Annotated in this window: 126 protein-coding genes, 1 pseudogene and 1 riboswitch (2 of these 128 only partly in view); of the genes and pseudogenes, 44 read left to right on the top strand and 83 right to left on the bottom strand. The window is 41.6% G+C overall.

Features of this window, described 5'->3' with window-relative positions:
* Together PNIG_RS07035 and PNIG_RS07030 are read left to right on the top strand one after the other, a co-directional pair.
* On the top strand, positions 1-1,014 hold the end of the coding sequence (locus tag PNIG_RS07035; protein ID WP_089368113.1) for a coiled-coil domain-containing protein. 1,761 nt of this gene lie to the left of the window's left edge; the window shows 1,014 of its 2,775 coding nt (coding positions 1,762-2,775); its start codon lies off the left edge, out of view; the stop codon is at positions 1,012-1,014.
* 109 nt (positions 1,015-1,123) lie between these two features.
* Entirely contained in the window at positions 1,124-1,669 is a 546-nt protein-coding gene (locus tag PNIG_RS07030) for a DUF4136 domain-containing protein (protein WP_011327927.1), read from the top strand.
* Between the two features lie 148 nt (positions 1,670-1,817).
* Here PNIG_RS07030 and PNIG_RS07025 read toward each other — a convergent pair whose 3' ends face one another.
* Positions 1,818-2,327 carry a peptide-methionine (S)-S-oxide reductase gene (locus tag PNIG_RS07025; RefSeq protein ID WP_089368112.1) on the bottom strand — a complete coding sequence of 170 codons (510 nt, stop codon included), beginning with the start codon at positions 2,325-2,327 and terminating at the stop codon, positions 1,818-1,820.
* A gap of 164 nt (positions 2,328-2,491) precedes the next feature.
* Here PNIG_RS07025 and PNIG_RS07020 point away from each other — a divergent pair, with 164 nt between their 5' ends.
* The gene (locus PNIG_RS07020) at positions 2,492-4,360 is read left to right on the top strand and encodes a TonB-dependent receptor plug domain-containing protein (RefSeq protein WP_089368111.1); all 1,869 of its coding nucleotides are present in this window, start codon (positions 2,492-2,494) and stop codon (positions 4,358-4,360) included.
* Positions 4,361-4,415: 55 nt separating this feature from the next.
* Here PNIG_RS07020 and PNIG_RS07015 read toward each other — a convergent pair whose 3' ends face one another.
* Complete coding sequence (locus PNIG_RS07015) at positions 4,416-4,679, bottom strand: YkgJ family cysteine cluster protein (RefSeq protein WP_011327924.1); 264 nt, start codon at positions 4,677-4,679, stop codon at positions 4,416-4,418.
* 312 nt (positions 4,680-4,991) lie between these two features.
* Here PNIG_RS07015 and PNIG_RS07010 point away from each other — a divergent pair, with 312 nt between their 5' ends.
* Entirely contained in the window at positions 4,992-6,662 is a 1,671-nt protein-coding gene (locus PNIG_RS07010; protein ID WP_089368948.1) for an RluA family pseudouridine synthase, read from the top strand.
* A 62-nt stretch (positions 6,663-6,724) separates the two neighbouring features.
* Here the strand turns inward: PNIG_RS07010 and PNIG_RS07005 are convergent, their stop codons facing one another.
* Both PNIG_RS07005 and PNIG_RS07000 read right to left on the bottom strand, forming a co-directional pair.
* Positions 6,725-7,348 (bottom strand): LysE family translocator, encoded by a 624-nt coding sequence (locus PNIG_RS07005; protein ID WP_011327920.1) that lies wholly within the window; start codon positions 7,346-7,348, stop codon positions 6,725-6,727.
* A gap of 120 nt (positions 7,349-7,468) precedes the next feature.
* A complete protein-coding gene (locus PNIG_RS07000; protein WP_089368947.1) occupies positions 7,469-8,404 on the bottom strand; it encodes a LysR family transcriptional regulator in 936 nt (311 codons plus the stop codon).
* 168 nt (positions 8,405-8,572) lie between these two features.
* Between PNIG_RS07000 and PNIG_RS06995 the strand changes: the two genes are divergently transcribed.
* Positions 8,573-9,229, top strand: coding sequence for a nitroreductase family protein (locus PNIG_RS06995; protein WP_086993412.1), 657 nt, complete (start codon positions 8,573-8,575; stop codon positions 9,227-9,229).
* Between the two features lie 72 nt (positions 9,230-9,301).
* On the opposite strand, the gene ribB is transcribed toward PNIG_RS06995, so the two are convergent.
* The 7 genes from ribB to dapB all read right to left on the bottom strand — a co-directional run bounded on the left by ribB (position 9,302) and on the right by dapB (position 19,058).
* A complete protein-coding gene (gene ribB / locus PNIG_RS06990) occupies positions 9,302-9,955 on the bottom strand; it encodes a 3,4-dihydroxy-2-butanone-4-phosphate synthase (protein ID WP_011327916.1) in 654 nt (217 codons plus the stop codon).
* 159 nt (positions 9,956-10,114) lie between these two features.
* Positions 10,115-10,294: riboswitch (FMN riboswitch) on the bottom strand.
* A 64-nt stretch (positions 10,295-10,358) separates the two neighbouring features.
* Positions 10,359-11,417 carry a S66 family peptidase gene (locus PNIG_RS06985; RefSeq protein ID WP_089368110.1) on the bottom strand — a complete coding sequence of 353 codons (1,059 nt, stop codon included), beginning with the start codon at positions 11,415-11,417 and terminating at the stop codon, positions 10,359-10,361.
* Positions 11,418-11,624: 207 nt separating this feature from the next.
* Positions 11,625-12,470 carry a magnesium transporter gene (locus PNIG_RS06980; RefSeq protein WP_011327914.1) on the bottom strand — a complete coding sequence of 282 codons (846 nt, stop codon included), beginning with the start codon at positions 12,468-12,470 and terminating at the stop codon, positions 11,625-11,627.
* A gap of 522 nt (positions 12,471-12,992) precedes the next feature.
* Complete coding sequence (greA, locus tag PNIG_RS06975) at positions 12,993-13,469, bottom strand: transcription elongation factor GreA (protein ID WP_011327913.1); 477 nt, start codon at positions 13,467-13,469, stop codon at positions 12,993-12,995.
* Between the two features lie 53 nt (positions 13,470-13,522).
* Entirely contained in the window at positions 13,523-16,741 is a 3,219-nt protein-coding gene (gene carB, locus PNIG_RS06970) for a carbamoyl-phosphate synthase large subunit (RefSeq protein WP_089368109.1), read from the bottom strand.
* Positions 16,742-16,757: 16 nt separating this feature from the next.
* Positions 16,758-17,894, bottom strand: coding sequence for a glutamine-hydrolyzing carbamoyl-phosphate synthase small subunit (gene carA, locus PNIG_RS06965; RefSeq protein ID WP_089368108.1), 1,137 nt, complete (start codon positions 17,892-17,894; stop codon positions 16,758-16,760).
* A gap of 360 nt (positions 17,895-18,254) precedes the next feature.
* Positions 18,255-19,058, bottom strand: coding sequence for a 4-hydroxy-tetrahydrodipicolinate reductase (gene dapB, locus PNIG_RS06960; RefSeq protein ID WP_011327910.1), 804 nt, complete (start codon positions 19,056-19,058; stop codon positions 18,255-18,257).
* 308 nt (positions 19,059-19,366) lie between these two features.
* On the opposite strand from dapB, the gene PNIG_RS06955 reads away from it, so the two are divergent.
* Positions 19,367-20,680 (top strand): Na+/H+ antiporter NhaC family protein, encoded by a 1,314-nt coding sequence (locus PNIG_RS06955; protein WP_089368107.1) that lies wholly within the window; start codon positions 19,367-19,369, stop codon positions 20,678-20,680.
* Between the two features lie 116 nt (positions 20,681-20,796).
* Positions 20,797-21,585: a nucleoside-binding protein gene (locus tag PNIG_RS06950; RefSeq protein ID WP_086993405.1), complete on the top strand. Its 789-nt coding sequence runs from the start codon at positions 20,797-20,799 to the stop codon at positions 21,583-21,585.
* Positions 21,586-21,709: 124 nt separating this feature from the next.
* Here the strand turns inward: PNIG_RS06950 and PNIG_RS06945 are convergent, their stop codons facing one another.
* Positions 21,710-22,507, bottom strand: coding sequence for a M48 family metallopeptidase (locus PNIG_RS06945; protein WP_011327907.1), 798 nt, complete (start codon positions 22,505-22,507; stop codon positions 21,710-21,712).
* Between the two features lie 401 nt (positions 22,508-22,908).
* On the opposite strand from PNIG_RS06945, the gene PNIG_RS06940 reads away from it, so the two are divergent.
* Complete coding sequence (locus tag PNIG_RS06940; RefSeq protein ID WP_089368106.1) at positions 22,909-24,111, top strand: Bcr/CflA family efflux MFS transporter; 1,203 nt, start codon at positions 22,909-22,911, stop codon at positions 24,109-24,111.
* A 27-nt stretch (positions 24,112-24,138) separates the two neighbouring features.
* On the opposite strand, the gene grpE is transcribed toward PNIG_RS06940, so the two are convergent.
* Complete coding sequence (gene grpE, locus PNIG_RS06935; RefSeq protein WP_011327905.1) at positions 24,139-24,750, bottom strand: nucleotide exchange factor GrpE; 612 nt, start codon at positions 24,748-24,750, stop codon at positions 24,139-24,141.
* Between the two features lie 57 nt (positions 24,751-24,807).
* Positions 24,808-25,773, bottom strand: coding sequence for an HrcA family transcriptional regulator (locus PNIG_RS06930; protein ID WP_041454395.1), 966 nt, complete (start codon positions 25,771-25,773; stop codon positions 24,808-24,810).
* A 167-nt stretch (positions 25,774-25,940) separates the two neighbouring features.
* Between PNIG_RS06930 and nadK the strand changes: the two genes are divergently transcribed.
* From nadK to recN, 3 genes are all read left to right on the top strand, one after another.
* Entirely contained in the window at positions 25,941-26,825 is an 885-nt protein-coding gene (gene nadK, locus PNIG_RS06925) for an NAD(+) kinase (RefSeq protein ID WP_086993357.1), read from the top strand.
* A gap of 77 nt (positions 26,826-26,902) precedes the next feature.
* Positions 26,903-27,460: a hypothetical protein gene (locus tag PNIG_RS06920; RefSeq protein ID WP_089368105.1), complete on the top strand. Its 558-nt coding sequence runs from the start codon at positions 26,903-26,905 to the stop codon at positions 27,458-27,460.
* Between the two features lie 75 nt (positions 27,461-27,535).
* Positions 27,536-29,209 carry a DNA repair protein RecN gene (recN, locus tag PNIG_RS06915; RefSeq protein WP_089368104.1) on the top strand — a complete coding sequence of 558 codons (1,674 nt, stop codon included), beginning with the start codon at positions 27,536-27,538 and terminating at the stop codon, positions 29,207-29,209.
* Positions 29,210-29,897: 688 nt separating this feature from the next.
* Here recN and PNIG_RS06905 read toward each other — a convergent pair.
* On the bottom strand, positions 29,898-30,236 hold the full coding sequence (locus PNIG_RS06905) for a Grx4 family monothiol glutaredoxin (protein ID WP_004335359.1): 339 nt from the start codon (positions 30,234-30,236) through the stop codon (positions 29,898-29,900).
* Between the two features lie 267 nt (positions 30,237-30,503).
* On the opposite strand from PNIG_RS06905, the gene PNIG_RS06900 reads away from it, so the two are divergent.
* The 4 genes from PNIG_RS06900 to PNIG_RS06885 all read left to right on the top strand — a co-directional run bounded on the left by PNIG_RS06900 (position 30,504) and on the right by PNIG_RS06885 (position 36,066).
* Positions 30,504-31,085 carry a superoxide dismutase gene (locus PNIG_RS06900; protein ID WP_011327899.1) on the top strand — a complete coding sequence of 194 codons (582 nt, stop codon included), beginning with the start codon at positions 30,504-30,506 and terminating at the stop codon, positions 31,083-31,085.
* 210 nt (positions 31,086-31,295) lie between these two features.
* Positions 31,296-33,218 carry a PrkA family serine protein kinase gene (locus PNIG_RS06895; RefSeq protein ID WP_011327898.1) on the top strand — a complete coding sequence of 641 codons (1,923 nt, stop codon included), beginning with the start codon at positions 31,296-31,298 and terminating at the stop codon, positions 33,216-33,218.
* 30 nt (positions 33,219-33,248) lie between these two features.
* Positions 33,249-34,532: a YeaH/YhbH family protein gene (locus PNIG_RS06890; RefSeq protein ID WP_089368102.1), complete on the top strand. Its 1,284-nt coding sequence runs from the start codon at positions 33,249-33,251 to the stop codon at positions 34,530-34,532.
* A gap of 19 nt (positions 34,533-34,551) precedes the next feature.
* Positions 34,552-36,066 (top strand): SpoVR family protein, encoded by a 1,515-nt coding sequence (locus PNIG_RS06885; RefSeq protein ID WP_041454394.1) that lies wholly within the window; start codon positions 34,552-34,554, stop codon positions 36,064-36,066.
* 78 nt (positions 36,067-36,144) lie between these two features.
* Here PNIG_RS06885 and PNIG_RS06880 read toward each other — a convergent pair whose 3' ends face one another.
* Complete coding sequence (locus tag PNIG_RS06880; protein ID WP_011327895.1) at positions 36,145-37,116, bottom strand: sensor domain-containing diguanylate cyclase; 972 nt, start codon at positions 37,114-37,116, stop codon at positions 36,145-36,147.
* Positions 37,117-37,121: 5 nt separating this feature from the next.
* Positions 37,122-38,126: a response regulator gene (locus PNIG_RS06875; protein WP_011327894.1), complete on the bottom strand. Its 1,005-nt coding sequence runs from the start codon at positions 38,124-38,126 to the stop codon at positions 37,122-37,124.
* Between the two features lie 226 nt (positions 38,127-38,352).
* Here PNIG_RS06875 and tpx point away from each other — a divergent pair, with 226 nt between their 5' ends.
* On the top strand, positions 38,353-38,934 hold the full coding sequence (gene tpx / locus PNIG_RS06870; RefSeq protein ID WP_011327893.1) for a thiol peroxidase: 582 nt from the start codon (positions 38,353-38,355) through the stop codon (positions 38,932-38,934).
* A gap of 73 nt (positions 38,935-39,007) precedes the next feature.
* On the opposite strand, the gene adk is transcribed toward tpx, so the two are convergent.
* Positions 39,008-39,652: an adenylate kinase gene (adk, locus tag PNIG_RS06865; RefSeq protein WP_011327892.1), complete on the bottom strand. Its 645-nt coding sequence runs from the start codon at positions 39,650-39,652 to the stop codon at positions 39,008-39,010.
* Positions 39,653-39,816: 164 nt separating this feature from the next.
* Positions 39,817-41,733: a molecular chaperone HtpG gene (htpG, locus tag PNIG_RS06860; RefSeq protein ID WP_089368101.1), complete on the bottom strand. Its 1,917-nt coding sequence runs from the start codon at positions 41,731-41,733 to the stop codon at positions 39,817-39,819.
* A 452-nt stretch (positions 41,734-42,185) separates the two neighbouring features.
* On the opposite strand from htpG, the gene PNIG_RS06855 reads away from it, so the two are divergent.
* Positions 42,186-42,845, top strand: coding sequence for a hypothetical protein (locus PNIG_RS06855; RefSeq protein ID WP_089368100.1), 660 nt, complete (start codon positions 42,186-42,188; stop codon positions 42,843-42,845).
* A gap of 51 nt (positions 42,846-42,896) precedes the next feature.
* On the opposite strand, the gene PNIG_RS19915 is transcribed toward PNIG_RS06855, so the two are convergent.
* The 4 genes from PNIG_RS19915 to PNIG_RS19905 form a co-directional block, all read right to left on the bottom strand.
* Positions 42,897-43,646 carry a phage antirepressor KilAC domain-containing protein gene (locus tag PNIG_RS19915; protein ID WP_115121826.1) on the bottom strand — a complete coding sequence of 250 codons (750 nt, stop codon included), beginning with the start codon at positions 43,644-43,646 and terminating at the stop codon, positions 42,897-42,899.
* Positions 43,643-43,915, bottom strand: coding sequence for a hypothetical protein (locus tag PNIG_RS06845; RefSeq protein WP_089368099.1), 273 nt, complete (start codon positions 43,913-43,915; stop codon positions 43,643-43,645). Before PNIG_RS06845 ends, PNIG_RS19915 begins: the two co-directional genes overlap by 4 nt.
* A 74-nt stretch (positions 43,916-43,989) precedes the next feature.
* The gene (locus PNIG_RS19910) at positions 43,990-44,148 is read right to left on the bottom strand and encodes a hypothetical protein (protein ID WP_157696004.1); all 159 of its coding nucleotides are present in this window, start codon (positions 44,146-44,148) and stop codon (positions 43,990-43,992) included.
* Between the two features lies 1 nt (position 44,149).
* Entirely contained in the window at positions 44,150-44,317 is a 168-nt protein-coding gene (locus PNIG_RS19905; protein ID WP_157696003.1) for a hypothetical protein, read from the bottom strand.
* A gap of 131 nt (positions 44,318-44,448) precedes the next feature.
* Here PNIG_RS19905 and PNIG_RS06840 point away from each other — a divergent pair, with 131 nt between their 5' ends.
* The 3 genes from PNIG_RS06840 to PNIG_RS06830 are packed head-to-tail and all read left to right on the top strand — an operon-like array spanning position 44,449 to position 46,163.
* Positions 44,449-45,213 (top strand): Arc family DNA-binding protein, encoded by a 765-nt coding sequence (locus PNIG_RS06840; protein WP_089368098.1) that lies wholly within the window; start codon positions 44,449-44,451, stop codon positions 45,211-45,213.
* Positions 45,195-45,566 carry a DUF4156 domain-containing protein gene (locus PNIG_RS06835; protein WP_147207647.1) on the top strand — a complete coding sequence of 124 codons (372 nt, stop codon included), beginning with the start codon at positions 45,195-45,197 and terminating at the stop codon, positions 45,564-45,566. The genes PNIG_RS06840 and PNIG_RS06835 overlap by 19 nt, the downstream gene beginning before the upstream one ends.
* A 36-nt stretch (positions 45,567-45,602) precedes the next feature.
* Positions 45,603-46,163, top strand: coding sequence for a hypothetical protein (locus PNIG_RS06830; RefSeq protein ID WP_089368096.1), 561 nt, complete (start codon positions 45,603-45,605; stop codon positions 46,161-46,163).
* 31 nt (positions 46,164-46,194) lie between these two features.
* On the opposite strand, the gene PNIG_RS06825 is transcribed toward PNIG_RS06830, so the two are convergent.
* From PNIG_RS06825 to PNIG_RS06685, 29 genes are all read right to left on the bottom strand, one after another.
* Positions 46,195-52,404 carry an LPD38 domain-containing protein gene (locus PNIG_RS06825; protein WP_089368095.1) on the bottom strand — a complete coding sequence of 2,070 codons (6,210 nt, stop codon included), beginning with the start codon at positions 52,402-52,404 and terminating at the stop codon, positions 46,195-46,197.
* On the bottom strand, positions 52,394-53,707 hold the full coding sequence (locus PNIG_RS06820) for a hypothetical protein (RefSeq protein ID WP_089368094.1): 1,314 nt from the start codon (positions 53,705-53,707) through the stop codon (positions 52,394-52,396). Before PNIG_RS06820 ends, PNIG_RS06825 begins: the two co-directional genes overlap by 11 nt.
* Before the next feature lie 10 nt (positions 53,708-53,717).
* Complete coding sequence (locus tag PNIG_RS06815; protein ID WP_089368093.1) at positions 53,718-53,975, bottom strand: hypothetical protein; 258 nt, start codon at positions 53,973-53,975, stop codon at positions 53,718-53,720.
* Positions 53,975-54,445 carry a hypothetical protein gene (locus PNIG_RS06810; protein WP_089368092.1) on the bottom strand — a complete coding sequence of 157 codons (471 nt, stop codon included), beginning with the start codon at positions 54,443-54,445 and terminating at the stop codon, positions 53,975-53,977. Before PNIG_RS06810 ends, PNIG_RS06815 begins: the two co-directional genes overlap by 1 nt.
* Position 54,446: 1 nt before the next feature.
* Entirely contained in the window at positions 54,447-55,082 is a 636-nt protein-coding gene (locus PNIG_RS06805; RefSeq protein WP_089368091.1) for a vWA domain-containing protein, read from the bottom strand.
* The gene (locus PNIG_RS06800) at positions 55,075-55,500 is read right to left on the bottom strand and encodes a hypothetical protein (RefSeq protein WP_089368090.1); all 426 of its coding nucleotides are present in this window, start codon (positions 55,498-55,500) and stop codon (positions 55,075-55,077) included. Before PNIG_RS06800 ends, PNIG_RS06805 begins: the two co-directional genes overlap by 8 nt.
* A gap of 38 nt (positions 55,501-55,538) precedes the next feature.
* Positions 55,539-59,195, bottom strand: a complete 3,657-nt coding sequence (locus tag PNIG_RS06795; RefSeq protein ID WP_089368089.1) for a phage tail tip fiber protein — start codon at positions 59,193-59,195, stop codon at positions 55,539-55,541.
* A complete protein-coding gene (locus tag PNIG_RS06790; protein ID WP_089368088.1) occupies positions 59,196-60,806 on the bottom strand; it encodes a hypothetical protein in 1,611 nt (536 codons plus the stop codon). It lies immediately after the preceding gene.
* 50 nt (positions 60,807-60,856) lie between these two features.
* Positions 60,857-61,183 (bottom strand): hypothetical protein, encoded by a 327-nt coding sequence (locus PNIG_RS06785; RefSeq protein ID WP_089368087.1) that lies wholly within the window; start codon positions 61,181-61,183, stop codon positions 60,857-60,859.
* Positions 61,184-61,194: 11 nt separating this feature from the next.
* Positions 61,195-61,833 (bottom strand): hypothetical protein, encoded by a 639-nt coding sequence (locus PNIG_RS06780; protein WP_089368086.1) that lies wholly within the window; start codon positions 61,831-61,833, stop codon positions 61,195-61,197.
* Positions 61,823-64,720: a hypothetical protein gene (locus PNIG_RS06775; RefSeq protein ID WP_089368085.1), complete on the bottom strand. Its 2,898-nt coding sequence runs from the start codon at positions 64,718-64,720 to the stop codon at positions 61,823-61,825. The genes PNIG_RS06780 and PNIG_RS06775 overlap by 11 nt, the downstream gene beginning before the upstream one ends.
* Before the next feature lies 1 nt (position 64,721).
* The gene (locus tag PNIG_RS06770) at positions 64,722-65,375 is read right to left on the bottom strand and encodes a phage adaptor protein (RefSeq protein ID WP_089368084.1); all 654 of its coding nucleotides are present in this window, start codon (positions 65,373-65,375) and stop codon (positions 64,722-64,724) included.
* Positions 65,375-65,935, bottom strand: coding sequence for a hypothetical protein (locus PNIG_RS06765; protein WP_089368083.1), 561 nt, complete (start codon positions 65,933-65,935; stop codon positions 65,375-65,377). The genes PNIG_RS06770 and PNIG_RS06765 overlap by 1 nt, the downstream gene beginning before the upstream one ends.
* A gap of 3 nt (positions 65,936-65,938) precedes the next feature.
* On the bottom strand, positions 65,939-66,388 hold the full coding sequence (locus PNIG_RS06760; RefSeq protein WP_089368082.1) for a hypothetical protein: 450 nt from the start codon (positions 66,386-66,388) through the stop codon (positions 65,939-65,941).
* A gap of 64 nt (positions 66,389-66,452) precedes the next feature.
* The gene (locus tag PNIG_RS06755) at positions 66,453-66,833 is read right to left on the bottom strand and encodes a hypothetical protein (RefSeq protein ID WP_089368081.1); all 381 of its coding nucleotides are present in this window, start codon (positions 66,831-66,833) and stop codon (positions 66,453-66,455) included.
* A 53-nt stretch (positions 66,834-66,886) separates the two neighbouring features.
* On the bottom strand, positions 66,887-68,098 hold the full coding sequence (locus PNIG_RS06750; RefSeq protein WP_089368080.1) for a N4-gp56 family major capsid protein: 1,212 nt from the start codon (positions 68,096-68,098) through the stop codon (positions 66,887-66,889).
* Between the two features lie 9 nt (positions 68,099-68,107).
* Positions 68,108-69,199 (bottom strand): hypothetical protein, encoded by a 1,092-nt coding sequence (locus tag PNIG_RS06745; RefSeq protein WP_089368079.1) that lies wholly within the window; start codon positions 69,197-69,199, stop codon positions 68,108-68,110.
* A 67-nt stretch (positions 69,200-69,266) separates the two neighbouring features.
* The gene (locus tag PNIG_RS06740) at positions 69,267-69,467 is read right to left on the bottom strand and encodes a crAss001_48 related protein (protein ID WP_089368078.1); all 201 of its coding nucleotides are present in this window, start codon (positions 69,465-69,467) and stop codon (positions 69,267-69,269) included.
* 5 nt (positions 69,468-69,472) lie between these two features.
* Complete coding sequence (locus PNIG_RS06735; protein WP_089368077.1) at positions 69,473-69,862, bottom strand: RyR domain-containing protein; 390 nt, start codon at positions 69,860-69,862, stop codon at positions 69,473-69,475.
* Between the two features lie 2 nt (positions 69,863-69,864).
* Positions 69,865-71,961, bottom strand: coding sequence for a portal protein (locus PNIG_RS06730; protein ID WP_089368076.1), 2,097 nt, complete (start codon positions 71,959-71,961; stop codon positions 69,865-69,867).
* 3 nt (positions 71,962-71,964) lie between these two features.
* Entirely contained in the window at positions 71,965-73,698 is a 1,734-nt protein-coding gene (locus PNIG_RS06725) for a terminase large subunit (RefSeq protein ID WP_208619491.1), read from the bottom strand.
* Entirely contained in the window at positions 73,698-74,411 is a 714-nt protein-coding gene (locus tag PNIG_RS06720; RefSeq protein ID WP_089368075.1) for a hypothetical protein, read from the bottom strand. Before PNIG_RS06720 ends, PNIG_RS06725 begins: the two co-directional genes overlap by 1 nt.
* A complete protein-coding gene (locus PNIG_RS06715) occupies positions 74,411-74,752 on the bottom strand; it encodes a phage holin family protein (RefSeq protein ID WP_089368074.1) in 342 nt (113 codons plus the stop codon). The genes PNIG_RS06720 and PNIG_RS06715 overlap by 1 nt, the downstream gene beginning before the upstream one ends.
* Positions 74,752-75,243, bottom strand: coding sequence for a hypothetical protein (locus PNIG_RS06710; RefSeq protein ID WP_089368073.1), 492 nt, complete (start codon positions 75,241-75,243; stop codon positions 74,752-74,754). Before PNIG_RS06710 ends, PNIG_RS06715 begins: the two co-directional genes overlap by 1 nt.
* Positions 75,240-75,665: a DUF5675 family protein gene (locus PNIG_RS06705; RefSeq protein WP_089368072.1), complete on the bottom strand. Its 426-nt coding sequence runs from the start codon at positions 75,663-75,665 to the stop codon at positions 75,240-75,242. Before PNIG_RS06705 ends, PNIG_RS06710 begins: the two co-directional genes overlap by 4 nt.
* 176 nt (positions 75,666-75,841) lie before the next feature.
* A complete protein-coding gene (locus tag PNIG_RS06700) occupies positions 75,842-76,546 on the bottom strand; it encodes a hypothetical protein (RefSeq protein WP_089368071.1) in 705 nt (234 codons plus the stop codon).
* A gap of 1 nt (position 76,547) precedes the next feature.
* On the bottom strand, positions 76,548-76,928 hold the full coding sequence (locus PNIG_RS06695) for a LexA family protein (RefSeq protein ID WP_089368070.1): 381 nt from the start codon (positions 76,926-76,928) through the stop codon (positions 76,548-76,550).
* A gap of 9 nt (positions 76,929-76,937) precedes the next feature.
* Positions 76,938-77,678 (bottom strand): hypothetical protein, encoded by a 741-nt coding sequence (locus PNIG_RS06690; protein WP_089368069.1) that lies wholly within the window; start codon positions 77,676-77,678, stop codon positions 76,938-76,940.
* On the bottom strand, positions 77,675-77,860 hold the full coding sequence (locus tag PNIG_RS06685; protein WP_089368068.1) for a hypothetical protein: 186 nt from the start codon (positions 77,858-77,860) through the stop codon (positions 77,675-77,677). The genes PNIG_RS06690 and PNIG_RS06685 overlap by 4 nt, the downstream gene beginning before the upstream one ends.
* A 515-nt stretch (positions 77,861-78,375) precedes the next feature.
* Between PNIG_RS06685 and PNIG_RS06680 the strand changes: the two genes are divergently transcribed.
* Positions 78,376-78,582 (top strand): hypothetical protein, encoded by a 207-nt coding sequence (locus PNIG_RS06680; RefSeq protein ID WP_089368067.1) that lies wholly within the window; start codon positions 78,376-78,378, stop codon positions 78,580-78,582.
* A 268-nt stretch (positions 78,583-78,850) separates the two neighbouring features.
* Here the strand turns inward: PNIG_RS06680 and PNIG_RS06675 are convergent, their stop codons facing one another.
* The 11 genes from PNIG_RS06675 to PNIG_RS06625 all read right to left on the bottom strand — a co-directional run bounded on the left by PNIG_RS06675 (position 78,851) and on the right by PNIG_RS06625 (position 84,343).
* A complete protein-coding gene (locus PNIG_RS06675) occupies positions 78,851-79,252 on the bottom strand; it encodes a hypothetical protein (RefSeq protein ID WP_089368066.1) in 402 nt (133 codons plus the stop codon).
* A gap of 16 nt (positions 79,253-79,268) precedes the next feature.
* Complete coding sequence (locus tag PNIG_RS06670; protein WP_089368065.1) at positions 79,269-80,021, bottom strand: hypothetical protein; 753 nt, start codon at positions 80,019-80,021, stop codon at positions 79,269-79,271.
* 152 nt (positions 80,022-80,173) lie between these two features.
* Entirely contained in the window at positions 80,174-80,734 is a 561-nt protein-coding gene (locus PNIG_RS06665) for a DnaJ-like cysteine-rich domain-containing protein (RefSeq protein ID WP_089368064.1), read from the bottom strand.
* 1 nt (position 80,735) lies between these two features.
* Complete coding sequence (locus tag PNIG_RS06660) at positions 80,736-81,110, bottom strand: RusA family crossover junction endodeoxyribonuclease (protein WP_089368063.1); 375 nt, start codon at positions 81,108-81,110, stop codon at positions 80,736-80,738.
* Positions 81,107-81,409, bottom strand: a complete 303-nt coding sequence (locus tag PNIG_RS06655; protein ID WP_089368062.1) for a DUF1364 domain-containing protein — start codon at positions 81,407-81,409, stop codon at positions 81,107-81,109. Before PNIG_RS06655 ends, PNIG_RS06660 begins: the two co-directional genes overlap by 4 nt.
* On the bottom strand, positions 81,396-81,848 hold the full coding sequence (locus tag PNIG_RS06650) for a recombination protein NinB (RefSeq protein WP_089368061.1): 453 nt from the start codon (positions 81,846-81,848) through the stop codon (positions 81,396-81,398). Before PNIG_RS06650 ends, PNIG_RS06655 begins: the two co-directional genes overlap by 14 nt.
* Positions 81,848-82,162 (bottom strand): hypothetical protein, encoded by a 315-nt coding sequence (locus PNIG_RS06645; RefSeq protein WP_089368060.1) that lies wholly within the window; start codon positions 82,160-82,162, stop codon positions 81,848-81,850. The genes PNIG_RS06650 and PNIG_RS06645 overlap by 1 nt, the downstream gene beginning before the upstream one ends.
* 9 nt (positions 82,163-82,171) lie before the next feature.
* Positions 82,172-82,585, bottom strand: coding sequence for a hypothetical protein (locus PNIG_RS06640; protein ID WP_089368059.1), 414 nt, complete (start codon positions 82,583-82,585; stop codon positions 82,172-82,174).
* Entirely contained in the window at positions 82,582-83,160 is a 579-nt protein-coding gene (locus PNIG_RS06635) for a replication protein P (protein ID WP_089368058.1), read from the bottom strand. Before PNIG_RS06635 ends, PNIG_RS06640 begins: the two co-directional genes overlap by 4 nt.
* Entirely contained in the window at positions 83,160-84,068 is a 909-nt protein-coding gene (locus PNIG_RS06630; protein WP_089368057.1) for a replication protein, read from the bottom strand. Before PNIG_RS06630 ends, PNIG_RS06635 begins: the two co-directional genes overlap by 1 nt.
* 59 nt (positions 84,069-84,127) lie before the next feature.
* The gene (locus PNIG_RS06625; protein ID WP_089368056.1) at positions 84,128-84,343 is read right to left on the bottom strand and encodes a TraR/DksA C4-type zinc finger protein; all 216 of its coding nucleotides are present in this window, start codon (positions 84,341-84,343) and stop codon (positions 84,128-84,130) included.
* Between the two features lie 96 nt (positions 84,344-84,439).
* On the opposite strand from PNIG_RS06625, the gene PNIG_RS06620 reads away from it, so the two are divergent.
* On the top strand, positions 84,440-84,769 hold the full coding sequence (locus tag PNIG_RS06620) for a hypothetical protein (protein WP_089368055.1): 330 nt from the start codon (positions 84,440-84,442) through the stop codon (positions 84,767-84,769).
* A gap of 12 nt (positions 84,770-84,781) precedes the next feature.
* Here PNIG_RS06620 and PNIG_RS06615 read toward each other — a convergent pair whose 3' ends face one another.
* From PNIG_RS06615 to PNIG_RS06605, 3 genes are read right to left on the bottom strand one after another with little or no spacing between them, the layout of a single operon-like run.
* Entirely contained in the window at positions 84,782-84,997 is a 216-nt protein-coding gene (locus tag PNIG_RS06615) for a hypothetical protein (protein ID WP_089368054.1), read from the bottom strand.
* The gene (locus tag PNIG_RS06610; RefSeq protein WP_089368053.1) at positions 84,997-85,521 is read right to left on the bottom strand and encodes a phage regulatory CII family protein; all 525 of its coding nucleotides are present in this window, start codon (positions 85,519-85,521) and stop codon (positions 84,997-84,999) included. The genes PNIG_RS06615 and PNIG_RS06610 overlap by 1 nt, the downstream gene beginning before the upstream one ends.
* A 12-nt stretch (positions 85,522-85,533) precedes the next feature.
* The gene (locus PNIG_RS06605) at positions 85,534-85,746 is read right to left on the bottom strand and encodes a Cro/CI family transcriptional regulator (protein ID WP_157696002.1); all 213 of its coding nucleotides are present in this window, start codon (positions 85,744-85,746) and stop codon (positions 85,534-85,536) included.
* Positions 85,747-85,862: 116 nt separating this feature from the next.
* Here PNIG_RS06605 and PNIG_RS06600 point away from each other — a divergent pair, with 116 nt between their 5' ends.
* The 20 genes and pseudogenes from PNIG_RS06600 (at position 85,863) to PNIG_RS06510 (ending at position 95,666) form a co-directional block, all read left to right on the top strand.
* Positions 85,863-86,507 carry a LexA family protein gene (locus PNIG_RS06600; protein ID WP_208619490.1) on the top strand — a complete coding sequence of 215 codons (645 nt, stop codon included), beginning with the start codon at positions 85,863-85,865 and terminating at the stop codon, positions 86,505-86,507.
* A gap of 12 nt (positions 86,508-86,519) precedes the next feature.
* On the top strand, positions 86,520-86,825 hold the full coding sequence (locus tag PNIG_RS06595; RefSeq protein ID WP_089368050.1) for a hypothetical protein: 306 nt from the start codon (positions 86,520-86,522) through the stop codon (positions 86,823-86,825).
* Positions 86,812-87,114 carry a hypothetical protein gene (locus PNIG_RS20065; protein WP_174819128.1) on the top strand — a complete coding sequence of 101 codons (303 nt, stop codon included), beginning with the start codon at positions 86,812-86,814 and terminating at the stop codon, positions 87,112-87,114. Before PNIG_RS06595 ends, PNIG_RS20065 begins: the two co-directional genes overlap by 14 nt.
* A gap of 31 nt (positions 87,115-87,145) precedes the next feature.
* Positions 87,146-87,496: a Rap1a/Tai family immunity protein gene (locus tag PNIG_RS06585; RefSeq protein WP_089368049.1), complete on the top strand. Its 351-nt coding sequence runs from the start codon at positions 87,146-87,148 to the stop codon at positions 87,494-87,496.
* A gap of 160 nt (positions 87,497-87,656) precedes the next feature.
* A complete protein-coding gene (locus tag PNIG_RS06580; protein WP_089368048.1) occupies positions 87,657-87,848 on the top strand; it encodes a hypothetical protein in 192 nt (63 codons plus the stop codon).
* 17 nt (positions 87,849-87,865) lie between these two features.
* Positions 87,866-88,168, top strand: coding sequence for a hypothetical protein (locus PNIG_RS06575; RefSeq protein WP_089368047.1), 303 nt, complete (start codon positions 87,866-87,868; stop codon positions 88,166-88,168).
* 154 nt (positions 88,169-88,322) lie between these two features.
* Positions 88,323-88,619, top strand: coding sequence for a hypothetical protein (locus PNIG_RS06570; protein ID WP_089368046.1), 297 nt, complete (start codon positions 88,323-88,325; stop codon positions 88,617-88,619).
* A 4-nt stretch (positions 88,620-88,623) separates the two neighbouring features.
* Positions 88,624-89,562: a Rad52/Rad22 family DNA repair protein gene (locus tag PNIG_RS06565; protein ID WP_089368045.1), complete on the top strand. Its 939-nt coding sequence runs from the start codon at positions 88,624-88,626 to the stop codon at positions 89,560-89,562.
* A gap of 4 nt (positions 89,563-89,566) precedes the next feature.
* Positions 89,567-90,772: a hypothetical protein gene (locus tag PNIG_RS06560; RefSeq protein WP_089368044.1), complete on the top strand. Its 1,206-nt coding sequence runs from the start codon at positions 89,567-89,569 to the stop codon at positions 90,770-90,772.
* 56 nt (positions 90,773-90,828) lie between these two features.
* Positions 90,829-91,068, top strand: a complete 240-nt coding sequence (locus tag PNIG_RS06555; RefSeq protein ID WP_089368043.1) for a DUF1317 family protein — start codon at positions 90,829-90,831, stop codon at positions 91,066-91,068.
* Positions 91,069-91,219: 151 nt separating this feature from the next.
* Positions 91,220-92,098: pseudogene (gene rdgC, locus PNIG_RS06550) on the top strand (recombination-associated protein RdgC); the annotation flags it as partial.
* Positions 92,099-92,110: 12 nt separating this feature from the next.
* Positions 92,111-92,374 carry a DNA translocase FtsK gene (locus PNIG_RS20270; protein WP_255319052.1) on the top strand — a complete coding sequence of 88 codons (264 nt, stop codon included), beginning with the start codon at positions 92,111-92,113 and terminating at the stop codon, positions 92,372-92,374.
* Positions 92,375-92,397: 23 nt separating this feature from the next.
* Positions 92,398-93,111 carry a single-stranded DNA-binding protein gene (ssb, locus tag PNIG_RS06545; protein WP_089368041.1) on the top strand — a complete coding sequence of 238 codons (714 nt, stop codon included), beginning with the start codon at positions 92,398-92,400 and terminating at the stop codon, positions 93,109-93,111.
* Between the two features lie 10 nt (positions 93,112-93,121).
* Positions 93,122-93,751 (top strand): MT-A70 family methyltransferase, encoded by a 630-nt coding sequence (locus tag PNIG_RS06540; protein ID WP_089368040.1) that lies wholly within the window; start codon positions 93,122-93,124, stop codon positions 93,749-93,751.
* Complete coding sequence (locus tag PNIG_RS06535; RefSeq protein ID WP_089368039.1) at positions 93,748-94,194, top strand: hypothetical protein; 447 nt, start codon at positions 93,748-93,750, stop codon at positions 94,192-94,194. Before PNIG_RS06540 ends, PNIG_RS06535 begins: the two co-directional genes overlap by 4 nt.
* A gap of 1 nt (position 94,195) precedes the next feature.
* Positions 94,196-94,387: a hypothetical protein gene (locus tag PNIG_RS06530; protein WP_089368038.1), complete on the top strand. Its 192-nt coding sequence runs from the start codon at positions 94,196-94,198 to the stop codon at positions 94,385-94,387.
* Complete coding sequence (locus tag PNIG_RS06525) at positions 94,387-94,758, top strand: hypothetical protein (protein ID WP_089368037.1); 372 nt, start codon at positions 94,387-94,389, stop codon at positions 94,756-94,758. The genes PNIG_RS06530 and PNIG_RS06525 overlap by 1 nt, the downstream gene beginning before the upstream one ends.
* A gap of 2 nt (positions 94,759-94,760) precedes the next feature.
* Positions 94,761-95,177 carry a hypothetical protein gene (locus tag PNIG_RS06520; RefSeq protein WP_089368036.1) on the top strand — a complete coding sequence of 139 codons (417 nt, stop codon included), beginning with the start codon at positions 94,761-94,763 and terminating at the stop codon, positions 95,175-95,177.
* 7 nt (positions 95,178-95,184) lie between these two features.
* Entirely contained in the window at positions 95,185-95,466 is a 282-nt protein-coding gene (locus PNIG_RS06515; protein ID WP_089368035.1) for a hypothetical protein, read from the top strand.
* The gene (locus tag PNIG_RS06510) at positions 95,463-95,666 is read left to right on the top strand and encodes a helix-turn-helix transcriptional regulator (protein WP_089368034.1); all 204 of its coding nucleotides are present in this window, start codon (positions 95,463-95,465) and stop codon (positions 95,664-95,666) included. The genes PNIG_RS06515 and PNIG_RS06510 overlap by 4 nt, the downstream gene beginning before the upstream one ends.
* Here the strand turns inward: PNIG_RS06510 and PNIG_RS06505 are convergent.
* The 11 genes from PNIG_RS06505 to PNIG_RS20370 all read right to left on the bottom strand — a co-directional run bounded on the left by PNIG_RS06505 (position 95,647) and on the right by PNIG_RS20370 (position 107,342).
* A complete protein-coding gene (locus PNIG_RS06505; RefSeq protein ID WP_089368033.1) occupies positions 95,647-96,846 on the bottom strand; it encodes a tyrosine-type recombinase/integrase in 1,200 nt (399 codons plus the stop codon). The genes PNIG_RS06510 and PNIG_RS06505 overlap by 20 nt on opposite strands.
* A 396-nt stretch (positions 96,847-97,242) precedes the next feature.
* A complete protein-coding gene (locus PNIG_RS06500) occupies positions 97,243-97,956 on the bottom strand; it encodes an RluA family pseudouridine synthase (RefSeq protein ID WP_011327890.1) in 714 nt (237 codons plus the stop codon).
* Positions 97,957-98,153: 197 nt separating this feature from the next.
* Complete coding sequence (locus tag PNIG_RS06495; RefSeq protein ID WP_089368032.1) at positions 98,154-99,323, bottom strand: alginate export family protein; 1,170 nt, start codon at positions 99,321-99,323, stop codon at positions 98,154-98,156.
* A 980-nt stretch (positions 99,324-100,303) separates the two neighbouring features.
* Positions 100,304-100,912, bottom strand: a complete 609-nt coding sequence (gene recR, locus PNIG_RS06490) for a recombination mediator RecR (RefSeq protein ID WP_011327887.1) — start codon at positions 100,910-100,912, stop codon at positions 100,304-100,306.
* Positions 100,913-100,918: 6 nt separating this feature from the next.
* Positions 100,919-101,245 (bottom strand): YbaB/EbfC family nucleoid-associated protein, encoded by a 327-nt coding sequence (locus PNIG_RS06485; RefSeq protein WP_011327886.1) that lies wholly within the window; start codon positions 101,243-101,245, stop codon positions 100,919-100,921.
* 63 nt (positions 101,246-101,308) lie between these two features.
* Positions 101,309-103,843: a DNA polymerase III subunit gamma/tau gene (gene dnaX, locus PNIG_RS06480; RefSeq protein WP_089368031.1), complete on the bottom strand. Its 2,535-nt coding sequence runs from the start codon at positions 103,841-103,843 to the stop codon at positions 101,309-101,311.
* Between the two features lie 3 nt (positions 103,844-103,846).
* Positions 103,847-104,392: an adenine phosphoribosyltransferase gene (gene apt, locus PNIG_RS06475; protein ID WP_011327884.1), complete on the bottom strand. Its 546-nt coding sequence runs from the start codon at positions 104,390-104,392 to the stop codon at positions 103,847-103,849.
* Positions 104,393-104,555: 163 nt separating this feature from the next.
* On the bottom strand, positions 104,556-104,678 hold the full coding sequence (locus PNIG_RS20265; protein WP_011327883.1) for a hypothetical protein: 123 nt from the start codon (positions 104,676-104,678) through the stop codon (positions 104,556-104,558).
* 72 nt (positions 104,679-104,750) lie between these two features.
* Entirely contained in the window at positions 104,751-105,503 is a 753-nt protein-coding gene (locus PNIG_RS06470; RefSeq protein WP_011327882.1) for an HvfC family RiPP maturation protein, read from the bottom strand.
* Positions 105,504-105,548: 45 nt separating this feature from the next.
* Positions 105,549-106,406: an HvfB family MNIO-type RiPP peptide maturase gene (locus PNIG_RS06465; protein ID WP_440589481.1), complete on the bottom strand. Its 858-nt coding sequence runs from the start codon at positions 106,404-106,406 to the stop codon at positions 105,549-105,551.
* A 93-nt stretch (positions 106,407-106,499) separates the two neighbouring features.
* Entirely contained in the window at positions 106,500-107,342 is an 843-nt protein-coding gene (locus PNIG_RS20370; protein WP_089368030.1) for an HvfA family oxazolone/thioamide-modified RiPP metallophore, read from the bottom strand.
* 217 nt (positions 107,343-107,559) lie between these two features.
* Between PNIG_RS20370 and PNIG_RS06455 the strand changes: the two genes are divergently transcribed.
* On the top strand, positions 107,560-108,540 hold the full coding sequence (locus PNIG_RS06455) for a tRNA-dihydrouridine synthase (RefSeq protein WP_089368029.1): 981 nt from the start codon (positions 107,560-107,562) through the stop codon (positions 108,538-108,540).
* A gap of 60 nt (positions 108,541-108,600) precedes the next feature.
* Positions 108,601-108,927, top strand: a complete 327-nt coding sequence (locus tag PNIG_RS06450; protein WP_089368028.1) for a conjugal transfer protein TraR — start codon at positions 108,601-108,603, stop codon at positions 108,925-108,927.
* A gap of 35 nt (positions 108,928-108,962) precedes the next feature.
* Here the strand turns inward: PNIG_RS06450 and PNIG_RS06445 are convergent, their stop codons facing one another.
* The 6 genes from PNIG_RS06445 to PNIG_RS06420 form a co-directional block, all read right to left on the bottom strand.
* A complete protein-coding gene (locus PNIG_RS06445; protein WP_089368027.1) occupies positions 108,963-110,006 on the bottom strand; it encodes a hypothetical protein in 1,044 nt (347 codons plus the stop codon).
* Positions 110,007-110,068: 62 nt separating this feature from the next.
* Positions 110,069-111,328, bottom strand: coding sequence for a tetratricopeptide repeat protein (locus PNIG_RS06440; protein WP_011327876.1), 1,260 nt, complete (start codon positions 111,326-111,328; stop codon positions 110,069-110,071).
* A gap of 11 nt (positions 111,329-111,339) precedes the next feature.
* The gene (locus PNIG_RS06435) at positions 111,340-111,957 is read right to left on the bottom strand and encodes an energy transducer TonB (RefSeq protein ID WP_089368026.1); all 618 of its coding nucleotides are present in this window, start codon (positions 111,955-111,957) and stop codon (positions 111,340-111,342) included.
* Positions 111,957-112,361: an ExbD/TolR family protein gene (locus PNIG_RS06430; RefSeq protein ID WP_007583867.1), complete on the bottom strand. Its 405-nt coding sequence runs from the start codon at positions 112,359-112,361 to the stop codon at positions 111,957-111,959. The genes PNIG_RS06435 and PNIG_RS06430 overlap by 1 nt, the downstream gene beginning before the upstream one ends.
* Before the next feature lie 14 nt (positions 112,362-112,375).
* Positions 112,376-112,900: a MotA/TolQ/ExbB proton channel family protein gene (locus PNIG_RS06425; RefSeq protein ID WP_011327873.1), complete on the bottom strand. Its 525-nt coding sequence runs from the start codon at positions 112,898-112,900 to the stop codon at positions 112,376-112,378.
* On the bottom strand, positions 112,900-113,456 hold the 3' portion of the coding sequence (locus PNIG_RS06420; RefSeq protein WP_086993326.1) for a MotA/TolQ/ExbB proton channel family protein. 808 nt of this gene lie beyond the right edge of the window; 557 of the gene's 1,365 nt are visible here — the last part of the coding sequence; its start codon lies off the right edge, out of view; it ends in the stop codon at positions 112,900-112,902. Before PNIG_RS06420 ends, PNIG_RS06425 begins: the two co-directional genes overlap by 1 nt.

The raw sequence follows: 113,456 nt of genomic DNA, 5'->3' as shown, positions 1-113,456 counted from the left end.
AATCGCCAATCAGATCGTCTGCGCCAAGTGAAAAGCGAACGAATTGATCACACGCTTGATTTATACAGCGGCAAAGTTACCCCTTACATGATAGAGGTAACAATAGACTTTGATAATTTAAGCGACCTAGTGCACCACTTTAATAAAGACTGCCAAGAGCTGCGTAACTTTGAGATAAACGTACGCAATACCTATTTGCATATTTATAATGCCGGTATTACCAAGTTTGATAACGAAAACGATGAGTTTAGTAAGTATCAAAAACTCATTAGTGCGTTTCATAACATTGATAACGAACGCGATGCCGTTGAGCGTCAAGGCCGTGTGGCCCTAACAGAAGTAGCCGCAACCATTAAAGGCCTACGCGAAGATTTAGACCGCCTGCGCCGCGAAATGAACAGCTTTAATAAAGGCATTAGCCAGCATCGTATTTCGAACCTGCAAGCATTTAAAATTAATGTAATACCGCGCAAAATGTTAGTTGATAGTATAGATACTATAATTAGTACCTCGCATCAGTTTGAGCAAGGGGACACGCTGGATTTACTCAGCCAAGAACCGTATAGCGAAAGCGCAGTAAACGAGGCGAAAGATCATTTAATTAAGCTCGCCTCCGACAAAGCTGGCCTTACCCTCACCGATTTATTTGATATTCGTTTTGAAGTAGTCAATCGCGCAGGCGATACCGAACACTTTGACAAAATAGACTCGGCGGGTTCAAACGGTACGCGCATAACTATTAAGTTATTATGTGGTATGTTGTTTATTCGCTATTTGTTAAGCTCACAAGAACAAAATTTATACCGTATACCTATATACATAGATGAAGCCGCCGACATTGATCCGCAAAATCAAAAGGCAATTATTGAAACCGCACTTAGCTTTGGCTTCGTCCCTATATTTGCCTCAGTTAAACCACAAACAAGCTGCGATTATATTGTGCCAATTCGCTCAGTTAAAGACGGTGCACAAAACTGGGTAGACGAAAAAGACTGGATAGAAGTTGAACATTAAGTAATTAATCAATGGTTCAGCTATAGCAGCTAAACTGTTGTTAAGCGCTTAAATATCACACTGCCTAACAATGTGTGTTATTTTATAAAAAAGATTAGGAGTAAACTGTATGAAAAATATTTTTATTGTAGCCGCACTTGCGTTTTTAACTGCTTGTACGCAAACCGCAGATTGGGATTACGACAAGTCAGCAAACTTTGCTAACTATAAAACGTTTGCGTGGGTAGAAAATGCAGATTTAACAAAAGACACCAATAATTATCAAATTAATGCGTTAATGGAAAAACGTGTACGCAGCGCAATAAGCAGTGAGCTTAATCAAAAAATGGGCATGAGCTTAGCCGATCCTGCTCAAGCAGACGTGCTGGTAAACTACCATGCATCGGTAGATAAAGAGCTAGACGTAAGTTCTTTTAATATTGGCTACGGCGCTCGTTGGAGCTCGTGGGGTTTAGGGTATCAAAACGATATATCTGCTCGTGAATACGAAGTAGGTACTTTAGTTATTGATATTATTGACCGTGAATCAAACCAGTTAGTATGGCGCGGCGCTGAAGATGGTCGATTAAAGAAAAACCAATCTCCTGAGCAACGTGAACTGTCGGTTAGAAAAACAGTCGCTAAAATTTTAAATAACTTCCCGCCACAAAAGTAGCGGCAGGTTTTAAAGCACATAAAAAGCTCACAATTTGTGAGCTTTTTTGTGGCTGAATGTTTTTTATTAAATCTTTTGTTGTAGCCACAGAGCTTACTGATGAGAGAAACAGTTGCTCTTAGCATAATTGATATAGCAGACTTTAACTTTATTTCGATTTATATTTATGTAATAACTCAGGTGGGATATGACAATAGTCATCGGGAAAATTAGTTAACCGGTCTTGGTGCTCTGCATCGCTGGGAACATAATTGGTTAGCAACTGAACTTGTACCACTATTTTATCTGCATCAGCGCGTTGATTTATATAGTCGTTTGCAATTGTTAAGTGACATTGCTGTTTACTATAAATAGCACTACGGTATTTTAAACCAACATCGTTACCCTGCTTATTAACGCTGTAAGGGTCAATAATCTCAAAAAAGTATTCAATCAGTTTATAGAGTGTCACGGCTGTTATATCAAAGGTTACTTTCACGCACTCGGCATAACCGTCGTATTCACCTTGTGTATTATTATTTGTGCCATTAGCTCGCCCAGCCTCAGTGGTAACAACGCCGGGTAAGTACTTAATAAACTCTTGTACCCCCCAAAGGCAGCCTCCGGCAAAGTAAATACTTTCTAGATGCGAATTTTCGTTTGTTTGTACTGTGCTCATAAAATCAATTACCCTACTTTACGAATGATTATCAAATGCAATTTTTTAAGATTAATATACAATACCAAGCCAAATTACAATTATTTGACTACTTTATCACGCCTTAACAGGCGTGTTTCGGATTTAATTGTTAGCACAATTACATATACAAAAATGAGAAAAACATGAATCGTGCCCCGCGCCTTATATTACCCGTATTATTACCTACATTGCTATGCAGTGTTACTAGCTTTGCCTACGCTGAAGTGGAAACTAAAAATGCCACTGCAATAGAGCAAATAACGGTTGAAGCCTCCCCTACGGCAAATAAAGAACCCGTGGGCACTTTCGACTCACCGGTTTCTAATTTAGAGTATGATCCGCGTGTTGATGTGCAATCGCGTAATATGGCCGAAGCACAAGCAGATGTAACCATTCGTGGTGGTATTTTCGAAAATACTGGTTTTAGGGTTGGCAGCGCCACTTTGTTCGATCCGCAGTCGGGACATTACTTTGCCGAAATTCCTATAGCGCCGCAAATGCTACGCGGCCCAGCTATATTCACCGCAGCAGATAATGCACTTTATGGCGTTAACAGTTCAGTTGGTACAGTATCGTTTGCTTGGAAGCCAATTAGTACAGGTGGTAGCGTATCACTTGGGGTTGGTAGCAATGATTTTAATTTACAAAGCCTGCATGCGGGCGTGAATATACCATTAGATGGTATTACCGATTGGCAGCTGGGTGTGGAAGGCGAGTTTTCTCACTCACAAAGTGATGGCTCTATTGATTATGGCGATCATGACTTTACCCGCGCCTCAAGCCGTGTTCAATTAGTGGGGCCAGACTCACAAACCGATCTGTTTTTTGGCTCTCAAGAAAAGTTTTTTGGTTGGCCAAATTTGTATACTCCTTTTGGGGTTAACGAAACTGAAGATCTTAAAACTCAGCTATTTATGCTCAACCATAAGCAAAACTATAGCGCCGAGAGCTCGTTTGAAGTATCTACATATTATCGTAAACACGAGGATCACTATGTGTATTCTCGTGAAAACCCAATGTCGTTCGAAGCGTTTCATCAAACCGACGTTAAATCACTAGCACTTTCAGGGCGCCATGCGTACAGCACGTCTTTTGCTCTCAATTATTCTGCGCAATTTATTAACGATTCGATTGAATCGACCACGCTTGAAAATAATTTTACCTCACGTAATTATTATAAAGTAAGTGTGCTGCCAGAGTACCAAATGGCACTTGAGAGCGATCAACACCTTACTATTCGCCTTGGTGCGGCTTTTGACGATACCAATCGTGACGATTCTGAAATTTCACTTATTGGTGATATAACTTTAAATACACAAAATAGCGACGGCACTGAGCGCACTGTTTATTTATCGTATGCACAGGCAAGCCAAGTAGCAGGCTATACCGCAATTGGCGGCAGTGACACTGGCGGTTTGTTTAGAAGTAACTATAACCTTGAGCGCGAAAGTACTAAAAACCTCGAGCTGGGCTTATTATTAGAACGACAAAGTTGGCGCTTTAACTCTGCTGTTTTTTATCGCCAAGATGATAACTTAACCGATTGGACTTATAGTTTTGATGCCACTTCTGCCCGCTTTGCCAATCCGGTAGATATTAATACCTCGGGGGTTGAGTTTCTTGCAACTAAGCATTTTGATAACGCAGAAATTATTGCCAGTTATAGCTTTTTAAAAAAATCAGAGAATTATGGCGCAGCCGATATAGATGCCAGCTTTTACGCATTAAACTACCCAGACCATAGGCTAACCCTTGCGGCTATTTGGAACCCAACAGATATTTTAGAGTTTCGTATAGATAACGAGTGGCGCAAACAACATGAAAATACGCTGCGCAGTGGCGATGATGATGCGTTATTTACTCATTTAACCTTAAAAATAATGCCGCCGCAGATTAAAAACTTATTTATTACATTGGCCGCAGATAACCTGTGGAATGAATCGTTTCAAGAGATCCCGGGCACTCCTGGACGTGGCGAGCAATATACGCTAAGCGCAACGTATAGCTGGTAGCCCACTTCATAAGCAAGCTTATTATTTACCAGGTGGTTGTAGATGATAGGCTTGCTCAGGTCAACTCCTCAAGCTCAGTAATAAGCGCTAAAGCCTGCGCATTAGTTGTACCGCATACATCTAATGTGGCGCTAAAATCGCTGCATACTTTTGGCCGACTGGCGTCGCCAAATAACTTACATAAATTACGCTCATCTAGCTGAATACAACGCTCTCCGGCCTTTTTACCGTTTGGCATTCCTGGAATGGGCGAGCTAATACTTGGCGCAATACAACATGCCCCACAGCCTAACCGACACGCCATAGGCTGTGTTTTCATAATAACCTCTGTTTAAATGCATTTGCTTATTAGTAATCTAGTTGATGCTACACACACGATATTAACGCTTAGCGTTTTGTAAAATTAAAGTCCAGCCTAGCTCACTAAAACATTGATTTTTTAACGGGCTAATATTTTAACACGAATTACGATAAATAATGGCGCTACTCATTTAATTAAAACTTTGCAGCAACCCGTTACATCAAACAATTAAGGCACATACTAATAACACAACACACTTAGTGACATAGCAGCGACTATGTTATTATATTGGCTAATTATCTTGTTAAAAACTTCATTATTATATTGCCCATGCCAAATATTGCTACTTGCTTTACGCCATTTTCAGCGCCTGTAAATCACATGGCGCTACCAGATAAATTTACTTTTCCTTTTTACTATGAGCCTAAAGCAATTGCTGTAGCAGCAACCGAGCAGTTGCAACAACAGCTCGAAACACAGTTAGAGTACTTGGCAAACCCAGCTAATAATGAAGAGTCGGGTAAAATGTTTGGCGTACTCGTGGTGCAAAATAATCAGCAACAGCTTGGTTATTTAGCCGCTTACTCGGGGCAACTTGAGGGCGTAAGCAGTAAAATTAACTTTGTACCTGCCGTGGCCGATATGCAGCTACACGATGCTGAGTATTTAGCACAAAGCAGCATTATTAATAATATTAACGCCCAAATTGAGCAGCTAGAAAATAGTGAGCAATTTAGCACTCTTAATAACGCATTTAACCAAGCCAATGCCACTTATCAGCAGCAGTTAGAAGCGCAGCAAGCGTTAATGCAAGTTAGCCGCCGAATGCGTAAACAACAACGCACTGATGCAAGCACTCAGTTATCCCCAACTGACTTTGAGCAGCTAAAAATTCAGTTAGCTGGGCAAAGTATTGTCGAAAAAAAGCAACTGCAAGCACTAAAGCAGCAATGGCAAAGTAAACTCGACACCCTGCAGCAAGCTCTAAATAATATTACTGATGAAATTGCACACTTAAAAAAACGTCGTAAAACACTTTCTAAAAGCTTACAAAAAAAGCTGTTTGCGCAATACCAATTTTTAAATGCTAATAAAGAAACTAAAGATCTAAACGCTATTTTTGCACCCTTGCCTGAGCATACGCCACCAGCAGGTGCAGGAGATTGCGCCGCGCCTAAGTTATTGCAATATGCGTATCAACATAATTTAAAACCTTTAGCTTTGGCAGAATTTTGGTGGGGCGCTGCGCCTAAATCAGCTATTAGGCATCATAAACATTACTACCCGTCTTGTTATAGTAAATGCCAACCCATTTTAGGGCATATGCTCAAAGGCTTACATGTAGAAGAAAATCCATTATTGATCAACCCTGCTATTGGTAAAGATTTAACTATTATTTACCAAGATCAGGACATATTAGTGATCAATAAACCAGCTGAATTTTTGTCCGTTCCTGGGGTTAATATTGAAGACTCGGTTTATTTGCGCATTAAAACACAATTTCCACATGCTACCGGCCCGCTCATTGTGCATCGCTTAGATATGTCAACATCAGGGTTATTAATTATTGCACTCAATAAAAGAGCGCATAAAGCCCTGCAAAAACAGTTTATAGAGCGTACCATAGAAAAACGTTACGTTGCTTTAGTTGCCGGAAATGTAGTTGAAAATAGTGGCACAATTGATTTACCTCTGCGCTTAGATTTTGATGACAAACCGCGCCAATTAGTGTGTTATCAACACGGTAAAGCATCCCTTACTACTTGGCAGGTGTTAGAGCGAAAAGAGAATATTACCCGCTTGCACCTTTACCCTAAAACGGGGCGTACGCACCAGCTAAGAGTACATTGCGCGCATAAGTTAGGCTTAAATATGCCCATAGTTGGTGATGATCACTACGGTGAAAAAGCCAATAGATTACATTTACATGCCGAGTACTTATCGTTTTGCCACCCGATTAATCATCAGCAGTTAGAGTTTGAAGTAGCGCCCGACTTTTAAAAATGGTCGAGCCTAGGCCCATTGACTTCTTATTGATTAAATTTGCTCTCAGGGTGTTTTGTTTAAACGCCTTGGGAGAATACCTGCAGCGTAATTTCTTTCACCACAGGTGCTACCGATAAAACCAGTAACGCCGACATAGTATAATTAAAGTAGCGTCTATAACGTTCAGACTTTAATACTTGCTTTAATAATGTACCAAAAAACAACCATACTCCTGCACACGGAAAAGCAACCAACAAAAACGTCAGCGCTAATGTAAAACTTTGCCCGTAATAACCTGCGCCAACGGTTGTAAACGCCGCAATAGCACCAGTGGCTACAACCCATGCTTTACCATTTACCCACTGAAATAGTGCTCCTTTTATAAAAGTAAGCGGCTTGGTTTGACTGTTTGTTGAGTTTACACTGCCAGATTTAGCAATAAGCCATGCTAAATACAGCAAGTACAGTGTTCCTAAGCACTTAATAATTAAATGCAAATTAGGGAACAACGCAAATAATTGCCCAAAGCCTAAGCCTATCAGTAGTATCATTAAGGCAAAACCAATACAGATCCCCGTAAGTAAAGGTAGGCTTTTTCGCACGCCAAAATTTACCCCTGAGGTCATAAGCATGATGTTATTTGGCCCAGGAGTGACCGAAGCTGATACAGCAAAAAATACGGTTGCAACTAAATAATCCATAAGCACACCTTATTAAAAGTCCTTTATTTAAATTTAACTGCCCGACTTAATATTTACCACCTTAAGCTAAAGCCTTATATTTATACCCTACACTTAAAATTATCAAGCGTAAATAAATGGCTAGTCCAATACACTTTTATCAATAATACCTTTGGCAATTAACTGTTTTAAAATTGTGCGGCATTTTTCACGGCACACATCGCGCAGTAAACGCACCGCGGGAGTAATCGACTGCCTGCTTGGGCAAATAAGCCATAACTCACCGCTAACATGTTGATAATTTGGCATCACCGTAACCACCCTATCGGCCAGTAAATCATCTGCTATATCGAGCGCTGACTTAACCGCCAGCCCCTTACCTGCAACGCACCAGCGCCTAACTAAATCGCCATCGTTAGAGGCACGCTTACCTTGCATTTTAACTTTAAACTTACTTTGCCCGTCGGTAAATTCCCAGCTGTTATTTATAATGTCTTGTAGTTGATAAAACATGCCCTGATGACGATTCAATTCGTCTGGGTGATTGGGGCTACCATGTGCTATTAAGTATTCTTTAGTGGCGCAAAGGAGCCGTGGTACATTACAAATTTTAAAACCATACATATTAGTATCGCTCGGAGATCCATAACGCAGCGCTATATCCACCGAATCACGATAAAAATCAACGTTACTGTCGCTTATATGCGTTCTTAAACTGAGTTTAGGATAATTATCCATAAGCTCATCAATCCAGGGGATCACTAAATTACGCCCAAAATCTGATGACAGTGCAACGCGCAGCTCTCCCTCAATTTCATCATGTTCGCCTTTGAGGTTTTGTTTTGCTTGCTCTAGCACTGCAAGTGCTTGCTCACACTGAGGAATGTAACGCTCACCCGCTGCCGAAAGGCGTAAGTGGCGTGTTGTTCTTATAAACAGCTCACTGCCAAGGGCTAACTCTACACGTTTAATGGCAGCACTCGCGGTTGCGGTGCGCATATCGCATTTTGCTGCGGCTAAAGTAATGCTTCTAAATTCTGCAACTTTTAAAATAAGTTTAAGATCGTCTATCTGCATATTATCTATTTTTATTTGATAATGTTTCAATTATTATGCTGTTTATTTTTCACAAAGCAAAGCGTATATTAGCTGCCATTCGCACTAAGCACTTATTACTCTAACCAATCGTTAATTTTTATCTGTTAAGTATGATTGTTTTAAAGTTAAATTTACCCGGAGAAAACCATGACTCACCCTATTATTAGCGATTTAGAAAAACGCCACACGGCCAAACATTATGATGCAGCTAAACGTATTAGCGATCACGACCTTAACGTAATTTATGAAGCTATGCGTTTATCGCCTTCATCAATTAACTCACAACCGTGGAAGTTTATTGTTATTGAGTCTGATCAAGCTAAGCAACGTTTTCATGACAGCTTTGCAAATATGTTTCAGTTTAATCAAAAGCACGCAAAAACAGCATCGCATATTGTGCTTTTTGCTCACAAAACTAACTATACCCGTGATGATTACGCACACGTTATAGACACAGATATTAAAAATGGTCGCACGCAAAGCGAAAACCGTGAACAAGCTTTTGGCGCGTTTGCGTTTGTAGATATGAATACCGATGAGCAAGGCAATAATGCAACTTGGACTAAAGCGCAAACTTACATTGCACTTGGTAATACCATGCACGCAGCTGCTCGTTTAGGCATTGACTCTACCCCAATGGAAGGCGTAGATGCGCAGTTACTTGGTGAAATTTTTGCGAAAGAATTAGATGGTTACGTATGTGATGTCGCATTAGCGCTGGGCTATCACGATAGCGCTGAGGACTATAATGCTAAGTTACCTAAATCGCGTTTAGACGCTGAGCAAGTAATTCAGGTTTTATAATCGCGTTTATCGCCCGTTTTTAATAATTTAAACCCCTGTTTAATTTAATTAAACAGGGGTTTTTTATTGCAGTTAACTTACTTTTTGTTGTGCAATTTGAATGTACTGCACTAAATCCTCTATCGATACCACTGGCATATTATGCTTATTTGCATAACCGCTCACCTCAGGTAAACGCGCCATTGAGCCATCGGGGTTAGTTAGCTCGCAAATAACGCCAAACGGCTTTAAACCCGCAAGTTGCATTAAATCTACAGATGCTTCGGTATGACCACGGCGTACCAGTACTCCACCCGTTTTAGCTTTTAAGCCAAATACATGCCCTGGGCGCGATAAATCCTCAGGTTTAGCATTGTCGGCTGTGGCGGCTTTAATCGTTGTAACTCTATCGGCTGCAGAAACGCCAGTAGTTACGCCCTCTTTGGCCTCAATGGTTATGGTGTAAGCGGTATTGTTTTGACTGGTGTTATGAGTAACCATTTGCGGTAGATCGAGCTGTTTTATGCGCTCCTCCCCCATGCATAAACACACAATGCCGCTGCCTTCGCGGATCATCTCAGCCATTTGGGCGGTGGTTAAATGCTCGGCTGAAAATACAAAGTCACCTTCGTTTTCACGGTTTTCGTCATCAACAACCAATACGCCTTGGCCTTGCTGTAGTGCGGTAATGGCATTTTCGACGCGCGTTAACGGCTCGCCAAATTGAGTAAGTAGAGACTGAATCATCATTATATTCCTGATTAAAAATAAATAGATTCAGGACACTGAAAGGATCGATAAAATAAACTCTAAAAGCATTAAAGTATAAGTACCAACAATAACTTAAATTAAAAAACATAAATAGCACACAGCCAAAAGCCACGCACTATTAACGCTATATTTAAGCCATATTCTCTTTCATCCGGACTGTAACCGTCGGCTCTGGCATCTCACCAGATCTGCTGACCTTTGATATTATATAAAACAACAAAGCGCTCGCGGGCTTATTTAAACACTACAAATGTAATTAAAATAGTAATTAAACATACCGCCGGTGGGGAATTTCGCCCCGCCCTGAGAATGTACTTAAATAACGAATTATAAAAGCCAGCTTATTATACCCCTGTATCGGCACGTTATTCAAAGCCAATTAAGAGAGCGACGTATTTAATGATGCTTTTATTACTCTGCCTTCGTTTATATCGGCAATTAATGTGCAAGTAGCACCGTTAATTAAATTTAAGTTAGGTGCAATATGGCCTATATCTGCATCTATAATAACCGGAAACATACAGCCCCCAAGCGCTACATTTAATGCGTGGCGATAGTCAAATTCGGGGTTTTTGCCTTGTGTAATTTCACTGCGGCCGATAATTATGCCGTTAATGTCGTCAAATATACCGGCTAGTTTTAACGACAGTAAAAATCGCGCTACAGTAGTGGGGGTTAACTCTGAATTTTCTAAGTATAAAATTAGCCCTTCGGGCGCGCTGTGCTTTTTAAATTCATGCAGGTCTAAAAATGGTGAATCGAGTAATAAACCCACGGTATCTAGGCAGCCTCCAAATAAACGCCCCGACATTTCGATAGTACGCTGATCAAAGTAATTTAAGCATTGCCACTGAGTCGTCTCGGTATAATTAAATAAGGCTTCTGGGTGCTGTGCATAATCGGGGGCTACTTTTTGATAATGTGTTGATGGTGCCTGTGTAAACTCACTATTTGCTGCATAACTTAGGGTTTCAAATATTTGTAAGCAATACGGGCTTTTTTCGTTTGGGTGCAATTGCATTAAATTGGCACAATGCAGCGTTGCCCATTGGCATTTAGCAGTGAGTGCACAGGCCACAGTACTCACATCTGAAAACCCCACAAGCCATTTGGGTTTAGCCTGTTTAATAGCATTAAAATCAAGTTGCGGCAGTATTTCCATCGCAAGTTCGCCACCAAAGGGAGGCATAATTGCATCAATACTATCGTCAACTAAAAAGCCCATTAACTGCTCTGCATGGGCTTTGGTAGCTAATTCTGCTGTTGCTTCGCTGCGCCGTAAAAACGCCCCCTCAATTACTTCATAGCCACGCTGTTTTAAACCGTTTATTACACTCTCTAAACGAGCATGATATTTAGCCGCGATCCCTTCTGAAAGCGAACACACCGCAATTTTAGAACCTACTTTTAAAGGTGCCGGGTAAAGTATATTAGCCATTATTTATCCTTATTTGAGAGGACGTTAAACCGTATTGCTCCATATCAGCATAGATCAAATTGATGGCAGATGAATAACCTAAAGAAATTTTAGTTAAAAGTAATTGGTAGAGGGGGAAATGTGCAAGAATAAATTCAAACTAAGTTTTGCGCTAATTACTGAGTGTTAAGTGATTAGCGCAAAACATATAAACCTAAAACTTTTGATTTAACCAATTTCTAAAAAATAGTTAACTACGGTAAAGTAAATCCACATCCCCGATATATCAACAATTGATGCCAATACAGGGCTCACTAATACCGCGGGGTCTAGCTTAAGTGCCCGCGCTAAAATAGGTAATAACCCCCCTAGCGTAGTAGAAATAGTTACCTGAATAAACAATGCCACTGCGATGGCCATCGCAATTATATTTAAATCGAACCCACCGGCAGATTTAACATCGCTAAAAAATAAGATGCGAATAACCATTACGCCCGCCACCGCTAACGCAAGACACACTGCAATTTGGCTTTCTTTAAGAAACACAGCAAACCATTGTCTTTTTTTCAGCTCGCCTGTTGCTAACGCCCGTATTACCAAAGTAGCCGCTTGTGAGCCTGTGTTACCGCCCGCAGCCGCAATAACCGGCATGTACACTGCCAACAATACTAACTGGCTTAATGTGTCTTCGTATTGAGTAATAATTAACCCAGACACTATACCTAATAACGCTAATACTATGATCCAGCCAATACGCTGCTGCACATGCCCCAGTGCCGAGGTATTTAAATAACTTTGCGCTGTTTCAACTTCTGAGTGAATAAAACCCAACTGATGCGCATAGTGTCGAGCGAGTTTGTCGTAACCGTCTTTTTCTAAACGACTTATTAAGTCTTGTACATAAGTAATTGAACAGTGCTGTAAAATAGCAACCGCTTCTTCAACATCCATTATTGTTAATAAGTGCACTTGTTTATTATAGCTGTGCGCTAAAAACACTTTTCTAGCCGCCCCTATTTCTGCTTGAGAAAAGTGTGGGTTATTTTCTACGTAGTTTTTGCTCATTACCGTCATGGCGAATCTCCCGATTGGCTAATGCTAGGCTAATTGTATTTTATTTAAATTAATAACATGGCGTTCAAACAGTTAAAACTACTGATTAGCTAATAGCCATTAATTAGGAGTAAAACACATTAGCATAAGGTAACGACCATCAAATAATGAAACTATATGACTGATTAAAATACCAGCGTACTAGTAACTATAATCAGCACTTTAATAAGGCTAATTTCATTATTTATATCTAGGTGTCTGAGAGAAGAAAAATAGGAAAGAATAAAATTACTCTACCGCTTAGGTAGATTTATAGAAGATAAATACCAATACGGGTTATTTTTCTGCCCTCAATCTAGAGGGATGGTCGGTATCGTTCATAAATATCTCCGAGTAAACTGCTTAATTTGCAGCCTGTATATGGTAACAAAGTAAAATTTTTAAGGCCAATTTATAAGGGCTGTTTTAACACTTTTAAACACTTTAAAACAAAAAAGCCAGTGTATTAATACACTGGCTTTTATTTACACGTAAAGTGAGTTATTAAATATACTCAACCTCGATGATTTCGTATTCAACGGTGCCTTTAGGGGTTTCAATGTTCACAGCATCATCTGCTTGCTTACCAATTAAACCTCGTGCGATCGGTGAATTAACCGAAATACGATTATCTTTAATACTTGCTTCGTCATCACCAACAATCTGGTATTTAACTTCAACATCAGTTTCAACGTTGACAATAGTAACTGTTGTACCAAAAATAACTTTGCCGGTATTAGGCATTTTAGTTACATCAATTATTTGTACATTTGAAAGCTTAGCTTCAATTTCTTGAATTCGGCCTTCACAAAAACCCTGTTGCTCACGCGCAGCGTGATACTCAGCATTCTCTTTTAAGTCACCATGCTCTCGTGCAACTGCAATATCGCTGACGATTTTAGGACGGGTAACTGTTTTTAATTCGGTAAGTTCTTTGCGCAGTAAATCTGCACCACGAACTGTCATCGGAATTGTTTGCATACTTTTTCTCACTTAATCCCAAGGCCGCAATTTAACGGCCTTGGCACATTTCCTTAGTTCAATCGCAGGTGTAGTTCTTGAACTGACGTCACCTTCCCACGGTCATCTGCTTGGTTTGCTGTACAGTTTGCAAACGCCGCATTTAAGGTCGTAGTATAGTTGGTTTTGTGCTGTAAAGCACCACGACGTAACACCTTCGAATCTTCAATCGCTTGGCGACCTTCTGTGGTATTAACAATATAGCTATACTCGCCACTTTTGATTCTATCAAGAATGTGCGGGCGCCCTTCAAATACTTTATTTACACGGCGAACCGCAATGTCAGCATTTTCAAGTGCAGCAGCTGTACCACCTGTTGCATCTATTTCAAAACCAAGGTCTGTCATGATTCTAGCTAGTTCAACAATACGTGGCTTATCGCTATCACGCACGGATAATAGCGCGCGACCACCGCGTGGTAAAGTATTGCTTGCACCTAATTGTGCTTTTGCGAACGCTTCGGCGAAAGTATCACCAACACCCATCACTTCACCGGTTGAACGCATCTCAGGGCCACGGATTGGATCCACACCTTGAAACTTAGCAAATGGTAAAACAACTTCTTTTACGCTGTAATATGGAGGAATAACTTCTTTAGTTATACCTTGGCTTGCCAAAGACTGACCCGCCATACAACGTGCAGCTACTTTTGCAAGTGCAACACCGGTTGCTTTTGATACAAACGGTACGGTACGTGCAGCACGTGGGTTAACTTCAATTAAATACACTAAGCCATCTTTTACAGCAAACTGAGTATTCATTAAACCAACAACACCAAGTTCAAGTGCCATATCAGTAACTTGCTTGCGCATTACATCTTGTACTTCTTGCGATAGCGTGTGAGCCGGTAATGAACATGCTGAGTCACCTGAGTGAACACCCGCTTGCTCTATGTGCTCCATAATACCGCCAATAATTACTTGCTCGCCGTCGCAAATTGCGTCAACGTCAACTTCAATCGCGTTATCTAAAAAGCGGTCTAGTAATACTGGTGCTTCGTTTGAGGCTTGTACTGCTTCGGTCATGTAGCGACGTAAGTCTTGCTCGTCGTATACAATTTCCATGGCGCGACCACCTAGTACATACGATGGACGTACTACTAATGGAAAGCCAATTTCAACTGATTTTAAAATTGCTTCTTCAGTTGATGTTACCGTAGCGTTTTCTGGTTGCAGTAGATTTAAACGCTCGACTAATTGTTGAAAACGTTCGCGGTCTTCTGCACGGTCTATTGCATCTGGCGATGTACCAATAACTGGCACGCCATTCGCTTCAAGTTCACGCGCTAATTTAAGCGGTGTTTGACCACCGTACTGCACAATTACACCCACTGGCTTTTCAACACGTACAATTTCTAGTACGTCTTCAAGGGTAATTGGTTCAAAGTATAAACGATCTGAGGTGTCGTAATCGGTAGATACCGTTTCAGGGTTACAGTTAACCATAATGGTTTCATAACCGTCTTCACGCAGTGCAAGCGAAGCGTGTACACAACAATAATCAAACTCAATGCCTTGACCAATGCGGTTAGGACCGCCACCAATCACCATGATTTTGTCACGGGTTGTTGGGTTGGCTTCACACTCTTCATCGTAAGTTGAGTACATGTAAGCTGTGTCTGAACTAAACTCTGCAGCACAGGTATCAACACGCTTGTATACTGGTAGAATGTTTAGTAAATGACGCTTTTTACGAATTTCAGCTTCTGATACGCCTGCAATTTCTGCAATACGTGGGTCAGCAAAACCTTTACGCTTTAACTTGCGTAGGAAGTCGGCATTTAAGCCTGCCATGCCTACGTCGCTAATTTTTGCTTCGTCTTTTAGAATGTCTTCTATTTGTACTAAGAACCAGCGGTTAACTTTTGTCAGCTCGTAAACATCCTCAACGCTCATACCATGGCGCATTGCATCGGCAATATACCAAATACGCTCTGCACCTGGCTCGCGTAGTTCACGAATGATAATTTCTTTTGCTTTAGGGTCGTCAAGCGCCACAATTGGGTTAAAACCAGTTGCACCCACTTCAAGGCCACGTAATGCTTTTTGTAATGACTCTTGTTGGTTACGACCAATCGCCATTACTTCGCCTACTGATTTCATTTGCGTGGTTAAACGGTCGTTCGCACCGGCAAATTTTTCAAAGTTAAAGCGAGGTATTTTTGTAACTACATAGTCAATTGCCGGCTCAAACGACGCGGGTGTTTTACCGCCAGTAATATCATTTTGTAGCTCGTCAAGTGTGTAGCCTACGGCTAATTTTGCAGCAATTTTAGCAATTGGGAAACCCGTTGCTTTTGACGCTAATGCTGATGAGCGTGATACGCGTGGGTTCATCTCAATGATAACCATACGGCCATCTTCAGGATTAATACCGAACTGTACGTTAGAACCGCCTGTTTCAACACCAATTTCACGTAATACCGCCATAGAGGCGTTACGCATAATTTGGTATTCTTTGTCGGTTAATGTTTGCGCTGGTGCAACTGTGATCGAATCACCCGTGTGCACACCCATAGGGTCAAAGTTTTCAATGGTACAAACAATAATACAGTTGTCGTTTTTATCACGTACAACTTCTGTTTCGTATTCTTTCCAACCAATCAGTGATTCATCAATTAGCAATTCGTTCGTTGGCGATAAGTCTAAGCCACGCTCACAAATTTCTTCAAACTCTTCTAAGTTATACGCTACACCACCACCGGTGCCGCCCATAGTAAAAGAAGGCCTGATAATACACGGTAAGCCAATGCGAGTAATGATGTCTCTAGCTTCATCCATTGAATGAGCAATTTCAGCACGTGGGCATTCTAAACCAATGTTTTTCATTGCTGTATCGAAACGTTCGCGGTTTTCTGCTTTGTCGATTGCATCTGCTGTTGCGCCAATTAACTCAACGCCGTGCTTAGCCAATACGCCGTGCTTGTCTAATTCAAGCGCACAGTTTAATGCTGTTTGCCCACCCATAGTCGGTAGGATTGCATCTGGCTTTTCTTTTTCGATAATTTTTTCTACAACTTCCCAGTGAATTGGTTCGATGTACGTCGCATCTGCCATATCAGGGTCAGTCATAATTGTTGCTGGGTTTGAGTTAACTAATATAACTCGATAGCCTTCTTCTCTCAGTGCTTTACACGCTTGTGCACCAGAGTAGTCAAATTCACAAGCCTGACCAATAACAATTGGGCCTGCGCCTAAGATAAGAATGCTTTTTATGTCGGTACGTTTTGGCATTATTACTCCGGTTAAATTAGTGTTTACGCGCTTGCATCAAATCGATGAAGTGATCAAATAATGGGGCGGCATCGTGCGGGCCTGGGCTTGCTTCAGGGTGACCTTGGAAGCTAAACGCTGGCTTATCTGTACGATGAATACCTTGCAAAGTACCGTCAAATAACGATGTGTGCGTAGCACGCAGGTTATCAGGTAGCGTAGTTTCATCGGCAGCAAAACCATGGTTTTGTGCGGTGATCATCACTACATCACGTTCTAAATCTTTAACTGGGTGGTTGGCACCATGATGGCCAAACTTCATTTTGACTGTTTTAGCACCTGAGGCAAGCGCTAATAATTGATGGCCTAAACAAATACCAAAAATAGGGATTTCGGTTTCTAAATGGGTTTTAATTGCATCAATGGCATAAGTACACGGTGCTGGATCGCCCGGGCCATTAGATAAAAAGATACCATCAGGGTTTAATGCTAGTACGTCAGCGGCAGAGGTTTGCGCTGGTACTACAGTCAATTTACAACCACGATCTACAAGCATACGTAAAATATTACGCTTAACACCGAAGTCGTAGGCAACAACATGAAACTTTTCATCAGCCGCGTTTAAGGTTTTAAAACCTTCGCCTAATGTCCAGCTTGATTCGCGCCACTCAAACATTTCCTTGGTTGAGACTACTTTTGCTAAATCCATACCTTTTAAGCCTGGGAAGGCTTGCGCGGCTTGAAGCGCTTTGTTTTCGTCTAATTCGTCACCGGCTATAATACACCCGTTTTGAGCGCCTTTATCACGCAAAATACGCGTTAGCTTTCTGGTGTCGATGTCCGCAATACCTAAAATATTACGTTGTTTTAAGTAATCATCTAACGATTGCTCGCTACGAAAATTACTTGCTAGCAGTGGCAAATCACGGATCACTAGGCCTTTGGCCCATATTTGATTCGCTTCTTCGTCTTCGCTATTAGTACCCGTATTACCTATATGTGGGTACGTCAAAGTTACGATTTGTTCCGCGTATGATGGGTCAGTCAAAATTTCTTGATAACCAGTCATAGACGTATTGAATACTACTTCACCTACTGACATGCCGTCAGCGCCGATTGCAGTACCGCGAAACACTGTGCCGTCTTCTAGGACTAACAGAGCGGATTTAGTCAAATTAACCTCCTAACAGTAAAAAACGAGGCTAAGCAAAATGCTTAACGCCCCGCCAATACCCAGGCGATTGTTAAAGCGAGTTTTTGTGGATAAAGTTATTTTATAAACAGTGTTAAATGACGCCGATAACGAGCTTTAAACCTTAATCATTTTTTCTTGCCTTAAAACGACTTTATTCCCACTGAACCCTGCTTTTTTCAAGCCACTTGGGTATAATTGGAAACACGCGATTATTAATTTTTGGCAAATTGGCTGCATTTTACATTAAGTTTTCTTTTAGATCTAACGCTATTTAGTAAATTATAATAAATAACTGCTTGTACCTTTATTCAGACCCAAACAGCTGAAAGAACAAGTTAACTACTTCAAATCTAGCACATCTTGCATATCATAAAGTCCTGCGGGTTTATTTATTAACCAGCCTGCAGCTCTTATAGCACCTAATGCAAAGGTCATTCTTGAGCTTGCTTTATGGGTTAATTCGAGTCTTTCGCCCATTGTTGCGAAGTATGCGGTGTGTTCACCTACTATGTCGCCGCCTCTGAGCACCGAGTAACCAATTTCATTTTGCGACTTAGCCTGCTCAACTTTGCTGCGGTCGTATACGGCAACTTTGTCGTGATCCCAGCCTTTTGCATCTGCAATGGCTTCGCCAATGGCCAGCGCAGTACCCGACGGCGCATCTATTTTATGGCGATGATGCGCTTCAAAAATTTCAATATCCATATCATCGCCAAACTTTGTAGCGGCTGTTTGCACTAAATTAAGTAATACATTTACCCCCACACTATAATTGCGCGCAAATACGATAGGAATATGGTTTGCAGCCTCGTGTAGCAATGTCATATCGGCTTCGTTTAGCCCGGTGGTACCAATTACCATAGGGACACCTTGCTTAACCGCTGTTTGTAAATGTGTGCGCATGCCGGCTGGCAAAGTAAAATCAATTAATACATCAACATTCGTAATATTAGCTTCATCGCTAAAGGTTACTGTTTTATCTGCAGCACTGTTGAGTTGATTAACATTAATGCCTAATAACGGTGAACTACTGCGTACATAAGCGGCTGCAAGTTCACTATGCTCTTTTGTACTTGCTGCTTCTAATAAGGCTGAGCCCATTCTGCCGTTGGCACCAAAAACACCGATTTTATTTTTTGTCATTACCTTACCTAATATTTTAATTTGCAGCACCTTGTGGCTCGCGCGAAGATACTATTGGTCAATTAACACTATTTACTAGGCTAGATATTACCTAAATAGCATGTAATAGTCAGGTCACACTTTTAATTTAAGTAATAATACCAGTTTACTTTAGCCGTCTATACATTTAAACTTCTTTTCAGCGTCGATTTGGTCTTTGGCTTGCGGGCGCAGTGGTCTCCTAGTTTAAGTACAGTGGAGGATTCGCTAAACACAGCTAAAAGAGGAGTTTTTGGCTGTGATCTTTTTTCAATAATACGAGGAATATGATGCAGCCATCATTTAACAAAAATAAAGCAATACTTTCTTTGCTTCCCCTACTTACCTTTGTAGCGATATTTTTAGGCTCAGGCTTATATTTACAATCACAAGGGGTTGATTACGCTTTTTATCAATTACCTGCACCTGTTGCTATTTTACCCGCCATTATTCTGGCTTTCATTTTAAATAAAACCTCAATAAACCAAAGCGTCGAAACCTTTATTAAAGGCGTAGGTAATAACAACATAATTACCATGTGTTTAATTTACTTATTAGCGGGTGCGTTTTCTGCTGTTGCCGGTGCCACAGGTGGCGTTGATGCGGTTGTTAACGCTGGTTTGTCAATTATTCCACCTTCTTTATTGCTCCCTGGATTATTTTTAATTGCCGCCGTAATTTCCACCGCCATGGGTACTTCAATGGGAACTATTGGTGCCATTGGCCCTATAGCGTATGCAATGTCGGTTAAAACCGGCATAGATCCAGCACTCATGGCCGGTACTATAGTATCGGGCGCGATGTTTGGTGATAACTTATCGATTATTTCAGATACCACTATTGCGGCCACCCGTACTCAGGGCTGTGAAATGAAAGATAAGTTTAAAGAAAACCTTAAAATAGCTATTCCGGCCGCCATTGTCACAATTGCGTTGTTGTTATATTTAACACCCGCTGCACAAGTTGTTGAAACCAAAGATTACGACATTTTATTAGTGTTGCCTTATGCCTTTATTTTAGTGCTTGCGGTAATGGGCTTTAACGTATTTGTAGTTTTGCTTAGCGGTATTGTTTTTGCTGCACTTATGGGCTTTACTGGTAGCTATGAAGGCGCCAGCTTTGTAAAAGATATTTATAAAGGCTTTACCGACATGCAAGAAATATTTTTGCTGTCGATGTTTATAGGTGGTCTTTCTGAGTTTATTCGCCTTAATGGTGGCCTGGATTACATAGCGCAAAAAATCCAAGCAATTACTAAAGTGATTGCTAAGTGGCATCGAAAAGTGGCTGACCAACTCGGTATAGCGGCGTTAGTAATGGCCAGCAATATGTGTATTGCTAATAATACCGTGTCTATTATTGTTACCGGCCCAATTGCTAAAAAACTTGCTGATGATGGTAATATTACTGGTAAACGCTCGGCTAGTTTGCTCGATATATTTGCCTGCGTAACGCAAGGGACACTGCCTTATGGCGCGCAAGCATTGCTACTTGGAGCTACATTTAAAATTAGCCCATGGGAAGTATCAACTTCTTCTTATTACTGTTTTATATTAGCTTTTAGTGCTATTGCGGTTATTTGTCTGCGCAGAAATAAAGCATAAATTAACGTTACTGTGTTGTAGCTTAGTGATTAAGCTACAACACAGTAATATAATAATTAACAAACCACTCCCCTTTGCTTATAATAGCGCTCCCGCGTGTTACACTAATTAGTATTATGAAACTAAAAAAATTACTTCCCGCTTTATGTTTAAGCACTTGCGCTTTATCTACCTCTGCTATTGCTGCTAACTGGAGCAGTACTGCTCTACACATTAATTATGGCGAGCAAACAAATCCATTCACAGAGCAAGAGTCAGATACCGCTGTGTATTCAATTCAGCACGCATCTGGTTATGATTACGGCGATAATTTTTTCTTTATTGATTACAGTAAAGACGACCTTGAAGACGGTTTTCAAGACCGTGATTTTTATGGCGAATGGTATTCAACCGTTAGCCTATCAGCTATTACCGGCCAACAGATTGGTTCAGGCGCGTTAATTGATGTTGGTTTAACCGCCGGTATTAACGTAGCAGGAGACGCCAAGGTAATGAAATATTTACCGGGTGTTAAATTAAGCTGGGATGTACCTGGTTTTAACTTTTTTCAGACATTGGTAACTGCCTACATTGATGACAGTGAAGGCGTAGCAAAAGGTGGTGCACCTATAGAAACTAATAGCTGGATGTTTGATGTTGCGTTTGATTACCCTTTTATGATCGGCACGCAAAAGTTTAATGTAAAGGGCCATGTTGAGTACATTGCTGAGCGTGAAAATGAATTTGGTCAAGATGTGCGTGCGTGGTTTTTAGCGCAGCCTATTATTACCTGGGATTTAGGCCATGCCCTTGAAATGAAAGAAAACACTCTGTTGCTAGGGATGGAGTGGCAATATTGGCATAACAAATTTGGCACTAATGTTACAGAATCGGTACCACAACTTCATGTTGAGTGGACTTTTTAAGCTTTAACTAGGGTCTTATATGGACTCCCTAATAGCTCTTTACTCAATAAATAAAGATTAGCACTGAATATAAAAACCCTGTAAGTAAATTACTTACAGGGTTTTTATTTGTAGTTAAACTAAATTACAGCTTACATTGTGGGTTTTTACCCTGTGCTCTTGCTGTTTTTTGCTCACCTAAAGCTTGGCTCATTTGTGCTTGCAAGTCTTTAATTCGGCTTGCTGGTGCTGGGTGAGTTGATAAAAACTCAGGTGTTGCGCCACCACCCGCTTTACTCATATTTTGCCATAAAGTAACTGACTCTTTTGGATCAAAACCAGCTTGCGCCATTAAATCCAAGCCGATTTCGTCAGCTTCTGATTCGTGCGAACGACTAAACGGTAATACAACACCGTATTGTGCACCCAAGCCCAAACCCTGCATAATTTCGTTACGATACCCAACATTACCCATTTCAAGAGCTGCACCGCCAATTTGCATGCCGGTTTGTAGCATTGAGCTTTGCGATACACGCTCGTTCGAATGCTCTGCAATTACATGCCCCACTTCATGGCCAAGCACTGTAGCCACTTGGTCTTGGTTAGTAGCCACTTTTAGCAGCCCCGTATGCACACCAATGTAACCGCCTGGCAATGCAAACGCATTCGCTGAGTCGTCTTCAAATACCACTACTTCCCATTTTTGCGAAGCGTACTGCTTAGGTAAAACAGCCACTACTTGCTCGGCAATACAATTTACATACGCGTTAGTTTGTGGGTTTTTATTGATTGGCTGATTTTTTTTCATCTCAGCAAAACTGGCTGTGCCCATTTCACTCATTTGTTGATCAGAATAAAGCGCAATTTGGGTGCGCCCTGTTGGTGATGTTTTACAGCCAGCCAGCACTGCAGTAGCTAATATAGCTATCACGAGTTTTTTCATTATATTCCCTCAAATCATATTTTTTGTTAGCGCTAGAATAGCAAATACCACCGCAGTTTAAAATAATTGCTTTTTAGCAAGTAACAATAAAATTTTGTTGTTTATTTAACCTGAACTCTGGTTAAGAGATTTACTAACGTATTGAATCATAGTTATATTTAATTTTATTTTCTCTAGCCAGAGATTTTCAGTGAAAATAAGGCAAATTTACGCGTCAATAGCTGGCCTATTGCAAGTAAATTCAACGCAGTTAGCGCTGAAAATAGCTGCTCGAGATAGGTTTATTATCCGGATCTCAGGTTATTTACCCATTACAATTAACTTAGCAGGCAAACTAAGTTTATCCAATCAGCATGCCCTGTTACACTATACATCCTGTTTAGTAATGATTGAGTTTATACATGCCTGCATCGGCTTCGTCTTTTAACACCCGTATTTTATTGCCTTTACTAGCTAGTATTGTGGCAATTACGCCTTTAGCTATTGATATGTATTTACCGGCAATGTTAGTTATTGCGGACGACTTACAAACCAGTATGCCTAACGTACAAATATCGTTAAGTATTTATTTAGCGGGCTATGCATTAGGGATGTTATTTTTTGGCCCTATTGCCGATCAAATTGGTCGCCGTAAATTGGCTAAAATTGGCTTAACTTTATTTGGTATAACGTCATTAGCACTTGCCTTTACTACCGATATATATGCATTTTGGGTCTTGCGTACCGTACAGGCATTTACCGGTGCAGCGGCAACCGTGGTAGTTCCTGGGATAATTAGGCATATTTACCAAAAAAACACCGCCAAAGGTATGTCTTATGTATCGATGATTATGATGGTAGCGCCATTACTTGCACCTTCAATTGGTTCGCTTATTTTAGGGTTTTCTGTTTGGTCTACCATCTTTTTAATTTTAGCGGCCTACAGCTTTATTATTTTAGCTTTTGTGCATGTGTATTTAATCGACATTCCTATTTTTAAAAATGACCTTAAAGGGCTGCCATTATTTTTTAATAGTTATAAAATAATACTGAGTAACAAAGATGCACGTGCCGACATTTTAAGCTCTATGTTTGTATCGTTTGGATTTTTTTGTTTTTTAACCTCAGTACCGTTTGTATATTTAGACTTATTTAAAGTATCAGAGCAGTTATTTGGCATTTTGTTTGCATTTAACGTTATAGCACTCATGTTTGGGAATTTTTTAAATACTCGTATTGTGCCGCGAATTGGCTCTCGTAAAATGCTCTACTACGGATTAATATTTGGCTTACTTTCGGGCGCTGCGTTACTTACTTTTAGTATTATGCAGCTGTCGCTTTACTTTATTGTTGGTGCTATTGCACCACTTATGATGAGCTTAGGCATAATAGCCAGTAATGCTGACTCACTTATTTTAATGAAGTTTGAAGCAAATACAGGCACAGCAACCGCAGTTATTGGTACGTTACGCTTTGGTAGCGGTGCTTTGGTCGGCCCCCTATTAGCTATACTACATGCTAAAAGTGCCGTGCCTTTTTCAAGCTTGATGTTTGGTGCTGTAATACTAACTGTTTTAGTGCAATTGGTTCACTATTTAAATAGCAAAAAAAATGCCTCAAATTGAGGCATTTTTTAAATCATTAATAACAACTTAAGCGTCAGCTGCTTTAGATACCATAACCATAGCTGGGCGCAATAAACGTCCGTTTAAGGTGTAGCCTTTTTGCATTACCGCTAATACTGTATTTGGCGATACATCGTTGCTTGGCTGAATTGACATAGCTTGATGAAACTCTGGATTAAACTGCTCACCCTGTGGGTTAACAATTTCAACGCCAAATTTTGCAACAGCATCGTTAAAGCTTTTTACCGTCATGCTAATACCTTCTAGCACAGGTTTTAGCGTTTCGTTTTCTTTATCAGAAAACTCAATTGCGCGCTCTAAGTTATCAATAACCGGGAGTAATTCGTTAGCAAACTTCTCTAGTGCAAATTTATGTGCTTTTTCTACATCTTGTGCTGCACGACGACGCATGTTTTCAACATCAGCAGCGGCGCGAACTACACCGTCTTTTTGATCTGCTATTGTTTGCTTTGCTACTTCAAGCTCTGCATATAACATTGCAATTTCGGCTTCAGGGCTTTGCTCTTGCTCTGCGTGTTCTTCTGCTGCTTGTACAGCGGCTTCAACATCAGCTTCCATTTTTGCTAGGTCTTCGTTTAGTTCTACTTCTTGTTCTGGGTTTTGTCTCTGCTCAGACATAAATATGTGCTCCAATTCTTTACAACTGCGGTAATTATGGGGATTGAATTAAAAGATTCAAGAGTTAGATGTCTCAATTAATTTAAATTCTTGGATTATTTTTTCGATTGGCGCTGATTTTGGACAAATTACACAAAAACGACTCTGATATTCTTGATTTTGAAAGTACGGCAAGCTAATCACAATCAATTCGTTACACTCTGAAAAAGGTAGGTTTTCAGTATTAAGTACCGACACCCCATTTTTAAATACTAGCTTGTCTTCGACAAAATTTAAAAAAGACACCCCAATGTTTAGGCTTTGCTCGCAATCTATTTGTTTATACAAATAGTTTTCACCAACCACAATACTATTATCAGAGCCAAGCTTTTGGCTTAGTTCACGCGTCCATTGGTTTAGTGAATCATGACAGTTACGCGGTGCAGTATTAGCCATTGCCTGCATACGGTACAAGCCTTCTATTAAGGTTTGTTGGCTAAATACCGTATTTAACCACGTGGCAAACTGATAACGCACAGTATCACTTGCATCATCGGGCTTATTAATACAAATGTTATGACTTTGCCCTGCTCTGTCTATTAATAAGATTAACCAATCCGTGGAATCAAAATCGAGCACTTCCACTCTAAATACTTGTTGCGAGCGTACCTGTGGCAAACCAACACAACAACACACCTGATAACGCTGACTTAAACCATGCGCTAATTCAACTAATTGTGTTTGCGCAGGTTGCCAGTAATTAGCTATGTCGGCGAGTGCAAAAAATTCCTCAAACCAATAATCAAATCCGTAGTCTGTTGGCACGCGCCCCGCTGATGTGTGGGGTGAGTAGAGCAAGCCCACTTTCTCTAAACGTGCCATGGCATTACGTACTGTAGCTGAGCAAACTGCCATACCTTTTAGCTTGGCAATTTTTGTTGATGGCACAGGTAAACCTTCACCATTACAATACGTGCTCATTACAGCCGCAAAAATTTGTTGATCTCGTGGGTTTAGTTTCATGGTTACTGCATCTTGTCTCATGTGCTTTATATCGGGGCAGAGCTTCTTAATTTCAAGTGATTAGCTACACGGCACGTAAATTAATGAGCTGCAAGATTAATTCATTGCAGTATTGCTAACGATCTGTATTTTCAAACACTTCTGTTTTAGGTTACTCTACAAATATTAAAACTTGCTGTGTATTTATTATGGATTCTCCTTTTCGCACTATCGGCCTTATTGGTAAACCAAATCATCCAGATGCGGCGGCAACCTTGCAGCGCCTGCATACATTTTTACTTGCGCTTGGTTTTACAGTTATTGTAGAAAAACGCACAGGAAGCCAACTTATTGATATACCAAAAAATAAGTTAGTTAAACTGGTCGACTTAGGTGAACAAGCTGATTTAGCCATTGTAGTAGGTGGCGATGGCAATATGCTTGGCGCAGCGCGTGTATTAGCACGCTTTAATATAGCCGTTATAGGTGTAAACCGAGGCAATCTTGGGTTTTTAACCGATTTAAACCCCGAAGGTTTCGAAGCCAGTTTAGAGCAGGTACTCAGCGGTGAGTATGTTGAAGAAAAGCGCTTCTTACTCGAAGTAGAAGTGTATCGTCATAACGAACTTAAAAGTGCAAACTCGGCTGTAAACGAAGCCGTTTTACATGCCGACAAAGTAGCGCATATGATTGAGTTTGAAGCCTTTATAAATAACGACTTTGTGTTTTCTCAGCGCTCTGATGGACTTATTGTATCTACCCCTACCGGCTCAACTGCTTATTCACTATCGGGGGGCGGCCCTATTCTTACTCCTGAGCTTAACGCAATAGCACTAGTGCCTATGTTTCCACATACTTTATCGAGCCGACCTCTGGTAGTTGATGCCGATAACGAAGTACGCTTAAAACTAAGCCTTGAGAACACCGATAGTTTGCAAGTTAGCTGCGACAGCCATGTGGTACTCGCCGTTTTACCTGGTGATGAGGTGGTCATTAAAAAAGCCGATAAAAAGCTGCGCCTTATTCATCCTAAAAATTACTCTTATTACAACGTATTACGCCAAAAGCTCAATTGGGGCAGTCGTTTATACTAATTTTATTGCTAAGTATCGTGCTTTAGAGCAAAATATATTTTTTATAAAATAGCTAACCAAATCAGGATTGTGCGGCAATGACTTATATTGTTTTTTTTGCTTTATTATTATTAATTACATTATTAGCTAGTTATTTAATTGTTGAAAATAACCGTAAAAAAGCAATCGAAGCGAAAAAAAAGCTTTTTAATGCTCGAGTATCACAAGTTAATACTCGCTTAAAGCTAAAGCTCAATGAGTTACTTGACGCTAAGCTTATCCGACCCAAATACCTGCCACGTATACAAGCCATTGTAAGCAATTTTTTTGTGGTGCAAGCTCACACGGATGAAAACCTAAACCAGTTAGAAAGTACTGCCGATTTACTTATTAATATACTGTCGAACGAGTTAATTAAAACTTATCAAAGCAATGTTTCTCAAAATTTAGTCGATAATATCCAGTACTTTGTAGCGGAACTTCCCTTGCAAGGTATTTTATATAACAAGACTTTTTATCAAACTATTTTACCCGCCCTTATTGTTAATATTAAAACAGAAGACATAGAACAACTCGCTGATAATATTAATAATGCTGACGAAACAAGCGAAACTAATAGCCATTCTAAAATTATTCAAGATGAAGAAATTGCGTAAGTCATAAAAATTTAATTTGCAAAAAACCAAAACACTGTATAAATTAACAGTCAATTGACTGGATGGATAAACAGTATGTTAATTGGTTTAGAAATTAAAAATTTCGCAATTGTAAGTAATTTAAGTACAGAGTGGCAAAACGGCATGACCGCAATTACCGGTGAAACGGGTGCGGGTAAGTCGATTGCTATTGATGCCCTTTCGCTATGTTTAGGCGAGCGCGCCGAAGCCTCAGCTGTGCGCCCAAACACAGATAAAGCGGAAGTATGCGCGCAATTTGATTTAAGTAATTTACCCCTCGCTCATGCTTTTTTAGAACAAAATATGTTGAGTAACACCGATAACGAATGTTTATTGCGCCGCGTGGTGTGTAAAAATGGCCGCAGCAAAAGCTACATTAATGGCAGCGCTGTAACAGCAGCGCAACTAAAAGAGCTTGGCCAGTATTTAATTTCGATTCATGGCCAACATGCCCACCAACACTTGTTAAAAGCCGAGCATCAACTGCAGCTACTAGATGCCTATGCCGGACATCATAATTTGGTCAGTGGCGTTAGCCAAAGCTATAAGCAATTTGCTAATTTACAAAAAGAATTTAAACACTTACAACAACAACAGCAGCAGCAAGCTGCGCAAAAACAACTATTAGAATACCAAGTAGCAGAACTTAACGAGTTTGCCCTACAAGAAGGTGAGTTTGAACAAATAGAAGCTGAGCATTACAAGTTAAGTAATAGCCAAACGATTTTAGAAACGTGTCAGCGTGAGTTACAGCATTTATACGAAAGTGATGAGCAAAATGCTTGTTCGTTATTGCAACACAGCGCGCAACAGTTTTCTGAGCTGGCACAATATGACGAAACATTAGCAAGTGTAGCTACATTGCTTGCAGAGGCCGCAGTACAAGTAGAAGAAGCTAGCCGAGAAGTGCGCAGTTACACTGAGCAGGCCGATTTAGATCCTGCTCGCTTGGTGGAGGTAGAAAACAGATTAAGCGGCGCTATGGATTTAGCGCGTAAACACCATATTAAACCACAGGCATTGGTTGAGTTTCATCAAGCTATTAGTCAAGAACTCGAGTCTATTAGCAATAACAGCTCTCGCTTAGAGCAGTTAGAATCTGAAATTGAAAACACACTTAGCCATTATCAACATGCTAGTGAACAGCTAAGCCAAAGCCGCCGTGAGTATGCTAATACACTAAACCGCTTAATTAGTAACAGCATGGCAAACCTGTCAATGGAAAACGGTATATTTGAAATTGCCCTAACTCAAGAAACAGAACGCGCACCAAATAGCTTAGGCTACGACAATGTATCGTTTTTAGTATCAACTAACCCAGGACAACCATTACAACCATTAGCAAAGGTTGCATCGGGTGGTGAGCTGTCGCGTATAAGTTTAGCTATTCAGGTAATTATTGCGCAAAAAGTCACAACACCTACCCTTATTTTTGATGAAGTTGATGTGGGGATCTCCGGCCCAACGGCCTCTGCTGTTGGTAAGTTATTGCGTCAATTAGGTAAGTCTACCCAAGTGATTTGTGTTACCCATTTACCGCAAGTAGCCAGCAGTGCGCATCAACAGTTTTTTGTTGCTAAAGAAATAGCAAATGGAGAAACTTTTACCCATATGCAGCCTTTAAACAAAGATGGCAGAGTTAACGAAATAGCACGCCTATTAGGGGGTGATAATATAAGTAAAACAGCAAAAGCAAATGCTAAAGAGCTAATAATGGCACACGCTTAATATTACTTTTATACGTTTATTTTAATATGTGGTTAGTAGGGTTAAGAGTTAAGGATTAAAATGCAAAATACAGTTGCCTACTTTTGTTTAACTTCGGGCTGGTTAGTGTTAATCGTTAGCCTTGTTTTTCTAATTTTGAGTACCTTTAAACATACTCACTTTAAGCAGATTTTATTGCGCTATTTAAATACAGCATTGGTATGGCAGTTATTGGTCACGCTGGTTTTTATAATGAATAATACAACAGCCACTTTAAACAATTTTATTATTAGTTGTGGGGTAATAATTACATTGCAATTGCTATGTAATTTAGCCTGTTATTTAGGTTTAAAACGCGCAAAAGCAAAAGGCAGACCCTCTTTAGATCATTTTTCTATGGACTAAGTGTTCCTGCATTTTATTCAAGCAATAAATAAAGAACTTACAGTGTAGTAAAGCGTTTTAATGTGCTGCTTTGATGTTGGCTTTTAGTAGGTATTTTATTGCTGAGCTACTCAACTTTTTAAGTCTAAAAGCTAATGTTGCAGCATTTACGCACGTCTAATTTGGTTTGGCTGGTAAGTTTTTAATGATTAATTTATCGATAAGAAACGATTAATAAAAAACAATAAAACCACTATAAAAGTGGTTTTATTGTTTTAGCAAAATTTTGTATCAATACACCTTAAAAAGCGTGCTTATCGAGATATTATTCTGCGTCAGCTTCTTTATATTTAGCTGCTGTTTCAGTAATTAATGGTTGTAATTCACCACGCTGAAACATTTCGATGATAATATCACAACCACCAACTAATTCGCCATCTACCCATAACTGTGGGAATGTAGGCCAATTTGCATAAGCAGGAAGCTCAGCACGAATGTCTGGATTAAGTAAAATATCAACATATGCAAATGGTTCACCACATGACATTAACGCTTGCGATGCTTGTGAAGAAAAACCACAGTTAGGCAACTTAGGTGATCCTTTCATGAAAAGGATTATTGGGTTTTCTGAAATTTGCTGTTTAATTTTATCAATGGTTTCCATCTACAACCTCAAAATGACGATAATTTAATATACCTAAGGCCTTGAAAATAACTCAGTGAGACCATAGATCTATAACTTAAAATGGGCAAATAAAGCCGCAATTGAAATAGTCTTTAGCAATAGCATTGCTGTTTGCTAAAACTTGAGTAGAATACTCAACAATTATAGTAACACTATATTCCCGTTTGGTATAGATAACTGGCCTGTTCCAACAGGCATTACGTATTACTAAATCGACTATTAACTAAAAGAAGATGGAGATAAAAAATGGCATTTGAACTACCGTCACTACCATATGCAATTGATGCACTTGAGCCGCATATTTCAAAAGAAACTCTTGAGTTTCATCATGGTAAACATCACAACACTTATGTTGTTAAACTTAATGGTTTGATCCCAGGCACTAAGTTTGAAAACAAATCTCTTGAAGAAATCGTATGTTCATCAGACGGTGGCGTGTTTAACAACGCTGCACAAATCTGGAACCATACGTTCTACTGGAACAGTTTATCGCCAAATGGCGGTGGTGCACCGACTGGCGCGGTTGCTGATGCAATCAATGCTAAATGGGGCTCTTTTGATGCATTTAAAGAAGCATTAAACGACAAAGCAGTTAATAACTTTGGTTCTAGCTGGACTTGGTTAGTTAAACTAGCTGATGGTTCACTAGACATAGTTAACACTTCTAACGCTGCTACACCATTAACTGATGATGGCGTTACTCCAATCCTAACTGTGGATTTATGGGAACACGCTTACTACATCGATTACCGTAACGTTCGTCCAGATTACCTTAAAGGTTTTTGGTCGCTAGTTAACTGGGAATTCGCGAACGCTAACTTCGCTTAATTAGCCCTTAAAAGCTAAATTTAAAAAGACGCTGCGGCGTCTTTTTTTATGCTTGGTAAATTACCATCTCCTTGTACAAGTACCTCTTATATTAAAAAGTCAAGATCATAATTTTTAATATAAATTTTTAATTTTATTGCACAAAAATTCAAAATCGTGACTAGACTTTAAGAAGTTAAGCTATTTTTAAAGTGGGTTTTGGAGGTCTTTATGACGATTTTTGATCATTACCAAGCACGATACGAAGCTGGACAAGAAGAAGAGTACAGTATTGCTGAGTTTTTAGATATTTGTAAAACCGACAAATCTGCCTACGCAAGTGCCCCTGAGCGCCTACTAATGGCAATTGGCGAGCCACAAATGATAGACACAGCAACAGACGCACGCTTAAGTCGATTATTTTCTAATCGTGTAGTAGCACGCTATCCTGCCTTTGCTGATTTTTATGGTATGGAAGATGCCATCGAACAAATTGTTTCTTATTTAAAACACGCCTCTCAAGGCCTAGAAGAATGTAAACAAATTCTTTATTTATTGGGTCCGGTTGGTGGTGGTAAATCATCTATTGCCGAAAAACTGAAATACTTGATGCAACAAGTACCCATTTATTCTATTAAAGGCTCCCCTGTAAACGACCACCCGCTGTCATTATTCGATCCGATTGAAGATGCTAAATTACTTGAACAAGAATACGGCATTAAACCACGCTATTTGAAAACTATTATGTCGCCTTGGGCCGGAAAACGCTTAAAAGAATTTAATGGCGACATTAGTCAATTTAAAGTGGTTAAGCGCTACCCTTCTATTTTAAATCAAATAGGGATTGCCAAAACTGAGCCTGGGGATGAAAACAACCAAGATATTTCGGCATTAGTAGGTAAAGTAGATATTCGCCAACTAGAACATTTTGCACAAAATGATCCCGATGCTTACGCCTACTCTGGATCTTTATGTTTAGCAAACCAGGGCTTAATGGAGTTTGTTGAGATGTTTAAAGCGCCTATTAAGGTACTGCATCCTCTGCTAACAGCCACCCAAGAGGGTAACTACAACGGTACTGAAGGTATTAGTGCTCTGCCCTTTAACGGCATGATACTAGCCCACTCTAACGAATCTGAGTGGCAAACTTTTAAAAACAATAAAAACAATGAGGCATTCCTAGACCGGGTATATATTGTTAAGGTTCCTTATTGCTTACGTGTTACCGAAGAAATTAAAATTTACGATAAGCTACTTCAACACAGTGAGTTGTACAACGCGCCATGCGCCCCGGGAACACTTAAAATTTTAGCGCAGTTTTCAACGCTATCACGATTAAAAGAGCCTGAAAACTCGAGCCTTTTTTCAAAAATGCGAGTGTATGACGGCGAAACCCTAAAAGACACCGACCCTAAAGCTAAATCGTATCAAGAGTATCGAGATTATGCTGGGGTTGATGAAGGTATGACAGGACTTTCTACCCGTTTTGCTTTTAAAATTTTATCGCGAGTATTTAATTTTGACACCCTAGAGGTTGCTGCGAATCCAGTACATTTATTTTATGTGTTAGAACAACAAATTGAGCGTGAGCAGTTTGCATCTGATACCGAAGAGCGTTATTTGAGCTTTTTAAAAGGCTATTTAATTCCGCAATATGTGGAGTTTATTGGTAAGGAGCTGCAAACCGCATACTTAGAGTCGTACTCTGAATACGGACAAAATATTTTTGACCGTTATGTTATTTACGCCGACTTTTGGATTCAAGATCAAGAATACCGCGACCCCGATACTGGCCAACTATTTGACCGTGATGCCCTTAATGCAGAACTTGAAAAAATAGAAAAGCCAGCGGGTATTTCTAATCCAAAAGATTTTCGTAACGAAATAGTAAACTTTGTGCTTAGGGCTCGAGCGCACCATAATGGTAAAAACCCACTGTGGACCAGCTACGAAAAATTGCGCACCGTGATCGAGAAAAAAATGTTCTCTAATACCGAAGATTTGCTACCCGTTATTTCGTTTAATACCAAAACCTCTGCCGAGGATCAGCAAAAACACGAAGACTTTGTTAATCGTATGGTCGAAAAAGGCTACACACAAAAACAAGTGCGGTTGTTATCTGAATGGTATTTACGGGTTAGAAAATCGCAATAACCTTCATATTGGTAGTTTAGGAGGTAATTAATGGCGCATTTTATAGATAGGCGATTAAACGCAAAGAATAAAAGCACGCTTAATCGCCAGCGCTTTATTAGGCGCTATAAAAAACAAATTAAAGAGGCGGTTTCTGATGCGATTAATAAACGCAGTGTCACCGACGCAAGTTCGGGAGAGAGTATTTCTATTCCGCAACGCGATATTAGCGAACCTACATTTCATCAAGGAAAAGGCGGCAATAGAGAACAAATACATCCAGGGAACGATCAGTTCTCTACTGGCGATAAAGTAGAGCGCCCTAAAGGTGGGCAAGGTGGTGGCGCAGGAGGCGGTGAAGCGAGCGACTCGGGAGAAGGCCAAGACGAATTTGTATTTTCGATTTCAAAGGATGAATATTTAGATTTATTGTTTGAGGATTTAGAGCTGCCAAACTTGCAAGAAAATCAGCTCGACAAACTAGTACAAATGAAAACTCATCGCGCTGGTTTTTGCAGCGATGGTATGCCAAGTAATATTGATATTGTACGCTCACTCAAAGGCTCGTTAGCACGGCGCGTGGCCATGAGCGCAGGTAAAAAGCGTTTATTAGCAGAGCTTGAAGCTCAGTTAGTTATTTTACTTGCACAAGCACATCCTGATAAAGCTGCTATTGTGCTGTTAAACAGTGAAATTGAACTAATTAAAAAGCAAATTAAGGCAGTGCCTTTTATTGATAATTACGACTTACGTTTTCGTAATTACGAAAAGCGCCCTCACCCTACCAGCAAAGCCGTGATGTTTTGTATTATGGATGTGTCTGGCTCTATGGATCAGGCCACAAAAGACATGGCTAAGCGCTTTTATATTTTGCTATATCAGTTTTTAACACGCAGCTATAAAGACATTGAAGTAGTATATATTCGCCATCACACGCAAGCTAAAGAAGTTGACGAACAAGAGTTTTTTTACTCCCAAGAGACCGGCGGCACGATTGTTTCGAGTGCCCTTAAACTCATGGACGAAATAATTAAAGAGCGCTACAACTCTGAACAATGGAATGTGTATGCCGCGCAAGCGTCTGATGGTGATAACTGGGCAGACGACACACCGCAATGTGGACAAATTTTGCGTAATAAATTATTAAACGCAGTGCGCTATTTTGCCTATATAGAAATAACCACACGGGCGCATCAAAGTTTATGGCGCGAGTATCAAGACATAACCCAAAGCCATGCTAATTTTGCCATACAACATATTCAAAGCGTTGAGGATATTTACCCTATTTTTAGAGAGCTATTTAAAAAAGGTCGTCAGCAGCAAGGGGCTGCATAGCCTAAGCGAGGTAGTAAATATGAAGGATAAACATATAAGTGATGGCCCAGATTGGACTTTTGAGTTATTGGCCCAGTACCGTGATGAAATAGCCCGTGTTGCACAGCACTATCGCTTAGACACGTACCCTAATCAAATTGAAGTGATCACCGCTGAGCAGATGATGGATGCCTATTCTAGCGTTGGTATGCCTATAGGCTATAGCCATTGGTCATACGGTAAAAAGTTTATTCAAACTGAGCAAAATTATAAACGCGGTCAAATGGGATTAGCCTACGAAATCGTCATTAACTCCGATCCATGTATTGCCTATTTAATGGAAGAAAACACCCTGCCCATGCAAGCACTGGTTATGGCGCATGCTTGTTATGGGCATAATTCTTTTTTTAAAGGGAATTACTTATTTAAAACCTGGACCGACGCCGGCTCAATTATCGATTACCTACTGTTTGCTAAAAAGTACATTAGCCGCTGCGAAGAAAAATACGGTATTACTGAGGTAGAAACCCTGCTCGACTCTTGTCATGCGCTAATGAATTACGGCGTAGACAGATACAAGCGCCCGCAACGTATTTCATTATTTGAAGAACAAAAGCGCCAGCAAGAACGAAAAGACTATCTACAATCACAAGTAAACGAGTTGTGGCGCACTATTCCAGCTCAACAACAAGAAGCTAAAAAGCATGAGCGTCATTTTCCACAAGAGCCACAAGAAAATATTTTATACTTTATTGAAAAAAATGCGCCATTGCTAGAGTCATGGCAGCGTGAAATCATTCGGATTGTACGTAAAATATCGCAATATTTTTATCCGCAAAAACAAACCCAGGTGATGAATGAAGGTTGGGCTACATTTTGGCATTATACTATTTTGAATCACTTATATGACGAAGGAAAATTGACTGATTCATTTATGATGGAGTTTTTACAAAGCCACACTAATGTGATTTATCAACCACCTTATAATAGCCAATATTACTCGGGTATAAACCCTTATGCTCTGGGCTTTAATATGATGGTAGACATTCGCCGTATTTGTGAGCAGCCAACAGAGGAAGATAAACGCTGGTTCCCGCAGTATGCTGGCAGTAATTGGCTCGACACGCTGCACTTTGCTATGCAAAACTTTAAAGATGAAAGTTTTATAAGCCAGTTTTTATCACCTAAACTGATCCGTGACTTTAAATTATTTACTATTGTTGATCATACAAATAACCCTCATTTAGAAATAGGTGCTATTCATGATGATAATGGCTATAAAGCAGTGAGAGAGGCGTTATCGGCGCAATATAATTTAAGTAATCACGAGCCTAATATTCAAATCTATAATGTTGATATTAGAGGCGACAGATCTCTTACATTACGTTATGTGCCGCACAATAATATTCCGCTCGCTAACTCACACGATGAAGTACTTAAACATCTTTACCGTTTATGGGGATTTAAAGTAAAGCTAGAACAAGAGTCGAGTAGCGGTGAGGTTTCTATTCTTAGTCAATGTCCAATAGATGATTATCGCCATACCACGGAGTAAATAATCTAGGTTATGGATAATAGATTTATTAAGCAACGCTGCATACTCGCGTTAACTAACCGATATAAAAAATGACGCTTAGGCGTCATTTTTTATATCATCAAACATAGTAATACTATTCCTACCATTGTGTTTTGAATTATAAAGTGCTTTATCGGCAGCCTCAATCCAGCGTTCATGGTTTTTAAATTCATTACTATAAGAGGCAATGCCAATACTAACCGTCATACTCACTAGCTGATCTTTGTAAGCCACCGGGGTTGCCGCAATTAGTTCACGTAAACGCTCGGCTATTATCATCGCACCTTGTTTATCAGTATCGAGTAAGGTGATAGCAAATTCTTCACCACCGTAGCGCCCTGCTATATCTGTTTCGCGCAATGTGCCTTTTAGTAATTTTGCAATATGACGCAATGCCTCGTCACCACAACTGTGGCCGTACTCATCGTTCACTTTTTTAAAGTGGTCAATATCAAACATTAATAAAGTACTGCAACCACCACTGCGTTTAGTACGCAAAAACTCTTGGCGTAACGTATGTTCCCAGTGCCCTCGGTTAGCTAGCTGCGTTAAGCTATCGGTTTGACTAACTTGCTCAAGCTTTTTATTTAACTGTTCGAGTTCTTTTTTATTAACGGCTACATCTGTTACATCGTAAATAATAATACATATATGCTCAACATCACCACGGGTATTTGTTAGTGGAATAAAGGTGGCATTTTGGTACATATAATCAGCTTTGCCGGTAATTGGCCGATAGTTTTTAAAACGAAAGATATAAGGTTGCTGTTCCCAAATTGTAAACGAGCGGTTTTTTAGTACAAACACGGATTCAGATTTACTTCTAAACCACTTTTCATCTATTGCGGGAAATAAATCAAATAAGTCTTTGTGTTTAACTGCGCTTGGCAGTAATCCAGAATGATTTTCCATAAAACCATTCCATACACACACTTTATATTCTCTGTCGAGCACCACTAGGCCCACATCAACAGTATTAAACATATCCATTAACCAATGGATTTCATTCATATTTAAATCAGCTGACATAATCGTTAATCTTCTAATAGGTAGGCAACTTTGTACTTCAAAGTTTTTAGTGAGTCTTCGGTAAATAACAACATCAAATCGCAATTTATATTGTGGTTTTCAATACCGTAACTTATCTCGATTGCTAAGGTACGTTGCCAACGTGGTTTGTTAGATTTAACCAGCTCTGATACATCTCTATGCTGACCCAGTACTATGGGATGCCCTTGGCTAAATGTCATATCAAGTTGTTTAGAGAGTCCAGTTAAAATAGCGCCAATAAGTATATTACTGATATCCATTAACAGCTCTAGCTCTACTTTTTCATTGAGCTCACCGTCGTAGTTCATTAGCGATGCTATTTCTTTAAAGCTCGAGTCATTTAAAAGTAGTAATGCTTCCCCTGATACACCGCCGCCTATAAAGCCTTGGCAGATACCCGAGGTTGAGGTGCTGTTATCAATTGAGCGCAGCGCCATATCAAGCTCATTTACTTCTAGAATATTAACATTAGGTATGGGCAGCTTAACAAATACATTAAGTAACCTTGCGAGTAGGTCGCCTGCTTGCCCCATGGCCACGTTAGTAAGCTCTTGGTATATATCTCGTACATCAGGGTCTACCTGCTCACCTAACGAGTGCGCAAGGCGCTCTCGCATTGCTTTATCTTTAATGCCATGATGTTCAATAATAGTGGCTAGCTTTTCTGCGGAGCAAGGTTTTTGAATAAAATCAATTGCACCTAGCTCTAATACGCGCTCATGTGCCGCCGGCTGAATATCGCCAGAAACCACCACAGTGAGCACATTAAGACCAAGCTCTCGTATCGCTATGAGTACTTCATAACCATCCATTTCCGGCATATTTAAATCAAGAAAAAGAATTTCTGGCTGTATTTTTTTTATTTGGTTTATACAATCTACACCGTCATGCGCAAATTCAATTTTAATATCCCAATCCACTGGTAAAGATCGAGCTAATTGGCGTCTAGCTAATTTTGAATCATCACATATTAGTACCGATGTTGACATATTCTCTCTCTATTTTGACCCTGTTATAGGTATCAAACTGCATTAATAAAGGTTTAATTATTGTTTTTTATATACATATTTTTTACATATGTATGTTATATCAAAGTATACCTTGTTTACAATTTTTGATTAATAAATAAAAGCATCTACTTCTTCTGCTTGGTGAGCACTTCGCAGTATAATACACTTAACGCTATTACAGCCTGAATCTAAAAGGAAATACCCTATGTTTCGCTCGTTAATTTTTGCATTAAGTGCATTTAGTTCTGTGGCCTTTGCTGCCGATTATACCGAAAACACGCTTGATGCTGGCAAAGTATCCGCACAAGGTAAACCTGTTACTTTATTAGGTAAGGGAGTTGCTGTAGGTGATAGCGCACCAGAGTTTAAAGTGGTCGACGCTAACTTTACCCCTGTTACATTGAGTGCGTATAAAGGCCAAGCCGTTTTGATTAGCGTAGTACCTAGTTTAGATACCGGTATTTGCAGCCTACAAACTAAACACTTTAACGAAAAAGTAGCACAACAATTTCCAAACATAACCATGTTGACCATTAGTAGCGATTTACCTTTTGCGCAAAAACGTTTTTGCAAAGCTGAGAACATAGATAAGGTAATTGTGCTTTCTGATTCGGTATGGCACGACTTTGGTCAGAAGTATGGATTTATAATTAAAGATATGGGGCTACTAACACGCGCTGTACTTATTTTAGATAAAAACCATAACGTGGTTTATAAGCAATTAGTGAGTAACCTTGCAACTGAACCAGAATACGCCAGCGTGATTGAAAAACTAAAGGCACTTTAAATTAACCTAAACTCTGCACAAAAAAACCGCTAAATTTTACATTAGCGGTTTTTATTTAATAGAGGACTGTAAATTAGCCTAATAGCTCACCTAACTGTTTGCTAATAGCATCAACAGCTTGTGTACCATCTAGCTTATGATACTGGGTGTTACCCGCAGCAGCTTCTGCTTGGTAGTAATCAACCAATGGCATAGTTTGCTCATGGTAAATACCTAAGCGTTTACGTACTGTTTCTTCAGTATCGTCTGCACGAATAATAAGCTCTTCACCTGTTTCGTTGTCTTTATCTGCCACTTTTGGTGGATTATAAACAACGTGATAAACACGACCAGAACCTGGATGAACACGACGTCCACCCATACGCTCAACAATCACTTCATCAGCAACATCAAATTCAATAACGTGATCAACCACTACGCCATTTTCTTTCATCGCATCAGCTTGTGGAATAGTGCGCGGGAAACCGTCTAATAAAAAACCATTTTCGCAATCAGCTTTAGTAATACGCTCTTTTACTAAACCAATGATAATATCGTCAGAAATTAACTGGCCTGCATCCATTACTTTTTTTGCTTCAAGACCCAGTGGAGTGCCTTCTTTAATTGCTGCACGTAACATATCACCAGTCGAAATTTGTGGAATACCGTATTTATCCATCAAGTACTGAGCTTGAGTGCCTTTACCTGCACCCGGCGCGCCCAAAAGAATAATGCGCATATCATTGTCCCTTAGTAATAGTTTGTTTTTTGAAGCCTGAATTCTTCCATAAGCGCCGCCGATACTCAAGCAACTTATACTAATTGATAAGTCATTAGCGGGCATATAGCGTATAAAAAAGGGAACTTAGGTTCCCTTTTAACTTAATCTTTAATTTTTTAAACTTATTTGCTTAATTCAAGCATAAGTTTATTTAAGCGAGTTACAAACCCTGTAGGGTCTTTAAGTGTGCCACGCTCTGCAAGTAACGCTTGGTCAAGTAATACATGCGACCACTGTGCAAACTTATCTTCGTCTTGCTCATCATTTAAATGCTTAACAAGTTGATGCTCTGGGTTTAGCTCAAACACAGGTTTTGCTTCAGGAGCGGCTTGACCAACCGATTCCATTAGCTTTTGCATTTGTGAGCTCATGTCGTTGTCATCGCTAACAACACATGCTGGAGAGTCGGTTAAACGATGCGTAAAACGCACTTCTTTAACTTCATCACCTAACGCAGTTTTAATACGCTCTACTAAACCGGCAACTTCTTTTTCAGACTCTTCTTGCGCTTTTTTAGTCTCTTCGTCGTCAAGCTTACCTAAGTCTAAATCACCACGGGTGATTGATTGTAGTTGCTTATCAGCAAATTCAGTTAAGTGGCTCATCATCCACTCATCTACACGGTCACTTAGCAGTAATACTTCAATGCCTTTTTTACGGAAAATCTCTAAATGCGGAGAGTTTTTCGCAGCAGTAAACGTATCAGCCACTACGTAGTATATTTTTTCTTGGCCTTCATTCATGCGCTCAACGTATTGCTCAAGCGATACATCTTGCGTTGCTGAATCGGTATGCGTAGAAGAGAAACGTAATAGTTTACAAATTGCTTCTTTATTAGCTGCATCCTCTGCAGGGCCTTCTTTGATCACTTGACCAAATTCATTCCAAAATACTTGGTAATCGTCCGCTTTGTTTTTAGCCATACGCTCAAGCATTTTAATAATACGCGATGTACACCCTTTACGAATAGCTTGCGTTACTTTGTTGTCTTGTAGAATTTCGCGAGATACGTTAAGTGGTAAATCGTTTGAATCTAACAAGCCTTTTACAAAACGTAAATAACTTGGCATGAATTGTTCAGCGTCATCCATAATAAACACGCGTTGTACGTACAGTTTTAAACCACTTTGGCGATCACGATTCCATAAGTCGAATGGCGCTTTTTTAGGGATGTATAACAAACTAGTGTATTCAGTTTTACCTTCTACCTTGTTATGCGCCCAACTTAGTGGATCTTCCCAATCGTGGCTTACGTGCTTGTAAAACTCTTTGTATTCGTCATCTGAAAGCTCTGACTTATCACGAGTCCACAGTGCAGTAGCGCGGTTAATACTTTCCCACTCACCTGGTACTGCTGGGATTTTTTCGCCATCTTCCCCTTCAGACTCTGGCACTTCTGCTTTGTACATTTGTACTGGGGTCGAAATATGATCCGAGTATTTAGTCACTATGCTGCGCAGGCGCCACTCATCAGCAAACTCTTTTTCTTCTTCGCGAAGATGTAGAATAATGTCGGTACCACGGCCTTCTTTTTCAATTTCTTGCAGCGTGTACTCGCCTTCGCCTTGAGACTCCCACTCGTAAGCAGTTGTTTCGCCAGCTTTACGGGTGCGAACCGTTACTAAGTCTGCCACGATAAATGCTGAGTAAAAACCAACACCAAACTGACCAATTAACTGCGAGTCTTTACTTTGATCGCCAGTTAAGTTTTTGAAAAACTCAGCAGTACCCGATTTTGCAATCGTCCCTAAAGAGCTTATTACTTCATCGCGGGTCATACCAATACCATTATCAGAAATAGTAATGGTGTTAGCTTCTTTGTCAGCGCTAATACGCACACGTAAGTCAGCGTCGCCTTGGTACAGATCACCTTGTGATAATGCTAAAAAGCGTAACTTGTCTGCTGCATCTGAGGCATTTGACACAAGTTCACGTAAAAATATTTCTTTATTAGAATAAAGAGAATGAATCATTAAGTTGAGTATCTTACCCGCGTCCGTTCCAAACTCATGTTTTGTAATGTCTTTTTGATTTGTCATAATGTTACCTTTCATTATTTGGTACACACTTTGGTACACAAGTGAATAATTGAAGTTCTTACCATGACTGAAATATTGTGCTTGTTGGTGGGTATTTCAAGGGGTGTTTGCAAATTTGTCGTAGACTTAACAACAAACCTATTATAGCTTTATTACGCAATAATAATATAGCACGACATTATGATTGTAGGTTGATGACTCGATACTCTGTAAAAGCCCGCTTAATTGCGGGCTTTTTGTTAATGACGCTTTTCAGCTAATCTGCTTGTGACGTGACCCAGTACAAAAAACACCAACAATCTATACAAGCTTTTGTTGATAAATCTATACCATATGTATAGTGTGACTTCTGTAAGTGATGAATCAGCATTGAAATGAATAATCTGCGCGCTATTTTATTGCCAGTAAGAATAAAGTAGTTTTATTTAATACGCTATACTAGGAGTATCGCTATGCTTGAGGGGACTGTTATGTTGCTAACAACTTTGGTTTCCAGTGCTTTTTCCGTTAATGCTTCGGAAGAGGTTGGCCTTTTAATACCAAGCAAGTCAGTGGCTACTAATATAAGTGCTAGGGATATATCTATAAGGCTTGGCCAAAAATTAGCACAACTTGATAAAACTTTACTTCAAGCTCGTCAGGTTTATTTTGATCTATCTAATTCTGATACCGTTAACCAAGAAGCTCTAGCAAACTTAGATGATTTAGTTAATCTTGATCTAGCCCTTCGTGGTGCGTCTAAATACCTGAAAAGAAATTGGAACCTTTACAACCAAGATATATTAAATGCACACGGCCATATAGTTCATCAAAACTTTAAAGACTTAGTTTCTAAATCTGGACAGTTGAGAAAGAATATATCTAATATTTGTAGAGTGTTAGGAAGCTCCTTAAAGGAGGCTTCTGTTAATGAAAATTGCAGTTTTACACCTTCAGAAGATTTTTTTATAGCAGCTAACGCAGTTAGTAATGAGATTTATCAGCATCTTTTCAATGGTAGCATTGTCGTATCAGCGCCTGCCCCAGGATTAAGTGATTTTAAATGGGGCGATGAGAACAGGTCTAAATTTGAATCCGCAATCAACCAAGTTAAGGTATTGGAGACAATTTAATTTGACCCTATACTGTTAGAAAAGCCCGCTTAATTGCGGGCTTTTTGTTTTCTAGGCTGCGTGATCCTGATCTCGTTCACTCCACAACTTTTGAAGCTTGGAGAGCCCTTTGCCCGTGACTAGCGCGGTTACTGATTGCTTAAGCCCATGATCTGGATGATCCCAGCTACCAAGCTTAACATCAAGATAGCCTGATTCAATTTTTGTCTGGTAAGGCTCGTTACGTCTTGAGATCCAGCCTATTTGTCGAAGGAACGCAAATAATCGCCGCTGGCCCGTACCAATAACCTTTGCAGCTTGCGCCACACTTATTGCGTCGGGCGCTGCCTCAACCTGCTTGGCAAAGGCTACGCGCGGGGCTTCCTCTTCTATTTGATGCTCAAGCTTTAACTTTTCTTGCTCAAGTCTCAGCCTCTCTTCTTCTGATTGCATGGCCAGTTGCAAAATATCCATGCGCGATAAGTTTTCCGCTGGAGCTTGTCGCTTGTTCAGTTCGTCACGCATTTCAAAGAACGCTTTGATCAGTGCTTTTTTAAATGCTTTAACCGTATCGTTATTTCTAAAGTACGTTAATAGCAAGGCTGATTGCTGCTCGTTAAGAATGGCGTATTCAGTTGGGCGCCCAGCCCCTGAAATTGAATTCTGGATTTCAAATCCAATATTGCCAAACTCTTCAAAATCAGCAATATTCTGGCGGATCACTTTTATTACCGACGCATGTGGGTTGCCCACACCTTCAGCAATTGCCAGCGAGGTGGTGATCGGGCAATTTGTATCATTTAAGGTCACGATGCTGTTCATTGGATAGTCCTCACTGGCATTGATTCAAATTTAGCTTGCATATCGCCCAGGCGATCAGATACGAGCCATAATAAATTAGAAATTTGCTCCATGGGGTATCCCTCCATATTGTCGTTACCTATCATAAAATCTACAAGCGATTTGGCTTGCGTTAACAGGCGATCAAAATCATCATAACTGTCGTTGGTCATAATGTTTGCTTTTACGAGTGGTTTACTTTCATTTACTCGTTGTGCGTTATCTTGGTTTTTTGCTATATTAGAAGACATAAAGACTCCTTACTAATGATTCGGTGGTGTTTTTATTGGCCTCAACTGTTACAGCAGTTGGGGCTTTCATTTTGTTAAGCTGTTTTAACTTGCTCATCAGCTTTCCTTTTTTCATCAAGTATAAAGTTAAGCTCGGCTGTAAGTGAGCGGCGGTTCTTTTTGGCCTGCTCTTTTAGCCATTCGTGATTAACCGGTACGACTCTAAATTTAACTTGTGCATATTGAGTTGTCATACTAAAGCCCTTGTTGATTTGATTGCGCGGCTTCATCGTCGGCTTTAATTTTTTTAAGCCACATTTCAACCTGCTTGTTACGTGATCGCCCCTCTTCTTTTGCTTTTGCTGTTATGTACGCTTGCATTTCTGGCTCAAAGCGGAATGACATAGGTTGGTACTCTTTCATTTTATTTCCTTAAATTTATTTATACTTAGATAAAACTACACTGTAGTTACACTGAATATTACACCGTGAATCTATACTGTCAAACTTTTTTTAACTACACTGTGTAATAATTTGTTCGGAAGAAGATAATAATGAGTAGAGACATAGCTCCATTTGGGGTTAGGATGCCTAGCCATTTAAAAGAAGAGCTTCACAAAAAATCTAGCCTGAACGGCCGCTCTTTGAACGCAGAGATAGTCTCAAGGCTAGAGAAATCTGTTGATGAAGAAGCAAATAAAATTGAGCATGTAAATATCGACTTGTTGGAGCAGTTGCAAGCAGCGTTAGATCAGCGTCAAGCTCTAGGGAATCAGGTCCACACCATGCAAGAAAGGCTGGGCGGGCTATCTATATTGCTATCAAATCTTAATCATCATGTAATACCTGCTTTGTGCCAAGCGAAAAATACACGACTTGGCAGCGCTGGCACAACTTATGGTGATAAAGATCGCCTTTGCGCATTTGTTAACGGCTTCTTTGGTGCCTCAGGAATTGTGTTTTACATACGTGATGGACACTCTAACCATAGCGCGTTAACGGTTTTATTAAAGGGTGATACAAATAACTTTCTTGCAGACGCCACGTCCATGACCGTTGAGCGCCTGCCAAGGGAAAGAGAGGTTTTAGAATTATTTCAAGAGCTCGACGAGCGCGGCCTTCTTGATGTTGCTGAATTTGCCACCACTCGCGTTAAGCAAACTCGCGACTTACCCGTAGAGCAAGCGATTGAAGAGTTAGAGCAATACAAAACTAAGCCTGTGCGCTCTAATATTTACGAATTTTTAAGCCTATTTTTTAGCGAGCCAGATAAAGTTAAGTCTAAATGGTTTGTTGAAGAGTGGAAAAAATTGAATTAGATCTTTTATTAAAGAAATGGAGCCTTAACATGAAAATTCACATTGTTTTTATATCTTTATTACTGACCAGTTGCGTCACTATTCCAGAACTAAAGTCAGAAGCTAATAATGTTAAGGTTGTATCAACTGACAGGGCAGTAATCAGCTGTCAGTCATTAGGCTTGGTTTATGGATACAGTGATAACGGTTTTGAGGGTTATGCTGGTGCAGCAGGGATAAGTCAGCGCCACTCTGTATACGACGCGCAAAATAAGGCTTATGATTTAGGGGCTGACACAATATTAATTATAAATACAAACCCTAGAATAGGCGGGACAGATACTGCCGCAGAAGCATTTAAATGTAATTTTTGAATTGAGCATCTGCTTAGCCAAAGGATGTAGGTCAATATGAAGAACAAATTAATTTTAAAAGTTATAGGGTTAATTGCCATTTTTTTATCAGTAACCGGTTGCGACCAGCTATCCTACGCTGACACAAGTAGTGATTGCATAATAAAAAACATGAAGGGGGTCACTACCGATCATGCTGCCAACTTTACTTATCAAGCTTGCAGGGAGGAATACCCCGTTGCGAAGACTGAAAGAGCGCTGAGTGATGCTGAGGTTAAGAGTCTTACTGGGCGTGCTGCATTAAATTTAACTGATGAACATTATTCTGGGTATATCTATAACGGAAATACAAATTTAACCGTATCTCAAATAACAATAACTATCACTGCTAAAAAAAGTGACGGGGGAGAAATATCAAAAAAATATTTGCATAACTTGTCCATCTCTCCTTTGTCTAGATCTGATTTCAGAATAGAAATAATGCCTGAGTCCGAAACGATACCTATTATTGATCCTTTTGCTAAGAAGGAAGGCAAAAAAAATCAGTTTAGCGCATCGACGCGAATAAAAGCTGGAGAATATACATGGTATATTTCAGATGCCATTGGGTATCTATAAATAACAAGCCCGCTTAATTGCGGGCTATGTTTTACCACTCCCCTAGATTAAACCCTACATAAGCTTGGTGGTACACTGCGTTTTTCTGGCGCTGTAGTTCATCAAGCTGTTTGCGTTTTTGCTCACCGCTTAACTCCTTGCTGTCGTTTATAGCCTTTTGCGCTTTGCCAATTTTAGAAATGACGCGCTGTATTTTTGCAAGCCCTGACTTGCTTTGTATTTTAGCGCCTTCTTTTTCTACCAGCTCTTGAATTCTCGCATTGTCACCAAGCTCCATTGCGCGCTTATAGCTGCCGTAAGCTTGATTTGCAGTGTCGAGCGCATTGTAAAACTCATCAGCAAATTTGGTGCTGCCTTTAGGCCTATCGCCTTGATAAAAAGCTTTTATGACCGGGTATCTATTTATTGGCGTATCGGCCGACTCTTTGCCCATTATTTGGCGCGCTACTATATCGCTTGCGCCGAGGACGTAGCCACCAATAGTACCCGTATAACCCTTAATAATGTGCTCAACTTTTTTAGGCGATATACCAAACTGCTTGCCTATTGATATTGCTATATCACTAGTGTGTGCGCTGTACCTGTCCTCTGGCTGCTTGTTTTGATCCGCCATACCCTCAATAGGCGCATCCCTAAAAAATGACTTGTTTATAGTCGTTTCTACGAATGGCAATATAAACTGAGGCGTTGGGTTTAATGCCATAGTATTTAGCACTGCATTCATAATTGACTTTTGAAGGTCCTTATCAGTTTGGTTACCTGCGGCATAGTTAAATAGCCGCTCTGGCATAGTGCCAAATATAACCCCTAGCTCAAACGGCTTAGGTATGCGCCAGTGATCTTCGCCAGCCCAAAAGTGCCAGTTTATATCTTTATCCCAATCTGGCAGTTCCTGATAACGCTCATCGTCATCATTGTACATCGCCAATGCAAGGCTAAGTCCCGCTAGTTTTATGCCTTTCATTGCCAAGTTAGCGCTCAGCACGCGCAGAACCTGATCGCCATCACTCGCCTTTGATGCTCTTACTAGCTTACTCATGCCTTGTAGCCTGGCGTTGAAAAATGGCAGCATATCAATCATAAAGTTTATTGTTGTAAAGTTCCCTTTTAGGCTGTAATCCATTAAGTCTTTTGCCAAAAATGCCGCTTCACGCTTTGTTTTCCCTGCACTCAAACCCGACTCGTAAGTGCTTAGTCGGTTGGCGTTTTCAACTTTGTCGCTTACATTTCTATACACCTCTAGCATTTGCTTGCCATTAGTTATTAAGCTGCCCATGTAGGTATCCACTTCTTTTGTGGTTAAGCCTTTAGATCGTAAAGAGCGGCGAGTTTGCTGCGCTGCAGCCTCAGGATCTGCCCCATGAATATAACCCCCCTGAAACGCCGCGCCGCTAAATATTAAGTCGCGATACGTTTCATCCTCTTTAAATGCTTTTTTCAACCCTTTATAGCTGTCGGTGCCAAATTTAAAGCCATCCTTGCTTATCATCCATGCATGAACAGCATCGCGAATAAAGTTTTTAGCGATAAAGTCAGGCGACAGCGTTATGCCCGCTGTTAAAAATCGCTTAGCACTTCTGCCAAGCTTATTAACTATGTTCTGGCTTCCGCTACTGTTTATTTGTATTAACGATCGCAGTAAGGCGGGATCGCTCACAAGGTAGGCCTCTGGCTCGCCGTTAATCATTACCCTTACTTTGTGATCGTTATTTAGCTGCTGCTGGGTTCGAGATTTTGCCTCATCGCTTTTTTCATGGCTCATGAAGTCAGTGCCATCTAAGTTGCTAACAACCTCTTGCATAGCCTTGTTTTTTAGCGATGCTTCAATAAGTGTGCTCTGGCGAGTAATAATATTTTCTAGCAAATCTTTGGTTGATTGCTTGCCCCCTTTTAGCTCTTTTATTTTTGCCGACTGACTGGCTATACCAGCACGAACGTGCGGCTCAATTATAGTGCGCTTGATTGCGTCCATTTCTGAGTCTGTTTCGCCCATATCGCGGAAAAATGGCACATAATATTCTTCATCGAACGCTGCACGCTGCGCTTTACTAATTAACCCTGCCCCTTGCGCTAAATCCAATATGGCCGAGTTAATTTTATTGTATTCTTCACGTACTTTTTCAAATGACTTTTCTTTTCCGTTACCAAGCGCTTTTAACTCTGCAATATCTGCTTTTGTTAAGTTGTTTTCACGGCCTTGCGATTGTAGCTTTTCAGCTCGATGTGCGCCCATCCACGCTAGCCAGTCATTTAAGTCCTCGCCAACCATGCCGAACACTTCTAGCAGCCCTTTAGTACCTTCTTTTCGCTGCACTATGCCGTCTTTCCACATAGGGGCGCCATAGTTAAACACGCCATGTAACACATCAGAAACACCAGCGGCAAGCCTTGCGCTTACATACCCCTGTTTATTAACATCGGTTATGCCTACGCTATCCTCTGCCTGCTTAATGCCAGCTAAGCCGTCAAATATACCTTCATTTAACCTGTTCCAAAATGGCGCGCTTTTAAGTGCGTTTAAATTGGCTTCAATTTTTGACTTAGCTTGCTGTGCAATAGTTTCTTTTGCTTGCTCAACAAGCCCAAGCTTTTCTTTGGCAGTGCGGGTATCGGTGTTTGCAGTTTTGCTTAACTTTTTATCGCCTTTGCTGTAGGCAAGCTCGCTGTTTGCGCTTTCGCTGTTGGTGCGCTGCGCTTTAAACCCCTTTACAATGCTTTCTAGCATTTCACGCATTGCTGTTAGTTCGGTATCTTCGCTATAAGCCAGGCCTACTTTATCAAGCTGTGCACGTATAAAGCGTTTAAGTGCTTGCCACCAATATTTAAGCTCGCCTTTAGTGGGTTCGTTTTCTACAAAGCGGGCAAATATCTCTTCGGCTTTTACGTCCTGGCTTGCATCCCAGTAGTCGTTGTTTGCGTCCTTCCAGTATTTCTCAAATGCTTTACGGCCCTTAGTAGCTTTTATGCGATCAATAAATGCTTGCTTAGCATCTTTACCAATAACAGTATCAAGGCCGCCGTGCGCTATTGTTTCGTGCGCTAGGGTTTGCTTCAAGTCGCTTTCACTGTCGATGTTTTCGGCTATCACATACACTGTTTTACTGTTTTCGCTGTAAGCACCTTTAACTACCGATCCAGCTAAGTTCATGCGCCAAAGCTTTTCAGCTTCGCTACTGGTTTGCAGCACCTTTACTTTAATGCCAGCGGCCCCTTTTAATGATTTTAAAAAGTTGTCGGCGGCCCTTTCTGCATCAACCTTGCTTACGCCTTTTGCCTTATTACTGCTGCCTTTAGAGAAAAACTTAACGGTATCACCTTCACTGGCGGAGCCTTCCTTTGCTTGCTCGCTAGCCGCTTCCTCGCTATTAAGCTGCTCTGGCCTCTTTGATTCAGGCAAAGAAAAACCGCTCTTAGGCGGCTCTGTTTTTTTAGCGGGCTTAACGGCTTCTTTAATTGGCGGTGGCGTATCATCAATGCCAAACTCTTTACGCAATTCGTTATACGCCATGCGGTTAATGCCCTCTGGCGTATCGTCGTTAAACTTTTTATACGTTTCAAATGACGACTCAGCAAGCGCTCTATCAATAGCTGGCTCGTAGCCTTCTTCTATTTTTGCCATGGCAACGTCAAAGCCTGGCGAGCCTTTTTTAAGCCCTTGCTCTTTGGCTTGGCTTTGTAGCCATTTGCGCTTAGTGGTTTTTAGTATTGGTGGTAGCTCGCTTGCTTGTTCAGTGGTTGCCGGTTCTTGTTCAATTAATTTACCAGCTTCGGCAGTTTCAACGCCTTTTTGTTCAGATTGTTTACCATTATCATCATTTAATTTACCAGTTGTGGCAACTTCTTCATTACCAGTGGCAGTTAGTTTACCAGCATCGTCCTGCGTTTCAGTGCTGGGCATTTCTTTGGCCAATGGTACCAACTGTTCAATAGGCGCATTTAATCGGGTTACTTTTACTGACTCACCTTTTTCACGGGCAGCTAACCACTGGTGATGGCCGTCGAGTACATAACCGTCATTCGATACCAATATAGAGCGATTGCCGCCCTCAAATTCCATTGCCTTTTTAACTTTGGCTGGTGAAAATTCTTGCTGCGTTGGCTTTAATGAGCTTGCTTGCACCTCATCTTTTTCATTGCCAATATCACGCGCTTTCATAAAGTTAACCATAGCGCCGCGATTTTCAGCTTTAATTTGTGGCATTTCTGAACGCGGTATATTTTTGGTGCCGCTCTCCTTTGTAAAAGATTGCCACTCATCATTAAGCATTTCACCTGCGATATTCTTACCTTCTTGTTGGGCTGGTTGCGCTTGATCGCCCTGTTCATTTTGCGCAACCGTATCAGTTTCAGGGCTTTGCGTTATGGTACCCTCATCTGTGAGGGTAGCATCTGCTTGCTGTTTGTCCGCACTTATATCCGGAGCTGTATTAGGTGCGGTACTTGCATCGCTTTTGACGGTCCAGCCAAAACCATTATCAAAACTAACTGCTTTAGTTTTTTTGCCTGCTCTGCGTGCTGCTCGCGCTTCTTTGCTTAATAGCGCATCGCGTTTGGTTTTAAATGCTTCACCATTTTTAGCCACGTTAACGCCACTTTCGTTACCTGCAAAGATAATATCTTTTTGTGGTAATAAATTTTGCGAGTCTTTACCGGCTTGCTTAACCTGCTCTGCTGCGCGCTGCTGCGGCCTGCCATCTTCGCCAAAAATAATATCCTTTTGCTCAATACCTTTAGGCTGTGACTCAATATCAGCTTGTGCTTGCTCGCGCATTTCACGGTTTTTAGTTTGCTCTGCCGTTGGTAGCTTGCCTTGCTCTGGCACTACTTGGCCGTCTATTGGTGCATTGTCTATACCTTGCGCGTTTTGAGCGTCTGGGCCTAATAGCTCGCCTTCGTGTTGGTACTTAATAGGACTAAAGCGATCCTCTGGCGTTGGCGTCTTGTCAAACGCTGCTGCTTTTACTCGTTCGTCTACAGTAGGCGCGTTGTTTCCGGCATCTAAGTCCTTTAAAGACTGCTGCTGCGGACTGGTAAGCATATCGCCATACTGACCAGCTGCTCTTGGGTCTTGACCAAAACCAGCTTCCCTCGCTGCTGTAGGCACATCGTAATCAATATCATCATTTTCAAATACAGGTATTTGCGTATCTTCTGGTATCGCCTGAGCTTGCCCGGCCTCTTGTGCCTGCACAGGCTCTGCCGCTGCTGCAAACAAAGGATCGTCAATGCCAAATTTTTCTTTCATTGTGCGCGCAACGACTGCCGACGCTTCAACATCGCTCAGCCCTTGCTTTATGGCTGCTTCATACTGCTGCTTTTTAACAGTTTCGATTGCTTCTTCTGGCGACGCCCCAGCCTCTATAAGTTGATCTGCACCGCTTTTAACTGCTTCCGCTGTTTTTTTCTGATAGCCCATTACCTTTTGTGCCGACTCTGAGCCGGTACGCATCACGCCACCTACCGCAAAGCCGCCAACAAAGGCTTCGTCTAGCCCTTCAAATTCATCAATGCTTTTGCCAGCGCCCCATTGCGCCAAGGCTTCTTGTCCTGTTTCTGTTAAGCCTTCGCCTACTGCGCCTTTGAATATGCGCTTAGCAAAGCTTGGGTCGCGCACTGCATCTACAAGTTCGCCCTTGCCCATGCGCTTAGCTGTTTCGACTACGCCATCTTTTAAAATGTCTTTACCTAGCTGCCCCATGCTAACCTTGATGCCTAAGCGCTCAAGCAGCATTTGGCCGGCACCGGATGCAACCGCTTTAACTTCGTCTTTTTCGCCTTCGGGTTGCTTTTCGTATGCCTCGTTAGATAGTCCACCGGCCATGCCTAGCGCGCCAACGCCAGTTGCTGCAGCGGCCATATAAGGAAGCGAGCCAGCAACAAGCTCACCAGTGTAGCTCCCTAAGTCGCCAAGGCTATCAATATCTTTATATGAGCCAACTGTAGGCTTGTACGCTTGCTGCTCCTTAACGTTACGATCGATCCCTTCTTGCGCCCACTCAGCTAGCGATCCTCCTTGCCCGATGGTATTTGCCACCTTCTGAGATATTGAGCCCTCCTCTTGTTCGCTGCCCTTTTCGCCGGTATCAGTAAAGCCCTTAACCGCTCGATAGCCTAGCTCTTGAACCTTATCAACGCTTGCGCCAAATGCTGCAGATATGCCGCCTTCCGATTCTGGCTCAGCAAAAGGGTCAATAAATTCAATTTCTTTATTTGTAAATGGATCTACTATTTTATTGGCCATTTGATAAATACCCTTGCTGAATAGCTATTTGTGTAGCTTGTTGTTCAGTTAAATTTTTGTTGGCTTCCATAAACTTCTTAATAACACCGCCCGCATCAACACCATCTATCTTACTTATATATTTAGCTTTACTATCACCACCTCCGCCTTTACTTTCTGGGCTAGGCGAGGCGCCATAGAGGCTATCAAGCTGCTCGCTTTGATTTTTAAATTGAGCCTCAACTCCTTTTATCGCTGCAATCTTTGCGTCGCCACTCAATGGTATTGCTGCCCCCTTGCCAGATTCTATGTCACTTAAGGCTTTTGCTTTCGCAGCCAAGAGCTGAGACTTGGCTTTTCTGTACTCTGCCTTTTGAGGAGCTTCTTTTTGCTGGCTACCCCCTTGCTGGGTGCCTCTAATGCTTTTAATGTGGCGGCGATACATCTCAGGGCTTTTTGCTATTTCTCTTGCTACAAATACTGGTTTTAATTGCCCAATGAGGTCTTTAGGGGCGAAAGCAGTCACTGGATCGTCAGGCTCTGTAGTGCCCCCTCGCGTTAAAGGCTTAACCTCTTGGTTTCCGTTCTCATAGGTGACCAGCATAGACATGGCAAATTTTTCGCCGTCAACTTTTCCGTCGGGCTGTACGTCACTCAATTTTTTTTCGCGTGGAGCTGGTATGAATGCGTAAAATTCAGAGTCTACAATTTTAGATTTTTGCAATGGATCATATTGGCCTATAGCTTTTTTAAAACGGTGCCCAAAAACGTTATTAATTGCCCCTTTAAATTCAGGGGAGTTAAATTGTGCCATTTCACCGGTTTTTGCAACTTCGCCCATTACTCGCTGCACTGTGTCAACGCTTTCCCCAGCCTCCTTTTCAAATAATCTGCGCGGATCCAAGTGCGGATTGCGCTCGAATACCTCCTCGTACTCCTTGGGTAGCGCCTGCTCTTGCTCTAATAGGTCAAAGGCTGCGGGGAGAATAGAAATATCCTGATTGTGTAAATCCTGTTTTTCTTGGTGGGCTTGCTTCCAGAGGTTGTTTTGTTGCTTTTCTTTAAGGCTGAGGTTTGAGTTATTCAGCGTATCGGTGCGATATTGCTGAAGGCTATCAAACTCCTTGTTCTTAAGCGTTACTTCCTCTTTGCGATGTATTGCATTTTGCTTATCTATTTGAGCTTGTCTATTTTTTTGGTCTGTATGCTCTTGCCTTTTAAAGGCGTCCATATCAGATAAACGAGCCTTCTCATCCTTACGCGCCTGATGGCGCTCCATCATTTCAAAGCCTTTTAAAGCGCCGTCTACAAATGCACCTGCCATAAATTACCCCTTAAAGTGATCCTGCCGCCAAACCAATAGCTGCGCCAATAGCTGCCCCCCAAGGCCCGCCAACAGATCCCGCCTGCGCGCCAACCATCCAGCCAGCCATAGCGCCTGTGCCAGTTGCGCTAATTTGCGATGACTTCTTCTGCTGCTTTATGCCTTCATTAGTCATATCGCGCTTTTGCTCCATATCCGACAGCGTTTTTAATGAGTCGGTCGCTTTGCCTTTTGTGCTTTGGCCTGATTGCATAATTGAGTAAGACATTATTTACCACCTATATCAGCTAGGGATTTTGGCGCACCGCCTTGCCCTGTTAAAATTTTATTTTGCAAATCATCTACCGACTCGCGGGTTTCGTTGTTGATTGAAGCCGTAGTAAGCCCTTTTAGTAATCCTTTGTTGGCGCTGCCTTGCGCCGTTTCTTCGGGCGATAAGCCATAGCGGCCCAGGCGCTGAGATTCAGCAACTTGAGACTGAGCAAAGGCATTGTCTATATTCTTTTCATTACGCTGCATTTGCTCGTTCAGTAGCTTGTCGCTAGTAGCCAGGCCAAATAATTCTTCTTGCACCGGTAAAAAACGGTTTTTGTAATCTTCAAATTGCTGGCGTGTTAAGTCGGCTAACGCATTTTGGTACTTGTCTGTGCGTACATTTCCCGATTCCACGTGAGCAAGTTCTGCGTCTTTTACCTGGTTAGTTGCTGAGTCAACTGTGCCGCTGTATATGCTAGCCATATTAATCTCCTCCTATTAGTGTTTTGTTTATGTCGCCAGGGGTTGCGGCGTTAGGATTAATTACTGCGTCGGGCTTTGGGGGTGGTAAGTTTTTATAATAACTACCTGCGGCCCCAGCAACTGCCCCCGCTGCGCCTATGTAGCTATCGTTTATAGCCTGCTTATTTCTTGCATCGTTAAATGCTTTTTGCTGCGAGCCGTAAGCTATATCGCTAAGCGTTGCCGTTGCCTGCTGAGATTGCCCTTGGCCCATTGCCATGATGTTGCTCATTTTGCCTATGTAACGCTCCTGCCCAGCAACTTGCGATCGAGCAATAGCGTCACTAGTTACAGATGCCTCACCGTCGGCCATATCGCTAACAGCGTTTTTAAACTTGCCGCTATTGGGGTTTATCCCGCCGGCCTCCATATTTGCTAGCGTGTTATTGCTCGCTTCTGAAAATGACTTTTTATAGCCAAGGTTGGTGTTTTCAGCTATATCACCGTAAACACTTTCATCATTCGATTGCTTGGCATCGTCAATAACCATGTTTTCAAAAGGTACAATCTTCTCTTGATAAAGGCCCCACTCCTCGGCGTACACTTTCGCAAGCTCTTTTTCATATTCAGTTTCTTTTACTTCGTTACTTTTACCCATGATCAACCTCTAAAAAGTGCCGCCATATTGTTAAATTGTCGCGCTCGCCACTGCGAACCCAACCATGTAGAGGGGCTATTTTGTTAAAACCGCGCCTGGCGGTTGCAAATTCTATAAACGAGGCGTTGCCACAACGGGCAAGCCTAATGATATGGCGAAGATAGCGTTGTACTGCGTTTCCGCCATGGCAGGACGCAATGGTCACTTCAATAAATGTATTTTTATCAATATGGCGCGGCCATAAAACAACAAAACCATCGGGTGCTAAAAACAAAAAAGCCCGCTCATTTGAGCAGGCTTTATTTATTTCAGAGTATAGGTGTGGGTCGTTTGCAATATTACCTATTCGAGTTATTGGCTCTTTAAGCCTATCCCGGTGATTTAACCACGGAACGCATTGCAGATACGACTTTTCCATTATGTAGAAATACTAACCTATATTGGGGGGTTTATCCATTATGAAATTGTGGAGCCAGCTTTAAATGCTTGGCATAAAATGTTGCCCCCCAGCTTCATGCTCCCAGCACCTTCGACCTTACCTTTAACGTAGTAAGTTCTTGAGGTGTTAGCCGGCAAGGTAACGACTACCGGCTCAACTAAAGTTGACGAGGTGACGCCTGCATCAAGATTTGTACGCACCTCTGTAGTGGCGCCGCCCGACCATGTAACCCTGGACTTAGATGTTCCAAATGCCGACCCCGGAAGCTGCCCAGATGTAGCGGGCATTTCAGCTAAGAGCCCGCTAAATACAACAGTCCTCGCGAATGGCAGTGCGGATACGGTAAACGTTGCGATTGTTACTTCGTTAAAATTAGAGACCTGATTCCCAGCCTTAACCCTAGAGTCCGTCACATCGCCCTCAAGGTTTTGAGCATACACGGTGCCGTAAAAACTCGCGTTTTGCCCAAACAACGAGTTTATGTACGCCGTATCTATTTGCGCACTACCAATAGCACCGTTGGCTATGTAGGTTGTAACGTTTGAACTCAATATTTTACTAAGTCCAGCAAAAGGACCAAGTGAAGGCTTCCCGGTTATGCTGTTGTAAGCGAGTGAGTTTAAGTAAGCAAGCGAACCAAGTGCGGGCCTGCCTGTTACCTCGTTATATGCCAATGAGTTTTTAGCGGCTAAACTCCCCAGCGTAGGCTTGCCGCTCAAGTCGTTATAACCAAGACTACTTAAAAACGCGAACGCCCCAAAGCTAGGCTTGCCGCTTACCTCGTCATAGCTTAATCCGTTCTTTGTGGCCAGCGAGCCCAGGCCAGTTACTTTAGATGAAGGGATGGCCCCGGTAGACGACATAACAATGTTGCCGTTATTGTCTTTGATAGTAACTGATTCAAGCGTTGCGCTCTTAGCAAGCATATTACCGCCAGGATCAATTGAAAAGTTATTGCTCCTTGCGCCATTGGCGGGATTGTAGTTGATAGAAGGCGAAGTAAAGCGGGAGCCAACCAGCACACGATTAGATAATAAATCATCTGTAACTAGGCTCTTAATAAATGCCTGGTCAATTATTGCGGTATTTATAACCGTTTTACCGCCTGAAACTGCAAATACCGGTGTTAAGTTAGTAGGATTCTGATCCGTTATAATTGCAAACTTAGCGCCCTTCACTGCAAAGATAGGATCAACGCCATCATTGACTAGCCCAAGGCTCGACTGCAAGCCATTAACACTGGTCTTTACGCCCCACAACGCTGAAAAATCACCCTTGTTAGATGCAACCGTTTGGCTTAGCGTCTGCAAGCTAGCCCCAAGACTATTACCGTTAGCATCTTCAATTTGCGATTTTAGTATTTGGCTGGCGGTACTAATAGCATTGTCAGCACTTAATTTGGTGTAGTAGTTATTGTAAAGATTTGCGCCTACACTGGTGCCATTAGGGTTTTCAATGGCGCTCTTTAGCTGCGTAGTAGCCGAGCTTATAGCTTGATTAGCGCCAGCCTTTGTGTAGTAGTTGTTTTGCAGATCAGCCGACACCGCTTTTATATCGCTGCCAACGCTATCGCCGTTCGGGTTCTCTATTTGCGACTTCAAAAGCGTGCTTGCACTGCTTATAGCGGCGTTTGCAGCACTCTTAGTATAATAGTTGTTATACAGATCCGCACCAACACTACTACCGCTAGGGTTCTCAATAGTGCTTTTTAGTTGTGTTGTGGCCGAGCTTATCGCCTGATCAACTAGTGTCTTAGTGTAATACCTGGTTTGCAGGTCCGACGTCACAACCTTTAAATCACCGCCAACGCTTGCCCCGTTGGGATCTTCTATTTGCGACTTGAGTAATTGCGATGCCTGGCTGATAGCGCTATTCATGGTCGCAGTAGTTGAATAGTTGTTGTATAAATCTGCGCCTACACTGTTGCCGCCGGGGTTTTCAATAGTCGATTTTAGTTGAGTTGTCGCATCACTTATTGCCTTTTCCGTGGTAGCCGTGGTCGAGTAGTTAATCTGCAAGTCAGCATTTACGCGTTCAACCTCTCTATTTGTTTCACCTATATTACTGCTTAGCTCTAGCAGGTTTCGTGATACTGCGCTGGTACTTGTTGATATTGTTTGCTGTAACTGGCTAAGTTTGGCGCTACTGTCGCCTAAATCGGCACGCATAGTAAACAATGAGTTAGCAATAGCTTCTTGCTCATTCGCCAGGGTTTTTTGCTGCAAAACTATATCTGCTTCTGCTGCGGTTTTTCTTTCCTCGCTCACATCATTTGCTAATGCGTTTTCAATAACCGCTTGTGATGCTTCGGTATAAGCAGAGTTAAGTTGCTGTACTAAATTAGCCTCAGTTTCTTTTGAATCCGTTTTTGTTTGGTAGTTATTAAACAAGATAGAGCCAAGACCTTCGCCGTCTGGGTTTTGAATCTCAGATATGATAAGCGTTGCTGATTCTGATATAGCCCCATCAACACCCGACTTAGTGTAGTAACTTTGCGTTAGCTTTGCATCTACTGCAGCGTTAACGTCGGTTGTTACCGTTGAGGCCATGGCGGTAGTTGCTTCGCTGATAGCCTCGTCCGTACTAACCTTAGTGTAATAATCGGTCTTTAGCGCTGCGCCTATACTTGTGCCGTTCGGGTCCTCTATTTGCGACTTTAGAGTTTGCCCGTAAGCCGCTATAGCCTCGTTAGTGCCAGCCTTAGTAAAGTAGGTTTCTGAAATATTGCCGCTAAGCGATATGCCTGAATCCTCAATTTCCGCTCTAATTGTTTGGGTAGCCGCTGCTATTGCCTCGGTCGCCTCTGCCATAGTAAAAAATTCATTGTCTATTTTTGCCTTTACATCGCCTACCACTGTTTCCAGTGATACCAGCTTTTGCGTATTTGACTGCCAGTTTTTATCACCTATCAATGCCGCGTCAATAAGCTGCCTGGCTAACGTGTCCGTTTGCGCATCTATGGCCTCTACTCTGTTTTTGTAACCCGATATGTCAGTTTTAGCATTGTTAAGCTCAAGCGTTAAATCAGGAATAGTATAAATACCAGGTATGCTATCTAGGTCGGGGATCGCGTCAATCTCAGACGTTAAAAATTCCCCTAAGTGCGACTTCTCAATTAGCCCGCCTATTTCGCCTAGTATCTGCTCTGCGGATTTTTGCGTTTCAACGTAGAGCCCTTTAGCGCCTTGGGTCGGCCCTTTCATATCGGCCACATTGACAAAGCGCACCCAATAGTAATAGCCGGTTCCCATGTTCACGCTATCACTAAAAATATCGGTTACTTCTGTTGCGATTAGCGTTGCACTGCTAAAAGAGTCCGTTTCACTGCGCCATATCTCCGCATAAGCATGGCCTCTGTAGGTCGGGTGATCCCATGTTAATGCAATAAAAGTAAAGCCGCCTGTACCCGTTAAATTTACCGGGGCGTGCGGGCGCTCAACACCGCCACCGCCGATTGGTAGATTGCCAGCACCACCACCGCTAGCATTATTAATTAGCGCGCGGCGCTTCATATCATCTAAGTTTACTAGGTCCTTAACTAACAGCGCTCTGTTTTCACCGTTGCCACGCTGCCCGGTTAATATCTCTATATTTTCGGTGATCGCACCTTCCGATTGACTTTGCTTTGCTTGGCGGGCAATGCCTGGAAAGCTGCCCTTTTTAAGTTTAGCCATTTAAGCTGCCACCTCGCGCATAGTCGTTGCAATAGAAACACTGTGAATTGTGCCTTGTCCGTAAACCTCAAAGGACCATGAATTACCGCGTGTGTTAGGCAGTCTAAATGCTGATTTAGGTATTTTCCCTGGCGCTAAATGCAATACCTCAACTTCATCGGCGTAAATGCGCAGCCCTGCAAGGTTCAAATCAACGCCTTTTACCATTGCGCATGCAAAGCTTAGGTCGTTTGCTATAAACTCCTTAGACTTCCATTCATAGCTCATAAGCGCAGGGCTTGCCTCCCACTTACTCAAGTTTTGTCCCTGGCAAGTGTATAGCGCATCATCTATCAGGCTATTAAAGCCGCAATTAGCCGTAGCGGTAAAGTGTCTAAAGTCACCGCTTCTTGGGTCAAATATAAACGCCTTATCTAAGTTGGCTCCATAAAACGCCAAGTAACGCCCCTCCTGGTGGTACGCTTCAATAGTATGGGGCTCGTATTTTTGCCACTGCTCGCGGGTTATTATTTGGCTTGTCAGCATAGATAATCCTCCGCCATTAAAGCCTATTAAACCATCGGGGCTTGCGTAAATAAGTGAGCCGTTAACTATCACCGCAGAGCGTGCGCTAGTGCATGATTGGTTAGACTCTAGCTTTTGGCCGGCTATCGCATCCGGGCTAATGCCACTAAATAAATACGGGTAGCCCTCGGTTAATACCGCAAGCGTATTGCCAAGCGCAGCGCAGGTAACTATTTTATGTTCGGTTGTTAGCTGGTAACTACTAGGCCAGGCATATGGTAGGTAGGATTCACTAAAGCAAACGGTACTATCAAAAAAGCCAGCCAATATACCGTTAGCCATTGACGTTAAACCGATCATGTTTTCGTTTGGCATTTCATAATCGTAGGTATCAAGCGACGAGCCAAGTGCGTCAGTTGGTATGTTGTCAGTAAACTGATCTTGTGAAATAGGAATTTCAGCAACAAATAAGTAATCAGCTATGCCGCCACCGGTTGCCGTTCGGTATATTCGTCGGTGCGTTATATTCGACGCATTAACGTTTGGTGGTGAAAAGGCCAGCGATACAAATGTACCCTCTTCGTTGGGGTAGCGAATATCAATACGCTGCGATGCTTCTCCCGGTGGACCCTCTTCGCCCTGCTCAGTAACAAACGTATGCGTGTAATAACGCGTTTCATCGTCGTTGGGATCGACTTCATCGGTAGCCGCATCGTTAACAATAGCGATTATCGGCACTTCTGGCGATTGAACGCCCAGGCGATAGGCACTAGCTGGCATGATGGAACCGCTAAAAATCGCGTTGTTCGTTACCTTCGGGTAGCCGTCACCAGTAAAGTAAACACGTTGCCATGGATCGTTAGCAACCGGACTTGCTACCGCGTTAACAACTTTATTCCATGAAAACCAGTATTCATTTAGGTGCTTGTAGATCGTCTTTGCATTAAAGATAACGGTATCGCCGGTAAGTGCCGGACGCTTTAAAGGCGATAAGTTGCCATTATCAAAGTGGCAGCCATAGGCTTTAGAAGCTGATTCGTTAGGGAGCAAGCGCGGATCAACTTTAGGCCGTTCACCGGCAAATGTTTTAACGGATATGGCAGGCATAGTATTCGCTTATAGTTAGATTAAATGTTTAATTGCTGCTGTGGGGCGGGTTATCTGAGTTTTATTACTTTGCTTTCCCATTTGTGTGCGCGCCTGCAATGGTTATCTCCATCAAAAGGACGCGCTAAAAAATCAATAACAAGCATTTGATACCGGTAGCGCTTATCGTGCGACAACCTAAAGCTACGCGCTGAGATAGATTCGAGCTTTGTGCCATGGCAAATGCTGCAAATAGCAACGTCTATGCTATGCAAGCTATTAAAGGCCCAAGTGCTACCTGCCAATGCAAATACAGATAAAATTACAAAGGGCCATACAAACAAAAGGCCACATAAAATGTAGCCTATTAACGTTCTGAGGGTTTTAAGTGCGGTCAAGGTAATTACCCCTATTCAAAGTAAGCTTTTCGAGCCATGATGAATTGCAAACCAAACTGCTTAAATTCTGCTTCATCAACTAGCTCTACAACCTGCTCGCCAGTTGCTGTTTCGGCATTAAACTTAATCGGGAAAAACTGATCTCCCGCATCAAATTCGGTAGCTAAGTCAAAGGCAGACTTTAAAGCAGATAAGCCATTTTGGTTAGTTTCGTTTAGCGATACGTTAACGCCCTTCACTTCTATACCTGCCATCTTAGTTAGCTTTCTTTGGTAAGGCGCTAGCACTTGCTCAACGGTTCTAACTTCGGGGTGTAATGGCTCAATAGGTAGTGGCTTTGGTTCTACTTCGGCTGTTATACCATCGTCGTTTTCTATTGGCTCAGGTAAATTAGCGTTGTACTCGTTTACTTTGTCTAGATCAACTAAGTAATTAAAGTAGTCTTGCGCCCAATTCCACTGCTCGCCTAAGCTTACTAATTCAGCAAATTTATTAATCACGGCTATAGGTTTACCGAGCGAAATTAATCGCTCAATATCTTGCTCGGTTTTAGTGTCGGGTCGAGCGCGTAACGTTGGCAAACCTTTTTCGTTTAAAATAGGACTTTGCTTTTCATCTAAAACGATAAACTCAAATAATTTACTTGTCATTTTTAATCCACCCTAGTGGCTCTACTATTCTAGCAGTCCCGTAAAGTACGGTATTGCCGTTATCGTCTAGCCGTGTTGCTTGGTTGTCTACAATATGTATTTTGCTATCGTCACCCCAGTCTGTGCCATCGTGTTTAAGCTCTGTATAGGCGTAGTTAATAAAACCCTGTTGGTTTTCTTCTACGTTATAGTTTAGGGCTTTAACTCCTGAACTATTATTACTCGGGGGGGCTAGGGGTATCGGGGGATGCTCCATTAGGCTGTTTATATCTATAAGCTTTGTTGTCGGAAAAATAACTGCCCTTAACCAAGGGATTTCAACTACTTTGTTTGTACTGACAGAGGAAGTACCAACTTTACTCGTTAAAGAGTACAGCAGTACAGCCCCACCTCTTAAATCTGAGGACTCAGTACTACAGATTGAACCTAACCCCGAAATCCCCCCATAAACTACACTATTTGCACTTTTTGCCGTCACTCGGGCTTTAGTTTTGTAGGGAAAAACTACAACCGTACCAACGAGCATAGTGTTACGAAAAGAATTTGCGGCTTGAAGAGTGCCTGTATTCCAAGAGTGCGTGGTTGGGTAAAATTCCCATATCTCACCATTACCACCCCCAAAGCGACTTACCGGTAGACTAGATATTTTGGGACGTGTAAGTTTAAACTCTTGGTCTATTCCACTGGGGATTATTGGTATCCAACTGCCTTGCCACCCATCTTTAAGATCCTCCGTTTGAAGAATAACTACAGGGTCACCAATAACATCAACATGAGTGTACTCTTCCGAAATAGATATACCTGTTTCCTTCTCATGCACTATTGTTCCGCTTGCAGATCGACTTACTAATTCTGAAAAAATAATGGTACTATGACTAACCGAAGATATAATTCTCTTTCTATATACCCCATCAATACCATGGACGAAAACAGTATCCCCTACACTAAATTCTTCTGTACCGCCTAAGGGGCTTACCCCTGACCCTTGTGCGTTAGCAGAGTCGGTAGTTTTTATGATTTTTGTAAGTTTTAACTTCTCTCTACCTCGGTATTCGCCTGACTTAACAGCTAAATCTGCCTCGGCAAAATCTTCAGCTTTCAATCCCCAAGCAGAGTAGCGCATATCTCGGCAAACACCGCCTTGTCCGCTAGCGTAGATTGCGTCATAGAAACGCCCGTCTGGTCTTGGGTATCTACCATTGACAGAAGTAGTATCTGTAGATCCATCTGCAAAATTTGCTGTACAGGCATTTGTAAATGTGTCAAGTGTAGAGGTTAGGGCTGAAGAGCTTGAATCCCAGAATGTTCGGTTATCAAGGTTAATACCATTGGTTGAATATGCTGTGCCTGAACTGTTGAAGCTTGGATGATAAGCTCCTTGGTTTAGGCGATTAACTGCGCCGCAGACTAGGAAATAACATTCTCCATTAATACCTGCGCTTGTATCTACCGCACTAATTCCAAACATAGCACCAAAGATGCCCTTTGATTCTTGCACTCTAGGATGAGAAACATCATCAACTCTAACTCTCGCGGAGTAAAGAGGGAATCCTGCGCCGTCTGGTAATGGTGTACTGTTTTTTCCTTGCGGTCTTAAGTGTATCACAGGACTAGAAACTGAATAATCTAAGTATTGGGCATCTATGTCTGTATGTAAATTGCCCCAATCCCCATTGCCCGCACCTGCAAAGCTTCGACCACGAACACACCATTGGTAAAATTTACCTGTCTCATCATCGAAGTAGATATTATTAGCTGGGTCGCTGGCTATTTTAATTCGGTTAGCTTCACTTGCTGTTTGCCAGTTAACGCCTCTACCGCGACTATTTTCATCGCCTTCATACCATGCAAAGTAGGTTATAGGGCGGACGTTATCGCTAACCGTTGTAATGCCGTCAATATCCGCTGCTAGGCTTTGAAGTAAGCCATTGGCATACACAAACGGATCAGCATCATTAATTTCACGTAAGAACGCCTCAAAGCCCCACATATCAACGCGGTCAGTTACTACCTTGTTTGTGGCGGTTTCACTTGCAAAGGCAATCGCTGGTGTTGAGTGTTTTACGCTGTTACCTGTTGCGCTGTCATAAGTACGTGTACCATCTTCGGCGGGTGGGAGTTTTACAGAATTTAGTTCGTAAGTGTTACGATTTTTTCCATTTCTCATTAATAATTTAGTAGTTATACCTGAGATATTTAAAACAGGATAATCAAACTTACTTTCCCCCAATCTTGCTAGTTCTCTCCCTAGAAAAAGTTCTGACTGATAACCTGTTGTGTCAATTATATACAAACCTTGATTTACAAGTCCCCTTAAATTAGTTGAATGCTTACCAAAATGCACAAAACCACTGGCAGCAAACATTTCATTATTCTGTTTACGGTTAGCTTCAAACTCAACTTTACGCATAGCCCACGGGTAGGGATGGATTTCATCTAACTCAGCCAAGCGGTTATCGTGATCAGCTACCATTTGCGCCGGCGTTTTAAGTGAACGCTTCAAACCATGACTATCAGTTAGCTCTTCACTGGCGTTAGTTGAGTTTAACCAGGTACGCAGCTCGTCTAAAAACAATTGCTTTTGATTGAACTGTACAGCTATTTGGCCGGCAATGCGCGTGAGTATGGTCCCTGAAGTGTTTCTTAAAATGGCGTAATTAGTACCACTTGCCGTTGTACCTTCAAAGCCGCGATCAAGCGTAATGCTTGTGTCGCTATCAACTGCGATTACTTCATACCAGGTCTTTGCATCTATAGTGAATGCATCACCAATAGCGATAGCAATAACGTCATTTTGCCAGCTGCTACCTACACCGGTAACGGCGGCATTATTTTTAGTTACGTTTACCGTACCTACGCGATACCACGCGCCTGCGCTTGCCGTCATGTTAGTTTCCTTTCTCTTCGCCCATCATCGCAACGTCAGCCTGGCTTTTTTCGCCTAGCTGGCTTCTAAATGCGTTCATGTGCATTTGACTCTTGTTTGGGTTGGCTGCATATTCCGCATCTTTCATGTACGCGCGGTATAAAATCCATTCAATAATGGCGTTTACATACACATCATCAAGTGCGATAACTTCGCTCGAATCGTTGGCAGCTGAATCAATCGCCGGCGGCGCTTTAGAGTAAACAAGGGTTAAATTAATATCAGCAACAACGCCAGGGTAAACGTAGAATGTTTTAGGGTTGCGCTCGTCATAAATATAAAGCTCTACTTCTGTAGCGGTTTTGCCCGCATACCAGGTGTCGTAGTTATCATCGAGGACCTGGCGATTATAAGGACCACGAATAGCTTTACCGCTGGCGTTACGCGGTATATCAATTAACTTAAGCGCGTCGGCTGGTAATGACTGCTTTACCCCGACTACACATGCAAAGTCGTCAACGTCAACGGTGTAAGAGTCAGGGCGGCGTAATACAATGGCGCGCTGTGCATCGTTTAAGTAATTTAACAGCTCGTCTTTAGGCCAGCGAGTAAAGCCAGGATCGTTTAGCAACTTATTAACGCGTTGCATGATTTCATTTGATGTAACTATAGCCATTAGAAAAATACTCTTGGTTGTGTTGGTCTTTGCTCGTCCAGGGCTTCAATAGCAACTTGGAAGGCATCGCGGTAGCCATCGGTAAAACGGCGTTTAAAGTAGTCAGACTTTGATAAGTCGGTCCATTGAGTGCTAGGCATCATTAACAGGTTTGCGGCTGCGCCATCTGCGATAGCATCGGCCCACCGATTAACAATGGTGTTATCTGCTTCAAATTCATTGGGCAGCATAAATTGCGGGGCGATATGGTAAAACACACGCATTTTTGAAGTGGTACCGAGCGCCGTTATTTTGCCGTCGGCTGATACCGTGTAATCTTGTGCGCTTTTAAGCTCGCGCCCATTAGCATCTAAAACAAAATCAACACTTACAAATACGTGATCACTATCAATGTTAAGCTCCCCGCTTTGCCCTTGCTCAATTTCTTGAGTGCGAGCTAAAAAACGAGACTCATAACAAAACTTTTGATAGGCGCGACCTAGTTGGTCCTTTGCCATTTGATCAAGAACGCCCCCGCAGCGCTCACGAACCAACGGGATCAAGCTAGATAGTTGCGCCATTGGTTACTCTCCGCCGTTTTCAGTAGCAGATAGCGCACGTACTGCGTCGCGTACTCTTAGCTTGTAAGCGGGTAACGGCTTTTTAGCGCCTTCAATAACCAGATCGTGCGCAACAACAAAGGTATCAAGCTGTGAAGAGCTGTATTTGCCCAGGTCGATAGTTTCGCCGCCCACTTCAACAGTAAGATCCGCATCTTTAATGGCTTTCTTTTCAGCTTCTTCCGCGGCTAAACGCTTTTGCTGTTCCGCTTCTTGCTCTGCTTCTAGTCGTTCGATAACGACTTCTAGCTCAGACTCAAGCACCCACACTTTTGGGTAACTTAAAAAGCGTTGCAGTAAATCATTATCCACTGGCACTGGCTCTAGCTGTTTAAATACTAAGCGCGTACCGCATACAGTGTCTTTTTTAAATGGCTTACTGCCAATGTAGACAATATTAGTTTTAGTAGTCATGGTTATTCCCAATAAAAAAGCCCCGCAAACGCAGGGCTAGATTTAAACGTGTATCGAAAAAGACTTAGTAGCCTTTGTAACGGTACTCAATTTGCAGCACCACTTCGCCGGTAGCTGCGCCAGTGCCGGTATTCTTAACCACTAAGTCGCTAGGGCCTTCATCGCCAACGTAGTGTGGCTTAATGTAAGTAACGCCATCACCTGCCGCCACTGTTGAGAACGCAGCTAAATCGGCTGAATCGCCATTGCGACTAACCACTTGTGCGGTCACTTCTGTATCAGCGCCAAGCGCGTCATTGATAATGCGAACGGCAGTAATTTGTGTACCGATAGGCAAGTTTGCAGATGCAACGGCCACGCCATTTACTGCTAACGCCGCTAAGGCCAGGGTAACGCTGTGCATTGATAAATTGCCCGCAGCGCCTTTGTAAAATGTTTCTTTCATGGTGTTATTCCAATTAGTTAACGAATAAAAGGCGACCTAAGCCGCCAGCTAAATTAAAGCGTAACGGCAGTATCAAGGACCATGGTACCGTAATCGTTTACGCGGCCTGACTTATCAGAGAAGCGTACTTTCTTACAGCCATTCATCCATACGATTGCTGTTTCATTGGCGTTGCCATGGTCGGTTTTCTCAGTAGTCATAGAGAAGTGCGAGCCTGAATCAGACTTACCGTATGCGTTAGCAAGTGCCTGGCCACCTAATAAGATAGCGCGGTCAATGTCTACGCCTGCAGTAACCTGCTTGGTCGTTGCAAGTTTGTCATTGTTAGATACAGTAACCGTATCGCCCGCATAAAAGCGCACTGGCTTACGATATTGACGTACAAGAATGTTACGCCACATGATCACATCGCCTTTGAATACCGGGTGATTGAAACCTTGGCCGCGTTTAATCGCGCGTGATTGTAGCTCTTGTAGCTTTTTATCAGTCGCAGAAGCCCACAGGTCACGCCATTGACGCGGAGTAACAAACAGCAAGAAGAACGGTGACTCATTCGCCATCTGATCCGCTTCAAACGTGATGTGTTTCATCGGGTTTGATTGCTCTTCAAGAATAAGCGCTAAATCATCTAACTTTTCTAGCGTCATAATATCCGCAGCATCAACGGTTTCAAGGCTAGTCGCATCACCACCAAAGATATGGCGGTCATATGTAGGTGCCGTTACGTCGTTAACCATGATTTCTTTAAATTCTTCATGGCTTTCAAGTGGGATAATAATATCTTCCGGGGCAAATGAACCACGCGCACCAGCAAGGTGGTACATAGCAACCTCGTCTTTAAGGTCGTTGTAGTAGTTACCTAGTAGTGTTTTAGCCGTTGTAAGCAAATTATGCTTAGTACGCTTTTGTGACATTTTGCCACCGCTATCAACCATCTTACGGCCTTGGTCAATGCGCAATTCAAATACTGTCTTGCTCAAGCTCTCGCCTCGGCCTTCTAGTTTTTTATCGCCCATTGTTGGCAAACCGCCTAGATTATGGAACAAGTCCATTTCTACCGCGTCGCCCGCTTGGCTTTGTAAGTCGTTGATCATAACAATAGGTGCGCCCTTTTCAGTTTGCTTTTTGTTATGTGCCGTGTCTGCCTTTGCCGCTTTTGGAGCTGCGCCGGTTAACATATTCACAAACGTATTTTGACGACGAGTGTGGGTAAACAGGGCAGCGCCAAACGCCTTGGCTGCTTGCGCTCTTGTAATTGTGCTCATTTTAATTTCCTAGAGAAAGTCTGACGCGCTCTCAAGCATCGCCTCAATTTGCGCTTCGGTCATACTTGCCATTTGATCCGTGATAGTACCGGCATCTTTATCTAGTAAGTTTGCGTTAGCGCTTGAGTCGTTGGCTTGCGAGCCTAAATCAGTTGGGGTATTTGGAATAGGTGCAGACGTTCCGCTGCTGCTTGGCTTGGGCTTATGCTGTTCGCCAAACGCGCTTTGAACGCGCTTTTCAACTTCTTTAAAACGTTCTGCTACTGGTTTGTTTGCAAACGATGGGTCTTTTGCGAGCTTGTCGTCAATAAGGCGTGCCATGTCCCACTTGTCCGCATCACTGTTCATCCACTGCTTTAAGTGCTGTGACTGCTCAAATGCTACTTGCACATCGTTTTGTGCAGGCGCTTCTTGTGGTTGGCTTTTATTTCCGTACTGCTGAATTTGGTTAGCAAGTTCGCTAACTAATTCGCCTAGCTCTGGGTATTCGTCCTTAATGCGATTCATTAGCTCAGGATCTTTTAGCATTTCACCTGGCAGTTTACGTGGATCTATTCCAGCTTCTTTTAGCTGACTGCTATGTAGCTCGGCTACACGTTTAGATTCTGCAAACTGGCTTTCAAGCTCTGCTTTTTCGGTGGCTAGTCTTTCGCGTTCGGCTTCGGCTGCTGCTGCGCGCTCTCGCGTTTGCACAAGTACGTCATACGGTAAACTGTGCTGACCGTTCTTGCTGCTTATATCCGTTGCTTCTACGTAATACTTACCATTAATTTCAACAAAACCTTCTGGTGCTTCACCCTCTTTGGTTGACGACTCCCCTTCTACGTCTGTTTTAGCTGGTGTTTCGCTTACTTCCTGCTTTGACTCTGGCGCTGGCGCGTCTGCTTTGGTGTCTACTACAGGCGCTTCTTCGCCATCTTCGTCACCAAATAAAGTACCGCCCTCAATATCAAGACCAGCTAGTGCCGCCTCGATTTCTTCATCAGTGCCATTTGCTAATATCTCGTCTAGTTCGTCCACTTTATTGCCCCATCGACCATTTAACGTATGGTTACGAAAATTAAAATTCAGGCGTATCGCTGCCCCTGCGAGTTTGTGCATCGCACAAAAAAGCCGCCTTGAGTTAACAAAGCGGCTTCATTTCTGCGTAGTACGTGTTTTATGCGGCCTATTGATTGACCCATATTCTGCTCGCTAGCGTTTCGGCGTAAGCCTCCATAAATCCAGCCTGTTTAATCATTCTCGCCTGCTCCAAATCATCAAGCGTTTTAAATATCTCATTGCTATGAATGAAAGTGTTAAGTGCTTTTATCTTAACGGTTAGCTCTTTGTGTTCGTCTTTCATTCTTTCTACGTGGTTATTGCTCATTTATCTTACCCCGCGTGAATGGCTTGCTTGACTACGCTATGAAATAGCGCATCTTTGACTTGCTGTTTTTCTGGCAAGTGATGAAATGGCTTTAGGTGCTCATGCGTTTTGCTTTTGATTGAGCGTTTAGGTCCATACTTCCAGCCGGCAACAATCATTTTTGCCACCCATGCGTCATGCCATGCCTTCGCTTCGGCCTCGACGTTCAAAATTAAAAACGCTACATGTTCAATAACAGCGTCTTTATCTTGCTGCTCAAGTTCATGCCAGTGCTTTAACGGATCACGCATTACCGCAGTGTAAGCGCGGTGGACTTCGTGGCACATTTTGGCAATGGCCTTGATCTGCTCCATATGTTCTTCCGGTATGTGGTCAAGGCTTTCTAGTTGTTTCATCGCTACACCTGTATTGCGTCTAGTTGCTGTTGAATGTTTGCTTGCACGTTTGATTTCATCGCTGCTATCTCAGCATTGCTACGTCGCACTTCGCTTAAAATCTTTTCAGTTTCAGCTATCAACTTGTCGTCTTTAACTTCTTCTGTTTCAGTTTTCTTCTGTAATTCAAGTATTTTTACTTTTAGCTGTTCGCGCTCAAGTGCAAGCTTTTCCATATTGCCTTGGATTTCTTGCATTTGTAGTTGCTCCATAGCCTGCGCTTTTTCAGCTTGTGCTTGTGCTTGTGCAAGTTCTTCTTCGCTCATATCTTCTTGAGACTTAGGAATGTTTAACGCCTGGCGTAACGTTGCCAAAAACTCCTCTTTATTCGGCAGGTCCATCAATTCAACGAACATAGGCATAGTTGCTGCTTGTGCTTCTGGCGGTATCTGTGCCATTACATTACTTAGGAGTGTTGCTTGCTGCTGTCGATATGTTGGCGTTGCTTTAACTGGCGCTAATGCTAAGTGACCTTTCCAGCGTGCTACATCGTTATCGCGCTTGCCGCTTTCATTCGGTTGATTAAGTACAATCTGCTTACGCTTAGCTTTGTCGTCGCGATTAGCGGTTACTTGTACGTTGTTTTGCGGCTTTAACTCTTCAATGATGTAAGCAAGTAACAGGTCGCCTACGCGGTTACGTGAGAAATGAAAGTTATCGTTTAATTCGGCAAGTGTTGTTGTACCTTGCTCAACCAAGTTAGATATAGCGATACCACTTGTTGCGTTACTGTCCTGCCCAAGCATTGAGTTGTAAACGCCGGCTGTGTCCTGGATTAACTTCATATCGTTTTGCATGAGGTTAAATTGCTGCGCTGCTATACCTACATCATTTTGAATGCTTAACGCATCAGAGGCTTTTAGCTTGTTTTTACGCTCCGGATTTAACGGTATATAACCGTCCGGCTTTTCAATTTCTTCTTTTAGTCTTTTATCACTTAACTGCGTTGCATCTTCATCGGCTATTACTCTTCGTGCTTGCAGCAAGTAGTTAAGACGTATAACGCGGGCGTTAATACCATCTTGTGCTGGCACCATGCGACTGATTAAACCATAAGGTTCACCGCTTGCATCTTTTTGGTAGCCAATGAAAGGCACTAAGTTATACATGCCGCCCGGCGCTTCACTAGGCCTGTCGATAATGCGGTGTGGACCAACAAACCAAGCCTCACGAACATTAGGAAACGCAGCGTATTCAAGAGTAACCTTTCCGCTTTGTACTGCCGCTTGATGAATTTGATTGTTTTTATCGTATTCAATTACGCGGCCATCGCTCATTTTAATAACATGCGCGCGTTTCCATACTTTGTAGTAAATAACTTGCAGTAATACGCGGTTGCGAGTTTGGTCTAGCCATTCGCTTTGCCCGCGTGTCCAACTTTGGCTATCGTGCCATGCCGAGTGAAGAGCATGATCATCTACATGCTCTTTATCTACCGTGTTGTAAAAATCTTCCCACAAATTAACTGAGTTCTTTAAAATTTCTTTGTGTTCAGGGAAAGTTGCAAGGGCTTCGTCCAGGTCTAGCCATTTTTTACGCAGCATCCAACGTGCATCACTACGATCAGCTTCTTGTGCGTTCCAATCCCACCATACTTCGCGGCGGTGAATAAACTTAACACGATAAGGCGCAGCAAAGGGAATAGGGTTTTTCGTAACTTCTACCCAGCCAATGCCAGCTTTTAATTGACTAGCATACGCATCTGAACAAGCACGATCAGCATGAGACAAGCGCCAGGAATCTTTAAACTTTTCATTTAATGCTTTAGCCAAATCATCACCGTTTTCATCATCGGCAACAATCATTAGGTCTGAACGCGATCGAGCTTCAAGTCCTAGCACACCATCAATCGTAGGCCCGATCATGTTATGCACTATTTCGGGCTGTCCGCGATCGCGTAATACTTTTCTTACCGCCTCGCTTAATTGATCGCCGTCATAGTACGCGCATGCTTTAGTTGCTGGCGTGCGCCAATCAGGTTGGCTGTCAATATCGCCAAGCAGGGTTAACAGCTTATCTAGCGTAAAGCCGTCTTTATTTGATTTTACGTGATCAGCCATCTGTTATCGTGCCATCCAAGAGTTAGGGTTATGGGGTGCTGGTGTATTGTCTTTAATTAATCGCTTAGGCATTCTTACTCGCATTTCTTGCGCAATTGCATAGCTCATTACCTGGTCATCAAAGCCGCCTGGTTGCGCGCCCATCCGACCTTTTTTGTCGTAAACAAATGTATTAAGCTCATTAACTGTGCCGCGCCATACAATGCCGTCCTTATCGTGAGTAAGTAGCTCGTCTAGCCCGCTGGTTAGAATTGGCTTTGATTGTGCGCTTGTATGCCAGCCTACCTTGCGTGTTTCTTCGTCCGTATCTTCACGATCAATATGTTCTTCCGTGTAAATCCGGCTAGTTGGGTAAATATCAACAAGCTCTTGAAGTGTTGCATGACCGTGATTGTTTCGCTCAACGCCAATGTAGGCCTTGTTATACATAAGTCCGATATGCTTGTTTATGTGTGCAAACCGCTTAGGGTCTATAAGACCGAACCAATGTGCTACCTGTCGCCCATCCGAACTGGCAACAACGTCTAATGAGCTGCGATCGCCGTGTTCCAATCCTTCGGCAACATCGGCACCGATCGCATAATCTTCGTTATCGTCGGGTAGCTCCCAAATAAGCAGGTACCCAAGCGTTGACTGAGCCAACTTATCGCCGCCTTTTGCGCTTAAATCAACTTTACCGTTCATTTTTTTAAGCTTGCCGGTGTATGGTTCAATGTCATAAACAATTAATGGCTTAACGCATCGACCTTCGGCACGCATTAAATCATCGCTATCAAATACTTTGCGGCCCGACGTTAAGAAAGCCTCCATCGGTGTAGATGGATATTCCTGCTTCATCTTGCCTTTTTGGTTACGCTCTTTGCCTATGTACCAGCTAATTTGCTCGTCTGTTAGCGTTACGCCATTAGCTTTGTCAACCGCTTTAAAGTATTTAGCCTTTTCCTTTGAAAGTTTTAGGCCGCCTGGCGGTACTGGGGCCACATACTTAGGATCATCAAACCAAGGATAAAAATGAAATTTAAAGTCTTGCGGGCCAAGCATTAATCCTGACGCTAACAGCTCCATGGCATCGACTGACATATCAAAGAAATTACCGCTTGCGCCTTCGGCTGTTGACTCTATAAAAATATAAGAGCCTTCATGTACCGCGTTTAGTGAGCCCGATTGAACCTCGTCTGCTCGCAATGGGTAGTTAGCGCATATCTTGCCGTATTCTGATACGTGCAAAACCTGCAGCGTTCCCGAACGAAACGATACTGCAACCCTTATCCATGAGTCATTGTTAAACTTAATGCCAGTGCCGGTTTTACTCTTTACTGAGCGCTTACCTGTTTTTAACCAACTTGGTAACCGCTCATAGGGGTATAATATCTTTGATGAAAATATTGCACCGGCTTCGTCTTTGCCCTGGGCGATTACCCCGCACTGCCTATTGTCGTTAAACATTGCATGGTCCAGGATAAAAACCTGTATTGCTGTACTAAACCCCAATTGACGCGCTTTTAATATGATGTTTAAAAACCACATCGTCATAAACAGCACTGTTTGCGCTATACGACAACGAAATAAAACCTCTTGGCCCTTTTCGTTAGCAATTATGTATAAGTTGTTTATTCGCCACCACCAACAATCAAGGTATGGCTCGCAACGCTCTAATAACTCAACTTCGTCTAATTCAAAGCGTTCTTCTGGTGTTAACCAAGTGCTTTTAGGGTATTTAGCTAGTTTGGGCTGCATTACTGACTAACCACGGTATCTAAACCGCCTGTGCGCTTATCAATGAAATCATCGAGCTTGCTAGTGCCGCCCGCTTCTTTGCGCGCTTTAACTGCTTCATGTTCTGCAATATCTGCCTGGTGTTTGCCACGCTTAGTAGAATGAACAAGCGCTTTGGTTTGCTGTGATATGCGAGCAGTTTCTACAATCAGCTTGCCGCGAGCCAGCGTATCTGTTTCAAGATTTGATAATGTTTTAATTATTGACTCAACACGCTGGACGTTTCTATCAAGCGCATTCTCGGCTTTAAACATTGACTCATAAAGTCGTGTTCTTGCCTCATTGTCAGTGTCGGGATCATCTAATAGCTTTTGAATGCCATGAATAGCATCCATAACCATATGAATACGCGCTCTGCAAAGATCTAATTCATCTTCCAGTGTTGTTGCTTCAACAAGCTCATTCACATCATTATTAAAATATTTTGTGTAACCGCCATGCTTAACTAAATGCAGGTTTCTACTACCAGGCTTTACACCGGGCTTTTGCTTTCCTTCCTTGGTTTTACGTTCTTTCGCTTTTGGTGGTTTCTTTAAGTTAGCTTGAGGGAGTTTTATATATCTTCTGGCTGTCGCGTAGTTGATACTATTACTTTCGCAAAATTCACGCGGCCCTATACCAGTTTCAGCATGCTCTTTTAGAAATAGCGCGCTTAAATCGTCCCATTTTGACACTACTTATCACCGTTACTGCCCTTAATGCCAATGCGATGCTGAAAGTAACGCTCTAGCAAAAAGATTGAACGGCCACCCATATGACCGGCTATACCCGCTGTGGCTGCTGTTATCGTTACAGACATACCTAATTCTTGGCATATCAACACGGTAATAATTCCTGCAAAACCGCTAACAGCCCATTCACCAACTAGTTCAACAATACTAAAAGGTAGCTTGTCGTTTTTTCGGCGGTTAATGTAATTCACAGTGCCACCCCATACAGCTAGCAAAACAAACCAAACATAACCAAGTCCTAGATCCAGTAAATGTTTGATGATTGGACCTGTCTCTTGTGGCATTAGGCTTTTCCTAGTTTAGCTTTGACAATGCGCTCGATAAGCGGCGTAACGTTTTTTATTGCTCTTTCGCCGAACAGAAAGCCAAGCACTAACAAATTAATAATCCAAAGCGCGCTCTCTTGAGCGTCAGATAACCCACTCCATTTACCGCTGAATATCATAAAATCCATGTATAGAGTTGAATAACCCCATATTGGTCTTTGGCATCCACGCAAAAAAAGCATTAAGGGGCCAAGAACAGGTATTGTTTTGAGGTCTTTGGCTGTGCCTTCCAGCTCTGCAATACGATTATTAAACTCTGCTTGCGCTTCGTTCGTTAGCTCTTGGCCCTTTAATGCTTTCTCGTCTACAGCGTTTTGAATGCGAAAATCAAGCTCTGCTTTTTCCTGCTCGCTCATGCTAGGCGGGTAATACTCTTTAACCGCATTAACTACTGATGATCCTAAGCCACCGCTGAAAAAGTCTATCGCCTTTGTGAATATGTTACTCATGCGTTTACTATCTCCAGCGTTGTAGACTGACCATTCAGCAGGTCCATTAATTTATTAAACGTGTTTTCGCTGTTAGTAACAGCCCATTCACCGCTCACACTGCCAAGTCCATCACCTGGTGCAATACAGCCAGCTAATTGGCTCGCTTTGTTTGCAACATGCATTAGCACATGCGTTCTTTGCGATGGACCATAACGAGTAACACCTAGCTTTTCTTGTTCAAGTGCGTAGCAGTCGCCATAACGTGGACTTTCATGCGGCAAGAAGTCATAAATACCGACAGGAACGCACGACACGTAACCTTCATTATTCTTCCACTCACGCTCAACGGTGTAACAAAACAGTTCGCCATCAACATACAGTTCGCCAAATGTGCCAAAGATACCAGCGGGAGTTGGAAAACGTTTAAGTAAAAGTTTCATGATTGGCCTTTTGTTTCACGCATAAAAAAGCCCGACCATAAAGATCGGGCAAATTGGGATAGCAAGTAGCATAAGCAAAAAAAATCCGCTCAGTCATAAACTAAGCGGATTTCTTCAACATGGAAAATAGTATATCAGGATTGGGGGGTTTGCAAGTTTTCAGTAAACTGACAAAACTAAAAGATATCTAAATGTTTTAATCTATAGTCATTCAGCTTCTCGCATGACTTAGAATATCCGAAAAATGCCCCTGCAATACAAGTTAAGTTATCTTCCTGCTTTAAATTGTTGTCCAATAATTTAAGAAGAAGTTTTACTTCTAAACCTGCTAAAGAGTTAAGTATTGCTATTAACTCTGAATCCAAAAATGGTGCTATGTTAAATAACTTATCAATAATTTCTTCCAGCTCATCTTGATCATAAATCAGGGAAGTGTACCAATTAAAATAAGAGCCATCTTTACTGCTTATTCGTAGTTTGCACTGTTCTCTGGGGCTTACAAGTTTAAACGCCTGCATAATACTGTCTAATCTATGTTGATCAATATTAAGTCCTGATGATTCCTCGAGGCCTTCTAACTGTCGCCTATGCTTTGATGTTATTCTTAATACCCACAAAGCGACAGTTGGCTTTATGTTTTCCCAATCATCCACTTCCTTTTTTTTTACAACGATCAAATAGAATATATAGCTTGAAAAAATAGCTATAGAAACTTGACTTAAAATATGTGTTAGCTCTGCCCCCCAACTAAACGTTTCAGGCAGTCTATTAAGCCAGAACTCATAACAAAGAGAAAAAAATAAAGAGCACGCTGAAGCGATATTAATTAATGGATGAACTGATGAGAAATACTTTAAAAATCTACTTTGGCTAATTCTCATATTACAACGTTCCTTTAACGCTTCCACGATGCATACGAACGGAGCTCGTCACTACACCTTCTAAATTATATTCATCAGACTCTTTAATTTTTACTGGCGGGTAATCATCACTCGCTGATACTAGTTGGTTGTTTTTAAGGTCAGCTATTTTGCAAACAAACTGCCCGTTATAAACAACTACAATAACATCGCCCTGCCTTACTCTTGCGCTTCTATCAATAAGGAGTAAATCACCATCAAAGATGCCAACACCTTCCATTGAGCGGCCGCTAGCAATGCCATAGAAAGTTGCGTCTTTATTCTTTTCGATTAAGCCTGATACGCCGCTGGGCAAGTCGGCATAGTTATTGAGCTTATTAAAGTTACTAATTATTAGAGCCATACTTTCTTTCTAATCTTCTGAATTAAATAAAACATCTAAAAAGTCATCAAACTCTTTATAATCTTGAAAGGATTCAGGTTCAATCAATTTAGGTAAACTTCTTTCTGCGCCAAGGAGTGAGCTGGATATAAGTGCAAACTTCTCATTAAAATTATCATGGAAGTCGACTTTTACTTTTCTCAGTTCATTAAGTGCTTCTTGCAATATTAAGGCCTTAGATTCTTCAAAATGTGTACTTATAATTAAAATGTCTTTTTCTAAAGCATCTATTGTAAGAATGACTTCTGCGTGATCTTGCTCTGCCCTAGCCATTGCTTCCGATTTTGCTGCTAGTTGAGATTTTAGATTATCAACAGCTTTATTTAACTCAACATTATTTCCACTATGCTTTTCATATAACTCAGCTTCTGTTTGAGTTGAATCTTTAATTTCATTTAGGTAAATGAATGTTTTAACTTGTAAACCCCTTGCATCTAAGCAATGGGAGTAAAAGTGAACAAATTTTCCAATAACTTCTGAAGCTTGATCAAACTCCCTTTCAACCTTCCATGATTTACCTGCAAACCAAGCCGCAAAGAATAGCAAAGAAGTCGCTAAAGATATTAAAAACGTGAAAGCAGCAATGGCTATATCACTAAACGACCCCCATGAACCATTAGGAACAAAAGCGTCATACAAAAATAAAAGTAAAAAAAGAATTAATACGTATACCAACGATATCAATTTAACCCAAGAACCTAACTTCTTCACTGCTCTCCTCCCTCCACCTTATTAGCCAAAGTACGAAGCTTGTAAGCAATCGTCGCTTTGGTATCGTTCTTATTAAAATACGCTTCTAAATGCTCTGACTCAGTATCTATGCGTAATGTGAAGTTACAGTGTTCGCCATATCCAACGGGAATAACTGTTAAGTTGGTAAGTTTATCTAGCATGGTTATCTCCTTATTTCATGCTGTTGCGCATAGCGCCCTGTTGAAATTTTATTGCCCGATTCTTTTATATCATAAACTTAGCTGTGTTTACTTTAATAAACAAATTTTATTGACATCGACTTAATAAAAGTTAGTCTAAAGGTAAGTTTATTATTAAAAACAATCAATAAGAGATATGACATTCACCTTTAAATTTGAAGATATTGAACGCATATCGCCTCCCATCTACAAGCGAAAGAAACCACCAGTTCGCCTAAGCCTCGACTTCGAGCGCTATTTAAAAAGTTTCCTCAATTTACATTGTTCACGGAACAAAAACTCTGACACTAAAAAGTTTTATGAGTTGCGCCCGATAATAGCGAAGAAAATTTCAGAGCCAATGATTGTTAAAACACATTGGAGTGAATACATCGTATCAATTTTCGTTTCTATTTTTCTGGCTGATAGCTACAGATACCTTTCATAGTGAAAGGTGTCACACCTTAAAGTGTGTTCATTGATTTAAATGGTGAACCATGAATAAATTAGAAAAAGTAGATTATGAAAATAACTTTAGCGAAGAGGCTTACGAGTTAATAATAAAATCGTTGTCACTGTCCAATATTGCAATTGCTAATGACTGCCATAAATTAAATTGCTTTGAAATGACAGCAGATACATTAGAAGTATCGGCAGAGCTATTGTTAAAAGCGGCTAGTATTGCGAGGAAACAAGCAACTTAATTAATAAGAGGCTCATAATACTTTCTTATTTACCTTTATTAGCTAATTCAGTAAAGATACTGCGCAGTAATATGCGCAGTATCTTTACCTAAACGTATTTAATCGCAAATTTGCGCAGATGATACTTGCTCGATTTAAACTTAACTATTTATATCAATAACTTAATACTGCGCACTATGCGCACTATGCGCACTTATTGATACCTGATAGCTACGCCTGATGCTTTGACTTGTTGCTGTGATGAACCGGTTACAGCACATACCATATATTATGCAACTTTTGTTGCTTCAATTTCATCACACAATGTAAAGAGTTTTTTTGATGTCGCCAATTGCAAATTTGCATCACTTTCAGTGACAGTATCATCAAGAATGTAATCTGCCTGAGCTCTAGCATTTCTCATTTCTTTTAACATTAGAGCAAGCCTTTTAAGTTTATTCTTCTCTATGTTCGGCTCATGCCTAAAAGCCTCAGTTAGCAAGTAATCAATGAAGCTTTGATGAACACCTGTACCACAATATTTAGCTGGCTCAGAAGTTAATATTTCATTTACTTTATGAAAAGCTGCATAGTAAGAGTTTTTAACGCAACACCTTGATGAAATCTCACCTATAGAGTTTGCTAGAGCACTTTCAGCTTGTGAATAAAAATCCGCGGAACAGACTGCCATATTACCTCCAATGTAATTAGCTGTAGGGCCTAAATCGAGTTGTCACACATGAATGCATAATATCGTCTTCTATGACAACATCTACTAGTTCTTCATTAAGTTCCAGCAACTCTTGAGTAGAGGCTTCTATTTGAAAATATATATCTATACCTTCTGAGTCATAAAGATTCATCCCGCATGATTTATATTTTACCTTTCTTTCTTCAAGAACTTTTAAAGCCGCATCCACATGCTGGTCTACAGTAGACTGGTCTAGACCATAATTTTCATAAACATTAGACAATAACTCCCGCTTATACTTGGCATCTTCTAGCTGAGCTTTAAATTCTTCCAAGCCAACCTCCATAGGTTCTAAGGCATTAAGAATTAAAATAATTACATCTAACTGGCTATACTTGCATGCATCTTCCAACGCCTCAACTAAGACTGTAGTCGATGTAGATTGACGATATTTAACATAATAATCTTTTATTAGCCTATAACACCCAAGTGATGTTAAAGCTCCTATATGATTTATCACTACAAATGGAGTTGGGCCAAACATATTTGAGGCCCTGTTGAAATAACTTTCACCTTCATCAAACTCACCTAAAGCATGAAATAACATGCCTTTTATCACTAATTTAGGCTCTAAATCACTAATATCATCAACTTCCTTCAGAAAACGAAGTTTAGAAAATCCATCAACCTCGCGATTAAATTTCAGATGATTAAAGATCTGCTCTAAAAGAATGTTGGCTTTAGATTCAGGTAAAGGTTGTTGAGTCATTGAATTCCTTAGTGCGTTGAAAAGTAACCTTCTATACCAGAGGCGGTCGAAGATTATACGCTTAATACTATCCTTAGTCTAACTATGAAGGATGCTTCCTATAAACTAAACATCCCACAATTATTTCTGTTTGTAAACTATATGAGTTAATTCTAGGCCACCTCACCCATCTTTACCCGTATATTTTTAAATATATCGCTTTCCCAGCCGGCTATTAGTCGCAGTAGCTCTTTCGTAATATCATCATGGCTGTCAGTATAGCTTTTATGTCCGATGCCTATAATCTTGCATCTACTGCGTGTTGATACTGGCTTTCGCCCTCGCCCATGGCACTTAATGCAAATCAGAGCATCTAGGTTCGTTGCTATTTGGCCTGGAGCTAATCCACTACCGTCACATTCACCACATACAGGCTGCACAAATTCATAAACCGCTGCCATAACTATGCCGTTTAACGTTTCAGACTTAACCTTATAGCGCTTTATCTTGATGAATAGCGTTATGTGCATTGTAAGTGAGCGTATAACACGATTAAGCCTTGTTTCTTCCCCTACATAACGAAAGTAAGCCCAATTTGTTTGGCATTGCGGTAAACCAGCTAAAGCATGTGCTGCTGTTCGCCAATCAATAACGTCTTGGCCACTACCGCCAAAAGTGCCGGTAAGGTTTAGTGTTTTCGTTGTTAACTTAGACAGTAGCTTAATTGGCTGCATATTATATTTCCTCGATGCTAAGTAAGACTTTGCCGCCCTTCACTATCCCGCTATGGATCATGCGAAAGTCTTTTATCTGCGTATCATCTTCATAGACACCAGCTTTTTGCATTGCATCAAACAAAGATTTGCTTAGGTTATCAATGTCACGCCTACGTCTATCCGGCACATAAACGTGTATAACTAGCTTTAAATCTGCTTTAAGCTTTTTATGAGCCTTTTGCTCGCGCACTAACCAAAACACCTGTTCAGCAAATGCCTTGCCTTCATCGCTTACGCGCGTTATCACTCGACTTTTATTGCCGGTTACCCGCTTTACTGATGATTTCCAATAATGATTAACTGTTGGTGGGTAGGGCAAAGTTAAATTAATCATTTAGCCACCTTTATCAATTCTTGCTCTAGTAAAAGCTTTTGAGTTCTAACCATGGCGTCATACGCATAAAGGCGATTTATTCTTGGGTCGCCTATTCTCACTCTGCCATCAATTACATCGTGACACGCTGAACATGCATAAGTTGCGTGAATATCATCACACTTCTGCCCCATACCTGAGCCCTTACCAACATGAGCAAGTATTACTGTTTCATTATTGCCATTGCATACGCCTGGTATGCGCACTTGGCACTCTTGCCCGCGTGCGCTGTTGCGTATTTTTTTACTAATGACTGACATTATTTGTCTCCCCGTACATAGCCAAGTGATATAAATCGTCCGGCTGCGGTAGCATTAACTCTAAATATTCAGCGCAATACTGCTCCATCCAGTTTAAATACTCGCAAAACTCTTTGGTGTTTAGCTTGCGCGTGCGCTTGCGAACAATAATGGGCTCCTCGTTACCGGCTTGAATAACTTTTACGCCAAACTTTTTACGCACAAATACTTCGTGCACGTCCTCAGAGCTATTTTCTTGCCCAAAATGTTCACGAAAGTGATTAGCTATCTCCTGGTTCCATACCCACAACAATCTGTTTTGAGCTAAAGAGCGTTTTGCTTTGTGCTCTTTAAACTCAATAACAACATTTTTGCCCTGTTTTAAAAGCGCCCTTACCGCCTGCCCTATTTGGGGCATGAAGTATTGGGCGTTAGTAGTGGTTACTACTTTCTTTGCCATTACGCGGCCTTATCTGCTTTTTTAGCTGGCTCGGCCTTTGCGCCTTGAGCCGCTACCGCTTCTTTTTGTGCTTGCACCAAAATATGTGCGCCAATAGTGAGAAGTACATCTCGCATCTGCCTATCTAGCTGGTTTTTATCTGCCAGCACTGCTACGGCCTTGGTTAGATTGCCAAACGCTGCATCATGATTTGCCTGTGCACCATCTTGAATAGCTTTTGCAGCCTGTGCCTTTGAGTTAGAAATAAAGCCGTCGCAAAAAATCTCACCGGCGGCTGATAACTGAGTAAAAGTGCTTTTTTTAATTGTCGTCATAATTTGCTCCTAAGCGATTTTTCTTGCGTTGTTAAATGTTTTTTCTAATTCAGCATTAAGCGAATAGCCTTGATTGGCTGGCACCTTGCTTGATGTAAAATTACCAGGGTTCGCTTTAATATTGCTTTGCCTGGCTACTTGCTTTGTTCTTGCTTGTGAGGCGTAGTGGTTTTTGCCTTGCTCTTTTTTATCCTTGATATACTGCGGCACGCTATCAACGCCACACGCCTTAGCTGCGCGAGCCATTGCCCTGTTAGCTTCGGCAGTAGCAAAACCAAGCTGCTTTGGTGTTGGGTTTTTAATCCCCTGTAAAGCTGATAACTTTGCTTGCTTCGCATCTGCCAGGGCCGATTGATAGTGAACACCTAAAATTTCTTTTAGCGCTCTAATGAATTCTTTTTGATCTTGCTCGTATGACTTCATCGTCCCACTCCCGCATATCTCAAATAGGCCGGCGGTGCGTTATATTCAATTTTCAGTGGTATTGGGCCTAGCTCGCCTTTGCCATACTTATCAGCCAATTCCGTGTAACGGTTTTTAGCCATCTTCTTCCAGGCGCTATCAGTCAACGTTGCACGCGCTGCAGCTATTTGCTGGTTAAGCCAATAAACTAAAGGCTCTGACCAATCCTTGTCTTTTCCGTAATTTTTAATGCGCTGCTCGTTTATCTCGCTCATGCAGCTATCGAGCGTTGGCATACCCTTCGCCTGTAGGCATAAAATTTTAAATTCAATTGGGTTTGGCGCGTGTCTCTCGCTTGTTGAAAGTAACCGGGCCATATCTAACGCAGCTCTTACGTGCTTAGCGATGATCCCCATACCGTAAAGCTGCCCAGCATATTCATTTGCAAATAAAACAAGGTTGCCGCGCCAGTTAAAATCACTGTTTGGGTAGTACGCTTTTAGTGATGGCAACACCTCATCGCTGATCAGCTTAACCAGCACATCGTTAGTCTGCCGCTTGTCTGCGCTGTGGATTGTTGAAACTTGAGTATTCATCAAAGCACCTCATCATCGTGCGGAGTTGGAATATGGGCCACAGAATGCTGCAAAGCTGCCAGTTGATCGCCAACGAACCTAGATTGACTGCCAAAGCTCTGCGATAAGTTTTGATTTGAATTGGCGATCCAAGAATATTTAAATCCCTGCCAGTTTCGCGTTATGCACTCGGATAAACATTCATCGACACTGAGCCCGTTTTGAAAAGCAATTTGAAACTGAGCCCCAAAGTTGTTAATCACGGTTTGACTAACGCTCGCTTTTTTGGATTTACGCATAGCAATCCAATCATCAAAAATTTGATTGCTAGGCATGGCTGGCCAAGTAGAAAAATCTAAAGATTCAAGCAAACTTTTTTTGTTTATTTTTTTATTATTATCTTTTGTATTAGTTTCTTTTCTTATGTGGCAGTCATTTTCGACTAGTTTTTTAGTCGTTTTTGACGAGTTAGCTAGTCGTTTTTGACTAGTTTTAGGGGGGCTTTTAACTAGTCGTTTTTGACTAGTTTTTAGTTGATTTTGACTAATCGCTATTTCTTGCCATTCACTAACAACAGGGTTAATTCCAGTGTTTTTACCATCACGAAATAACACTTTTTTAGCTATCAAACCTTTAATAATTTTCCCGATGTTCGTGCTATCAATTCCGGTCAAGCTGCTAATTTGCGTATTCGTCATCCAGTCATTTTTTTTCTGCCAACGATACGTTTTACTGATCACAGCAAATACAATTTGATACTCGCGCGCACTTAGCTTTACCGGTGGGTTTGCAAGCGTGTCAGTTAGCTTTTGGGCTAGCCTGTCATAACCTTGCTCAATATCTGCTTTCACATAACCACCTGCGTCATGTTGCTTAACATTTGCCTCCAATCGCTCAGGAAACTTGTAAACTTCTGCTAAATTGTTCATAATTATCTCGCTAAATTGAAACCCGCAATCGTGCCTCCTAAGCTGATGCGGGTTTTGTTTTACCTGCGAGTTGCGTAGTTTCTGCTACGTAACTCGCGCATTTCTGCACAACCAATACATAAATTGGTTTTAATGGCCTTTTTGCGGCCCTCGCTTATCTCATTGCCACACTCAACGCATTCATCTGTTGGCACTACGTCTGGGCGCTTTAAGTTCGCAATCTGGAGCGCTTCGTGATGCTCCATTTCCTGCTGTGCGCTATCTGCTAAATCCATAAATAAAACCTAAAATTAAAACTGATTAAAAAGCGCCCTTTTGTCTGCTAGCATGCAAGTGCGAATTACTAAACCAACAAACAAAAGGACAACAACATGAAATTCGATATTTCTTCTTTTAGCGAGATTGCTACGCCACTTTTAAACAAGCTTGCGGAGCAATTTCCTTTACCACTTCAAATCAATACAAGAAGATATGAAATACTTGATTCGGATCTCTCAGCCGAACCACTACTATTAAAAGCAACGCTTCACTTTCTAGTTCAAAATAACTATCTATCCACTAAGTCTCAAAAAGCAGAAGGGGTAGTAATTGACTGCCACCTAACCGAGAAAGGCTTAGCCCTACTTAACCTCAGTTTTGAAACAGAGTTTAAAAATTCACTTTCCACATCTATCTATAACGATGGCAAAACAGGCTGCTAACTCCCCACCCATTTACCGGCTTACGAATCCTTTTTGTAGGCCTTCCACATAATTCGCAACATCAAGAACAAATCCATCGCGTGCGCGACCATAAAAACCTAACTCATCTGCCTTTTGACCTATCAGCTCGCCTAAGTCCTTTGCTGCGTCGTCATACTTGAGGTAGCTATCTCTTTTTTGCTCAGCTGATAAGCGAACTTCATCATTAGCTTTACTCTTATCACTCATTACGCCACCTTCAACGTTGTTGCTTTAGCTGCTGGCTCACTAGGATCCGGCCTAACCATCTGCTCAAGCTCAGCCGTTACATGTAAAATTGCTGTAATAGCGGCCAAAGAACGCTTTTGAATAACATCAAAGTCACTCGCCGTAATAACGCCATCCGCACGCGACAAACGCACAGACTTGGCAAAATCGCCGCTCGCTTCTTGCAAATGCAAAACCTGATCTGCCAACTCTTCGTCAGATAGCCCAACGTCTGGCAAATCAATAACCGTTTTCCCTTCGCTATAAGCCCAGGCGTTTAAAATTCGACTGTCATTAGTTATATTCTGAATGGCGATAGCTTCTTGCAGCGTTAATACATGCGAATCAATATTTGTATTCAGCTTATTGCTAAGCGTTGTTGGCGACTTAGCCATAACGCGCGCAATTTCAGACACATTAAAATCACTCGCAATACTTGCCGCTGCTTCAAGTGCGCATCGAGCGCTAGGTTTGGCATTTCTCGTACTCTTTTTAGATAAAAACATTTAAAGTATCTCCTATGCTGCGGTTTTGGGGTGATCGGTCTCGTAAACCGAAATGTCAACTTTTAGCTTCCCTTTAGTAATTAACTGAAGCTCAAAAGCGCGACCACGAGGAACGCGGCCATCATCGGCCCAGTGCGTTATAGCGCCTCGCGTTAAGGGCGGTGTAAATGCTTTGGCTAATGCCGCCTTAGTTTTAAAGTAATCAATTGCGTCTTGAGTTTTCATGAGCGCTCCTTGGTTTGTAATGTTTGTATAGTAGATTATACGAAAGCATTGTTCAACACAAAGATACATATTTTAAATATAATGTATAGATAACTAAACTTTATGCGCGAGGCATCATGAGCTTTTCAGAACGCTTGATTTCACGAATGAACCAACTTGGAATAAAAGGTAGTGAGCTTGCTAGACAGCTAGGGACTGGTCGAGCTTCTGTTAGTCACTGGCGGACAGGCCAAGTGATCCCATCAAGTGAAAATTTATTAAAGCTATCTAAAGCACTTAGATGCAATGCCAGATGGCTGGCGTCAGGCGCAGGAGTGCCAGAAGGCAATGTAGAATTAGAGCTTGGACCAGACTTAAGGGGTAAAGCGCCTTTGATATCATGGGTGCAAGCAGGTAAATGGAAAGAGATCGACATGGAAGTGCTACAACAAACTAGTGATACTATTTTTTATCAGCACACCGCCAACGTAAGCGGAGAGGCATTTGCTCTGCGCGTTAAGGGCGATAGCATGACCAGCTTTACTGGCGGCAAATCAATTCCCGAAGGCTCGGTAATTATCGTGGACCCTTGCATTGGTGCTGAGCATGGCAAAGTTGTAGTAGCGATGTTAAACGACAGTGAAGAAGCCACTCTAAAGCAGTTAGTGATAGATGGCGGGGCAAAATATTTAAAGCCCTTTAATAACAGCTACCCAACCATGCCTATTAATGGCAACTGCACAATAATCGGTGTAGTAAAGCAAGTGATCCAAGACTTTTAAAAGGAGTTTAAGATGGAAGATTTAGAGTTTTATGCAAATGTAAATGTTGACGAGGTGAATAAGATTTACAACAAGCTCACCAATAACGCACCTTGCCCTATCTGTAAAACTGGCGAACTCAGCTTTTTAGCCACTGAAGATGATACCTTAGCCGTAACCAAACAAACCTCTAACTTCGTAACGCCTGAAGGAAAAATAGACGAAGTTACCTTTCCGACTTTTACATTAATTTGCACCACATGCAGTACTCAACAAACGCTAAATACTAAAATAATCATGGCGGCATTAGAGAAGGAAAAAACTGATGAGCAAGAGTAACATTGTAGATATTGATTTTATGGGTGATAATAAAAACAGTAAAAAATCAGGCAATGGCGGTGGTGGCGACATGGAAACCAGAATAGCAAAACTCGAATCAGACGTTGACTATATTAAGCGCGACATTAGCGAGATCAAGGGCGAGTTAAAAGTTCACAGCGGTGAGTTTAAGAGCCTGCGTACTGAAATTTTTGAACTTAAACTTAGCCTTTCTAGCTTTAAAGTGTGGGTGCTTGTCTCTATTTTCAGCAGCGCTGGGTTGGTTGTCGCAGCCATTAAGTACCTTTAACCATCCAATAATTGCGGAATTAGGATTGATCATGCAAAGTATTATCTCGGCACTACTTCTTTTTACAGCCTTCTCGACTAACGCTTATTTTTATTCAGGTAACGATCTCCGTGAGCCGATGCGACAATATTTAAAAGCAGAGGCAAACGATAAGGATACAGATTACTTAAAAGCCTTTGAGTATGCGGGCTACGCGATAGGGGTATATGACTCAACAGCTCCCTTCTTATGCACTCCAAGCAAGGTTAACAGAAATCAAATACTAGCTATGATTGCAAAGTACCTTAACAGCAACCCCGAAGATTGGCACTTGCCAGCAAGAACATTAATTCAAAGCTCATTATTTGAATCCTTTTCTTGCCCAAGTGAAGATAAAGACTAAGCAAAGACTTTTGTTAGTGATAGATGACGGGGCCAAATATTTAAAGCCCTTTAATAACAGCCACCCAACCATGCCCATCAACGGAAACTGCACGATAATCGGCGTAGCAAAACAGGTTATTCAGGATTTTTAAACCCGGTTACTGGTAAAGAGGTTATTAATGAATCAAAAGACTAGAAATACAGTGGTAGCTAGTGTGATTGCCGCCTTAATAGCCTTTGCAGCTATACAAGCCTATTTAACCCCTGCAAACGCTGATGAGTGCGTTCTTAGCAATATAGGAAACGCAAAATCAGACACGGCTGCAAAGCTTGTAGCTATGTCCTGCAGAAATATATTCAATAAAAAATAAATGTTCAGGATGTTAGAATGAATGGAAGAATAACAATTGCAATTATATCGGCCGCTATTGCTGGCTGTGCTTCTCAACAGGCTATCGGTGAAATCAAAGAAACTGTACTAAGTGAAGTTACCGGATGCCAATTCATTACCAACGTAACAGGAACGTCTGGCTGGGGAGGGTTGGCGGCCACAACGGGTATAAATAATGCTAAAGAGCAGGCCAAGCAGCAAGCCATAGACCTGGGGGGCACGCATTTAGTGTGGCACTCAATTAACGGAGGTTACGCCCCAAGCGTTTCAGCTGATGCGTATAAATGTAAAAATAAATAACCTCAGCAAACCTGCTCAACAATAAAAAGCACCTACTTAGGTGTTTTTTATTACCCCGCATGTATAATTAATTAAACAAACAGCTTGACTGAACTGTATAAATCAATATACTTTCAATCATTGTTTAACGAGTTATACAAAACAGGCGGTCAACATGAGTCATAAAACCCAAATATTCCCTGCTTTATCACTTGAAGCGAAATCGCTAATTGCAGCGCTTGCAGTTGAATCATTCAACTTTCGTGAAAACGTGCATGTAAATGTAGTTACCAACGCACAGACGCCGTTTATTAACGTGTTTATTTACGTTAATGGCGTATCGGCTAAGTCATTCATGATCACGCTAACCGACGCTGACGCAGTAGCCCAGCTTGAGCATGTATTTAACCAAGTTCGTGCATACAAAAAGCAAGACAAGTCGTTTGCACCACTAATCAAGTTAGCGAGCTAAGCCAATGAGCAACAATAAAACACCAGCAGAGATTCAGCGCTTACTAGCTGATCCGTTTGAAGAGCACGACATTGAGTGGCGCGTTCAACAAAGTGGCGTAACAGCAAAGCAAAAGCCATGGGTAATGGTTATTCCTTACATCACTAACCGCGCTATTCAGCAGCGACTTGATGATGTTGTAGGTATTGATGCCTGGGAAAACATTTATCAAGAAGCGGCAGCCGGAAAAGGCTACTTGTGCGGCTTAAAAGTTCGCTTTGGCGATAAATGGATCACGAAATGGGATGGCTCAGAGTACACGCAAATTGAAGCGCTAAAGGGTGCTTTGTCTGGCGCTATGAAACGCTGCGCGGTTCAGTTCGGCATTGGCCGTTACCTTTACTCACTTGATACCGAGTTTGCAACGTGCGCACCGGTTCAAAATCGCTTTGAGTGTAACGGCGAGTATATCCGCATACCGCTCAGCAAAGGCAATAAGGGCGGACCTAGAATGGATGCAGAGTGGTTTCCACCTGCCCTGCCCGATTGGGCAATGCCATCGGCCAAATTTGATAAGTACCTTGATGCTATCGAGCAAGCTACAAGCATGGAAACAATGCGCGAGCATTACAACCAAGCCTACAAGTTTGCAGCGGCGCTTAACCGCATTGATATACGCAACAAAGCCATTGAAATAAAAGACCGCAAAAAAGCTGAGCTTGAAGCAAAAGCGCAAGAGAACAACCTAGCTGCTAACAAAAAGTTCATCACCTGGCTTAACACGTCTATTTTTGACCGCATAGCCACAGCAGAAAACGAATCAGTATTAACCCTGAACCATAAGCACTTACTGCAAGAGCTTAAAGGTCACTGTAAATCAGCCAACGTAGATAGCAGCGATTATGTTGCTCGCGTTAACCAAGCGCATACAGACGCGCTAAATAAACTAAACCACGGAGTATAGAGCCATGAGTGAGCAATCAACCACTGCAACTAATTTAGTTGAAATCGTTTTTCAAGAAGATCTAACAAAACAAGGTCTTGCTGATTTACGTAAAAAATACCCTAAAAAGCTAACGCTCGATATGAAAGACGACGACGACTTTAAAGAAGGTCGCAAAATCCGCACTGAGCGCAACAAGCTTGTTGAATCAATTAAGCGTCGCCGCCTGGACTTTACTGCCGAAGTGAAAACCTACGCAGATGATTTAAGCGCCAAGGTTAACGACATTTTTAAACCTATTGTTGTTGCGTTTGAAGATGAAGATACCTTTCGCAAAGAAGAAGCAGCGCGCAAGGCCGCAGAGCGTGAAGCGTTTTTAAACAAACAGCGCCAAGAAATAGCCGACATTCGCTATTTTATTGAGCAATGCAAAGGCCAGCCAGCCAAGTTTATAGCAGACACCATAGAGTCAGTTGATTTAATTGAAACCGATATTTTCGACAAGGAAATTATACACGACGCTATCGACACCAAAAAAGAAGTGCTTGAAACGCTTAGCGGTATGTATCAAGCCGCTAAAGCAGCAGAAGCAGTAGAAGCAGAGCGCGAACAATTACGCATTCAGCAAGAAGCCATTGCACAGCAAGAACGTCTACAAAAACAAGCGCAAGAAATCGAACAGCGCATTAATAATCTGCGCAATGATCCTATGAACTACTTTGGCAAATCGAGCCAAGAGGTTATGGCTCGCATTCAACAGCTTGAAAACTTTACACCAAGCGAAGATAAGTTTGGCAATCGCACTAACGAAGTTAGCCAAGTGCTAGCACAAGTTATTCAGCAATTGACCATGATGCACACGCAGCAGCTACAAGTTGAGCAAGCGCAGCAAGTAACGAGCCAGGTTGAATCCCAGCAAGTAGAACAGCTACAAGCCGACGTTACTAGGGCAGCAGAGCAAGACGCAGCCACAGAGAGCGAAGAACAGCACCAAGCGCTAACCGACGTTAACCGCATGCTTGACCAAAACGAACCACTTTTAGGCAATAACTTTAAGTCGCCTGTTTTTGAAAATGGCGAAAAGCTAGGTTACGACCCGCTTGATTTATGGCCTAGCGACCGTGACCGCGCAGATAACGACGAGCTAGATCGCATATGCAACCAGCTAATGCACGCTGAAAGCTATATCGAACTGCTAGAGCAGCGCTTAAATAAAGCATTAGCCGCTTAATTTTAACTCCGACCGAGCCAGCGCCTACGGGCGCAGCTCTTTTAACCGAGGTTCATATGAAAGATTTAAGAGTTCCACAATTAAGAATGGTCGAGCATTTGCGCTGTGATGATATTCAGTTTGGCCTGGCCATTGTTAAAGCATCTAAGTCCCAGGGCTCAGAAGGCTGGACGTTACCGGGTTGCGTTTTCACTCGAAATAGAATTGAGGCTTATAACGTGTGTAAAAAGATGCACAACATGATTGAAGCCGCAGGCGGCATTCCATTAGTAGCAAAAGCTAAGCGAGCAGCCTAATGATGCACGACTACATGGCAATAACCGGAAACAGCTCAAGCGCACTGGAAAAGCAAAAGCGCAGAGATTTTTTAAAGATGGTTACTACCTCAGTATTAAGAATACTTTTAGTAGCCACAGTAATTTTATTAACAGTTAAGTAGGGGTATATATGTTTTTCACTAATTTAGTAGTTTACAAATTCAAGCAAGATGCTGAGTTTAAAAGCGATGATTTCAACGCAGCGCTTGAGCAAGATGCTTTTCGCCATTGCGGACAGCAAGAGCTATCAACATTTGGTTGGGCTAAAGCATTTGGTAAATATGGCGAGTCACTAGCGCATTTCTCTGACCGTAGAATTTTAGTTTGCGCAAAGCGTGAAGAAAAGATCCTGCCGGCTTCTGTTATCAACGAAATGGTAGCTGAAAAAGTAGATCAAATAGAGCTTGAAGAAAACCGCTTGGTAAGAATGAAAGAACGCAACGAGCTAAAAGAAAATGTATTGCACACACTACTACCGCAAGCATTCACTAAATCAAGCATGCAGTACGCGTTCATTGATATGGATAGCGGTTTATTAGTGGTTAACAGCTCAAGCTTTAATAAAGCAGAAGAGCTTACCGCCCTACTTCGCAAGTCACTTGGAACATTGCCAATTGTCCCTGCGTTTGGACAGTATGATTTAGATGTTTTTTTAACTGACTGGCTAACAAACTTTAATACACCTCAAGGCTTTGCTATTGGCTCTGACGCAGAAATGCAAGAGGCAGATGATAGCGGCGCAAGCGTAAAGCTTAAAGGCCATGAACTTGATGGTGATGAAGTTAAAGCGCACTTAGAGTTAAGCGGCAAGCGAGTAACTAAGCTGGCGCTGAACTGGAGTGATCGCATTAAGTTTAATCTCCAAAGCGACGGCGCGATTAAGCAAGTTAATTATTCGGACGCTCTCAAAGAAGAAAATGCCGACATACCTAAAGACGATATGCCTATCAAGCTTGATGCTGACTTTTGCTTGGTTGCTTGTGAAATCGTCCAGCTGGTTACCGAGCTTATTGATAGCGGTTTGGATAGTAGCGAGCAAGACGATGGTAACGAGTCGCTGATTGCCGAACACAACGCCAAGTATCAAGACAGCAACGGCAATGACGCATTCTATGAAGAAGCCAAAGCGTTTGTTCAAGAAACGGAGAGCGCATCAGTCTCGCGCATTCAGCGCAAATTTAGAATTGGTTACAACCGAGCAGCCCGCTTAGTCGAGCAGCTTGAAGCTAACCACATTGTCACTGCGCCAGGTCATAACGGCGAGCGCACAGTTATACCTTTTTAATCAAACAAAGTAAGGAGCCGATCATGGCACGCGGAGTGAACAAAGTAATTTTAGTAGGCAATTGCGGACAAGATCCAGAAGTACGTTACATGCCTAATGGTAACGCAGTAGCCAACGTAACACTTGCTACAAGTGAAAACTACAAAGATAAAAACACAGGCCAAGCAGTTGAAAAAACCGAATGGCACCGAGTTGTGCTGTTTGGCAAGCTTGCAGAAATTACAGGCGAGTACGTGCGCAAAGGCTCACAAATTTACGTTGAAGGTAAATTGCAAACGCGTAAATGGACCGACCAACAAGGCCAAGAAAAGTACACAACTGAGGTTGTAGTTGATGGTTTTACCGGCCAAATGCAAATGCTAGGCGCTCGACAAGGCGGGCAAACTCAGGGCAACCAAGGTAATAATAATTACCAAGGCCAACAAAACAACCACGCACAAGGCAATAACCAAGGCCAAGCGCAGGGTAATAATTCTCACGGCAATAGTAATAATAATTACCAAGGCAATAGCCAAGCGCAGCGCCAAGGTAACGGACAAGCTCAGCGCCAAAATAGCCAAGGCCAACAGCAAGGAGGTCAAGCGCAGCAAGGCGTATCAAACAGCCAATACATGAACGGCGGACAACAGCAAGGAACAGCAGGTAACCCAATGGGTCCAGGTAATGACTTTTACGACGACGATATTCCGTTCGCGCCAATTGGCTTGCAATACCCAGCACTCTTAATGTGCATGTAAGGAGCGCCCCATGTTTGAACAATTTAACGGCCAAAAATTCAACCTTATTTACTGCGACCCTGCTTGGCAGTTTGGCAATAAAAAAACAGGCGGAAGCATGACAAGCGGCGCGGCGCACCAATACAAGTCAACAATGAGCGTAGACGAGCTAAAAGCGATGCCTATTGATGATATAGCCGCAGACGATTGCATATTAGTTATGTGGTACGTGGGCGCAATGCCGCAAGAAGCCCTGGACGTTGTTAAAGCATGGGGCTTTACGCTTAAAAATATGAATGGCTTTAATTGGAATAAATTAACCGTTCACAACAACCCTGTTTTTGGCATGGGGTTTTGGACCCGCGCAGGCAGTGAATCAGCAATTATAGCTGTTAAAGGCAAGCCAAAAGTTTCAGGCCGCTCAGTACGCGCCGTTGGTAACTATGACTCAAAAAGCCTTGATGAAGTGCTAGGGCTTGGCGTGTACGCCGGAGCATTGCCAGTACGCCAGCACAGTGAAAAGCCAGATGAGTTTAGAGAAGCGTGTGTTGAATTGGCCGGTGATGTACCGCGCATCGAGCTTTTCTCTCGCAAGCGCGTAAAGGGTTGGTCTGTTTGGGGTGATGAAGTGGGCAAATTAAATAAAAGGAAAGCAGCATGAAAAAATTAAGCGAGCAAGATATAAGTCTAATTTTAGAGCTTGTCAAAACCCTGCCAATTAAGGAAGTAGCTGACAAGTTCGAGGTTTACCCTGAAACAATCCGTTACCACATGGAAAAAAATAAAGTGGCTTTTAAGGGTAACGTTCCAGCATTAAAAATAAAAAATGCTAACGTCCCTGAGCAGCTAAAGACTAAAACCGTGACAGTTATAGCCAAAGAAATAGGCGTATCAGTTGGCGCAATTTACTACCAGCTAGAGAAGCAAAATATAAAGAAGCCTGACATTCGCAATATACAGCGCAATAACCAGCATTTATTGCTTGTCGCTATTAAAGAGAAAATAGATAGCGGTATAAATTCGAGTGAAGCAATTAAAGCCCATGGCATAACGCAGAAAAAATATGAGCGACTTACAGCAAGCCAACTAAAAGCGAGTGCATAACATGAAAATATCAAAAGTAGGTATGCCTAAAGCGTGTATTAGCTGTCAGAACTTCACCTGTAAAGGCTTTGCTATCAACAGTGATAGCAAGAAAGCTAAATACGGTAGCTGTTCAAAATTAAATAAAGGTGTGTACGCGGTTGAGGTTTGCAGTAACTACAAGCAAGAACCTGATGCAGAGTTAGCAGCCTAATGAAACCACAAGTTAAACGCAGAGCGCATAACTGGTATGCGCTAAATCAGACAGAGGTAAATGATATGTCAGCAAAAATTAAAATCAAAAAAGGAGTTGAACTAACAACTGCCCTTGCAGCTAAAAAAATGCTTGCGGCAGGTTGTTTTTTCTCAACTGACGACATTGTTAAAAAGTTTAAATGCTCAAAAGTGCGCGCCGCACAATGCTTATTATCAATACGTCGAGGCGATCGCTATGAAACCGAGGTTAAAAGAGATCCAATTCGCGTAAAAGTTTTATCTATTGGCGAAAAGAAAGAGGCAAGCCCGCTGGATAACAGATTCTTACTATTCCCTGTACCAAAGCTATTGCAAAGCAAGAGGGCTTAAATATGAACAATGCAAAAATCAAAGCCCTGGCTCTAAAGCATGGCTTTAAATTAAAAGAGCAAAAAGGCGGTGAAATGGACCTAAACGAATATGTTTATTCATTCGCCTGGGCCTTGCTTCAAAGCGGCAAGCCTAACGTGTCTCATAAGCAATACTTAGCCGATTTACTAAAAGATGCAGCCAACTGCGTGCCTGAAAAAAGCGTAGGTTATCGAGTGACTATTTACGCTAATGATGTAAGCGCAGATGAACCACGTTTTCAGTGGGACTTTTTCAACGGTGTTGAGCGTAGCAATTTTGAATGCCGCGTACCCGACACGCGCGAGGAATTGAACAGCGCACTTAACAACGCGAAAGGCTGCATGAAGTCAGCATGCTACCGCGCTATGAACCCTGACTTTGATAAAAAATTAGCATAGGTGATTTATGAGAAGCGTTGAAATAACAGAGCCAGGCAAAGTGGTTATTACCACAACTAAAGCGCTAGGGGTTGATTGGCACAAAGCTGAGTTTGCAAGAATGACAAATGAGTTTAAGCGCGGGCGCTCACGTTTTAAAGAAAAGTTTAATCGCTGCTTTACTTGTGATTGGCCCTTTCAAGTGGGAGATGGTGGCAATGGTGAAGTGATGAACATTGTTTGCTTTAAAGGTGAAGGCAACAAGCTTTTATGCACAGATTGCTATGAAAAATTAACAGGTGATTTATGAGCTTACCATCGAGTAAATACTTAGTAACAAAAGATGTAGCCGCCCTGTTTGGTGTAAAACCAAATACCATTTTGGAATGGGAAAAGGACGGCAAGTTTCCAAGGGCAACAATTATCGGCAAGCCTAAGCGCTGGGACGCTAAAGTTGTCGATGATCATTGCAAAGCGTTAAGGGGTCAATCTATTCGCCTTTCAGCATGATCACCCACCGGTTAACCCATTCGGTTAAGCCATCGAGCATTGGCGATTTATTATATATCGCCAACACCCCTTTCATTTTATGCCCTAGTAATTTTTCAGTAAATTGCAAAGGGCATCCGGCATCGGTTAAATGCGTTGATATTGTCCGCCTTAAATCATGCATTCTAAAAGGCGCAACACCCTCTATTTCTTGATGGCACGCTTTAGATATTTGGCTAACGCTTGAGCTATTAGCGGGGTAATCGCCATCACGGTTAGGGAACATATGCTTAAATGAGGGCGATTGCTCTTTCATATACTGCAGATCAGCAAGTAAATCATTCGGTATAGGTCTAATAATAGAGTGCAATGCGCCTTTTGTATTTTCTCTTTGCGTAGTGAATAGCATTGCCTTTAAATCAAAGTCTGTTTTTTTCGCGCTACATAGCTCACTTATGCGACAGCCAAACACCATAGCGCAACGCAAAATAATCTTATTTCTATCAGTTATATTTAATTCATCAACGTGGGCCCAAATTAACTTGCACTCTTGTATTGATAAATAATGCTCACGAACATCGTAATCACTCGCAAAATCACCAGGGCGCAACGCTTCAAATTGGGTATTATCAATAAACCCTTGGCGAACGCAAAACCTAAGCGCCGATCTGATCTCTATTATCGCGTTAAACGAAAACCCCTTGCCTCGCCCCTTTTCAATCGACTTGTCATTCATGGCTTTAAACATTGCTGAAAAGTGCGTTTTGTCCATGATTGAAACGTATTGCTTTGCCCATAGAGTTCTTAAGCATGAAGTAATGCGCAACTTTATTTCAGCCGGCTTGTCTCGCCTGGGTAAGCAGTAATTTTTAAACCAGTATTCAATGCAGTCATTAATAGTTGGGTTATCTATATGATCAACTAAAACAGATTTTACAGCTTCCATTTTTCGAGGGTCTAAACCCTGTGAAACAAACTTCATTTGCTCCGCGCAATTTTCTCTAGCTTGTGCAAGTGTCATTGTAGGGTAAGTGCCAATTTTATATCTCGCCTGCTTCCCGTTTATCCTATAGCGTATTTGAAAGGTGATCTTTCCCTTTGGGGAGATCCTTATGGACAAGCTATCGCCATCCGTTAGCTCAGGTTTGCCGGCATACTCTTTACCGTTCAAACTCTTTAGCTTAGCTGCTGTTATGTTCATTGATGCTCCGACTCTGTGTACCAAATGTGACCAAATTTGAGGCCAATAATAAAATGGTACACACCTTGGTACACAATTGTCACCAATAACAGCAATATATAAAGATAGTTAACAGTAGATAGGAGTGGTTAGTAGCGGTTTAAGTTGTTGTTTTTACGTGGATAACAGGACTAAAAGGGAGATAAAAATAAATAGCGTGGAATGTTTAAATACAATGAATCATTAAGTTTAATAATTGTTTTACTTCTGTTTGAAAGCCTAATGTTTCTTTTTGTGCTGCAGTCATTTATATATCTCCAATTTGCAAAGTGTCTGCGTTATGCACTTAATATGGGGGGAGCTGCTAGAACTTCAAGGGAAAAAATAAAAAAAGTCCTAACCAATATTGTCTTAAAACTAAAACGTACCAGCGCATTGCATATGAATTTGTTCATTGCTTACCGGGTGCTGAAAATACAAATCACTTGCATGAAGCTGTAAGCGCGCTGCCATATGCTCGCTTTGTGCATTGTTATATAAATCGCACCCTAAAATAGGATGCCCTATAAACTGGCTGTGAATACGCAATTGGTGCGTACGCCCTGTAATGGGTGTAAATTGCACTAAGGTTCGCTGTGGTTGCGTTAGGCGCTGCAGCACTTTATATTCACTTACGGCTGTTTTACCTGTGGTTTCGCAGATTTTAACCCGCGGAAAAAGCAGTTTATCTTTTGCTATCGACGCACTAATTTGCCCTTCGTCGTCAATTAACCATCCGTGTAACATGGCTACATAGCGCTTTTTAATTGTACGCGCCTGAAACTGTTTATTTAGGTGCTTAGAAGCCGCCGCGTTTAATCCCACAATCATAATGCCTGATGTACCTAAGTCTAACCTATGCGGTAACTTAGCCTCAGGGTACGCAGCCGTAATACCTGTTTGCCCATTTACCAAACGATAATGCACAGAATCCCAATTGAGCGGATTTTTACCCGACAAACTCAACAAACCACTGGGTTTGTTGATCAGTAAAATGTCTTCATCGTGATAAACAATCTGCACGCTCTGATCACACTGCGGCGCGACAAAGTTATCAATAGCGCAGGGGGTTAAGTGATGAAATTCAGACATAGTCTTCCTAATAACACATAGCGCCACCTAGGCGGCATGTGTCTGGTTCAAAGTAAAGTGAGTAAATTACACCGGTAAAGCTGAGCGCTGATTAGCTGCTCTGCTAGGGATAACACTTGATACAGGGCCATTTATTAAAAGCAGATAGTAACATTTGCCGCTGTAAAATAACCCATGAATTGGTTAATCAGTGTGACTTAATAGGCAAAATGCAGCATCGCTTCAACAAAAAAGCTTTGATCTTTTTCTAAATTCGCTCTGTTACTCATATTTATATAGCTGGTAATCAGTTCAAAAGAGATTTTTTTTGTATACAAATACTGTGTTGTTAAGCTATAAGTATCGGCAATTTTAGCGCCTTTTAATTGCTCATTAGCAATAAATAGACTCCTGCCAGGACCAAAAATATCGCCCTGTTCGTTCACTCTAAATAATCGACGCATATCCAAACTAATATCAAATTTATCAGTAAGTTGAGCTTGCAATTTTGCGCCTATATGTTTGATATTTGTGGTAGAAAATATACCTGCCTCAGAATAATACGGCGCTTTTGCATATAAAGATCGAAAATATCCATCTTCATGCCCTGCCTCACCGCCCGTTGCATAACTTAAAGTAGGGCCAAACTTTAAGTTTGCGAAAGAATACAGCCCAGAAAACTGTGCAAACCATGCTTTAGTATGCTCACTCTTTACTATGCTGGTTTGATGAGCCACGTGAAAAGTGCTACTAAAACGGCCTGATTTTTTACGATATTGGGCTTCAATAGTGTGTCTGCTTTCGTTATTTTCTGCCGTGGTATCGCGGTACCACATGCTGTGCAGCAGTAATTCAGCTGTGCTCAAGTACACACCTGTTATTCTTTCAGAAGATAAATGTTTATCATCAAACACGCCTGCTTTGCTAACCACAGCATAGCCATGGTATGCATTAATTTGCAGCTGGTTAAGGACGTTATTTTGATACATCACGCCATCGAAGCGTCTTCTTACGTTGGTACCTTCGCGCTTACCTAACAACCTTTGGTCTGCAACTGACCAAACTTGTCGACCTAATTTAATAGCATGATTAGGGCTTGTAACACTCAGATAGCCTTGATGCAGATCAAATTCATTATGCTCAAATGAATATTTTCCTTGTGCAAAAGAGGAATCATACGCAGCAATCGTTTCGAGATAAAATAAGCTATTATTACTAAGTGGCAAATCTGCCTTAAGTAGCAGTCGAGCGAAGTTGGTTGATAAATCAGTATCGGAGAGCTCATTATTTTCAATGTGTTGAAACTTAATACGTCCTTCAACGGCAACCTCAGCCAAAACACAACTACTAAGTAAAAGTAATAGTAAAGACAAACCATATCGAGTCATTTAACTTTCTCCGCACGCGACGACTAGCTAAGCTAGCTCATCAGTTAAACCTAAAGAACCACAATAATTGGTTATCTTTATTGTGTAGCTAAACGGATATTAATTTATTCCAGCCAAGCTATTTACGGTATCGGTGTTGTTTACACTAATTTTTTTGCAAACACAGCTGAAATTATAAGTGATTATTAAAAAGATCAATATTATAAAAAATAGCCTGTTACACTCTACTCACGAGAACGTAATGCCATTGTGCGTATAGTTCTTACTCAAACAGTAAATTACTCGAGGTTTTCAGCTAGTAAAAGCGAATGACATCCCAGATAGCACCTACCAATAAAGCATTAAACACTGAGCACTCCTAATAGAGCCTTAAGGTATAAAATGATAAAAACGATAGCTTATTAAGTGCAGCAATCGTTGTGGCGTTAGTTTCAGCCACGGCTAATGCGAGCAGCGCATATGGATATGGATATGGATATGGAGTGAACTACCCAGCGGCTAAAGATCACAGGGTTTTCTCGTTAAGTAATCGATAAAAATGCAGATCGTATTGCAGCAGGAACAAGTTTACTTGGTTACGATGTATATCGTACAAGCGATATACAGGGTAAATCTGATGGGTTTACTAAGATTAATGAGGCAATGATTGCTGCTAAAGGTTTGCAGATTGCCCAAGTGAAAAGTCGTCACCATTACGCGTTAACCGATACACTGCTATTAACAGAGAGAGTTATTAAACGTATAGTTCGTCACTCTAGTTATAGTCCAATCTCAGCGGTTGCTTAGTCAGCCTATGTAACCTGAGCTCCGGATAATAAACTTAAATATAACTATGATTCAATACGTGAGTAAATCTCTTAACCAAAATTTATCCTAAGCGTCTTACGCGGTTATAATGCTATTAATTAAAGCGAAAATTAATCAGCCGACACAACATAAGTTATGTGGGCTGATTTAGTTATTCAAATAGCCGTGCTAGTTCAGTCTTGTGTTACCGCTCGTCTGCCACTAAAGGCATGCATTAACGTTGTCCCGTCGACTAAGTCAAGCTCACCACCTACCGGTATGCCATGGGCAATACGCGAGGCACCTACTTTGTATTTATGACAAAGCTGGGCAATATAATGTGCGGTGGTTTCGCCTTCAACCGTAGGGTTGGTTGCTAAAATCACCTCACTTATACCGCTTTGAGCCAGCTTTGTCTCTAAAACATCTAGGCCAATTTCTTTAGGGCCAATACCATCAATAGGCGATAAATGCCCCATTAATACAAAGTACAACCCTAAATATTGACCCGTTTGCTCTATAGCAAGTACGTCGCTTGGCGATTCAACAACACATAATATGCCGCTGTCTTGGCGTTTAGTACTTAAACAAATATCGCACTGCGACTGCTCGCAAAAAGTGCGACATGACTCACAATGACCAACCGCCGTCATAGCTTTTGTCAGTGCATTGCCAAGTTGAGTGCCCCCTTTACGGTCGCGCTCTAGCAAGTGAAAAGCAATTCGTTGCGCTGACTTAGGGCCAATGCCCGGCTGACAACGCAATGCTTCTATAAGCTGAGTTAAACTAGCTGAAAGTTGCATATAGGCTTAAAACGGCATTTTCATACCTGGTGGTAATTGCATACCGCCAGTTACTTTACCCATACGCTCTTGTGTTTCGTCTGCTACACGGCGTACAGCATCGTTACATGCAGCTGCAAGTAAGTCTTCAATCATGTCTTTGTCGTCTTGCATTAAGCTCTCATCAAGCTCTACGCGACGAACGTTGTGATTACCTAGCATAGTTACTTTAACTAAACCGGCACCGGCTTCGCCTACAACTTCTAATGTTGCAATTTCGTCTTGGGCTTTTTGCATGCGATCTTGCATTTGCTGCGCCTGCTTCATCATGTTACCCATTCCACCTTTAAACATAACTTTCTCTCTTTCTTTTTTAATACATTAACTAGGTTACTAAATAAGGGCTGTTGTAATAAATTACAATGCCTGAATGCTGTTTTCGTCAATTTCGGCGCTAAATAGCTGCTGAAATTGTACTATATTATCGTCTGAGGTGATCACATCTATTGCTTGCTGATGACGACCTGCATCAATTTTTTGCTGAATTAAGTAAGGCGAATCAATCACCCCTTTAGCAAAATTAATACTCAGTGTTACATTGTGCTCATAAATACTGGATAACACCGCATCAAGTCTTTGGCGTAGCATGGGCGTATCTAAATGTTTTTGTGATTCATCAACATCTATATGCAAATTATTGCCTTGCTTAGTAAAAATAGAGTGCAACGCAAACTGGCGCATACGCCCGCCTAATCCCATGCGTTTAATTAAATATGCCCACTCGTCTTGCTGATGCGCAAAGCGAATTTCGCTTATTGGGCTTTGAAAATCATCAGGCGCTGGAATGCTAGGCTGCGCTACAACAACTTCGGGTACTTTTTGCGGGTTAATTTGCTCAAGTAACTCAGGGGCTAAATTTTCGGTAATTGTTTGGTGCTTTGCTTTAAAGTCTATTTTTCGCTCAGGCTTTGACTCAAACTGAGCTTGGCTTGCTGCCTTGTTTTGGCTCCCCGCTAGTGGGAGCTGTGGCTTTTTTTCGCTCTCACCTGCGAAATCATTAGGCCACGGCGGCGGATTATCTGCGTGTGTTTGCTGCGCATTATTGTTAGCTCTACTGTGATCAATTGCATCGCTATTTGTTGTAACATTTTGCTCATTGCTGTTACTGCTATTAGCTGTAAAACGACTCGGGCGAGTGTTAGCAGAGCTTAAATTTGCTGTATTTTGCTGCTCCGTCTCTTTTGCATTTGAGAGCTTACCCGCACCCGATATATTTCTATCTCTTAAAATACGTGCAATAGCAGATTGCGCTCGCGCTTCTTGTTCGCTAATTGAGGTGTCTGTTGCTTGGCTTTGCTGAGCTTGCGCTGCCGTATTTGTTGCAGGGTTAAACCCTTGATCAACCGCACTACTAATAACATCATCAAACTGTGCAGCTAATGAGTGCTCTAAATTACTTTGCTGTAAGTAGGCTTCATCTTCGCTTTGACGCTGGGCTTGCTCGTCAGTAACGTCATTTGTATGCTGATGTTGCTGAGTTACTAATTGCTCACTCGCCGCTTCATTTGGCACAGCCGACACAATTGTTGGCTCTACTGCTTGATCAACTGCTGGTACCGCAGTTGAAACCTGCTGCGTTGTACTAGAGTTATTATTAAGTGGATCGGGCGCTACGTTTTGCGGCTCTGATAGCTTAGCGACCTCAGCTGGTTTTGGCTCAATAATTTGTGGTTGCGTTGTATCATTAATTTGAGCTGTGCTTGGTAGCGGTTTACTTTTATTTAAAATATCACGTAAGGCACTGGCCTTTGTCGTATTACTTTGCACCGGCTGTGTATTTACAGCTACTGGTTGCTGACTTTGTGTATCAATTGGCTGAAACGCTAACAGCCTCAGCATAATCATTTCAAAGCCTAAACGAGGCTCTGGCGCCCATTGTAGATCTTTTTTACCGTTTAACAGGAGCTGATAGTAAATTTGAATTTGCTGTGGATTTGTATTTTGAGCAACATGCGTGATGTAATCGGCATTTGTTTCATCAAGGGCGGCAGCTTCAGGCACTAATTGGCTTAACTGTGTCAAATGCGTTAATGCAATTAAATCATCTAGTAAGGCCACATAATTAGGATTTCTGCTAGCAACATTAGCTACTTCTTTCATTAGCGCTGCGCCATCTTGGGCAAGTAACGCGGCTAGTAAACTTTGGCTATAATGGGTGTCCATTAAACCAAGCATAGTTTGTACAGCTTGGTTATTAATATCACCATTAGTTTGCGCTATAGCTTGATCGGTTAAGCTAAGTGCATCTCGCATACTACCGTCTGCGGATTTGGCAATAATGCGCAAAGCATCGTCGTCAAAGTTCAGTTTTTCATACGTCAGTACGTGTTCAAGCTGAGTTTTTATTTCACTTTGCGATAACGCATTTAAGTTAAATTGTAAGCAACGAGATAATATAGTGACAGGTAGCTTTTGTGGATCGGTAGTCGCAAGTAAAAACTTCACGTGCTCAGGCGGCTCTTCCAACGTTTTTAGTAGCGCATTAAAGCTGTGCTTAGAAAGCATGTGAACTTCATCGATTAGGTATACTTTATAACGGCCCCGTGTAGGCGCGTATTGTACGTTATCGAGTATTTCGCGAGTATCTTCTACTTTAGTGCGCGAAGCTGCATCTATTTCGAGTAGGTCAATGTAACGTCCTGCTTCTATATCTTTACAGCTACTACATTGACCACACGGATTTGCCGAAATGCCTTCATCACAATTTAAGCTTTTAGCAAAAATACGCGCTATTGTGGTTTTACCCACACCTCGGGTTCCAGTGAATAAATAAGCGTGGTGCAGTCTATTTTGCGTTAGCGCATTAACCAGCGCTTGTTTAACATGAGACTGTCCAACCAATTCATGAAAGGTTTGTGGACGCCATTTTCTCGCTAGAACCTGATAACTCATCGATTACTCGCCTTCGAATTCAACCAATTTTAGGATTTTAATACCCATTTTTGCGATACGCTTTTCACCACCAAGCTCTGGTAATGAAACAACAAATGCTGCATCAGTGGCTTCGCCACCTAATTTTTGCACTAATTTAATGGTTGCTTCAATAGTACCACCGGTTGCTAGTAAGTCATCCACAAGCAATACTTTGTCACCTGGAACGATAGCATCTACATGCAGTTCTAATGTGTCTTCGCCATATTCAAGTAGGTAGTCTTGACGAACAACTTCACGCGGCAGTTTGCCAGGCTTACGCACTGGAATAAATGGAATACCCAAAGCATAAGACAAGGGTGCACCAAAAATAAAACCTCGTGATTCAGTACCAATAATTTTGGTAAAGCCCTGATCTTTATATGCAGCAATAAAAGCATCGATAGTCGCTTTAAATGCATCTGGGTTTGCCATTAGTGTAGTTACATCGCGAAACATAATGCCCGCTTTAGGGTAATCAGCAATAGTAGTTATGCTGTTTTTGATAATTGCTGGTGTTACTTGAGTCATAATTTTAACTGCTCAATGGTTTATATTACAAAGCAGCTGATTATAACCTTAAGTGACCTTTGATTGCGAGTTTGACGTTATTATAAAAGGTGTTTTAACCGTTTCAGTCGAGGGGAAGTTTTATAAATAAGGCTGTTGGTAACAACAGCCTTGAGATAAATAATTAAGATAACACAGCAAACCAGCCAACAATTGCATTTAAGCAACCAATACCTACAAATATAGCTACGAAGCCAAAAAAGTACGCTGCATTGAACGGATCTTTAAATTCTTTATCATCTGACATTTTTACAACCTTTTATTAAGCACGACACATAAGGGCGTCATAATAAACGATGTAAAATAATCTATAAAGAGCTTAAGCTTGATTTTTTGTCACTATAATCCCAAGCTCAGCCATGGCACGTAAAGTAACAAGTGCGCCTTGGGCAATTTGTGCAGCGCTAAACTGCACAGCATGGCGGGTTACTTGCTCGCAAATAGTATCGAGTATCAAACCATCATGCTCACTTATAATCGATAATAACAAGGCTGTCATAGCATTAGTTGTTAAAAATTGAACTTCATCATCGCCATCGCGATATACAACAAAATAATTTGGCTGTGCTGATGGTTGTTGCGGCTGAAACTGTGTACTTATTGTTTGCACCGCAAATTGGTAACTTAAATTACGTGCAGTACTTGATAAGTACAAACGCGCAGAAGCAACCTGATCAGACGCTATGAGTTGCTCATTTTCAGCCTGCTGTGTAATAGCTACATCTAATTCAATCCATTCATAATGGGCAAGCTCGAGCATAAATGGCGGATCATATTTTTGCATCTCATAATTACTTGATAAATAATTAATGAACTCCCCTGCTATATCTAAAAAATACGGTGAGTGACAATCATATTCACTAAAAAATCGGCGAATAAGCATTTGCCATTGTTTATCGCTGTATAAGGTTTTTAACACCGGAAAACCTGACGAAATAAACCCAACAATATTATTAAAAAATAAATCGCGGTAAATCGCCATGCGTCTATCTTCAATTCCTTGCGGCTTTTTATTTTGGCTGGGTTTGCGAATATGCGCCATAAATTCGTTTTGTATTTCAATAAAGCTCATAACTAAATACTCCTTTTGCAGGCACTCTAGGTTCAGACATGCTTATTAAGCTCGCTGTTTGATTAATGATTTATCAAGGTATTTTGCTTGCAGGTTATGAATAATATCTAGCTCTTTGGTTAATACATTAATGGTCGGTATATTAAAATCTCGCTCGAGCAACGTCGAAAATACACCGTGAGTTTGGTACGCTTTATCGAGTAACTGCCAAACTGGGTCAATTACATCTGCACCATGAGTATCTACAATTAGATCATCTGCTTCATTGTAATGCCCAGCTACATGGCCGTAAGCAATGCGCTGTGTAGGTAATCCGGTTAAAAAGGCTTCGGCGTCATAACCATGGTTTACTGAGTTCACATAAATATTATTCACATCGAGTAACAGCTTACAATCAGCTTGCTCTAAAATAGCATTAGTAAACGCCAGCTCTGACATTTTCTGCCCTGGGGCTGCGTAATAAGACACATTTTCTATAGCAATTTGGCGCCCTAATATATCTTGTACTTGTTTGATACGCGGCACTACATGAGCAATCGCTTCTAAAGTAAACGGAATAGGCATTAAATCGTACATATGCCCAGTGCCAGAGCAGTAACTTAAGTGCTCGCTGTAAATTTTTACATCATGTTCATCAAAAAACTTTTTAAGTGATTTTACAAATTCAATATCAATTGGCGCAGTTGAGCCAATTGAGAGCGATAAGCCATGACAAGCAAAACTATTAGCACTGGTTAATGCTTTAAATTGTTTTTTAAAACGCCCACCTAATTTCAGCCAATTTTCTGGAGCAACTTCCATAAAATCGACTTGTTTAGGTACATGCATTAGTAACTCGTCAAGCATTTCTCTGCGTAAGCCTAAACCAACCATACCTAAGTCAGTATTTATAATTTGTGTCATAACCACTCCCAACAAAAAGGGCCAACCGGCCCTTTATTCTATATGGTATTAAAGTATTTAACCTGAAGTAAAGTTATTCTACTTTAATAAATTTTAATGACCGCCACACTTACCTTCACCACACTTGCCTTCTTTTTTGGCTTTTGCATCTACGTCACTTTTAGCTTCGCCACATTTGCCTTCTTTTTTAGCTTTTGCATCTGCGCCGCATTTAGCTTCGCCACATTTGCCTTCTTTTTTAGCTTTTGCATCTGCGCCGCATTTAGCTTCGCCACATTTGCCTTCTTTTTTAGCTTTTGCATCTGCGCCGCATTTAGCTTCGCCACATTTGCCTTCTTTTTTAGCTTTTGCATCTGCGCCGCATTTAGCTTCGCCACATTTGCCTTCTTTTTTAGCTTTTGCATCTGCGCCGCATTTAGCTTCGCCACATTTGCCTTCTTTTTTAGCTTTTGCATCTGCGCCGCATTTAGCTTCGCCACATTTGCCTTCTTTTTTAGCTTTTGCATCTGCGCCGCATTTAGCTTCGCCACATTTGCCTTCTTTTTTAGCTTTTGCATCTGCGCCGCATTTAGCTTCGCCACATTTGCCTTCTTTTTTAGCTTTTGCATCTGCGCCACATTTAGCTTCGCCACATTTGCCTTCTTTTTTAGCTTTTGCGTCTGCGCCGCATTTAGCTTCGCCACATTTGCCTTCTTTTTTAGCTTTTGCATCTGCGCCGCATTTAGCTTCGCCACATTTGCCTTCTTTTTTAGCTTTTGCTTCGCCGCCACATTTACCTTCGCCACACTTACCTTCGGTAGCATCTATTTGATAGCCGGTAACCATTTGTTGAAACTCAAAAGGATTGGCTTGCACATCCACAGATACAAAGCTTGCAGAGCCAACAACAACTGCACCTAGTGTTAACGCGATTGAACTTTTTTTGATTGTATTCATTATATGACTCTCTTTTTAATAAGATTGTATAACCAAAGAATTGGAAAATACGAGTATGTATTTAAGTAGACCTGTATAAAAATAAAAAATTTCATTTTAGTTTAATTAATTGTAAACTTTTTGGCTAAAGTAACTATGCGCGGTAATTACGGATTTATCAATTTATGATTAACGGTTACACTACACATCCCTTTATTTAGCCATAATTAATCTTTCTATGAAACTTGTTTTAGCACCGATGGAAGGTGTTGTTGACTTCAAAATGCGCCAACTTCTTACCAATATAGGTGGTTTTGACTTATGTGTGACTGAGTTTGTGCGTGTTGTTGATGCTTGCTTACCTGATAAAGTTTTTTATCGTTACTGTCCTGAACTTAGCAATAATGGCCTCACTAGTGCTGGTACACCGGTACGCATTCAGTTATTAGGTCAAGTTGCAGGTGCGCTTGCAGAAAATGCAGTTAAAGCAATTAGTTTGGGCTCCCATGGCATAGACCTAAATTTTGGCTGCCCTGCAAAAACTGTTAATAAAAGTAAAGGCGGAGCTGTACTGCTTAAAGATCCCGAGCACATGTATGAAATAATTAAAGCGGTAAGAGACGCCGTTGATAGCAAGCATCAAGTGAGTGCAAAAATTCGTCTTGGTTTTGATGATGACAGTAACAGCCAAGAAATAGTAGATGCTGTTGTCAGCGCTGGTGCAAGTAGTATTGCAATTCATGCTCGCACTAAACGTGATGGCTATAACCCACCTGCTTATTGGGAAAAGATCCCACCTTTAATTAAAGATAAAGATATTGCGGTTGTGGCCAATGGCGAAATATGGCAAGTAGCTGATGCTATGTTGTGCCAAAAACGCAGTGGTTGTACCGACTTAATGCTTGGTCGTGGTGCGTTATCTCATCCCGATTTAGCAAAAAAGATTAAAGCGAATATAAATAATGAAGATTATGTAGGGCTCGAGTGGGAGCATATTCTTTATCATTTAATAAATTCTGCTATTCATCACGACCCGGCTAAAGATGAAAAGTACTTTGCATCGCGTACTAAGCAGTGGTTAGGCTACTTAAAGCGTCAGTACCCACAGGCAATAACATTATTTGACGAGATCCGCCGGTTAAAGGCCAAAGAAGATGTCGCAGAGGTACTAAGTAAGTATGCCAAAGCGCCACAGTTTGATGCAAATCATAACGCGTAAGTAAATCTACCTAGATAATACCCCTATTGCTCAATGCTAATTATAAAGGGGTTATACACGATGCAACATCAGCAAAGGTTAATTAATGAAATAGAGGAAGTAAAATTAACTATATTAAACTTACTTTCTCAATCAGCGCATCTATCTCATCAGCATTTATTATCTTTATTAACGCAAACAGTCAATGCAGAGTGGCTCGATTTGGCGGCGCAAAAACTAGGTCCCGAATACGGTGAATATATTCAACGAATGACCACTTTAGAGGCTGCTGTGAGTCAAATTGAGATAGGTCAGTACGGTTATTGCTGTGATTGTGAAGAGCCTATAACCACAGCATTACTCGAATTAGATCCAGCTACACAACGTTGTGAACAGTGCGCTAAATAAAGCGCACATTGAGCAACGTTAAGTCGCTGGAGCAGTTAAAGTAATTGCTGAGCAAAGCTAAATGCCTGCCCAGGGTAAAGCACTATATTTTTAACTAATCTTGTTGCATCTATTTCGCTAATGTTTAAACGCTTTATTAAGTTAACCTTTGCCTGTGGCAAGGTCCACGCATGAATATGCAATCCAACATCAGTTTCCATCATTGCTAACATTAGCGTTTTTTGCTGCGCTAAAAGTGATTTGTTTTCAGCTATAGCGGGTAAGTTTCTAAACCCCGACAACCAATCTAAACCTGGTACCTCTTTATCCCCATTAGTAAATTGCACCAAAAATGACTGTGGATAAATTTGGCTAACCTCCTGATTGGCTGGTTGTGTACTTTCCTCTTTTAACTGCTCATTTATAATAGTAAGCCACTCTAGCGGAGAGTGCACTGTACCACTAAAATAGTTTAGCTTACTTTGATACCACTCACTGCCATTAGCTAAACCATATAGCCCGACACTTCCTCTGGGGCTATATTGCACTAAATAATCTTTTAAAATATTAAGTTGAGCTAATAAGCTATTGGGTATGTTTTTATCGCTTAGTGCACTAAGCACATAATTTTTTATTAAATTGTGTTCAATTTTATTCAACTTTAAATTGCTTAATTGCGCACTTTCTAGTTGTCGCTGCACAAATTCAAGCCAATTACTTATATTTTGATAGTCACTCTCTGAACTTGCTAAGTTAAGTAAATTAACTAAAACATTTGTATGTGCTGGCCAGGCAAAGTAACGTTCAGGAAAACGCTCTGCAATAACAAGATAGTTAACCTGCTCAGTTTGCTGCTTGGTTAGTTGCATTTGCATTAAGCTTTGATAAATAGCGTGGCGTTTTTTTAAATACGCATCTGTAAAAGGCAATTGCTCACTACGCAGCCCTGTGTGTTTACTATTTTTTGGCTGATATAAAGCTAAGTTAAGCGATTTTAATGCGTGCTGCGCTTCATCAAACGATGTGTACTGCTGTGGTTGCTTAGAGCAAGAGGCCAAAAATAGACAAAGTAAAAATGAAAAAATAAGCGTTTTGTTCATGTTCATCCCAATAAAAAAAGCCCCAATGGGGCTTTTTAAAAATTGCTAATATACATTAAAAATTAAATTTTAACACCGTTGCGAGCGGCTTTATCTTTAATATATGTAGCCCAACCTTTTGCAAACTTACGCGTGCGAGGGTCATCCATAGCTTTAGTAATTGCAGCATGTGCTTGCTTATACTTAGCTTGGTAGTAGTACGCTTCAGCTAAATCTGAATAAATAGTGCCCTTTTTATCAGAGCCTAACTCTAGTGCTTTGTTCAAACGAACAACTGCAGCGCTAAAGTTTTCAGATTGTAAAAGTAACGAACCGGCTTTGCGATAAAGCTCAGCATCGTTATCAAATTTTGCAGCTTCTTCGTAATACTTAGCGGCTTTTTCAATATCTTTTGAACGATGGTAGTTACTAGCAATTGCACTGATATTTTGCTTAGTGCGTTGTACTTTTTCTTCTTTAACACCTTTTTCAAGCGTTAATGCTGCTTTATAAGGTATTTCGTTTAAAGAATAAAAGTTAGCTAGTACTTTGTATTCAACTTCGTTCTCAAAGTAACCGTTTTTGTATGCAACTTCCATAGTTGCTAGGCCTTTTTTGTAGTCTTCAGTTTGTAAGTAATACTTACCTAAGCCTACCCAAGATTTTTTATCATCTGGCCATACACGAACGATTTCTTCTGCAACTTGAACCATATTTTGATACTGCTTTTGTTCAAAATATGAAGCTAGCTTAAGTTGATAAGGAGCTTTTGTTGGCTCTTTTTCAAGCTTAATCGCTTTATCTGCAGGTTCTATAACATCCTTAAACTGTTTAAGTTCGTAACTTGCTTGCGCAATACGAGTATAAACTTTCGGATCTTCTTCACCTGTAAAGTCCATCCAATCAGCGTAGGCTTTTTTTGCAGCACTATATTGCTCAGTACCTGCATACATATCACCTAAGGTTTTTAAACCCTGTGCTTGATCGGCAAAGTTTAATACATCTGGTGCAATCGCTGCTTTCATATACTTAATGGCTGTTTTGTATTGCTCTTTTTGAGCATACATACTACCTAAGTAACGATTTACAGTTGCTTTGTCAAAATCGTTAGACGGATCTAACTCTTTAAGTAAAGCAAGTGCACCATCAACATCATCTTCATTATACAAGTCAAACGCTTTAATTACCTTTTTACCAGTACGCTCGCCCATGATTTTAGTTTTTGCTTTTTTACGCTCTTCAATTTTTGCGTAATTTGGCGCCGCTAAAACAGGTGCAGTCAAAGCTGCACCCGATACAGACATAAGAATTGCAAGAGCAGTTACTTTAGATAAATTTCTCATTACTCGCCTCCTTAGTTGCCTTGGTTAAGTTTAAAGTCTAATTGAACTTGTAAACCAACTTGTCTTTGTGGTTTACCGTCAATAATTTTAGGACGGTACTTCCACTTGCGCAATGCACGTTTAGCTTCACGGTCAAAGATACGTTTCGGGTCAGCGTCAATTACATCAACGTCAACCACGCCACCTAACTCATCGATAGTGAACGAAAGTTGAACCCAACCTTCTCTACCATCACGTGCTGCTTGCGTTGGATATTTTGGTTCAATACGAACGATAGGTGTCGCATCACCATCTCGTCCAAATGCACCCGGACCACTTAGTCCACCTGCCGTGCTTCCCACATCGATGCTTGGCATATTAAATGACAATCCACCAGGATTAGGGTTGTTATTTTCCGGCTGTGGCGGCTGCGGTTTAGGCGGCTGCTTAGGCGGTGGAGGAGGAGGAGGCGGAACACGCCTTCTTTCCTGCACCTTAGATTCAGGCGGATTCGTCATTATTTCGACTATGATCTGCTCTTTTTGTTCAGTATTACGGTCAGCCCCACCAGAGATGAGGAATGCCATGAAGTAGAACAAGCCGAAAGTAACTGCCCCACCTGCAATCAGTGAAAACAGAAAACGAATCATTACTGATCTCCAGCGATTGAAATTCTTAGGTTATCACCCGTCGCTTTAATCTGGTCCATCACTTTAACTACCGTGCCGTGCTTAGCTTCTTTATCAGCTTGTATAATCACAACTTCGGTAGGTTGCTCTGCTAATAAACTTTCAATTTTTGCTGAAATACGTTCAACATCAATTTGTTGTTTATCAACCCAGATTTCGCCGTTACTACGTATAGCAATAAAAATGTTAGCATTTTTTTGCTTAGTAGCTTGGGCAGCTTTTGGTTTATTGACCTCGATACCAGCCTCTTTAACGAACGATGTAGTTACGATAAAGAAAATAAGCATGATAAATACGATGTCAAGCATCGGCGTCATATCGACCGCTGCTTCTTCTTCTTCACGAAAACGTTGTTTACGTGCCATATTTAATTCTCTCTCTAGTGATGAGGCATGTTATCTACAAGTTTGGCTTTCACCATTTTAGCTTTTGTCTCAAGACGTGAGCTAAAAAACACTCCAGATAGTGCCGCAACCATTCCAGCCATTGTTGGGATTGTTGCCATTGAAATACCTGATGCCATTAATCGTGCATTACCAGTACCTTGACTAGCCATGGTTTCGAAAACCGAAATCATACCCGTAACAGTACCTAACAAACCTATTAAAGGACAAACAGCTACTAATGTTTTAATCAACAACATACGCTGATCTAATTTTTCAGACGCTTCAGAAATCCATGCTTCACGGATTCTGTGTGCGTACCAAGACGTAGTGTCTTGGCGGGCATCCCACTTTGCAATAATTTCTTGCGATAAACGCGGAAACTCTGCAAGTAAGAACCAATAGCGCTCAATCATTAAAACCCACATCAGAAAGAGTGCTATCGCGACCACGTATAAAACCTGGCCGCCTGTGCCAACAAAATCCCTGATAGATTCCCATATCTCCATCAGGACTAGCATTAGGCTTTCTCCTTCTCCGCGTGAGTCGCAACGATACCTGCGCTTTGCTCATCTAGGATGTGTAATACCGACTTACTACGACCAGCTACAAGTGCGTGAAGTAGAATTAGTGGTAGTGCAGCAATTAGACCTAGCGCTGTAGTTACAAGTGCTAGAGAGATATTACCAGCCATGATCTTCGGATCGCCCGTACCGAACAATGTGATTGTTTGGAACGTTAATATCATACCGATTACTGTACCTAGTAGACCAAGTAATGGTGCGATTGCAGCAAGGATCTTGATAATGTTGATACCAGCTTCGATGCGTGGCGTTTCACGAAGAATCGCTTCATCAAGTTTAAGCTCAAGGTTTTCAACATCTTGATTCTTGTTGTCATGGTACACTTTAAGAATACGACCCAATGGGTTATTTGTATTCGGTGTAGCAACATTTTTAAGTTGGCTCTTAATTTTGCTTGTAGTAAGCGTAAGGTCAACAAAACGAATTAGAGTAATTAACATACCTAAAGCTAACAACGCAGTAATTATGTAACCTACTACGCCACCTTGATGGA

This window comes from Pseudoalteromonas nigrifaciens (assembly GCF_002221505.1).
Classification (GTDB): Bacteria; Pseudomonadota; Gammaproteobacteria; order Enterobacterales; family Alteromonadaceae; genus Pseudoalteromonas; species Pseudoalteromonas nigrifaciens.
The sequence above is the reverse complement of the archived record's forward strand: the minus strand, read 5'-3'. Positions and strand labels throughout refer to the sequence as shown.

Bases quoted from the DNA above. Each gene is read 5' to 3' on its own strand.
- PNIG_RS07030 (WP_011327927.1), top strand. From the start codon at position 1,124: ATGAAAAATATTTTTATTGTAGCCGCACTTGCGTTTTTAACTGCTTGT.
- PNIG_RS07025 (WP_089368112.1), bottom strand. From the start codon at position 2,327: ATGAGCACAGTACAAACAAACGAAAATTCGCATCTAGAAAGTATTTAC.
- PNIG_RS07020 (WP_089368111.1), top strand. From the start codon at position 2,492: ATGAATCGTGCCCCGCGCCTTATATTACCCGTATTATTACCTACATTG.
- PNIG_RS07015 (WP_011327924.1), bottom strand. From the start codon at position 4,679: ATGAAAACACAGCCTATGGCGTGTCGGTTAGGCTGTGGGGCATGTTGT.
- PNIG_RS07010 (WP_089368948.1), top strand. From the start codon at position 4,992: ATGCCAAATATTGCTACTTGCTTTACGCCATTTTCAGCGCCTGTAAAT.
- PNIG_RS07005 (WP_011327920.1), bottom strand. From the start codon at position 7,348: ATGGATTATTTAGTTGCAACCGTATTTTTTGCTGTATCAGCTTCGGTC.
- PNIG_RS07000 (WP_089368947.1), bottom strand. From the start codon at position 8,404: ATGCAGATAGACGATCTTAAACTTATTTTAAAAGTTGCAGAATTTAGA.
- PNIG_RS06995 (WP_086993412.1), top strand. From the start codon at position 8,573: ATGACTCACCCTATTATTAGCGATTTAGAAAAACGCCACACGGCCAAA.
- ribB (WP_011327916.1), bottom strand. From the start codon at position 9,955: ATGATTCAGTCTCTACTTACTCAATTTGGCGAGCCGTTAACGCGCGTC.
- PNIG_RS06985 (WP_089368110.1), bottom strand. From the start codon at position 11,417: ATGGCTAATATACTTTACCCGGCACCTTTAAAAGTAGGTTCTAAAATT.
- PNIG_RS06980 (WP_011327914.1), bottom strand. From the start codon at position 12,470: ATGACGGTAATGAGCAAAAACTACGTAGAAAATAACCCACACTTTTCT.
- greA (WP_011327913.1), bottom strand. From the start codon at position 13,469: ATGCAAACAATTCCGATGACAGTTCGTGGTGCAGATTTACTGCGCAAA.
- carB (WP_089368109.1), bottom strand. From the start codon at position 16,741: ATGCCAAAACGTACCGACATAAAAAGCATTCTTATCTTAGGCGCAGGC.
- dapB (WP_011327910.1), bottom strand. From the start codon at position 19,058: ATGACAAAAAATAAAATCGGTGTTTTTGGTGCCAACGGCAGAATGGGC.
- PNIG_RS06955 (WP_089368107.1), top strand. From the start codon at position 19,367: ATGCAGCCATCATTTAACAAAAATAAAGCAATACTTTCTTTGCTTCCC.
- PNIG_RS06950 (WP_086993405.1), top strand. From the start codon at position 20,797: ATGAAACTAAAAAAATTACTTCCCGCTTTATGTTTAAGCACTTGCGCT.
- PNIG_RS06945 (WP_011327907.1), bottom strand. From the start codon at position 22,507: ATGAAAAAACTCGTGATAGCTATATTAGCTACTGCAGTGCTGGCTGGC.
- PNIG_RS06940 (WP_089368106.1), top strand. From the start codon at position 22,909: ATGCCTGCATCGGCTTCGTCTTTTAACACCCGTATTTTATTGCCTTTA.
- grpE (WP_011327905.1), bottom strand. From the start codon at position 24,750: ATGTCTGAGCAGAGACAAAACCCAGAACAAGAAGTAGAACTAAACGAA.
- PNIG_RS06930 (WP_041454395.1), bottom strand. From the start codon at position 25,773: ATGAGACAAGATGCAGTAACCATGAAACTAAACCCACGAGATCAACAA.
- nadK (WP_086993357.1), top strand. From the start codon at position 25,941: ATGGATTCTCCTTTTCGCACTATCGGCCTTATTGGTAAACCAAATCAT.
- PNIG_RS06920 (WP_089368105.1), top strand. From the start codon at position 26,903: ATGACTTATATTGTTTTTTTTGCTTTATTATTATTAATTACATTATTA.
- recN (WP_089368104.1), top strand. From the start codon at position 27,536: ATGTTAATTGGTTTAGAAATTAAAAATTTCGCAATTGTAAGTAATTTA.
- PNIG_RS06905 (WP_004335359.1), bottom strand. From the start codon at position 30,236: ATGGAAACCATTGATAAAATTAAACAGCAAATTTCAGAAAACCCAATA.
- PNIG_RS06900 (WP_011327899.1), top strand. From the start codon at position 30,504: ATGGCATTTGAACTACCGTCACTACCATATGCAATTGATGCACTTGAG.
- PNIG_RS06895 (WP_011327898.1), top strand. From the start codon at position 31,296: ATGACGATTTTTGATCATTACCAAGCACGATACGAAGCTGGACAAGAA.
- PNIG_RS06890 (WP_089368102.1), top strand. From the start codon at position 33,249: ATGGCGCATTTTATAGATAGGCGATTAAACGCAAAGAATAAAAGCACG.
- PNIG_RS06885 (WP_041454394.1), top strand. From the start codon at position 34,552: ATGAAGGATAAACATATAAGTGATGGCCCAGATTGGACTTTTGAGTTA.
- PNIG_RS06880 (WP_011327895.1), bottom strand. From the start codon at position 37,116: ATGTCAGCTGATTTAAATATGAATGAAATCCATTGGTTAATGGATATG.
- PNIG_RS06875 (WP_011327894.1), bottom strand. From the start codon at position 38,126: ATGTCAACATCGGTACTAATATGTGATGATTCAAAATTAGCTAGACGC.
- tpx (WP_011327893.1), top strand. From the start codon at position 38,353: ATGTTTCGCTCGTTAATTTTTGCATTAAGTGCATTTAGTTCTGTGGCC.
- adk (WP_011327892.1), bottom strand. From the start codon at position 39,652: ATGCGCATTATTCTTTTGGGCGCGCCGGGTGCAGGTAAAGGCACTCAA.
- htpG (WP_089368101.1), bottom strand. From the start codon at position 41,733: ATGACAAATCAAAAAGACATTACAAAACATGAGTTTGGAACGGACGCG.
- PNIG_RS06855 (WP_089368100.1), top strand. From the start codon at position 42,186: ATGCTTGAGGGGACTGTTATGTTGCTAACAACTTTGGTTTCCAGTGCT.
- PNIG_RS19915 (WP_115121826.1), bottom strand. From the start codon at position 43,646: ATGAACAGCATCGTGACCTTAAATGATACAAATTGCCCGATCACCACC.
- PNIG_RS06845 (WP_089368099.1), bottom strand. From the start codon at position 43,915: ATGTCTTCTAATATAGCAAAAAACCAAGATAACGCACAACGAGTAAAT.
- PNIG_RS19910 (WP_157696004.1), bottom strand. From the start codon at position 44,148: ATGACAACTCAATATGCACAAGTTAAATTTAGAGTCGTACCGGTTAAT.
- PNIG_RS19905 (WP_157696003.1), bottom strand. From the start codon at position 44,317: ATGAAAGAGTACCAACCTATGTCATTCCGCTTTGAGCCAGAAATGCAA.
- PNIG_RS06840 (WP_089368098.1), top strand. From the start codon at position 44,449: ATGAGTAGAGACATAGCTCCATTTGGGGTTAGGATGCCTAGCCATTTA.
- PNIG_RS06830 (WP_089368096.1), top strand. From the start codon at position 45,603: ATGAAGAACAAATTAATTTTAAAAGTTATAGGGTTAATTGCCATTTTT.
- PNIG_RS06825 (WP_089368095.1), bottom strand. From the start codon at position 52,404: ATGGCCAATAAAATAGTAGATCCATTTACAAATAAAGAAATTGAATTT.
- PNIG_RS06820 (WP_089368094.1), bottom strand. From the start codon at position 53,707: ATGGCAGGTGCATTTGTAGACGGCGCTTTAAAAGGCTTTGAAATGATG.
- PNIG_RS06815 (WP_089368093.1), bottom strand. From the start codon at position 53,975: ATGTCTTACTCAATTATGCAATCAGGCCAAAGCACAAAAGGCAAAGCG.
- PNIG_RS06810 (WP_089368092.1), bottom strand. From the start codon at position 54,445: ATGGCTAGCATATACAGCGGCACAGTTGACTCAGCAACTAACCAGGTA.
- PNIG_RS06805 (WP_089368091.1), bottom strand. From the start codon at position 55,082: ATGGGTAAAAGTAACGAAGTAAAAGAAACTGAATATGAAAAAGAGCTT.
- PNIG_RS06800 (WP_089368090.1), bottom strand. From the start codon at position 55,500: ATGGAAAAGTCGTATCTGCAATGCGTTCCGTGGTTAAATCACCGGGAT.
- PNIG_RS06795 (WP_089368089.1), bottom strand. From the start codon at position 59,195: ATGGCTAAACTTAAAAAGGGCAGCTTTCCAGGCATTGCCCGCCAAGCA.
- PNIG_RS06790 (WP_089368088.1), bottom strand. From the start codon at position 60,806: ATGCCTGCCATATCCGTTAAAACATTTGCCGGTGAACGGCCTAAAGTT.
- PNIG_RS06780 (WP_089368086.1), bottom strand. From the start codon at position 61,833: ATGACAAGTAAATTATTTGAGTTTATCGTTTTAGATGAAAAGCAAAGT.
- PNIG_RS06775 (WP_089368085.1), bottom strand. From the start codon at position 64,720: ATGACGGCAAGCGCAGGCGCGTGGTATCGCGTAGGTACGGTAAACGTA.
- PNIG_RS06770 (WP_089368084.1), bottom strand. From the start codon at position 65,375: ATGGCTATAGTTACATCAAATGAAATCATGCAACGCGTTAATAAGTTG.
- PNIG_RS06765 (WP_089368083.1), bottom strand. From the start codon at position 65,935: ATGGCGCAACTATCTAGCTTGATCCCGTTGGTTCGTGAGCGCTGCGGG.
- PNIG_RS06760 (WP_089368082.1), bottom strand. From the start codon at position 66,388: ATGACTACTAAAACTAATATTGTCTACATTGGCAGTAAGCCATTTAAA.
- PNIG_RS06755 (WP_089368081.1), bottom strand. From the start codon at position 66,833: ATGAAAGAAACATTTTACAAAGGCGCTGCGGGCAATTTATCAATGCAC.
- PNIG_RS06750 (WP_089368080.1), bottom strand. From the start codon at position 68,098: ATGAGCACAATTACAAGAGCGCAAGCAGCCAAGGCGTTTGGCGCTGCC.
- PNIG_RS06745 (WP_089368079.1), bottom strand. From the start codon at position 69,199: ATGCACAAACTCGCAGGGGCAGCGATACGCCTGAATTTTAATTTTCGT.
- PNIG_RS06740 (WP_089368078.1), bottom strand. From the start codon at position 69,467: ATGAGCAATAACCACGTAGAAAGAATGAAAGACGAACACAAAGAGCTA.
- PNIG_RS06735 (WP_089368077.1), bottom strand. From the start codon at position 69,862: ATGAAACAACTAGAAAGCCTTGACCACATACCGGAAGAACATATGGAG.
- PNIG_RS06730 (WP_089368076.1), bottom strand. From the start codon at position 71,961: ATGGCTGATCACGTAAAATCAAATAAAGACGGCTTTACGCTAGATAAG.
- PNIG_RS06725 (WP_208619491.1), bottom strand. From the start codon at position 73,698: ATGCAGCCCAAACTAGCTAAATACCCTAAAAGCACTTGGTTAACACCA.
- PNIG_RS06715 (WP_089368074.1), bottom strand. From the start codon at position 74,752: ATGCCACAAGAGACAGGTCCAATCATCAAACATTTACTGGATCTAGGA.
- PNIG_RS06710 (WP_089368073.1), bottom strand. From the start codon at position 75,243: ATGAGTAACATATTCACAAAGGCGATAGACTTTTTCAGCGGTGGCTTA.
- PNIG_RS06705 (WP_089368072.1), bottom strand. From the start codon at position 75,665: ATGAAACTTTTACTTAAACGTTTTCCAACTCCCGCTGGTATCTTTGGC.
- PNIG_RS06700 (WP_089368071.1), bottom strand. From the start codon at position 76,546: ATGAGAATTAGCCAAAGTAGATTTTTAAAGTATTTCTCATCAGTTCAT.
- PNIG_RS06695 (WP_089368070.1), bottom strand. From the start codon at position 76,928: ATGGCTCTAATAATTAGTAACTTTAATAAGCTCAATAACTATGCCGAC.
- PNIG_RS06685 (WP_089368068.1), bottom strand. From the start codon at position 77,860: ATGCTAGATAAACTTACCAACTTAACAGTTATTCCCGTTGGATATGGC.
- PNIG_RS06680 (WP_089368067.1), top strand. From the start codon at position 78,376: ATGAATAAATTAGAAAAAGTAGATTATGAAAATAACTTTAGCGAAGAG.
- PNIG_RS06675 (WP_089368066.1), bottom strand. From the start codon at position 79,252: ATGGCAGTCTGTTCCGCGGATTTTTATTCACAAGCTGAAAGTGCTCTA.
- PNIG_RS06670 (WP_089368065.1), bottom strand. From the start codon at position 80,021: ATGACTCAACAACCTTTACCTGAATCTAAAGCCAACATTCTTTTAGAG.
- PNIG_RS06665 (WP_089368064.1), bottom strand. From the start codon at position 80,734: ATGCAGCCAATTAAGCTACTGTCTAAGTTAACAACGAAAACACTAAAC.
- PNIG_RS06660 (WP_089368063.1), bottom strand. From the start codon at position 81,110: ATGATTAATTTAACTTTGCCCTACCCACCAACAGTTAATCATTATTGG.
- PNIG_RS06655 (WP_089368062.1), bottom strand. From the start codon at position 81,409: ATGTCAGTCATTAGTAAAAAAATACGCAACAGCGCACGCGGGCAAGAG.
- PNIG_RS06650 (WP_089368061.1), bottom strand. From the start codon at position 81,848: ATGGCAAAGAAAGTAGTAACCACTACTAACGCCCAATACTTCATGCCC.
- PNIG_RS06645 (WP_089368060.1), bottom strand. From the start codon at position 82,162: ATGACGACAATTAAAAAAAGCACTTTTACTCAGTTATCAGCCGCCGGT.
- PNIG_RS06640 (WP_089368059.1), bottom strand. From the start codon at position 82,585: ATGAAGTCATACGAGCAAGATCAAAAAGAATTCATTAGAGCGCTAAAA.
- PNIG_RS06635 (WP_089368058.1), bottom strand. From the start codon at position 83,160: ATGAATACTCAAGTTTCAACAATCCACAGCGCAGACAAGCGGCAGACT.
- PNIG_RS06630 (WP_089368057.1), bottom strand. From the start codon at position 84,068: ATGAACAATTTAGCAGAAGTTTACAAGTTTCCTGAGCGATTGGAGGCA.
- PNIG_RS06625 (WP_089368056.1), bottom strand. From the start codon at position 84,343: ATGGATTTAGCAGATAGCGCACAGCAGGAAATGGAGCATCACGAAGCG.
- PNIG_RS06620 (WP_089368055.1), top strand. From the start codon at position 84,440: ATGAAATTCGATATTTCTTCTTTTAGCGAGATTGCTACGCCACTTTTA.
- PNIG_RS06615 (WP_089368054.1), bottom strand. From the start codon at position 84,997: ATGAGTGATAAGAGTAAAGCTAATGATGAAGTTCGCTTATCAGCTGAG.
- PNIG_RS06610 (WP_089368053.1), bottom strand. From the start codon at position 85,521: ATGTTTTTATCTAAAAAGAGTACGAGAAATGCCAAACCTAGCGCTCGA.
- PNIG_RS06605 (WP_157696002.1), bottom strand. From the start codon at position 85,746: ATGAAAACTCAAGACGCAATTGATTACTTTAAAACTAAGGCGGCATTA.
- PNIG_RS06600 (WP_208619490.1), top strand. From the start codon at position 85,863: ATGAGCTTTTCAGAACGCTTGATTTCACGAATGAACCAACTTGGAATA.
- PNIG_RS06595 (WP_089368050.1), top strand. From the start codon at position 86,520: ATGGAAGATTTAGAGTTTTATGCAAATGTAAATGTTGACGAGGTGAAT.
- PNIG_RS20065 (WP_174819128.1), top strand. From the start codon at position 86,812: ATGAGCAAGAGTAACATTGTAGATATTGATTTTATGGGTGATAATAAA.
- PNIG_RS06585 (WP_089368049.1), top strand. From the start codon at position 87,146: ATGCAAAGTATTATCTCGGCACTACTTCTTTTTACAGCCTTCTCGACT.
- PNIG_RS06580 (WP_089368048.1), top strand. From the start codon at position 87,657: ATGAATCAAAAGACTAGAAATACAGTGGTAGCTAGTGTGATTGCCGCC.
- PNIG_RS06575 (WP_089368047.1), top strand. From the start codon at position 87,866: ATGAATGGAAGAATAACAATTGCAATTATATCGGCCGCTATTGCTGGC.
- PNIG_RS06570 (WP_089368046.1), top strand. From the start codon at position 88,323: ATGAGTCATAAAACCCAAATATTCCCTGCTTTATCACTTGAAGCGAAA.
- PNIG_RS06565 (WP_089368045.1), top strand. From the start codon at position 88,624: ATGAGCAACAATAAAACACCAGCAGAGATTCAGCGCTTACTAGCTGAT.
- PNIG_RS06560 (WP_089368044.1), top strand. From the start codon at position 89,567: ATGAGTGAGCAATCAACCACTGCAACTAATTTAGTTGAAATCGTTTTT.
- PNIG_RS06555 (WP_089368043.1), top strand. From the start codon at position 90,829: ATGAAAGATTTAAGAGTTCCACAATTAAGAATGGTCGAGCATTTGCGC.
- ssb (WP_089368041.1), top strand. From the start codon at position 92,398: ATGGCACGCGGAGTGAACAAAGTAATTTTAGTAGGCAATTGCGGACAA.
- PNIG_RS06540 (WP_089368040.1), top strand. From the start codon at position 93,122: ATGTTTGAACAATTTAACGGCCAAAAATTCAACCTTATTTACTGCGAC.
- PNIG_RS06535 (WP_089368039.1), top strand. From the start codon at position 93,748: ATGAAAAAATTAAGCGAGCAAGATATAAGTCTAATTTTAGAGCTTGTC.
- PNIG_RS06530 (WP_089368038.1), top strand. From the start codon at position 94,196: ATGAAAATATCAAAAGTAGGTATGCCTAAAGCGTGTATTAGCTGTCAG.
- PNIG_RS06525 (WP_089368037.1), top strand. From the start codon at position 94,387: ATGAAACCACAAGTTAAACGCAGAGCGCATAACTGGTATGCGCTAAAT.
- PNIG_RS06520 (WP_089368036.1), top strand. From the start codon at position 94,761: ATGAACAATGCAAAAATCAAAGCCCTGGCTCTAAAGCATGGCTTTAAA.
- PNIG_RS06515 (WP_089368035.1), top strand. From the start codon at position 95,185: ATGAGAAGCGTTGAAATAACAGAGCCAGGCAAAGTGGTTATTACCACA.
- PNIG_RS06510 (WP_089368034.1), top strand. From the start codon at position 95,463: ATGAGCTTACCATCGAGTAAATACTTAGTAACAAAAGATGTAGCCGCC.
- PNIG_RS06505 (WP_089368033.1), bottom strand. From the start codon at position 96,846: ATGAACATAACAGCAGCTAAGCTAAAGAGTTTGAACGGTAAAGAGTAT.
- PNIG_RS06500 (WP_011327890.1), bottom strand. From the start codon at position 97,956: ATGTCTGAATTTCATCACTTAACCCCCTGCGCTATTGATAACTTTGTC.
- PNIG_RS06495 (WP_089368032.1), bottom strand. From the start codon at position 99,323: ATGACTCGATATGGTTTGTCTTTACTATTACTTTTACTTAGTAGTTGT.
- recR (WP_011327887.1), bottom strand. From the start codon at position 100,912: ATGCAACTTTCAGCTAGTTTAACTCAGCTTATAGAAGCATTGCGTTGT.
- PNIG_RS06485 (WP_011327886.1), bottom strand. From the start codon at position 101,245: ATGTTTAAAGGTGGAATGGGTAACATGATGAAGCAGGCGCAGCAAATG.
- dnaX (WP_089368031.1), bottom strand. From the start codon at position 103,843: ATGAGTTATCAGGTTCTAGCGAGAAAATGGCGTCCACAAACCTTTCAT.
- apt (WP_011327884.1), bottom strand. From the start codon at position 104,392: ATGACTCAAGTAACACCAGCAATTATCAAAAACAGCATAACTACTATT.
- PNIG_RS20265 (WP_011327883.1), bottom strand. From the start codon at position 104,678: ATGTCAGATGATAAAGAATTTAAAGATCCGTTCAATGCAGCGTACTTT.
- PNIG_RS06470 (WP_011327882.1), bottom strand. From the start codon at position 105,503: ATGAGCTTTATTGAAATACAAAACGAATTTATGGCGCATATTCGCAAA.
- PNIG_RS06465 (WP_440589481.1), bottom strand. From the start codon at position 106,406: ATGACACAAATTATAAATACTGACTTAGGTATGGTTGGTTTAGGCTTA.
- PNIG_RS20370 (WP_089368030.1), bottom strand. From the start codon at position 107,342: ATGAATACAATCAAAAAAAGTTCAATCGCGTTAACACTAGGTGCAGTT.
- PNIG_RS06455 (WP_089368029.1), top strand. From the start codon at position 107,560: ATGAAACTTGTTTTAGCACCGATGGAAGGTGTTGTTGACTTCAAAATG.
- PNIG_RS06450 (WP_089368028.1), top strand. From the start codon at position 108,601: ATGCAACATCAGCAAAGGTTAATTAATGAAATAGAGGAAGTAAAATTA.
- PNIG_RS06445 (WP_089368027.1), bottom strand. From the start codon at position 110,006: ATGAACAAAACGCTTATTTTTTCATTTTTACTTTGTCTATTTTTGGCC.
- PNIG_RS06440 (WP_011327876.1), bottom strand. From the start codon at position 111,328: ATGAGAAATTTATCTAAAGTAACTGCTCTTGCAATTCTTATGTCTGTA.
- PNIG_RS06435 (WP_089368026.1), bottom strand. From the start codon at position 111,957: ATGATTCGTTTTCTGTTTTCACTGATTGCAGGTGGGGCAGTTACTTTC.
- PNIG_RS06430 (WP_007583867.1), bottom strand. From the start codon at position 112,361: ATGGCACGTAAACAACGTTTTCGTGAAGAAGAAGAAGCAGCGGTCGAT.
- PNIG_RS06425 (WP_011327873.1), bottom strand. From the start codon at position 112,900: ATGCTAGTCCTGATGGAGATATGGGAATCTATCAGGGATTTTGTTGGC.